This window comes from Streptomyces sp. NPDC050759 (genome assembly GCF_044456945.1).
Classification (GTDB): Bacteria; Actinomycetota; Actinomycetes; order Streptomycetales; family Streptomycetaceae; genus Streptomyces.
Genome location: NZ_JBITGI010000005.1, coordinates 249,553 through 361,490, shown reverse-complemented (window position 1 = coordinate 361,490; position 111,938 = coordinate 249,553). Strand labels below are relative to the sequence as shown.

Sequence of the window (111,938 nt, the reverse complement as noted above, 5' to 3'; positions counted from 1 at the left end):
CCAGAGGTCGGTCGTCTCCTCGGCGGCACCGGGCGCGACGAGCAGCAACGGCTGGTTGTGGGACGGCAGTTCCGGCAGTGCCACCGCTCCCGCCTCCTGGGCGATCAGCAGTGCGGGGAGTCCGTCGACCGCGTGGAAGGAGCCGATCGCGGCCGCGGTCGCCCGGCCCGCCGCGACCTGCGCGAGGGAGAGGGCCGTGGAGCCCATCACGCGCACCGTGCAGTGCCGGTCGGCGAGTCCGGCGAGCAGGACGTCCATGCCGGGCCAGTGGGCGTGCGCCGCCCACTCGGTGAGGAAGACATGGCCGGTGAGGGTGGTGTGGGCGGCCGCGTGGACCCGGGTGCCGTTCAGATACGCCCCCCTGCCCCGGACCGCGGTGAACGTCTCGCCGCGCCACGGGTCCGCCACCACGCCGAGCAGCGGGGTGCCGTCGGCGGCGGCCAGGCCCAGCGAGAAGGAGCACCAGCCCAGTCCGTGGGCGTAGTTGGTGGTGCCGTCGACCGGGTCGATCACCCAGTGCGGGGCGCCGGCGGAGCCCTCCGTCGTGCCGTACTCCTCGCCGACGATCCCGTGGTCCGGGAAGGCCCGCCCGAGCACCTCGCGGGTGTGCGTCTCCACCGCCTCGTCGGTGGCGGTCACGATGTCCGCGGGGCCGTCCTTCTCCCGCACCTCGGCCCCCGGGTCCCGCGGGCGCCGGATCGCCTCCGACGCCCACGCCGCGAGTTCCTTCGCGACCTCCAGCGCCCGGTCGAGATCCACGTCAGCCATGTCCGTCACCCTACGGGCACGGGCCCGGCGGCCGGCGACCTCCCGGTGAATCCCGCATGGCTCCTGCCCCACCGCGAAGCCCCGCCCCTCACGCCGTCTCCTGCCCGCTCACCGACGGCTGCAACGGCAACGCGGATCTCACCTCGAAGCCGCCCTCGGGCCGCGGCCCCGCCCGCAGTTCGCCGCCGATGGAGTGAGCGCGTTCGCGCATGCCCATGACGCCGAAGCCCTTCACGGGCTCGGAGACGGCCGCGGTGGGCGAGCCCTCGTCGGTGACCGTGATGAGCAGGCGGGTGCCGGAGTAGACGAAGCGGACGTGCGCGGTCTGGGTGGCCGCGTGCTTGGTGACGTTGGTGAGCGCCTCCTGCACGATCCGGAAGGCCGTCAGGTCCACGCCCGGTGACAGGGGCTGCGGCTCTCCCTCCGTGGCGACGGTGACGGTGATGCCCGCGGAGGCGCACGAGGAGACCAGTTCGGGCAGCCTCGCGAGACCGGGGGCCGGTTCGGGGGGTGCGGAGCCCTCGTCGTCGGTCTGCCGCAGCAGGCCCAGCGTGGCCTTCAGCTCACGCAGCGCGGAGGAGGTCGTGCCGGTGAGGTCGTGGAGGATCTGCTGGGTCTGCGGCGGATTGACCAGCGCGAGGTGCTCGGCGGTGCCGGCCTGGGCGTTGGCGAGGGCCAGGTGGTGGGCGACGACGTCGTGCAGCTCGCGGGCGATCCGCATGCGTTCCTCGGTGACCCGGAGCCGCGCCTCCTCCTCCCGGGTGCGTTCGGCGTGCTCGGCGCGGGCCTGGGTGGCCTCGAGATAGGCCCGCCGCAGCCGGGTCATGGTGCCGGCGGCCAGCGGCAGCAGCAGCCAGAAGACCGGGCCGATGGTTCTCAGGATCAGCGACACATGGTCCATGGAGTCGCCGAAGGCCGCCGCGAGCGTCAGCACCAGCATGGTCGTGAAGCCGTAGACGCGGATGACGGGGCGCTCGGCGAGGGTGGCCAGCCAGTACAGCGACACCATGACGGGTCCGAGCAGCAGGGGGGTGAGGAGGTACCCCTCCGCGATCACGACCGTGGCGCAGACCGCGTTCACCACGACGGTGCTGCGCGGGTGGGTGCGGTGCTTGAGCAGGGCGAGGCAGGACACGCCCATGAGGATCACGGCGATCCGGTCGTCGTCCGGCGGCTCGGCGCCCGGGAGCGTGAGCGAGGCGCCGAGGGTCGCGGAGCCCATCAGCGCCATGACCACCGCCAGGTCGATGAGGAAGGGATGACGGTCCGAGAACCCTTCCAGGCGGTCCGTGTAGCGCCGTTCCGGGCTGGTGGTCATCGTGTCTTCTCCGGTGGCTGGGCAGGGACCCATGGTGAGGGAACGGGGCCGCCCGTGCCGTACGACACGGGCGGCCCCTGGTGGGGGGATCAGACGTGTGCGGCCTCCCGGTCGGCGGGGGCGGGCTCGGGGGTGTCGGCGCCCCTGGTGAGCGCCTCGCCCTCCACGTCCACCCGGGGCAGGATCCGGTCCAGCCACTTCGGCAGCCACCAGGCCTTGTCGCCGAGCAGGGCGAGTACGGCCGGCACGATGGCCATCCGGACCACGAAGGCGTCGAGCAGGACGGCGGAGGCGAGGCCGAAGCCGATCATCTTGATCATGGAGTCGCTCTCGCCGATGAACCCGGCGAAGACCGCGATCATGATCAGCGCGGCGGCCACGACCACCCGGGCGCTGTGCCGGAATCCGGAGGTGACGGCCTGGTGGGACGTCTCGCCGTGGACGTACGCCTCACGCATCCGCGAGAGGAGGAACACCTCGTAGTCCATGGCGAGGCCGAAGACGATGCCCACCAGGAAGATCGGCATCAGGCTCATGATCGGGCCGGTGGTCTCCACGCCCAGCAGTCCGGCGCCGTGCCCCTCCTGGAAGACCACGACGACCGCGCCGAGGGAGGCCAGGACGGAGAGCAGGAAGCCGAGAGCCGCCTTCAGCGGGACGAGCAGGGACCGGAAGACCACCAGCAGCAGCACGATCGCGAGGCCCACCACGACGGTCAGATACGGCACCAGCGCGGACTGCACCTTCTCCGAGATGTCGATGTTCAGCGCGGTGGTGCCGGTGACCTCGTAGGTCGCGCCGGTCTCGGACTCGATGCCGGGGCGCTCGCCGCGGATGGCCGTGACGAGGTCCTTGGTCTTCTCGTCGGTCGGCGCGGTGGACGGCACGACCGAGAAGACCGCGGTGTCGCCGGCCGCGTTGAAGCGGGCCGGGGAGACGGACACGATGCCCTTCGTCGCACCGATGTCCTTGGAGATCGCCGCCGCGGCCGCCTTCGCGTCGTCGTCGCCCTTCGCGTCCACCACGACGGTCAGCGGACCGTTGAAGCCCGGGCCGAAGCCCTCGGCGAGCGCGTCGTAGGCCCGGCGCTCGGTGGTGGAGGTCGGCTTGGCCTCGTCGCCGGGCATGCCCAGCTGGAGGGAGGTCATCGGCAGGGCGAGGGCACCCAGGGCGACCACGCCGAGGATCAGTACGGGCAGCGGGCGGCGCAGCACGAACCGGGCCCAGCGGGTGCCGCCGTTGTCCTTGGACGCTTCCTCGACCCGGCCTTGCTTGCGGTCCTTGCGGCGCAGCACCGCGTTCGGCCAGAAGCCGAGGAACGCCGGGACCAGGGTCAGCGCGATCAGTACGGCGACGACGACCGCGCCCGCCGCGGCCAGGCCCATCTTGGTGAGCATCGGGATGCCGACCACCGCAAGCCCGGCGAGGGCGATGACGACGGTGAGACCCGCGAAGACGACCGCGGAACCGGCCGTGCCGACCGCGAGGGCCGTCGCCTCCTGGGGTGCCCTGCCCCTGGCGCGTTCCTCCCGGTACCGGGAGACGACGAACAGGGCGTAGTCGATGCCGACGGCGAGCCCCAGCATCATCGCGAGAGTGCCGGTGGTGGTGGACAGGCCGAGGGCGTCGGAGAGGGCGAGGATCGTGGCCATGCTGACGCCGACGCCGATGAGCGCGGTCAGGAGGGGAAGTCCGGCCGCGGCCAGTGAGCCGAAGGTGACGAGGAGGACGACCGCGGCGATCGCGACACCGATCAGCTCGGCCGAACCGCCCGCGCCACCGCCGTCGGCCATGGCGGAGCCGCCCGCGTCGACGGCCAGCCCGGTGTCCCGGGCCTCCTCGAGCGCGTGCTCCAGCTGCTCCTTGCTGGCGTCGGTGAGGTCGTCGGCGGCGACCTTGTAGGTGACGGTCGCGTACGCCGTCGTACCGTCCTTGCTCACGGCCTTCGCCTGGAACGGGTTCACGGCGCTCGCGACCTGCGAGCCGTCGGCCAGGTCGGCGACGGTGTCCTCGACGGCCTTCCGGTGGTCGGCGGCGGTGACCTTCTGCCCCTTCGGCGCGACGAAGACGACCCTCGCGGTCGCGCCGTCGGCCGTGGCGCCCGGGAAGCGCTGTTCCATCAGGTCGAACGCCTTCTGGGACTCGATGCCCGGCATGGAGAACCCCTCGTCGGCGGCGCCGGGCGCCTTCAGGGCTCCCAGTCCGACGGCGGCCAGGACGGCCGCCCAGACCAGGGCGACGTACCAGCGTCGCCGGAAGGCAAGGCGGCCCACGCGATAAAGGAAAGTAGCCACGGCGGGGGTCTCCACATCTGGTGCCGGACGGTCCGTCCAGACTGGCCGGACGACACCCGCCGAGTCGTCGTGCGCCTGCCGACAATCCCCGCTACTGAGAACGCAGTACGCGGCGGCCCCCGCGTCCACCTCCGGGACTACGGCCTTTTCCGTTCCCTCACGGCCCGGTGGGAACCGGAACGCGTGTTCCCCTGTGTGTCTTCTGTGAGACCACCAGTTCTTTGAGGCTCGACCAGCCCAAGGGGGAACAGAAACAGTGAAGTTCAGACGACTCAGACTCGCCGGAGCCGCGGCGAGCGCGCTCGCCGTGGCCTGCACCGGGCCGCAGGCGTGGGCCTCCGAGCAGCACGAGACCGCCCCGGTACCGACCCTGACCTGGTCGGACTGCCAGGGCGGTTTCGAGTGCGCCGACGCTCAAGTGCCCCTGGACTACCGGGAACCGCAGGGCAGGACCCTCACCCTGGCCGTCATCCGCAAGAAGGCCGCCGACCCCGCCAAGCGCAAGGGCACGCTGTTCCTGCAGCCCGGCGGCCCCGGCAACTCCGGTGTGGATTTCGTGCGCGGCAACTACGACGACCTGCCGGCCGCACTGCGCGACGACTTCGACGTCTTCGGGTACGACGTGCGCGGGGTGGGCCGCAGCTCCCAGGTGGTGTGCTGGGACGACCCGACGTACACGAAGGCCGTCACCGCCGCCAAGGGCGCCCCGGGCCCCGGCGCCTACCAGCCCGCCGTCCAGCAGGCCGCCGACTTCGACCAGGCCTGCCAGGACAACGCCGGCGACCTGCTGCCGTACGTCGGCACCCAGTACGTGGCCCGGGACATCGACCTCCTGCGCCAAGCGCTCGGCGAGGACCAACTCACCTACTACGGCCGCTCGTTCGGCTCCTACATCGGTACGGTCTACGCCGCGATGTTCCCGGACCGGGTCCGCGCGCTCGCGCTCGACGGGGCGTACGACCCGGAGCACTACACCAACAAGCCCTACGCCTACGACCGGCCGCAGTACCTCGCCCTGGACGGCGCGATGGGCCGCTTCCTGGACTGGTGCAAGGCCGACCAGGCGACCTGCGGTTTCGGCGACGGCGATCCGCGGGCCGCGTTCCAGAAGCTCAAGGCGGACCTGGACGCCAACCCGGTGCCCACCGCCAACGGGGGCCAGGCCAACGGCTACACCCTCGTCTACCGGCTGATGTTCAACATCAACGAGGGCAAGGTCATCTGGCCCTCCTTCGGCGAGGCCCTGCGCAAGGCGCAGCAGCGCGACAACACGTCGTTCCTGCTGCGGCCGCCGTCCCCGGCCAGCTTCGACTTCCTCAACCCGAACGTCGTCGTCGAGTGCGTCGACAAGAAGTACCCGACCGACCGGGACCGGCTGAAGCGCGAGGTCACGACCAACGCCAGGCTGGCCCCGCTGCTGGGCCCGGCCATGGCCTACGGCCCGCCGACCTACGACCACCAGCACGCCACCGCGTGCGTGCAGTGGAAGGGCGAGCACGTCAGCCGCTACGCCGGTTCCTTCCGTGCGAAGGGCTCCGCACCGATCCTCGTCATCGGCAACACCGGTGACCCGGACACCCCGTACCAGGACGCGGTGGCCCTCTCCCGTGAGCTCGACAACGGCCGCCTGCTCACCTTCAGGGCCGAGGGACACACCGCCTTCGGCCGCAGTGTGTGCGCGTCGGACGCGATCACGAGCTACCTGGTGGACCTGAAGGTCCCCGCTCGCGGCGCGAGTTGCGCGGACGAGACCCAACCGCCGTCGTCCACCCCGACGGTGGCTCCGCCCGGTACGACGCTCACGGAACTCCGCAACGGAGTGAGCGACCGGGTCGACCGCATCGGCTCGCTGCGATAACGGCGTGAGGGCCCGGGTCTCAGGGGGAGGCCCGGGCCCTCTCGCGTCACAACAAGCGGGTCAGTACAGGGCGACCCTCGGCTGCACGGTGCCCTGGGCGTCGGGGTCGACGACCGTGATCCGGTAGACCTGGGTGAGGGTCTCGCCGGCGCGGAGCGTGTGCTGAGCGGTCGTCAGGTCGGTGAAGAGCGTGCCGGTCTGGCTCGCGGTCTCCACCGGCCGCCAGCAGCCGTGCGCGGTGCGCTGCTCGACCACGACGTCCGACGGGGTGAGGAAGGGGCCGGCGTCCGGCGACTCCACGAGGAGCTGCGGGGCGACGGTCCGGTCCGCCGAGGAGTCGTTGCGGTAGGTGACGGTGACCTCGTGCCGCTCGCCGTCCGCCACGAGGGACGTGGTGGGCAGGTCCACGAAGTCGACGGGTACGGCGGTCTGCTGGGCCTGTGCGGTGGCCGCGGCCGGCTTGGCAGGAGAGGCCGCGGCGGCGGGACCGGCGGCTGCCAGACCCGCGAGGGCCACGGCGACGGAAACGAATGCGATCTTGAGACGTCTGGTGCTCTTCGACACGTTCACTGTTCCTCGTGATGCGTGGGGGGTTTCAGGAGTTACCTGTAGATGAGACCTCAACGAGGAGTAATACGTTGCCTGGATCTCGTGGATATTCCGTGGATACCGCCCGGTAGCCCACCTCGAACTCCCGTTGCCTTCATGGCGGACTGATAACTTCCGCGTCACCGGCCTGGGGGAACGTTGCCGGTACCCGACCTTCACAAATGAATCCAGGCGGAATTCCTTGCGCACCACTCGTGAATATCCAGGAGGAAGGCACCGCTGGGTGCCGAAAAGCCGGCGCGGGAGAATACTCGCGGCCTCGGGCATGTCCGTACTGGCCTTGGCCCTCGTCGCTCCTCTCGCCTCCGCGGCCCTGACCAGCCCCTCGGACCCGGCCACCCCGACACCGGGGAACCGTGTCACCGACACCTCCCAACTGCCGTCCGGCTGGCAGAAGTCCGGCGACCGGATCGTCACCTACGACGGTGACGGCACCGGACTGCACGTCCTGGTCGCCGACGCGGCCGACGCCTACACGTGGCACACCGCGGCCACCCTCTCCGAGCCGGGCATCGACACCGACCAGTGGATCGGCCAGACCTGTGTGACCGGGTCCGGCGACCGTGCCGTCGTGGTCTACGCGCCCCGGCAGGCCGTGAACGACCAACAGGGCTTCCAGCAGGGCGCGTTCGCGGCCGTGGTCGACCTGGCCGACGGCACCGTGACCAAGCTGCCCGAGCTGGTCTCCCTCGCCTACTTCAACCCCGGCTGCGGCGACGGCGAACAGGCCGTCCTCACCCGCCCCGAGGGCACCGGCACGCAACTGCTCACCGTCGACGCCCAGAAGGGAGAGCTGGTCCGGCAGCAGACGGTCGCCGGTCAGCTCACCTCCGCCGTGCCCTTCGGGAACGAGATCGCGGCCGCCCGGGGCGACTCCGTGGTCTCGGTGGACGCCAAGGGCTCGACCAGCACCCTGGCCAGGACCGACGGCACGCCGTTCCGGCTGGTGCCGGACGCGCACAGCGGGCTCGCCTACCAGGTCCCGGCCGGGAAGAAGGTGCAGGTCCGCCGGGTCACCTCGGCGGGCGCCGACAAGCTCCTCGGCTCCGGCGCGCTCGGCGCCCTCGCGGTGCACGGCAACGGCGGCCGGGTCTTCGTGACCGGCAAGGACGCCGGGGACGCCGTGCCTGCCCTGCCGAAGAGCTGGCAGACGCTGGACGTGCCGGCGTCCGCCGAGGTCTCCACCACCGGCGACCTCGCGCTGACCTCCGTCGGCAACGGCACCGAGGCCGCCGGCGGCAGGAAGGCCGCCGCGGACATCGCCCAGTCGGTCGGGATCAGCGCGGTGGTGCCCGGCTCCGACACCGCGTTCGGCTTCCGTGTGAAGCCCAAGGCGTCGAAGGGGACTCAGGGCGATGAGCAGTCCCCGGCCCTGACGGACGGCATCCACACCAACAGCATCACGCCCGGCGACGACGATCCGTCGACCTCCACCACCGACCCCGACCGCGCCTGCGCCGTCACCCGCAACGACCCGAAGCTCCAGTCGCTCCAGCCCTCGACCGCGCAGGCCGAGTGGGCGACGGACCTCGCCGTGCAGGGCAAGCTCGACGTGCGCCGCCGCAGCGGCTGGAACGGCAGCGAACTCCCGTCGTACACCCCGCAGGGCCTGTTCCCGTCCACCCCGCTCAAGGGCGGCGGCCGGGTGCCCGCGCAGATCATGCTCGGGGTGCTCTCCCAGGAGTCCAACCTGCTCCAGGCCAGCTCGCGGGCGGCCGCGGGCGAGAGCAGCAACTTCATCCAGGGCGGCTACTACGGCAACGCCGGCAGCGTCCACACCGTCAACTGGGCGGCCGCCGACTGCGGTTACGGCATCTCCCAGGTGACCAGCGGCATGGCCGACGCTGACACCACCTACACCGCCGTGCAGCAGCAGGCGATCACCGTGGACTACGCGGCCAACATCGCCGCGGGGCTCCAGATCCTCCAGGACAAGTGGAACCAGCTGTACGACAAGGGCCTGCTCGTCAACGGCGGCGACCCGCAGTACCTGGAGAACTGGTGGCTCGCGCTGTGGGCCTACAACAGCGGCTTCAACCTGCCCAGTGCGACCGACGCCACCGCCCCCTGGGGCCTGGGCTGGTTCAACAACCCGGCCAACGGCATCTACCCGGCCGACCGCAAGATGTTCCTCTCCTCCGGCTACGACGACGCCCGCAACCCCAACCTGTGGTCGTACCCGGAGCGGGTGCTCGGCTGGGCGGCCTACTCCCAGCAGAAGACCGACCCGGCGACCGGGGCGACCGTGCGGGCGTTCACCGTCGGCGACTGGCCCACCGGCAACGCGCCCGACGCCCAGGCGCCGCACGACACGTTCTGCAAGCCCACGCTCAACGACTGCGACATCAGCAAGCCGCGCAAGGTCGAGGGGTCGAGCCAGCCCGAGGGGCCCTGCCAGCGGGACGACTTCAAGTGCTGGTGGCACCAGCCGGTGAGCTGGACGGACTGTACGGCCACCTGCGGCACGGAGGTGCTGAAGTACCAGGCGACCGACCCCGAGCCGGTGGTCGTGGCCCCGCATCCGGCGGCCTGCGCCTCCACGCTCCCGGCGGACGCGCTGATCGTGGACGACGTGCCGAACACGGTGAAGTTCCGGGTCGGTGGCGTCAACCCGTGTGCGGGCCAGAAGAACTGGACCAGCCGGGGGACGTTGACGTTCACCTTCGGGTCGGCGCAGCAGAACGGTGCGACCGTGTACCCCTCGAAGATCGACTTCCATCAGCTGGGCGCGGGCTTCGGCGGGCACTTCTGGCTCACCCACACCCGGGTGCCGAGCTACACCGACTCGGTCGTCACCGGCACCTGGACGCCGGACCGGAAGATCGGCGGCTGGGCGGAGATCATGGTGCACCTTCCCGACCACGAGGCCAACACCCCGTCGGCGACGTACCGCATCGACGTCGGTGACGGCACGGTCGTGGAGAAGACGATCTCCCAGGACACCGGCGGCAAGAACACCTGGGTCTCCCTGGGCTCCTACGAGTTCAAGGGCACCCCGAGCGTCTCCCTGAGCTCGGCCACGGCGGACGGCACCGGCGACGCCTCGATCGCCTGGGACGCGCTGGCGTTCGTACCGCGGAAGGGGGAACCGGCGGACGCGGCGAGCCCGTCGCCGTCGAAGTAACCCAAGTAGCCGCGTCCGCCGACCGATTCGGCGGACGCGGCCCACTCCCAGGGACGCGGGCAACGGCAGCCCCGAACGGAAAGCCGACGAACAGGGCACACCCCCCAGGGACGCGGGCAACGGAAAGCCGACGAACACGGCACACCCCCCCAGGGGCGCGGGGAACTGCGCGACCAGCCACAAAACACCCGCAGCCGCCCGACGACCTCCCCCGACACCCCCGTAGACGCCCCGCCCAGCCCAGCGCAGCTGCCCGGCCCCCGGAGACTCACCCCGAGGCGGCGGCCCCCGCCCGCGCGGCCTCGACGAACGCGGCGATCAGGGTCGGGTCCTTGACGCCCCGGCTCGCCTCCACCCCGCTGGAGACGTCGACGCCCCAGGGGCGGGTGACGTCGACGGCCTCCCGGACGTTCTCCGGTGTGAGGCCCCCGGCCAGGAGCCACTTCTCGCCGGCCCCGGCCACCTGCTTGCGCGACCAGTCCCAGGCGATGCCGGACCCCGGCACCGGGGCGTCGAGCAGCAGCATGTCCTCGCCCAGTTCCCCGCAGCGCGGCACGGAGTCGCCGAAGGCGGCCGCGCGGATCAGGGTCCAACCGCCGGACGCGAGTTCGGCGTAGTAGTCGCGGTCCTCGGGGCCGTGCAGCTGGACGGCCCCGATGCCCGACTCCGCGGCCACGGACCGTACGTACTCCAGGGGTTCGCGGCGGAACACCCCCACCGTCACGACGCTCTCGGGCACCCTGGCGGCCAGCCGCGCCGCCGTCGCGGGGTCGATGCGGCGCGGGCTGTCGGAGAAGACGAAGCCGATGGCGTCGGCGCCGGCCTCGACGGCCGTGTCGACGTCCTGCTCGGTCCTCAGGCCGCAGATCTTCACGAAGAGCGTCATGCCGCCACGGTATCCAATTCGTGTCCATGAACAACGATCACATACATAACCGTTGACGCGACCATGGCAAGCGCTTACCTTCCGAACGATACGTGCCCCCGTCGCCGCACACCATGGAGACGAACGATGCACCTGAGACCAGTCATCACCTCCGTCGGCCTCATCGCCGGCACGCTCGTCGCACTGTCCGGCACCACAGCGCAGGCCGCCACCACCCGCTACGAGGCCGAGTCCGCGCCCGCCACCTGCACCGGAGCCATCGAGACCGAGTACGCCGGCTACTCCGGCAGCGGCTTCTGCAACGGCACCAACGCCACCGGCGCGTACGCCCAGTTCACCGTGTCCGCACCCGCATCGGGCACGGCGACCCTGAGCGTCCGCTTCGCCAACGGCACCACCACCGCCCGCCCCGCGGACATCATCGTGAACGGCTCGACGGTCTCCTCGGCGTCCTTCGAGTCCACCGGTACCTGGACCGGCTGGACCACGAAGACGCTCACCGTCCCGGTGAACTCGGGCAGCAACACCGTCCGGCTGAACCCGACCAGCGCGAACGGCCTGCCCAACGTCGACTACCTGGACGCCGAGACGTCCGGCACGACGACCCCGCCGCCGTCGAGCAGCGCCCTGTACGTGTCACCGAGCGGCACAGACAGCGCGGCCGGCACGGTCACCGCCCCGACCACCCTCGCCTCGGCGATCAGCCGCATCTCCGCCGGCGGCACGATCTACATGCGGGGTGGGACGTACGCCTACTCCTCGACGGTGACCATCCCGGCCGGCAGCAACGGCACCTCGTCCGCACGCACCACGCTGTCCGCCTACCCGGGCGAGACTCCGGTGCTCAACTTCTCTGCGCAGAGCGAGAGTTCGACCAACCGCGGGATCCAGCTCAACGCCAACTACTGGAAGATCTACGGCCTCGTCGTCGAACGCGCCGGGGACAACGGCATCTACGTCGGCGGCAGCAACAACGTCGTCGAGCGCACGGTGACCCGCTTCAACCGTGACACCGGCCTCCAGCTGGGCCGGATCGCCTCCTCCACCCCGGCGAGCCAGTGGCCCGCCAACAACCTGATCCTGAGCGCCGAGTCCCACGACAACGCCGACTCCGACGGCGAGGACGCCGACGGCTTCGCCGCGAAGCTGACGACGGGTACCGGGAACGTCTTCCGTTACGCGGTGTCCCACAACAACATCGACGACGGCTGGGACCTCTACACCAAGACCGACACCGGCGCGATCGGCCCGGTGACCATCGAGTACTCGCTGTCCTACGGCAACGGCACCCTCACCGACGGCTCCCAGGCCGGCAACGGCGACCGCAACGGCTACAAGCTCGGCGGCGACGACATCGCGGTCAACCACGTCGTGCAGCACAGCGTCGCCTACGGCAACGGCCATCACGGGTTCACCTACAACAGCAACCCCGGCTCGATGACCATCACGAGCAACGTCTCCGTCGCCAACACCGAGCGCAACTTCAACTTCGAGACCGGCACCTCGGTCTTCCGCGGCAACACCTCGTGCAACAGCGGAGCCAACGACCGGTACGCCGGTGACGCCGACAGCTCCAACCAGTTCTGGTCCGGCACCAACGGCTCCCGCTGCTCCACCTACGCGGGCGCCCTGGGCTGGTCCTACGCCTCCAACGGCAGCCTGGTCGTGACCTTCGGCGGCAAGCAGATCACGCTGTAGGGCACCGCGGGACCCCGGGCCGCGTGTGATCCGTGCCCGGGGTCCCCTAGCCGTCACTGCTTGGGCGCGGCCTGCTGGACGACCTCGAAGGTCCACAGCGTCGAGCCGGAGGCGGCGGGCCTGGGGCGGCCCTGCTCGCCGCCGCCCCCGTGCGAGGCCTGCGACATCCCGGACATCCACTTCTGGAAGTCCTCCTCGCCACGCCAGCGTGTGTACACGAGGTAGGTGTCGGTGCCCTCGACCGGGCGCAGCAGCTCGAACCACTCGAATCCGTCCGAGTTCTCGACGGTCCCCGCGCGGGAGGTGAACCGCTTCTCCAGCGTCTCGCGCTGCTCCTCGGGGACCGTGAGTACGTTGATCTTGACGATGCTCATGGCGCCCATTGTGCGCCAAAGGGCATCAGCGGGACGTCAGCGTGCCGCCGCCCGGGCGGGCACCTCGCCCTTCCCGCCGACGACGGCGGTCTCCATCACGGCGCTGGTGCCGGCCAGGGTCTCGGTCGTGATGCCCCGGTCCGGGTCGGTGATGTAGAAGCGGGAGCCGAGCAGGGCGAGGGTCTCCTTGTCGAAGATCCACTCGTCGCGGGTGGCGAAGCCGGTGTCGTCGAGGGTGATGGCGATCCCGTGCCGGCCGGCCGCGTCGACGGCGTCGGGGATCTCCCGCACACCGGGCAGCTTGGCGGCCGCCTTGTAGAAGGCGGCGGCGTTCGCGGGCGGCATGATGGTGCCGCCGATCAGATCGCCGATCAGGGAGAAGACCGCCTGGTCCCGCGACTCGCCCTCGACCGGCCTGGCCAGCTTGCGGAGCCTGGCGAGCAGGGCGTCGGGATCCGTGGGCAGCGAGGCCAGCCACCGGTAGGTGGGGTGGTCGACGCCCGCCGGACGCGGATCGGGGGACTCGACGGGGAGCATCTGGTCCGGCATGATCGCGTCCTTGCCGCTGGCCTTGATCCACCCGGTGACCCGGAGCGGGCCCGGGTCCTGGGAGGTCCACCGCTCCTCGGTGTGCAGGGCGCCGAGCCGCACGGGGCCGGTGAAGCTGCCCGTGTTCTCCCGCACCAGCGTCCTGACGTACACGAACTGGTCGTCCCGCACCCGGACCGTGTCGCTCGCCATGGCGGCCGTGGCGATCCGGTTGAGGGTGACGGAGGCGCCGGCCGTGGTAGCGGACGGGTCGGGTCCGGTAGCCGGGCCACGGCCGTCCACGGAGAGGGTCACGAGCAGGGCGCCGGCCAGGGCCGCGGAGGCCAGCGGCACCAGTACGGCGGGCCGCAGGAACCGGTTCCGCCGGGGCGTGACCGCGGTGTCGTGATCGATCTGCTGCATCAGTACGTCCTTGAAGTGACGGTGGCGCTCCGGCGGGAGGTCCCACTCCGCCGGGGTCGACAACAGCTCCTCGGCCTCGCTCATCGGGTCTCCTCCCGCAGGAACAGGGCCGCGAGCGCGGCCTCACTCTCCATCTCTCCGTGGACCCGGGGTGGTTCCGTCCCGGTTCGCCCCGGTTCCTCGGCTTCCTCGGCACTCAGTCGCGCGAGCCGGGCCCGGGCGCGGGACAGCCGGGAGCGCACCGTGCCGACGGGGACGCCGAGCGCCTCGGCGGCTTGCCGGTAGTCGAGCCCGGCGGACACACACAGCGCGAGCACCTCACGGTCCTGCCGTCCGATGCGGCTCAACGCCCGGTGCACGACGGCCAGTCGGCGGGCGTCGTCGATACGGCCCGCCGTCTCCTCGGCGAAGTCCTCGACCGGGCGCGGCTCAGGACTGCGGGCCAGGAAGGCGAGCCTGCGCCGCAGACCCCGGTTGGCGTTGTACGCCTTGTGCGTGGCGATGCCGAGCAGCCAGGGCTTGAGCGAGCCGCCCTCCGGCTCCACCGTCTGTCTCGTCCGCCAGGCGGCGAGGAAGGTCTCGGACATCGCCTCCTCGGCCTCCGCCCAGTTCCCGGTCAGCCGCAGGGCATGGTTGTAGACCGCCCGCGCGTACCGGTCGTACAACTCCCCGAACGCCGCCCGGTCCCCGGCCCGAATCCGCGCCCGGTCCGGTTCCGCCACCTCTGTTTCCCTCACACCCGTAACGCTCCGCACCTCGCCCCGCAGTTCCTGTGCTCTGCGCCACACACACGCCTTGCGGCACACGCTGCCGGCATCGCCCCGCACCAGCGTCGCCGCGGAGCGCTTACGCTGCGTCCATGGAGCAGCGAGAGGTCATGCAGAACGTCGTCGGCATCCTCACCGAGGCACTGGAGATGCGACGGCAGGTCCGCGAACACCCCGACCGGCAGGCCTCGCTGACCGGGGCGATCTCCGCGCTTCTCGTGGAGACCCTCCCACGGATCCACCTTCCCGCGGACGCCAGTGGCCTCGCGGCGGCGGACGCCGTGGCCGAGGAGCTGGGGCCCGCCATCGCGAGCATCGCCAACTGCTTCGCGTTCGCCTTCGTCCAACTGGCAGAAGTCCACGACGCGGGCCGCACCGACACCTCCGCGGAGGTGCTGCGGCACATCTCCCTCCAGTTCGCGGGCGGCACGCAGAAGTAGCCGCGAGCCCCGTCGACATTTGTGCAGCGACATTTCTGCGGTGACATTTGGTGCGGCGAATCGACATCCGATCCGGCGCGAGCGACGAACAGCACCAGGGGAAGCACCGGAACGGGCTCCCGGGGCGACGAGGGAGGCGCCGGGGGCCCGTTCGTGTGCGGTGCGTGGGCGGTGGTTGCGGGTCACCTTTTGGGCAGGCCCAGCCGGCCCCGGGTCGCGGCCAGCAGGATCAGGGCCGCCGCCGTCGTGCTGAGGAGCAGGGCGTGGGCGAGGTCGCCGTCGGACAGCGAGGGGAACATGTCCGACCAGGCGATCGAGAAGAAGTTGTTGACGCCGGTGTGCAGCAGCATGACCAGCGGCATGCTCTCGCCGGACGTGTTGAACACCCAGGTCATCACGCAGCTGAACGTGATCGTCATCGCGATGAACTCCACCGGCACGGTCCACGCCACGTGCGGCCCGCCGCCCCACTCCGTGAGGAACAGCGGCAGGTGCCAGCAGCCCCACAGCGCGCCGACGAACAGGGTCGCGGTCAGGGGGCCGTAGCGGAGCTGCATCCGCGGCATCGCGAACTCGCGCCAGCCGGGCTCCTCCGCGAGACCGGTGGTGATCATCTGGATGAGCAGTCCGGGAAGAAAGGCGGCGAGGACCATCACGGGCGGCAGTGCGGGACCGCGGCCGGCCAGCACGGCCGAGGCGAGGGTCAGCGTGGCCGGCACCGCGAGCAGGACGACCAGGTACCAGCGCCAGCTCACCTTGAACTTCGTCATCCTGGCCCGCCAGGTCCGCAGGCCCGCGCGTCCCTCCGTGATCCCGGTGACCAGCAGGGCCGAGGCGATCGGGCCGAGGTAGGCGCCGGGCAGGACGCCCGTGACCTGGGTGGCGCCGCCGGAGCCGGGGAAGGCGAAGTGCCAGACGCCGAGGCCGTTCTCGGAGAGGACGTACGGCGTCCAGGCGGCCCAGCTCAGCGCGAAGGCCAGCGTGAAGAACCAGGTCAGAGGGTTACGGCGGATGCTGCCGCGCAGACCGCCGTCCGCTTGCGGAGCGGGTCGGGTCTCAGTGCTGTCGGTGCTGCTGCCGGTGTTCACGGGGACGTGGACGCTCACCGCGGATCCCTTCGGAGGGGCTGATGTGATGGCTCCAGCACATCAGCGCGGCGCCCCCGGATCATTGCCGCGCACGCCCCGACTCCCGGTACAGCAGGCTGTACCTCAGCGGGCTCGGCGCGCGTCCTCCAGGTAGCGCAACACCGCCGCCACCCGCCGGTCCACCTGGTCCGTCGGCGCCAGGTCCAGCTTCGCGAAGATGCTCCGGATGTGCTTGTGCACGGCCCCGTCGGTCACGAACAGCCTCTCCGCGACGGCACTGTTGCCCAACCCTTCGGCCATCAGGGCGAGTACGTCCTTCTCGCGCGGGCTGAGCCGCTCCAGTCGCGCGTCCTGACGTGACCGCGTGAACAACTGCGCGACGACCTCGGGGTCGATGGCGGTGCCGCCGGACGCGACCCGGCGCAGCGCGTCGAGGAACTCCTCGACCCGGCCGACCCGTTCCTTGAGCAGATAGCCGAGCCCGCCGACCCCGCCGGTCAGCAGCTCGGTCGCGAAGCTCTGCTCGACGTAGGCGGAGAGCACGAGGACGGCGAGTTCCGGCCTGCGCCGCCGGGCCTCGACGGCCGCGCGGATCCCCTCGTCGGTGTGCGTGGGCGGCATCCGTACGTCGAGGATGGCCACGTCGGGCTTGTGCGCGTCGATGGCGTCGAGCGCCCCCTCGGCGGTGTCGGCGGTGCCGACCACGTCCAGCCCTTCGGCACGCAAGAGGAGGGCGAGCCCCTCCCGCAGCAGAGGATCGTCCTCGGCGATCACGATCCGCATGACAGTTCCCTCTCCAGACTCATCGGGCCACCCGACGCACTCGCCGGACGAACAGCGTCCTCACACGGGGCCGCGCCCCACCGCGCACCACCACTCACACACCGCACGGCAGATCCGCCTCCAGTACCGTCGGGCCGCCCGGTGGGCTCGTCAGGTGGAGGGTGCCGTCGTGGGCGGCGATGCGGTGGCGGATGCCGGTGAGGCCGGAGCCGGCGTGCTCGTCGGCGCCGCCCCGGCCGTCGTCCGTGATCCGCAGCAGGAGCCGTGAGCCGGGGGCGCGGACCGTGATCGTGGCCCGGGACGCCCCGCTGTGCTTGGCGATGTTGGTCAGCGCCTCGGCCGCCACGAAGTACGCGGTCGCCTCGACGGAGGCCGCACATCGCCGCGGCATCTCGACATCGACCGTGCACGGCACCGCGCTCTCCGCCGCGAGCCCGGTGAGCGCCCCGGCCAGCCCCCGGTCCGCGAGCACCGGCGGCAGGATGCTGCGGGAGACCGTCCGCAGCTCGGCCAGCGCCTGTTCGGCCGCGGACTGGGCCCGCTCCAGGAGTTCGTCGGCCCCGGCCGGATCACGGGCGACCATGCGGCGGGCGGCCCCGAGCAGCACGGTCACCGTGACGATCCGGTTCTGGGTGCCGTCGTGCAACGAGCGCTCGATGCGCCGCAGTTCGGTGGCGTGGGCGTCCAGCGCGGCGGCCCGGGTGGCGGTCAACTCGGCGACGCGCAGGGAGAGATCCGCGTCGGGACCGGCCGACAGGAGCCGGCGCCCCGGACTCGCCTGCAGCCGCGCCATGCCGGGCGTGAGCCCCAGCATGATGGCGATCCAGCCCGCACCGAGCAGGCACACGGCCAGGGCTTCCGGCCACGAGTGCGCGACGCCGATCCCGATGGACGTGGCGGTCGCGTCCTTCGGGGCGAGCTTCCAGTACAGCGGAAACGCGGTGTCCCGTACGGCGAGTACCGGCAGGACGAAGCCCAGCAGCCCCAGCGGCAGGCCCACGACCAGATGCCGGACCAGCCACAGCAGTTCACGCCGGGTCGTGGGGTCGGCGAGGGCGGGCCACAGCCGCGTCGGCGGGGGCTCGGGGGCGATGACCTCGGGGCCCCACCGCGCGAGCCGGACGCGTTCCATGCCGGCCAGGGCGTGCAGCACGCGCACCCCGCCGGGCGCCAGCACCAGCCACAGCAGCACGAACGGCGTCAGGACGGCCGTACCGAGTCCGGAGACCAGCTGGCCGAGCGCGGCGGCCGCGGTCGTGGCGGTCCCCACGGCAAGGCTCTTGACGTCGGCGGTGGCCATCCGAACCCCCTCTGGCTGGAGGACAACGACCCTAGGCGGAAAAATGGTTCGGAGTACGGCGGGGAGCCGGAAAGTACAGCCTGCTGTACCCCGTCCCCTACTTGAGGCCGATGGCCGCACAGTCCGCCGCGTACTCGGCGGTGCAGATCTGCTTCACGGTGTACACGTCGTCCTTGATCACCGTCTGCTGGATGTTGTCCCTGGTCAGCGCGACCACCGGCACCAGCAGGGACGGGATGTTCTTCTGGGTGGGGCTGTCGACCTTGTCGCGGATGAGCGCGTCGAACTGGAGGTCGCGGCCCTGGATCTTGTACACCGCGATCTGCGCCGCGTTGGTCGCCTCCAGCAGGAACGACTTGTACACGGTCATGTACTGCTCGCCCGACACGACCCGCTGCACCGCGGCGAGGCTCGCGTCCTGCCCGGTGACCGGCGGGATCTTCGTGGCCCCCGCCTCCTTGAGTTCGTCGATGACCGCGCCCGCCATGTCGTCGTTGGCCGAGTAGACGGCGGCGATGTTGTTCAGTCCGAACGAGGCGATCGCCGCCTTCATGTTGGCCTTGGCGACCGACGGCAGCCAGTCCTTGGTGTCGTACTGCTTGGCGATGACGACCTTGCCGTTGAGCTCGTCCAGCGCGCCCTTCTTGAAGAGGGCGGTGTTGGGGTCGGCGAGGGAGCCGTTCATCATGACGATCTTGCTCTTCTCGGCCTTGTCGCCGAGCGCCTCGACGATGGCCCGGCCCTGCACCTCGCCGACGAGTTCGTTGTCGTGCGAGACATAGGCGTCGATGGGGCCCTGGGCGAGCCGGTCGTAGGCAATGACGGGTATGCCCGCGTCCTTCGCCTTCTGGACTTCCGGCTCGATCGCCTTGGAGTCCACCGCGTCCACCAGGATCACGTCCACCTTGTCGGCGACCATCTGCTGGAACTGCTTGCTCTGCCGCTTCTCGCTCGCCCCGGCGTTGGCGTAACTGACCTTGCCCTTGCCGCGGGTGAGGGTCGCGACCTCCTTCTTGATGAGCGGGTAGTCGAACCGGTCGAAGCGGCTGGTGTCCCGGTCGGGGAGCAACAGACCCAGCGTGATGTCGTCGCCCTTCTTGGGGCTCACCGCGGTGTCGCTGCTGCCCACTGAGCAGGAGGTGACCAGAAGGGCCGACACGCAGACGGCCATGACGGAGGGGATGGGGCGCATGGCGATCCTGTGGGTGGGGGGCTGTCACGTAGGCGCAACAGTAAGTGCCCTCAATCCCGATCAAACACCCTGACGATTTCCTTCAAGGGATCGCCACTCGGCGTACGCAACTGATCGGCGATGTACACAAGTTGTACGGCGGTCAGCGCGCGCACCATGAGGATCCCGGCGACGGCCGCGCCGGCGACGGCGAGGTCGGCGACCAGCAGTGTGGTCACGCCGTGGTAGGCGCGGGCGATGAGGTCGTCGGTGTCGCCGTCGTACATCAGGCCGACCCCGGTGACCATGCCGACCAGCCACAGCGCCCACCACACGTTCACGACGACGGGCAGCTTCCGGTCCGGGGCGCTCTTGTGGTGGATGTCGGCGACGATGCCGCGCGGGAACCACAGGTTGACGATCGGCACGAACCAGGCGGCGTACACCCAGATGCCGGCGTAGCGCGGGCGCTCGCCGGACAGTGCCCGCGCGTTGTCCCGCATCCGCCACAGCCAGCCGATGAAAAGGGCCGCGCACACCAGCGTGAGGATGCTTCCGGCCGCGCTGACCAGGTGGTACGAGTCCTCCAGAGCGTTCAGCGGCCGGTGCCTGCCCTCGCCCTGGTCCGGCGGCCCGGAGGCGGGCTCCCCCGCGACGGCGAGCCGGATGTCCCACACGGCCCGCAGCGCATAGGCGGCACCGGCGAGCCCGAGCCCGGCGACGGCCAGGCGGGCGGAGCCACGCGCCGAACGCACAGCGGGCCGGACGGTGTTCTCACTCACGGAGTCCCCCTTCGGAACGATCGCTTCACCCCCTCATCGTCCCGAACCCGGCGATCGGTTCACGCGGATGTTCTCGGGCGGTCCGGCGGAGAAACGGGGTGGCTTGGCCGGCCCTGGCGGGAAGCGGGGTGACCCGGCGGGCCCCGGCGGGGAAAGAGGGTGTCTTGGCAGGCCACGGCGGGGAAACAGGGTGTCCTGGCAGGCCCCAGCGGGCAAACAGGGTGTCTCGGCAGGCCACGGCGGGCAATCAGCTGACCCCCGCAGGCCCCTGGTGGTGGAACGGCGGTGGAAACAGGAAGCCCGGCGGCCCTGGGCGAAAGGAAGGGCGCGGCAGGTCCCGCGGTAGGGCAGGAGGCGTGCCCCGGCGGGCCCCGCGGAAGGGCAAGGAGCGCCCCCCGGCGGGCCCCGCGGAAGGGCAAGGAGCGCCCCCCGGCGGGCCCCACGGAAAAACGGGATGCCCCGGCGGGCCCCACGGAAAAACGGGATGCCCCGGCGGGCCCCACGGAAAAACGGGATGCCCCGGCGGGCCTCGCGGAGAAGCGGGATGCCCCGGCGGGCCCGAAGGCGAGAAGTCGGGAGGAAATCCGGCGGGGCGAGGATCGTGGGAGCCATGGACGGACAGCGATACGACGTGTGGGCGTCCGGCGCCGCCTACGACCGTTACATGGGCCGCTGGAGCCGGGCGGTCGCGCGCGAGTTCACGGCCTGGCTCGGCCGTCCGGACGGACTGCGGTGGCTGGACGTGGGGTGCGGCACCGGAGTGCTGTCGGCGGTGATCCGGGAACGCTGCCGACCCGACCTGGTCCTGGGCTGCGACCGTTCCGAGGGCTTCGTCCGCGCGGGCCGGGCCGGGGTCGTGGCGGACGCCATGGCGCTTCCCGTCCGGGACGGCGCCTTCGACGTGGCGGTCAGCGGTCTGACCCTGAACTTCCTGCCCGACCCCGCGGCGGCGGTCACCTCGATGGCCCGCGCGGTCCGGCCGGGCGGCGCCCTGGTGGCCGGGTACGTCTGGGACTACGCCGACGGAATGCGCCTGTTGCGCCTCTTCTGGGACACCGCCGCCGAACTCGACCCGGCGGCGGCCGAGTGGGACGAGGGCCTGCGGTTCCCCGACTGTCGTCCCCAACCCCTGCACGACCTGTGGACGACCGCGGGACTCACCGACGTGATCGTGCGCGCGATCGAAGTCCCCACCGTCTTCACCGACTTCGCCGACCTGTGGGGCCCCTTCCTGGCCGGCCAGGGCCCCGCGCCGGGCTATGTCAGCACCCTCCCCCCGGCCGCCCGGGACGACCTGCGCGAAGCCCTGCGCACGGCCGCCCCCACCGCCCCCGACGGTTCGATCCCCCTCTCGGCACGCGCCTGGGCCGTACGCGGACGAACCACGTGAACCAACCGCCGATCGAGGCCCACGCGACACCTCACGCCCCGGTTACTTTTCGCTCAACCTCTGGTTGCGAGGCGGTGAGCGGGCGACGATGGGCACATGACTCTGGCCGAGCGTGCCCTGGAGCGCCTGGAGGCGTGGTCCGACCTCAGCACGGGCCTGCCCAGCTGTGGAGCCGGGCTGGCCCTGCGGTCCGCGCACAGCGAGATCGTGCACTTCCATCCGGGGCGGGACGTCGATCTGCACCTCACCGAACCGGCCATCCGCCGATTCCACGACGACCTCCAGGAATCGACCGCGGTCCGGCTGCTGCCGGGCTCCCGCTGGGTCACCGTCCACCTCGACTGCGAGACCGACGTCGACCTGCTGATGAGCCTGGTCAGCATGGCGCTGAAGGCCCACCAGGCGGGGCCCCGGCCCGTCGGCCCGGCCGTGTGCAACTTCCACCGGGTCACCGTGGTCCCCCGGGACTCCCCTTTCGTCCCGATTCGGTGATAATCGGAGTATGAGTACCGCGACGTTTGTCCTGGCGGCCTCGTCGAGCGAAGTACTCAACGTGATCGCCGCCTTCGCCGGTGGACTGTTCATCGCCGGCGCGCTGGTGTTTGCCGTGGTGTTCGGCATGCGGGTCCAGGACCGGGAGCTTCCACGGCCGCTCAGCGACGAGCAGCCGCACCTCCCGGAGACCGGGCCGATCCGTGAGATGCGGGAGATGCGCGAGCCGGACGAGCTGCCGGCCACCGCGGACGGGCAGGAACGGCTGATGCCGTACCAGCTCCATCACTCGGGAAGCAGACGAGGAGAGGACCAGAACCGCAAACGCTGGCTGCCCGGCTCCAGCGGCGGATTCGGCAGCGGCGGCCTCGGCCACGTATGACCGGGCCGGGCCGGGCCGGGGGATGGGCCACCAGCACGCGGCCCTGCCCGCCCTCCCCAGGTCAGCCCCACGCCGGGGGCTCGCGTTGCAGTGCCGCCCCTCGTAGTGCCGCTCCCTCGCTCGTGATGCCACCCCTTCGTGGCGCCACCGGGGAGTCGCGGTACTCCGCTCCGCGCGGGAGCGGACGACCCCGTCGTCGACGTCCCCGGCGGGTGAGGCGGCGGGCCGAGGGCGATACGGCTCTGCTCTCGCCGACGCCGACGCCGCCGTCGGCCCCGGCGGCGTCGACACCGCCGCGCCGCTGTCCGCCCCGTTCGGGATCAGACCCGCCTCTCCGGCTTGTACACCGCCAGCGCCCAGATCACGAAGAAGTCGAGGCCGACCATGATGAGCGACCAGAACGGGGCGTAGGGCAGGAACAGGAACTGGGCGATCATGCTCAGCGAGGCCAGGAAGATGCCGGTCATCCGGGCCCAGGCGGCGCCCCTGAGGACGAACGCGCCGGTGACGGCCGCGAGGGCGCCCAGGCAGAGGAGGATCACGCCCCAGCCGGTGAGGTTGATCTTGTAGACGTAGTCGCCGACGCGGGTCCAGACATCGTCCTTCGCGAGCAGGGAGATGCCCTGGAAGATCGCCAGGATGCCGTTCATCATCATCAGCACACCGGCGAAGACGACGCCGCCGGTGGCCCACGCCATCTCGGTGGGCGTCGGGCCGAGACCCGGCGCGGGGGTCGGGGCCGGGGCCGGAGGTGTGCCCGCGGACGGCTGTGTGGCGTGCGGTTGCTGCGTCATGACCGTGTCCCACCTTTCGGGTCGATGTGCTTCGACCATCGGGCGCGGCGGGGGCGCCCACCACGGGAGTGGGCCGTTCGGGTGAGGCTGGGCGTGCGGCCGTAGGGACAGAGCCCTTCACTGGAGGGACACCCGCTGGAGGCGAGATGACACGCTGGACGACTGCCGCGCTGCTGACGACGCTGGCCCTGACCGGCCTGGCCGGCCTGACCGCCTGCTCCGACGACGACAGCCCGTCGTCGGTGGCGAGCAAGGTCGCGTCGGCCGCCTCCCGCGCCGGGGACGCGGTGTCGTCGGCCACGGCCGAGGCGGGCAGGCGGTTCGACGACATCAAGAACGGCGTCGACGCCAAGGACGACGTACGGCTCGGCACCCCCGCCACCGCTTCGGACGGCCGTACGACGGTGGAGGTCACCGCCACCAACTCCGCGGACTCGGCCAAGTCCTTCACCATCCAGGTCGACTTCACGGACCGGAACGGCAAGCTGCTGGACGCGGTGGTGCTGACCGTGTCGGACGTACCCGCGGGCGGTACGGGGAAGGGGACCGCGCGCAGCACGCACGACCTGTCGGGGGACGTGCGGGCGAAGGTGCCGAGGGCGGTCCGCCACTAGGTCCTGTCCGCCGGACGGGCACGGGTCGTGGTCACGCCATCCGGTCACGCCATCCGGTCACGCCGTCCGGTCAGGCCATCCAGAAGAAGACGGCCGTCATCCGCTTCTCCTCCAGCGTGCTGCCCGAGTAACCGCTCGCGCTGTGCACGAGGTTGGCGTTGTAGAGGAGCAGCCGGTTGTACCGGTGCGGCACCCGTACGTCCTCCTCGAAGGCGTCCGGCGCGACGAACCGTGTCCCGAGCGCCTCGACGAGGTTGTTGTGCGGGGCCTGCACCACGTTGCCGCCGAGCCGTCCGCCGGGCATGGCCTGCCGGTAGAAGCTGGTGCCGCAGTCCTTGGGGACGCCGGGGTTGAGATACAGCACGGCGGCGTACCGGCACAGCGCCCGCGAGTCGGTGTGCGGCCGGGGCTCGCTCTCGCCCTCCCCGACGACCTGCACGCAGTTGTGGTTGAGGGTGCCCCCGCCGGGCGCCCGCTGCACCCACAGCTCCTTGGCCCCGGTCGCCTGCCTCACCAGCCGCTCGACCCTCCCGAGCTCGGCGGGTTCGAGCCCCGGCATGGTCCGCAGTCCCGGCCAGGTCTCCGCGGTGTACGGATACCCCTTCACCCAGTCGTCCTTGGCGAGACAGCGTTCCCGTACGGCGTCGACGTCCGGGAGCACGTCGTCGATCACCCAGTAGTCGCGGCCCTTGGTGGGCTTGCGGTAGGGGAGGACGGGAAGGGGCCGCTGCGACCGCTGTGGCATGGACATGCAGCGAATCTAGGTCCGGGGCCCGTCACGTCTCTCCCGCGTTTTCCCCCGGACTTCCCCGCGAACCGGTCAACGAACGGTCAACCGGCGGCGATCGGTCCGTCCCTGACGGCGCGTCTGTGAGCCCGGTCATCCTCCGGAAGAGGTGATGAACAACTACGGCCCCGCGTGCGTACTCCTGTGCGTCCGACCCGCCTCCTGGCGGGAAACCCCTACCGGGCAGGAGGCACGGTGCCACTCTCGCGCAACGCGATGGGAACGCTGTTCGTGGGCGGAGCCCTCACACTGACCTTGGGCGCTCTCGCGTACCCGTCCATGTTGAGTGTCAGCAAGGCTTCGACCGCGCAGGACAGAGTCATCGCCCAGACGCAGTGGGGCCCGCTGACCGAGCAGGACCGTGACTTCGTCGTCAAGGTGCGGGCGGCGGGCCTGTGGGAGTACCCGCTGGGGCAGGTCGCCCTGCAGAAGGGCACCACCCCGGAGGTCAAGGAAGCCGGAAAGCATCTGATCGACGGACACGCGGCGCTGGACGATGCCTGCCGCAAGATCGCCCCGATGCTCAACATCACCATCCCGAACGTGGCGAGCCCGCAGCAGGTCGGCTTCGTGAACACGATCGAGTCGAGCAACGGCCAGCAGTTCGACACGAACTTCGCCAACATCCTGCGGGTGACGCACGGTTCGATCTTCAACACGATCTCGAAGATCCGCTCCACCACCAAGAACTCGCTGGTGCGGTCGCTGGCCGACATGGCCAACGACACGGTGCTGGACCACATGACGGTCATGGAGAAGACCGGCTTCGTCAACTTCGACCAGGCCCTCTTCATGCAGACCACTCCGCCGAAGCTGCCCGACACCGACCTCACTCCGCCGGCCCCGCAGCCCGGCGCGCCGATGGTCGTGCTCAGCCCGCCGGCGAACCCGACGTCGACGCCGCTCGGTATCCCCGGCGGGAACGCGAACGGCGCCACCCCGGCCGGGGGCGCGACCCCGTCGCCGACCATCGGTTAGCCCTGGGACCTGCCCTCCCCGTAGGGCCTGTTGCGAAAGCGGCCCTAGCCGAGCCAGGCGGTCGTGTCCGGTCCCAGCAGCCCGTCCTCCAGCGGGCCGCTGGTGAGCAGTACCTCCCCCGCCGGGAGCGGGACGGCCCGGTCCGACAGATTGGTGACGCACCGCCAGCCCTCGTGCCGGACGAAGTCCAGCACGTCGGCCGGGGAGGCGTCCGCCCAGGTGAGGTCCTCCCCCTGAAGGAGCTTGCGGCGCAGGCGCAGGGCGGTGCGGTACAGCTCCAGCGTGGAGCCCTCGACACCGTCCTGGGCCTCGACGGCGTACCCGGCGAACCACTCCGGCTGCGGCAACCAGGCACCGCCGGCTCCGAAGCCGTACGACGGACCGCTCGTCGTCCACGGCAGCGGCACCCGGCATCCGTCGCGCCCCTTGCGGACTCGGCCCGTCTGCTCCCAGATCGGGTCCTGGAGCACCTCGAAGGGCAGGTCGGCGACCTCGGGCAGACCGAGTTCCTCGCCTTGGTAGACGTACGACGATCCCGGCAGCGCGAGCATGAGCAGCGTGGCCGCGCGAGCGCGTCGCAGGCCCTGGTGTCCGTCCACGGCGGGCGCGTGGCCGCCGGACAGCAGCCAGGCGTTCTCGTCGGTACCCGGCGGGAGGACGAGGCGGGAGGCGTGCCGTACGACGTCGTGGTTGGAGAGCACCCAGGTGGCCGAGGCGTGGGCGGTGCGGGCGGTGGTGAGGGAGTCGGTGATGACCTGGCGCAGCTCGCCGGCGTCCCAGGCGGTCTGGAGGTACTCGAAGTTGAAGGCCTGGCCGAGTTCGTCCGCGCGGGCGTACAGCGCGCGGCGCGGGCCCGGGACCCAGGCCTCGGCGACGGCCATGCGGGGCGGGATGTAGGAGTCGAGGATCGTGCGCCAGTCGCGGTAGATCTCGTGGACCTCGTCGCGGTCCCAGTAGGGGTGGCCGCCCGGCGGCAGGCGCCCCAGGGCCTCCTCCGCGACACCGGGCAGGTCGCCGAGGTCGCGCAACGGCTCGGTCAGGTCCTTGGCCAGCGCGTGCGCCACGTCCACGCGGAAGCCGTCGACCCCGCGGTCGGACCAGAAGCGCAGGGTGGTGCGGAAGTCCTCGCGGACCTCGTCGTGCGACCAGTTGAGGTCGGGCTGCTCGGGGGCGAACAGATGCAGGTACCACTGCCCGTCCGGCACCCGCCGCCAGGCGCTGCCGCCGAAGACGGACTGCCAGTCGGTGGGCGGGAGTTCGCCGTGCGCGCCGCGTCCGTCCCGGAACACGTACCGCTCGCGCGCCGCGGATCCGGGACCGGCGGCGAGCGCCTCCTGGAACCAGACGTGCCGGTGGGAGGTGTGGTTGGGGACGAGGTCGACGATCACCTTGAGCCCGAGCCGGTGCGCTTCGGCGACCATCGCGTCGAAGTCGTCGAGCGTCCCCAGGCGCGGGTCGACGTCCCGGTAGTCGGCGACGTCGTAGCCGCCGTCGGCGAGTTCGGAGGGGTAGAAGGGGCTCAGCCACAGGGCGTCGGCGCCGAGGGCGACCAGGTGCGTGAGGCGCTCGGTGACGCCCCTGATGTCCCCGAGGCCGTCACCGTCGGCGTCGGCGAAACTGCGGGGATAGACCTGGTAGACGACAGCCTGCCGCCACCAGTCGGGGTCCTTGCCGGAGAGGTCGGGCGTGGTGGTGCGCGCGGTCACGCGGGCTCCTCTGCATGCGTCCGTGCGGGAGACAAAGGGGATATCTGCCCACTCGCCGGAAACATGAACCCGGGGTTATGCGGAGCAGATAGTTCCCTGTGTGTCGAAATTGTGATGGCCGATGAACTCACCTTGCATCACCGCAGGTTGACAGCGTTCCACAAGGAGATCCACCATGTGCGGACACCGTGGCGCATGTGACCAATGAGCCCAGTGTTTCTGATGCTTGCTGTTACCACTCACTCTCATCCTGACGGGATACGTATGTCCATAGCGAGACGTGTCACCCTGCGACGCCTGCTGGGGACGGGCGCCGCGACGCTCGCCTTCTCCGCTGCCCTCGCCTCCGTCGCCTCGGCCTCCGACTGCCCCGGCGGCAAGGGCTGGCAGGACGGCGGAAGCTACAAGCCGGGCACGGGCGCCGGCTCCAAGACCGAGACCGACCGCTGCGAGTTCTCCCTCGACGGCAAGAACTTCTTCGCCTCGGTCAAGGTCGACGACCTGAACCTGAAGCCGACCGACGACGGCAAGGTCCACGTCAAGGTCCGCGCGGCGGGCGACGCGTCCACCTGCACCGCCTCTCTCGCGTCCTACCGCGCGCACGGCCCGACGTTCGCCACCTCCGGCGAGCAGGCCTTCCACGACTTCGACACCGTGACCGTCAAGGCCGGCGCCGTCGACTCCCTCGACATCTCGATCCCGGACCTCGGCTGCTACGCGCAGATCGACCTCTACCGGGGCAACACGAAGTTCGACGGCAAGCTGGACGCCAACGACGGCTTTACGCACGGCGACCTCCCCAAGGGCCCGGACCACCCGGTCATCAAGGACAAGCTGATCGCGGCCTGGAACGGCGGCACGAAGGACTGCACGGCCACCCCGCCGACGACGCCCCCGGCCACGCCTCCGGCCCCGGAGACCACTCCGCCGGCCTCGGAGTCGACCCCGCCGGCCTCGGAGTCCACCCCGCCGGCCTCCGAGAGCACGCCTCCCGCCTCGGAGACCCCGTCGACGTCCACGCCGACCCCGTCGGCCTCGGAGTCCACGACGACCCCGGGTGCGCCCACCCCCAACGGTGGCGGCGGCGACAACCTCGCCGAGACGGGCGCCAGCAGCAACACCCCGCTGATCGCGGGCGGTGCGGCGGTGCTGCTCGCGGGTGGCGCGGGCATCGTCCTGGCCACGCGTCGCCGTAAGGCCTCGCGCGCCTGACACCTTTCTGACTGACGGGGCCGTCCCACCGTTCGCGGTGCGGGCGGCCCTTTCGGTTGTCTGCGGGTGTCTGCGGGTGTCTGCCGGTGTCTGCGGACCGCCGGCGGGTGGCTCAGTGAAGGGTGGGCCGGTAGACGAGCTCCTGAATGCGACCGTCGAGCGTCCGGCTCTCCAGCAGCTCCAGATCGAAGTCGGCCGCACCCTGGAAGACCGGGTCGAGGCCGGTCCGGCCGGTGATGACGGGGAAGAGGGTCACCTGCAGGCGGTCGACCAGACCTGCGGCCATCAGCGCCCGGTTCATCGACAGGCTGCCGTGTGAACGCAACGGCACGTCGGACTCCTTCTTGAGCCGCGCCACGACGTCGACGGCGTCGCCGCTCACGACGGTCGCGTCCGGCCAGTCGAGGGGACCTTCCAGCGTCGTCGACACCACGGTCGCCGGCAGGTTCCTCATCCGCGTGACCCAGGGGTCACGCACGTCGGAATCCTCGGTGCTCTCGGCCAGCATCTGCGCGAACGCCCGGTAGGTGGTGGCCCCGAAGACCATCCGCTGCTCCTCGCCGTAGAGGGCGAGGCGGTGGTCGAGCAACTCGGGCCCCTGCTTGCCCCAGTACCCGGTCCAGTCACCGCCGGCGGCGGCGTAGCCGTCGAGACTGGAAAAGACGTCGAAGGTGTAGGTGGCGGTCATGTCGCTCTCCGGTCTGCTCGATGGACTAGTCGATGGACTTGCCGATGGTCTAGTCGATGGACTTGCCACTTGCCGATGGTCTTCCGTCATCCCGGTAGACCCGGCCACTCTCCGGAACTCATCGCCCTGGCCGCCACGCCCACCATGGCCCAATAAATCGAACACATGATTGAATCCGGGCATGCGATCGTTCCCCGACGACCTCGCCCGTGCACAGCGGGAGTGGAGCGCCATCTACCACCAGCTCGCCGAGCGCCCCGGCCACACCGAGCTGCGCCGACGCCTGCACCGGCTGTCGGCCCAGGTGTACTTCCATCCCCACTGGCAGAGAGGGCGCCCGCGCCCCGCCGAGTGGCGGGAACTGCGTGACCTGGGACGGCCGGGCACCGGCACCATGAGCGAACGGCCCGAGCGATGACGGACCGAAGTGCGGGACCGTACGCCCCGGACGATCCTGAAGACATGTCCGGACCGATCCGCGTGATCGTGCACCCCCCGTCCCCCACCGGCGGCCGCCGCGTACGCGTGGACGGCGAGATCCTCGGCCTGGCCCACAACCTGACCGACGTCGCGGAGTTCCTCCGCCGAGCGGGCCTGGAGATGGACGCGGCGGAGGTGGCGCAGTCACCGTGGATCGAGTGGAAGGGGGGCGGGCCGGAGCGGTGGGGGGCGGAGGGGTGAGGGCCGGTGACACCTGGTTTCTACTGACCCAAGGGGTGGCCCTGCAGCGCCGCGTATGCCCGCTCGACCTCGCCCAGGTACGCCTGCAGGCGGAAACGAACCTCCCCGATGGGCTGGCCGTCGAGGCCCGGGTACATCAGGTCGGACCAGATGACCGTCCCGCCCCGCAGCCGGACCCGGATTGTCAGCCTGTCCGGCCCTGGCTCGGGCCGTTCCCGCGTTGCCACATCCACCGTGCACGGCATGTCCGTCGGACAGAGCGGTCCGCCTGGGCGGAGCAGTCGCCTCGGATCGACGCCGGCCATCCGGCTGTCGCTGCGCGCAACGACGTCGAGACCATCGACGAAGAGGTACGTGTGAACGGCAACACACGCGGGCGGCCCAGGACACGCACCGATGAGCAATGTGCTCACCGCACCATCGCTTTGCCCATCGGGCACGGTGGCCCTCATCTCGCGCGATGACCTACGCGGCATCCGCCTGATGTCACGTCATGAGCCGATGCCAGCCGCCGACCACGAGGAAGCTACCGGGGCTTCCCCCTTGATCGTGGACACCGATTGTCATGCAGCCATGGTCGGCGTAATGGATCTCTGGTCGTAGGCGATCGGGCTGCTCTGCTGGGCGACCGGATCAGCGACGGACGCGGTAGCGGATGTGGGTGGCCTCCGGCGTGTCGATCACCTGGGCGATCTCCAGCTCGATCTCCGAGGGCAGGACGTCGAACAGTCGTCGTCCGCGGCCGAGCAGCACCGGGATCTGGTGGATCTGCACCTCGTCCAGGACTCCGGCTTCCAGCGCTCGTTGCCCCGTGTACGCACCGCGCACCTGCACGTCCTTGTCGCCGGCGGCGGCCTTGGCCTGGGCCATCGCGCTTTCGATCCCGTCGTTCACGTAGGTCACCAACGGATAGCCCCAGCGGGCGGCCGGGCCGGGTGGGCGGTGACTGGGCACGAAAATCGGGAGACCTCCATGATCACCGCCCCAGTGATCCATGAGTTCGGCGGTCCGCCGCCCCGCGAGTACCGCACCGGCCGCGTTCCATTCCTCCTGGAACCGCGCGGCGGTCCGAGCGGACTCGCCTTTGGCGTCGGCCCACTTGTGCAGCCGTTCGCCGTCCTCACCGCCGAGGAAGTCGTCAGGGTCGGCGATGTACCCGTCGAGAGACACCGACATGTCGAGCACTGATGTGGACACTTCGATCTCCTGTCGTATCGATCCGGACTGGTTTCAACGCTGTAGACCTGGCATGGCTGCCTTACTCATCGGGCGCAACGTATTGGATCCTTGCTCGTAGGCGATCGGGCTGATCTGACCGATGCTGCGCGAGACCACCATGTGGGCCTTGAGGAGATCGATCGCGTCGGGCACGACGGGCGGCAGCGCTTCACCCTCGCCGGCGTCGGGGTACCGCGCCCGGTTCTCCGCCGCGCACTGTCGGCCCCTCCGGGCTGAGGTCGGGCACGATGAACAGCACGAACTTGTTGTCACTGTTCATCTGCAGTTCCGTCGCCGTGGACCACCGGGCTCAGGCCACCTGCGTCAACAACCCCCGCACCGCCTCGTCCACCACCCGGTACCGCACCACCCGCCCCTCCTTCTCCCCTGCCACAACTCCCGCCGCCCGCAGCAGCCGTAGCGCCTGCGATACGGCTGGGTCGTTCATGCCCGTCGCGATCGCGAGGTCGGAGACGGCCAGTGGGCCGGTCCGGTGCAGGGCGAGCAGGAGTGAGAGGCGGTTCGGGTCGGCGAGGAGGGCGAAGCGGTCGGACCAGGTGCGGACGTGTCCCGGGTCGCCGATCGCGGCGATGGCGTCGCACACCCGGTGTCCGTCGATCGTGCGGCGGTCGGCTCGGTCGGCCGGGACGAGGTGCATGGGGCCCATCCTCGCAGGCGGCCCTGTGTGATCTTCCATACCTGCGCAGGTGTGCAGCTATGCAGGAGACCCCGCGCCCCCCTACGGTGGACGGGCCGTGGTGCTCGGGAAGCCGGTGACGACCCCTCAAAGGTCCATTCCGGTGCGGCCCTCGCCACTGTGATCGGGGAGTTTCCCTCCCACGTCCCTCGCGGGACAGCCACTGGCCGTCACCATCAGGCCGGGAAGGCGGGCAGGGAAACGCACGACCCGTAAGCCAGGAGACCGGCCACGGCAGCTCACGCGTTCATCCACGAGGTGCTGGAGTGACCACCGTATGACTGATCCTGTGCTGCCCAAGACTGCCCTGTCCGAGACCGCACCCGCCTCCTTCCGCTGGCGGCGCGAGGACACCGTCAAGACGGTCGGTCTGATGGCCGCGATAGCCGCCCTGCACGTCGTCGCCTTCGGCATCCTCTTCCTGCTCGTCGTCCCGGAGCACTACGAGGTGGGCGACAAGGCCTTCGGCATCGGACTCGGCATCACCGCCTACACCCTCGGCATGCGGCACGCCTTCGACGCCGACCACATCGCCGCGATCGACAACACCACCCGCAAGCTGATGGCGGACGGCAAGCGGCCGGTGTCCGGAGGGTTCTGGTTCGCGCTCGGGCACTCCAGTGTCGTGGTCGTGCTCGCCGCGCTGATCGCCGGGGGCACCCAGCTGGCCGGCAAGGTCATGAACGAAGGCTCAAGTACCCACCAAGTGCTGGGATTTCTCGGTACGACGGTCTCCGGGTCGTTCCTCTATCTCATCGCCGCTCTCAACCTGGTCGCCCTGATGGGCATCCTGAAGGTCTTCCGGGCGATGCGGGCGGGGACGTACGACGAGAAGGAGCTGGAACAGCACCTGGATTCCCGGGGCTTCATGAACCGGATCCTCGGGCGGCTCACCAAGTCCATCACCCGGCCGGGGCAGATGTTCCCGCTGGGCTTCCTGTTCGGGCTGGGCTTCGACACGGCCACGGAAGTGACCCTGATGGTGATGGCCGGGTCGGGTGCGGCCGCGGGTCTTCCCTGGTACGCCATCCTCTGTCTGCCGCTGCTCTTCGCCGCCGGCATGAGCCTGTTCGACACCCTCGACGGCACGTTCATGAACTTCGCCTACCAGTGGGCCTTCTCCAACCCCGTCCGCAAGGTCTTCTACAACCTCGCCATCACCGGGCTGTCCATCGCGGTCGCCTTCTTCATCGGCACGATCGAGCTCGTCGGCGTCCTGCACGACAAGCTCGACCTCACCGACGCCCTCACCACCTGGATCGCCGACATCGACCTCGACAACGTCGGCTACGTCATCGTCGGCCTGTTCGTGGTGGTGTGGGCGGCGGCGATCGCCTACTGGCGGCTCGCGAAGGTGGAGCAGCGGTGGGGCGTCAGCAGTTCTTGAGGGACCAGATGGGGCTCCAGTTGTACGAGTTGCTGCTGCCACCCGGCCCGACGGACGTGACGGTCCCGCCGTCCTTGCCGTAGAAGCGCGCGGTCACCCCACCGGTCTGGGAGTTGCGGTACGAGCCCGTGCCGACCCAGTTGGACAGGGTGTAGGTGTCGCAGTAGTAGAAGAAGTAGACGACGTAGTCGCCCCGCGTGGGGTCGTAGGTCGCGGTGCACAGGTTGCCGCTCTCGCAGGTGAGGGACTCACGCGCGGCGATGTGCAGGATCTTGTTGGGCTTCGGCCAGGCCGTCGGAGGCTCGGCGGCCGCCCCCGCGGGCAGTGCCGAGGCGGGCGGCGCGGCCGGCATGGTCAGGATCTGGCCGAAGTCCCGGTTCTCCGGAGCCGCACCGGCCGAGGCCGCACCGGCGGGGCCCGCCGTGAACACGGCCGTCAGCGCCAGCCCCAGGGCGCCGAGGCCCGCGAGCAGAGAACGTCGTATGTCGCGCATGTGATGTCGTACCCCCTGTGGAAAAAGGACATCCTTCGCGAACACAGGCTTGCTTCGACCTGCTGGTCCCCGCCACACCCTGAAGCCCTGCCTTAAACGGAACCCGTCCCGACGGAACCCGTCCCAACGGAACCCGCCCCAACCGAGCCCGTCCCTTCGAGCAGGGCGCTCCCCGCCGGCGTGATGGTGTGCAGCACGTGTCTGCCGCGGCGCACGCTCAGCAGCAGGCCCGCCCGGCGCAGCACCGCCGTGTGCTGGCTCGCGGCCGCGCCGGAGATGCCGAGGCGGTGGGCGAGTTCGCCGGTCGTACGGCCGGTGACGACCTCTTCCAGGATCGCCGCGCGGGTCCGGCCGATGAGGGCGGCGAGGTCACCGCTGGATGAGGGGCGGCCGGGCGGGCGGGCCCAGCCAAGGGAGTGCTGGATCGGGTAGACGAGGACGGGCGGCAGGTCGGGGGCGGCGAGGGTGACCGGTCTGCGGAGACAGAACAGGGACGGCTGGAGCAGCAATCCCCGTCCGCCGAGCCGGAGTTCGCGCTGGACGGGGTAGTCGGCCTCCAGGACGGGTGGCCGCCAGCGCAGGACGGGACCGAGGCTCGCCAGCAGTCCGTCGGTGCCGTCGCTCAGCACCGCCCGGGTGCGGACCGCCCGGTCGGCGTCCACCTGCGCCCGGACCTGCGGCCAGAAGGGGGCGAGCGCGGAGCGGTGGTAACCGCGCAGGGCGGCGCCCAGGCGGCGCAGCGCCGAGGGCTCACCGTCGGCCAGGGCGCGGGCCTCCGACGGCAGCGGGCGAGCCCGGCGCGGGGAGGCGGCGAGCGTGGTCAGGTCTCTGCGCAGGACGGTGCGGGGCGTGCGCAGGACGGCGTCGACGGCGCCCTCGAGGTCGTAGGAGTCGCCGAGGTCGGGGGACCCACCGAGGCCGGGTAAGCCACCAAGGCCGTAGGATCCGCCGAGGTCGGGGGTGAGGAAGTCCGGCGTGTAGCCGCGCGGAGGCAGCAGCGCGGCGAGGAGTCCGAGCAGCCCCTGCGCCGGGCGCAGCCGTGGCCGTACCAGCCGCCGCCAGTCGCCGAACAGCAGGGGCGCGTCCGCCCCGGCCAGCGCCTGGAAGCTGTTGGTGATCTCCCAGAGGGGGTCGGGAGCGGTGGCGACGCGCACGCGCGCGATGTCGTCGGTGGTGAAGTGCACCCGCAGCATGGGGGTTCTCCGATGGTGGTCGGTCATCGGGTGGGTGGCGGTGCCCCCTGACAGTGACGGAGCCGCACGTGCCGGGGCAAGGCGGCATTCGGTCACCCCTGGTGCTGCGAGCGCTGCGAACGCTGCGAACGCCGCGAGTGGCTGCTAGGCCCCCTCCACCGCCGTCAGCCACAACTTCACGTACCGCTCCACGTCGACGCCCAACCCCACGTCCACGAGGGTCACTTCACGTTCGCCCTCGTGGATCTCGGACTCCCCGGGACGGCGGCGGCGGTCGACGACGGTCTGGCCGCGGGTCGGGCCCGGAGCCAGGCTCACCTCCACCGGCAGGAGCTCGGTGGTCAGCCCGCCCGGGTCGACGACCGCGCAGACCGCGCCCGCATCGCCGAGGCCGCCGGTGGGGGTGGGGTCACCGGAGGTGGCGGGGTCGCGGTGGGCGAGGAGTTCGCCGGCCATGCGCAGGCTGGGCTCCGAACTCGCCCGCAGCCGCTGGACGTCGGCGGCGGGGACGACGACCCGCTCGAACACGTCCAGGCCGTACATGGTGATCGGCACGCCCGCGGTGAGCAGTACGGCGGCCGCCTCGGGATCGTGCCAGACGTTGAACTCCGCGACGGGCGTGGCGTTCCCGGTCGCCACCGCGCCGCCCATGAACACGATCCGCTCGATGTTCCGCACGACGTCGGGGTGGGTGCGGAGCAGCAGGGCGATGTTCGTCAGCGGCGCGGTGGGGATGAGGATGACCGGCGTCGGGGAGGCGAGGATCTCCCGCCTGAGCAGGGTCACCGCGTCCACGTCCACCGCGACCCGGGTCGGCGCGGGCAGCCCGAGGTCGCCCATGCCGTCCAGCCCGTGCACATGGTGTGCGACGCGCACGGGCTCGATCAGCGGCCGCGCGGCACCCCGGGCAACGGGGATGTCCCCGGCCCCGGCCTGCTCCAGGACGGTCAGTGTGTTGCGCACGACGCCGTCGACGTCGGTGTTCCCGGCGACACAGGTGACCGCGCGCAGATCGATGCCTGGATGCCGTACGGCGAACAGCAGGGCCAGGGCGTCGTCGACACCGGTGTCGCAGTCGATGATCACCGGAATGGGCTGACCGGTCACGGCGGGGGTCCTTTCGTCACTGGCGTACGTCACTGACGTACGGAACCGACCTTACGCAGCCGCCCAGAGTTCGGCCCCGCGATCACCGCTCCGGGCAACGATCCGTTCCAGCAGCTCGTCGACCGGCACAGCTCCTGGCCTACGGCCGTCCCGCAGTCGTACGGCCGCACAGCCGGCGTCGGCCTCCCGCTCCCCGATCACCGCCTGGTACGGCACGAGGCGCGCGGCACGGACGCGGGCGCCGAGAGTGCCGTGGCCGGGGCCGGAGAGTTCGGCCCGGATGCCGCGCGCTTCGGCCCTCCGTACGAGCTCATGGGCCCGCTCCTCCTGTTCCTCCGCCACCGGGAGGACCACCAGCTGCACAGGCGCGAGCCACACCGGGAACGCGCCGCCGTGCGCCTCGATGAGATGGGCAACCGCCCGTTCCACACTGCCGATGATGCTGCGGTGGACCATCACCGGGCGGTGTTTGCCGCCGTCGGGGCCGATGTAGTGGAGGTCGAAGCGTTCGGGCTGGTGGAAGTCGATCTGGACGGTGGAGAGGGTGGACTCGCGGCCGGCGGGGTCGGTGATCTGCACGTCGATCTTGGGGCCGTAGAAGGCGGCCTCGCCCTCGACGGACTCGTAGTCGATGCCGTCCAGGACCTCTTCTAGGAGGGCGGTGGCGCGGCGCCAGAGCGCGGGGTCCGCGACGTACTTGCCGGAGTCTCCCGGGAGGGACAGGCGGTACCTGGTCGCACGGATGCCGAGGTCGTCGTAGGCGCGCCGGATGAGTCCGAGGGCAGCGCGGGCCTCTGCCACGGCCTGCTCCGGGGTGCAGAAGATGTGGGCGTCGTTGAGCTGGATGGAGCGGACGCGGGTGAGACCACCGAGGACGCCCGACAGCTCCGAGCGGTACATGCCGCCCAACTCGGCGATACGGAACGGAAGTTCACGGTAACTGTGGGACCGTGACCGATAGATGAGGGCGTGGTGCGGGCAGAGGCTGGGCCGCAGCACGACCTCCTCGCCCTCCCCGCCGCCCAGCCGCATCGGCGGGAACATGTCGTCGCTGTAGTGGTCCCAGTGCCCGGAGATCTCGTACAGCTCCCGCTTCCCGAGCACCGGCGAGTACACATGCCGGTACCCGGCAGCGCGCTCCACCTCCCTGACGTACTCCTCCAGGACATGCCGTACGACGGCCCCGTCGGGCAGCCAGTACGGCAGCCCCGCGCCCATCAGCGGATCAGTGTCGAACAGCTCGAGCTCACGGCCGAGCCGGCGGTGGTCGTGCAGGGGGTTCACGGGGTTCTGGTTCATGGGGTTCTCCCTCGCGGTGGGGCGGAGCGAGGAACCGACGGGAACGACAAAGCCCCGGGGCACTCGCCCCGGGGCTTCGGACTGCGTCAGCTGTCAGCGCGCCGGGACCTGCTCCGGCGTCGTCGTGATCGACGGGATGGCGATGGCTTGGGCACGCTGCATGGGGTGAGGGTAGGGGGAGGGGCGGGGGTGGGGCGAAGGGTTTTTGGGAGCGTCTGCGGTGGTAGTCCGGAGTGGATCAGGTCAGAGCCCGGTACTCGGGGGACGGATCGGCCAGTTCGGGATGCTCGACTGGGTATCGCTCGCCATGGATCCGGCTCATCGCCCAATGCCAGGCCTCATCGTGGAAGACCAGGCCGCGGTGGGAGTCATCGGCCGGTTCATAGGGGTACGCCTCCAGGGCCGCCGCCCGTGACGCGGGCAGTGACATACCGCCGTGCTGACGCATGACCCAGGCGTAGGCACGGCGCTCGGCCTGGAGGAGGTCGAGGTATTCGGCTTCGGTCCAGGCCATGGGGACCAGTCAGGGGTGTTCGGGGTGCAGGGACCTTCTGAAGGTGGTCCAGGTGCCGGGGACGACCTGGAGTATCGGTCCACCGGGGGTCTTGGAGTCGCGAACGGCGATGGTGCCAGGGCGATTGCGGGCGACTTCGACGCACTCGCCGTGCGCGTCACCGCTGCTGTACGTGGACTTCCTGAACTCGTAGTCGGACACGGGCCCTACATCTCCTTACGGATGCTGTCGATGAGTCTTACGGAGTTGCTGTGCGCGAGTCCGAGCCGCGTGATCCGATCGAAGGTCGCGTTGTGGTGTGCGGCGTCAGTCTCGCTCTCCAACCAGACCTTCGTCGACGAAGTATCCACCTGTGCGACGTCCAGAGCACCGGGCTCAGCGAAGGAGACGACGGTGAAGGCACAGGTCATCCCGGGGTGGGCGCCGGCGATGAAGGGGACCACCTGCACCCGCACGTTGGGCAGGTGCGCCGCCTCCAGCAGATGCTCCAGCTGAGCCCGCATGACGTCTCGACCACCGACCAGTTGGCGCACGGCCCCCTCGTGGAGCAACGCCCAGAGCTGTAGCGGGCGTTCGCCGCCCAGCCTCGCCTGCCGGGCCATCCTCGCCTCGACGAAGGTCTCGATCTCGTCGAGGTCGTCCCAGGATCCGTTCCCGACCGCGAGGGCACGGGCATAGTCTGCGGTCTGCAAGAGGCCGGGCACAAAGGCGAGTTGCCAGGTGTGCCGCACGGCCCGATACGTCGTGTCGGCGACACGTCAGGTTGATCGCGAGCTGCTGATCGCGTACGGCGTCGGTGATCCGCACCCGCGTCGAACACTGGCTGTCCTGGCTCAAAAGTGTGATGTAGAGCACTGGAACTCGCCCGCGCGCACAGGCAGTTCATGACGTGACCACAGATATGCGAACCCGGGTGCGAGCTGGAGATCCGGACGCCTTTGCCGAACTCTTCGACGCATACGCCCGCGCGGTGTACAACCACGCTTTCCGGCTGACCGCCGACTGGTCCGCGGCCGAGGACGTCATGTCGGCGACGTTCATGGAGGCGTGGCGGCGCCGTGCGTCGGTCGAGACCGAAGGGAGTTCGCTGCGACCGTGGTTGCTGGGCATCGCGACCAACGTCGCCCGCTCCCAGTACCGCAGCAACCGGCGCTACCGGAACGCGGCCGAGGCGGCGGCAGCCGCGGGCGCCGCCGAGGCGCAGGTCGAGGACCACGCCGAGGAGACCGCCGGACGGCTTGACGACCGGCGTCGGATCGCCGCCACGCTCACCGCGCTCAGCCTGCTCAAACGTCCCGAACGCGAGGTCCTGACGCTGTGTCTGTGGGAGGGCATGGAGTACTCCGAGGCCGCCCGCGCTCTTGGGATCCCCGTCGGCACCGTCCGTTCCCGGCTGTCCCGCGCCCGCGGCAAGCTCCGCAAGCTCACCGACGCGGAACTGCTCAAAGGGAGGAGCGCGGAACTGCTCGGAGAAAAACGGGAACTCACCGCCACCAACCGGCAGATAACAGGTGATCGCGGATACGTGATCCGGTCCGCACAGGAAGGAAACCGATGAACGCCAGCCCCTCCCAGCCGCACCCGGCTGAGTGGACGGAGACCCAGGGCCTCCTGCCCTCCGTCGCACGGGACCTGCCGGCGGGCCGTCACCAGTTCCACAAGGAGCAGATGATGACCCAGATCCACGAGGACCTCCGCACCACCCGCACCGACGGCCGGCCGACCGGCGCTCCGCGTCCCCGCAACCCGTTCCTGCGCCGGGCGATCCTGCTGCCCGCCGCGGCCTTCGCCCTGGCCGGCGCAGTCGTGGCCGGCGTCGCCCTGTCGGGCGGCAACGGGGGCGGCGACAAGGCCGCTTCGGCCACCGGTCCCGCGCTGACCACCCAGGTCGGCGCCGCCGACGCCAAGGGCGCCCCCCAGCTGCTCGACCGCATCTCCCTGGCCGCCGCCGATGTCTCCGGGCCCACCCCGCACGCCGGCCAGTTCGTCTACATCGCCTCGAAGGTGGCCAGCACCTACCCCCACACCGTCGACAACAAGACCACTGTGGTCAGCCAGGGTCTGCACTCCCGCCAGGTCTGGAACTCCCTCGACGGCAAGGACGGCTGGCTGATCGAGGCGGGCGAGACGAGCGACAAGGGCATCACCCTGTCCAGCGACACCCCGCTCGACTCGGCCTACGACGCCCTGGCCGAGCTGCCCACCGACCCCGCCCAGCTGTTGCAGCGCATCTACCGCGACTCCGACGCCGTCCGGGACCCCGAAGTGCCCCGCGACCAGGCGGCCTTCGTCGCCATCGGTGACCTGCTGACCGAGAGCTACCCGCCGGCCGATCTCACCGCCGCCCTTTACAAGGCCGCGGCCAAGATCCCCGGGGTCGTGGCGGTGGACGACGCGGTCGACGCCACCGGCCGTCACGGGGTGGCGATCGCCCGGCAGAACGACGCCGCCGGCGAGCGCACCGAATGGATCTTCGACAAGAAGACCCTGCAGTTCCTCGGCGAGCGCAACGTCGTGGTCAAGAAGGTGGCGGACAGCCCGTTCAAGGTCGGCACCGTCACGTTCACCAGCGCGATCACACAGCGCGCCATCGTCGACGCCAGCAAGCAGGTCCCCGGGCAGGTGGGCTGATGCGTATCGGATCCTCATCGGCGGCGCTGGCCGCCCTGTTGGTCGCCGGAGTGATGACGGGCGTCTCGGTGGCGGACACCGGCACGGGGCTCGGGCTGCGGACCGCGGACACCAACACCGCCTCCGAGTTCGGCGCGCGAGCCGTCGGCGCGGCCACCGCCGCACCGGCGGGCGCCGGATCCCCGGCCCGGTTCGTCACCCTGATCACCGGCGACCGGGTCCAGATCGACGCCCGGGGCCGGGTGACCGGCGTACAGCAGGCGCCGGGACGCGAGAATGTCCCGGTGTCCGTCCGGCGCCTCGGCGGCAAGCAGTACGTCGTGCCGGCCGACGCCGCCGCCCGCATCGGCCAAGGCACCCTGGACAAGCGGCTGTTCGACATCGGCGCCCTGATACGCGCCGGATACGACGACGCCCGGCGCAGCACGCTCCCGCTCATCGTGTCCTACGAGGGGAAGAGCGCCCGGCGCGCGAACACCCAGAAGTCGCTGGTGGCGGACGCGCACGTCACCGTACGCCGGAACCTGCCCAGCGTGGGCGGGGCCGCGCTCACCGTGCCCAAGGCCCGGGCCGGCGACGCCTGGCACGACCTCACCTCCGCCCCGGGAGTCGCCCGGGTCTGGCTGGACGGCCGGTTCACGGCGCGGGCGGTGCAGCCGGAGGCGAGTGGCAACGTCACACAGATCGGCGCGCCGGACGCCTGGGCCGCCGGTTACGACGGCAAGGGCGTCAAGGTCGCCGTCCTGGACACGGGCGTCGACACCACACACCCGGACCTCGCCTCGGTGGTCACGGAGTCGAAGGACTTCAGCGGCACCGGCGATACGGACGACCGTAAGGGCCACGGCTCGCATGTCGCGGCGATCGTGGCCGGTTCGGGGGCCAAGTCCGGCGGCCTGTACAGGGGCGTCGCGCCCGGTGCCGAGATCCTCAACGCCAAGGTGCTCGACGACAGCGGCCAGGGCAGCACGTCCAGCGTCATCGCCGGCCTGGAGTGGGCCGCGGCGCAGGGCGCGAGGGTGGCCAACCTCAGCCTCGGCCAGGAGGACACCCCGGGGAACGACCCGGTCGAGACGGCCGTGAACGCCCTCTCCAAGAGCACCGGCATGCTCACCGTCGCCGCGGCGGGCAACGACGGTCCCGGGCCCGGGACTCTCAGCTCCCCGGGCACGGCGGAGTCTGCGCTCGCGGTGGGCGCGGTCGACGGCAAGGACGCTATCGCCGAGTTCTCCAGCACCGGCCCGACCGCCGACAGCGCGCTGAAGCCCGACCTCACCGCGCCGGGCGTGGACATCGTCTCGGCGAAGGCGGCGCACGGCGAACTGGGCGACCCGGCGGCTGACGGCTACGTCTCCTTGTCCGGTACGTCCATGGCGACGCCGCATGTCGCGGGGGCCGCCGCGATCCTGGCACAGCGGCACCCCGACTGGACAGGAGAGCGGATCAAGCAGGCACTGACCGCCTCCGCCGCCCCGACGGCCGGCCTGACCGGCTACCAGCAGGGCACCGGCCGGGTCGCCGTGGCGCGGGCGCTCACCCAGACCGTGGTGAGCGAGCAGACCTCGGTGTCCTTCGGCGAGCAGCGGTGGCCCCACTCCGACGACCAGCTGCTCACCCGGCGCGTCACCTACCGCAACGACGGCGACGGTCCGGTCACCCTGGACCTCGCCGCCACCGCGACCGGCCCGTCCGGGCAGACCGCGCCCGAGGGCATGTTCAGGCTCAGCGCCTCGCACCTCACCGTCCCCGCGGGCGGCACCGCGAGCGTCGACCTCACCGCGGACACCCGCACCGAGGCGGCGGACGGCGCGTACTCGGGCGCGGTCATCGCCACCGAGCCGGGCACCGAAACGGTCGTACGGACGGCTTTCGGCGTCGTACGCGAGGCCGAGGCACACGATCTGACCCTGAAGTTCCTGGACCGCGGCGGAAAACCCGTCAGCTCGCCGCTGACCGAGATCTACAGCCACTCGGGCGACTACTCGACCACGGAACTGGACGACTCGCAGCAGATCTCCAAGGGCGTCTACAAGGTGCGCGTCCCACGTGGTGACTTTGTGGTCGACACGGTGATGCTCGCAGCCGAAGGCGGAACCGAAGCCGAGGGCGCCACGGCCCTCGTCCGGCCGAGGCTCTCGATCACCAGGAACACGACGGTCACCTTCGACGCCCGCAAGGCCAGACCGGTCGACATCACTCCGCCGAGGGGTAGCGGGAAGATGCTGGACGGCCGGATCAACTTCGGCATGGGCGCCGGAAGGGAGGCGCACAACTCGACTCTGATCTGGCGCCCGCTCACGAATGTGCGCACCGCGACGCTGGGGCCGGCCGCGACGCCCGGGAAGGTCAGCACGCAGCTCGGCGGCCTGTGGCAGAAGGGCAGCACCACCTACAACCTCCTCTACAACCTGCCCGACCGCTTCCCCACCGGCTATCGGCACACGGCACGCATGAGCGAACTCGCCCTGGTGAAGCGGCACTTCGGCTCCTCCGTCGCCCACCGCAAGGGCATCGTCAACGCCCTGTGGCACGGACCCTCCATGTTGCTGGGCACGGTGAGCGCCCCGTTCCCGCTTCCGGCGACGGCGAAGACCTACGTCACCACGCCCAAGGGCTTCCGCTGGACGGTCGGCCTCGGCCAGCGGAACGCCTCCGGGGACGATGACGACGTGTTCTACGGCGAGGAGCGCCCGGTGTCCTACCGGGCGGGACGGACGTACGAGTCGACGTACAACGTGGGCGTCTTCAGCCCCCTCGTCGGCGGCGCGTACGGCGCGCGGCGCAGCGGTGACACGCTCGACCTGTGCGTCCCCGACCTGGCCGACGGCGCCGGCCACCCGGCGTCCTCCGTGGCCACCCGGCACACGACGGTCACGGCGGGCGGCAGCACCCTCCTCGACAACGACGGCGACCTCTGCCAGACCGTCGACAACCTCCCGGCCGGCCCGACCCGTTACACGATCCGCACGGACCTGAACCGTCCGGCCACGGTGGCCGGCACCACCAGCCGCTTGACCGCGGCCTGGACCTTCACCTCGAAGCGCACGTCACAACCCTCGGACACCTCCGCCCTCCTGCCCCTCTCCACCGTCCGCTTCCATCCCGCCATCACCCCCACCGGCACGGCCGCCTCCGGCCGCCGCACCACGGTCCCGCTGTCCATCGAGGGCCCGGCCGCCAAGCACCTGAAGTCCCTGGTGGTGAAGGTCTCCTACGACGCCGGAACGACCTGGTCCGCCGCCCGCATAAGCACCTACCACGGCAAGAAGACCCTTGTCCTGAACCACCCGGCCAAGGCGCACTCGGTCTCCTTCAAGACGACCCTGACCGACAAGGAGGGCAACACCTACGCGGCGACGATCCTGAAGGCGTACCTCCTCACCTGACCCACAGGGCGCAGCCCGCGAAACACTCGTCAGCTCTCCCCGCCTCTCGTCCACACGCGAGGTAAGGCCGACGAGTGTTCGTTTCTGTCCGGATCACCACTGCTGCGTCGAGCCCGATGCGTCAGGACGCCGGTTCCGCAACGGTAACTGTGGGACCGTGACCGATAGATGAGGGCGTGGTGCGGGCAGAGGCTGGGCCGCAGCACGACCTCCTCGCCCTCCCCGCCGCATCGGCGGGAACATGTCGTCGCCGTAGTGGTCCCAGTGCCCGGAGATCTCGTACAGCTCCCGCTTCCCCAGCACCGGCGAGTACACATGCCGGTACCCGGCGGCCCGCTCCACCTCCCTGACGTACTCCTCCAGGACATGCCGTACGACGGCCCCGTCGGGCAGCCAGTACGGCAGCCCCGCGCCCATCAGCGGATCAGTGTCGAACAGCTCGACCTCACGGCCGAGTCGGCGGTGGTCGTAAACGGGCTCCATGGGCTTCATGGGATCTCCCTCGCTCATCGGGGGCGAGGAACCGACGGGAACGACAAACCCCCGGGGCACTCGCCCCGGGGCTTCGGACTGCGTCAGCTGTCAGCGCGCCGGGACCTGCTCCGGCGTCGTCGTGATCGCGGGGGACGGATCGGCCAGTTCGGGATGCTCGACGGGGTAGCGCTCCCCGTGGATCCGACTCATCGCCCAGTGCCAGGCTTCGTCATGGAAGACGAGGCCGCGGTAGGGCTCATCGGCGGGTTCGTAGGGATAGCAGTCGAGTGCTGCGGCCCAGGACTTCGGAAGTGACATGCCTCCGTGGTGACGCATGACCCAGGCGTAGGCACGGCGCTCGGCCTGGAGGAGGTCGAGGTATTCGGCTTCGGTCCAGGTCATGGGGACCAGTCAGGGGTGTTCGGGGTGCAGGGACCGTATGAAGGTGGTCCAGGTGCCGGGGACGACCTGGAGTATCGGTCCGTCGGCGTTCTTGGAGTCGCGAACGGCGATGGTGCCAGGGCGATTGCGGGCGACTTCGACGCACTCGCCGTTGCCGCTGCTGTGGCTGGACTTGGCGAACTCGAAGTGCGGCACGGTCACAGCTCCTTGCGGATGCGTTCGATCAACTCGACGGAATCGTGAAGAGCGAGTCCGTTCCTTGCGATCCGCTCGAACTTGGTGTTGTGCCGTGCGGCGTCCGCCTCGCTCTCCAGCCACAGCGTAGACGAGGTCGTATCCATGTAGACCACGTCCATCGCGCCGGGCTCGGCGAAGGAGACGACGCTGAAGGCGCTGGTCATGCCGGGGTGGGAGCCCGCGAGGAACGGGACCACCTGAAGCTTGACGTTGGGGAGCCGGGATGCCTCGACCAGGCGCTCCAGCTGCGCCCGCATGACCTCACGGCCGCCGACCAGTTGACGCAGCGCCCCCTCGCCGACAACGGTCCACAGGTCGAGTGGGTTGCTGTCCGTCAGCCGCCCCTGCCGGGCGACCTTCGCCTCCACGAACCGCTCGATCTCACCCGGCTCGTCCCAGTCGGCGTTGCCGATCGCCAGCGCCCTGGCGTAGTCCGGCGTCTGCAGCAAGCCCGGGACGAAGGCCCCTTGCCAGGTGCGGATGCTGGTCGCGATGTCCTCCAGGGCGACGTACTCCACCAGGGAACGCAGCTCGGGGTACTGGTTCCACCACCCCTTGGCCTTGCGGCGTTCCCGGTCGGTCCTGGCGAGGCTCAACAACCGCTCCACGGCCTGCGGATCGGTCACGCCGTACAGCTCGCACAAGATCTTGATGTCGGGATCGCGGAACGGCACCCACCCGCGCTCCATCTTGGCCACCTTGGCGGCCGTCGCCGACAGCGCCTCCGCAGCCTGCGGCTGGGTCAGGCCGGCGCGGTCCCGCAGCCTCAGCAGTTCACCGCCCAACTTGCGCGCGAGGACGGTGGATACGCGGGTTCCGCGCGTGAACTGGCCTGTGGACACCTCGGGTCACCTCCTGATCGTGGCCAGTGTGCTGTTCACCGGAGCCACAACACAAGCGAAACTGGAGACATATTTCCCCGAGACTGCTTGCGCGGTAGGCAATCGCATCACTACGGTCAGTACTCGACCGCACACACAGCGAACCCGGTTGGCGGAAGGGCACCGTGCTGCCCGCACGGCGGAGCCACCCCAACTCCCCCACTCCCCGGAGGATCCCGTGACCGACTCCTGCCCTCCCGGCCCGCCCAAGTTCTACGACCGCCACGACGAGGTCAGCTACACCCCGTACCCGCGCAGCATCCCCCTCGCCCGCAGACGCGTGGCCGGACTCGCAGTCGACTGGGGCCATCCGACTCTCGCCGGCGACGCAGCCTTGGTGGCAAGCGAGTTGTGCACGAACGCCCTGCTGCACGGCTGCCTACGAGACCGCCTCTTCCGCGTCGAGACGACCCTCACCAGCACCGCCCTCCGCATCGCGGTGACCGACCCGACTGGAGAACGCCTCCCCGGCACCCGACCGCCCCACCCCGACGACCAGTTCGGCCGGGATCTGCTCATCGTCCGAGTGCTGGCGGGTCGTTGGGCGGTGGAGAGGCTCACGGTCGGGAAGACGGTATGGGCGGAACTGGACCTCCCGGAGAAGCGCGAAGCGTAGCCACCCGGAGGCGAGGAGAGACGCGACAGCTTCCCCTTCACCCTGGCTTTCTGTCCGCAGGTGCTCGCGTTGCCGGTGAGGGACGACGGCGGACGACCACGATGCGCCTGGCGCCGCTCTGGGACCGCTTCCCGAGGCTTAACTCTGTAGGCGGTGGGGCACCTCACCCCCATGCGACCGCACTGGAAGCGAGCAGGATTAGCTGTTGGGCTCGTTCTGCTGTTGTCCGGTTACGTCATCCTGCTGTGGCAGGGGCCCTGGTGGTTGGACGGTCGACACCTGAGAACAGACAACTTGCAGCCAGCAGACGGCGTTGTAGTCACAGGAGTCCGTACAGCATTGGTTGCCCTCGGGGCAGGAGCGGTCGCAGCAGCAGGCCTCTACTACACCGATCGCAGCTTGCGGCACACACGAGATCGGGACCGCGAGCAAGCCGAGTTATCGCGAGAAGCACAGGTGACTGACCGCTATGTGGAGGCCATCAAACTCTTGGCTTCGGATCGGACTGTCGAGCGCCTGGGCGGCATTTACGCTCTCGAACGCATCATGCGGGACTCCCCCAAGGACCACCTGACGGTCGTCGAGGTTCTCGCCTCATTCATCAGGGAGCACACACTGATGGCTACAGACGAAGAAGAGCCGCTCCAAACAGACCACCACCCGACCGAGCCCGTTCAGGCAGCGTTGACCGTGTTGGGGCGTCGGCCCATAGCGCACGAGCCTTTCCGCATCGACTTGCGGGGGACGGACCTGAGAGGCGCTGACCTTAAGCAGGCTCGATTGGACCGCGTCCGTCTGGGCAGTGCGAGAATGGACGGCTCGGATTTGACTGAAGCCCGGCTGGAAGACGCATGGCTGCAAGAGACCCGACTGGAAGGTGTCTGGCTAGACCGCGCCTATCTGAGCGCGGCTAATCTACGCGCTGCCAACCTGCGGGGGGCAAGCCTTGTAGATGCCAATCTGACGCAAGCCAAGCTGATAGGGACAGATCTATCGACGGCGATCGGTTGCACGGCTGAGCAAATCCAAGCAGCTGCGGTGCTGGACGAATCAACCAGGCTACCCGCGGTTGAGTGACTGCAAGAACCTGATCATCAGCCCCTGCCTGCACACAGGACTGAGTTACAACCTTCTCTACTGGTTCAAGGCGGCTCGCTCCGCTCCCCGCGCGCGGCCCGGCCGGCGCCCGTGCCGCACTCAAAGCATGTAGCCACCTGATGCCACAGAAGGGGTGCGTCGCGGCTGGGGCGGTCGACTCCGCGGCTTTACGGAGCCACTTTGGCGCGAGCCTCGAAGATCATGGCCCCAACGTCGTGCTTTACCAGGCAGGTCCACAGACTGCCCGACGTGCCGGAAACTTACGTGGCCATGATCACTCGCGCCAAAGCAGCGCCACCCCAAAGCCGTTCCGCCGACCTGGTATGACGCCGTGCAGACTCTACAAGGCACCGCCATCGGTATGGAGCAAAGCACTTACAGCCTCATGAAGGTCGCCATTATCCTGCTCATCCCTCCAACGCGAAAACTCCACCTTGATGCCCCGCCTACGAGCGGCGGACAACAGTTCGGCGGCCGGGCGTGTCAGCGCTCTATTACTGACAAGCAAATGACCTTCCACGCTAATGCTAGCCATTCCGAGCAACTGCCATACATATTGCGCTGAAACAAAGCTTTTCTGAGTCAGATACTTCATTTTAATAGAAACTGATCTCTGGTCCGGCGTAACGACCCGCAAGTCTGCGCCGAGGTCTACGCCCTGCTCTAGGACACCATACTCAGGAAAGAGTCGAGTGAGTTCGGCCATGATCAGACGCTCGTAAACCAGCGCAGAGGTCTGCATAAAGTTGACATCGCTGCCTGCGCCAGGATCCACCGTCCTTAGGACATCAAGCGCTCGGCGAGCCTCCTGAGGAGATGCCTCGCGAGCCTCTTCGATAGCTCGTTCCCGTCTCCGCTTGGTCGCGAATTTCATTTGAGTATCGCCGTGTCCGAAGCTAAGAAGCGGATTACCGCTTACAAGTATGAGCAGGAACACGATCCCACCCAGAATGAGCGCGACGGAGCCCGCCTGATTATTTGTTATAAAGACGGCTGCTGCACCAGTACCAGATAAAGCTATTCCCGCAACTCCGGCTGCGAACCGGCTCCAGCCAGATAGAGGATCCCCCTCGGGTTCGTTGACTATTTCGCTTTCATCGTTCGACTCGGAAACATCAGACATAGCGCCACCACTTTCCGCCTTTATGCAGCTGCCTAAGCTTGGCGATCTAGTAGCGTGGCCGACATTGCCAACCAGCGTAAATGTCGCCTGGCGTTTCGGGCCCCTCCGGGGGGACCCATTAAGCACCAGTCAGGTTGACGAATTACCCGACGCGAGGAGAGCAAGCACGATCAGAACAATGGGTGCTGTTCTGAGCTTGGGGAACCAGCGTTCCTCTCGACGACCTCCATGGGAATGAGTTCGATTTGTTCTGGATCGTAGAGCCAGTAATAACGCCCCTCGATCTCTTGCCGACCAGTGATCTTAAGCGCCATGTTATCTCGGTGCGCATCCATAGCGAGGTCATAATCTTCGGCATTTAGCCTAACCCTCATCTTCCGCGCCGAAGTTCCCGCCAGAACATCAAGCCTAATCAGACCTGGCCTGCCCGGATTAGGTCGCTCCAAGAGGGTGACGGAGCCCAATACGGTCACTCGCTGAGGCCTTGACGTGGCTGCCAGCACATTGCCAGCTCTTTCGAGAATCGGGTAATCGGCAGGCGAAAATTCCAGACTGTGAGACTCGGTGTGCACTTCTTCGAATAGATCAGCCGCTACTGTCATCTCAATGCGAACCTCACCACCGCTTGAATCTCTAACCAGATCCCGCACGGCATGTGTAATCTCGTAACAAAAACCACGATCCACGCTTTCAATAAATCCAGACGTGGATCCAGTATCTGCAAAATGATCCACGACCTCACGGGTAGTCTCAAGCACGTGCACCAAACCACGTGTGATATCCCGGCCGGTGTGGGTGCCCGTCAACGGTCTCGTGTCGCCTGGTTTTAGCTTCTTCTCGGTAAAAACTTCGCCTGGTGGCGCATAGGCGGTAACAACGTAGCTTCCGACTTCCGTCTGCCCCATTAAAACTGAATCCAGAAACGAGCGAGCGAGGTGAGAATTTGAATTCCCGAAATACGCAAGCTTCGATTTGCGGGATTTCGCCGCCACCACCATTGACTTGCGGGCGGCTGAATACAGGTCCTCCCCTGCCAGCCATTGAATGGTTCCGTGATGCGTTTGCGCTTCCTTCTGGAATCTAATCTCGTCACCGAGGGTACTGGTGACAACGGCCTTTTCAAGAAGAGATCGAACCCGATCATCTCCAAGCTTCCACGCTTGAGCTACCGCCTGGGCGAGTAGTTCCGCATAATCCGCAACTCTCGAGTCTTGCGGTAGCAGCAGTCCACTGACGCCCCTCTCACCACTCGGGCGCCAGCGACTGTATAGGCTCCCCTGCCCTCCGAATTTTTCCCAACCGCTGCGCTCCAAAATTAACGCCAGCTGAGAATCTGAGATGCTAGACGCGATCTCCTTGTAGCTCGGGGAAGTCATGGCATTCCCCCTTTTCCGATCCTTTCCATTATGCCGCAGAGCGCGACATCATCAAAAATATTCGACGTAGTTACCCGGACCGCCGTGTGTTCTCTTCCGCTTGGCACTTCACCGGATAAGCTCCGCCAGTAGGCGCAATGGCGAAGCGCGAAGTAATCGTGACTCGCCTCCACCCAGCGGGCGATCTCCTTCGGCACAATCATGGCGACTAGGATTCTGTGCACCATTACCGGTGTTCGTGCCATCATCTCAAGTCGATCATTACTAAGATTCACGGACACGAACCCGCTAGACGGAGAAGCGGGAGAGGTCCAGGTGCTCTTTAATTGTATTTTGAGGTCAATTTGACAGTCGACTTCATGTGAGTCTGAAGAGTGTGTGAGTTGCCAGTCGATGCCATCATCCGGCTCAGGCTTCGCCATGGTGCAACCGGCAGCTGCCGCTACGGCCCGCAGATAGCCCTCCTGAAGCATCTCCATGCGGTCCTTCTCTCGCAGGTCGCCTCTCAGCGGCTCTGCTGGCACCTCCGCACTTGTGCTCAACATGTGTTGCCCTCCCCCTGAAGCTAGGTGCACACGCTATGAGGATCTTTCACCAACCGATAGATCGTCTACCCCCGCTGCAACGAGAAGGTAGCTCTCCGGGTTCGGGATGATCAGTACGCAGGCCCAAGCGCAGCCCATGCAGCCCTCTTGATGCGATCAAACTGGACGCCACCCACAGCGCAGGCCCTGGTGTGCTCAGCGGAGTACAGCGTCTGGCACACGCCAGCCACCCGCGAATTCCATGACGGCCTGGTGGACAGCCCACCGGGTCCCAACGGCCTCAGCAGCGGCTCAGACGATGAGGTCAGTACCAGACCCGTGCCAGATCGTGCGGGGAGCCACGGGGAACACCGGGGAGCCAGTCGACGAGCCACCAGGGGCCCAATCCACTCCGCCGCAGATCAGCAGTGCTCCCGTGCCTAGAGCACCTAAGCTTCCCAAGCTCGTGGCGTGCACACTCCTCGCGCGCACGGTTGATCCTTGACCAGGATCACCAGCCAAGCCGTCTCGCACGGGCATGGTCATGTTGGGCCTGCGGTACGTGCGGGAGCTCAGTGAGCAGCATCGGTCCCTACGCAAGCGGCATTAGCGCTGGCCACTACGAGTAGGGAGCACAGGACGTACTCCGCGGCCAACGGCGTTGACACCGCGCAACGCCAGGACGACAGTCACAACGCTTGGCCACGATGTACAGCAACGGTGATCCAAGCTGGCCAACGGTGACTCCCGAGAGCTGTAGGTCGGGGAGAGGAGTACGTGATGACGTTCTCACAACTCGAGTTCGGGGAGACGCTGGCGGCAGGAGCAGTGAACGCGTTCGTCACGGCGTTCTTCATCGGGATCGTCGCCGGCCTCATCGTGAAGAGGTACGAAGCAGTCCACGAACTTCGCCTGCAGACATTAGAGCTGGAGCACCAGACCAGGGCAGCGTTGCGCGCTACTTACTCACAGCTCCTTGTGGCCCAACGTCGGTCTCGACAAGCTTCGGCCCAACTCGCGCAGGCCGGTGGCGAGAAATCAGCGCCAGAGCTAGCGACGAAGGCAGGTACCGCTCACGACGAGTTCATCAGCCTCTATCACAGCCTCAACCTCGACGCATCGAAACAAATGTGGCTTGACGTACGTGGCTTGAGGAAGATCCTTGACGCCATGCTGGAGCGTGCCCGGAGGGGCGATGCCGCAGGCTGCGCCAAGCTCGTGGGCAAAGCACGTGCCGCACGCCAGAACCTTGAGCGGAGCTTTCGCGATCGGCTCGGGCACGAGCCCCTTCAAGAGAGGAAGGCATTGGGTGAGTACGACCGGGGACTCGCTGATTGATCACCAGCAAGCTCCGCAGGGCCACCCGCACCCGTGCACTCGTGACAGGCCCGCAGCGTCTCAGTTTCCGTCTCATTCAGCCCAGTTCACGTCCGTTCATTGCAGACCCGAAGCTATCTCGACGCCAACGACAAGCTACCCATGAACGCAGGTGAACGTCCCTGCACTCAGCCCAGCGCCTAACCACCACAGTTGGAAAGCGTGCGTCTGCTTCAGCGGCGCGTGCGGTGCGCGGCCGGCGCTGGCAGGTCTCTCCTTAGCCATCGACGAAGCCCGACCGTTGGTTAGGTCCCGGGTCCTACCCGGGCCACCCCCAGACAGAGTCGGGGATGCAGCTGCTCTATAGAGCTGGACACCTCGGAAGCCGGCCGCGCGACTGAGACCCTAGCCATGCCCACTGACAACGCGCCCGATGAGCGTGGCCTATGACGCACCCGCACCGGCTGCAGCACAAGCCCACCAGATCGAGCAGCGAACAGCGCGGATTCACAGTGGAAGCCAGTGCGGCCGACGAGGCTCCAGCGCGACCGTTCGCCCAGGTCAGCAACGATCTTCCCGTCTACGGGCTTGACGTGCGACACGGTGGCCTTGTCGAGCATCTCGTAGCGGCGTCGCTGGTGCCGAACCAGGTCGGTTCGCTGTCAGAAGTGGGGCGCAGCGGACAGGAGTTGAAGTAGTGCATCCACCGGGCAGTTACTCCCCGGCGTGGCGCCGGGCGGTATGCGCCTCAATGAGGCGGACCGCCATGTCATGGCGTGTCTGGAAGGCAATGTGCAGCGGGGTAAGTCCGTCCCGGGAAGGACGTTCGGGGTCGGCGCCGTACGCCAGGAGGATTCCGGTGCAGGCGGCTTCGAGAGGTTCTCCCGTCTGCACCGCTCCGTCAGACTCACCGTCGATCGCCCGGAGCAGTGGAGTCCAACCACTGTAACCATCGAACTCGTCCGGGCCGACACCAGCGTCCAGGCGGCGTGTCAGCTCCGCCAAGTCGTCCGTCTCCACGGCTACATGGACGGGAGACATCTCGTAGCGTTCGGAGTTCGCAGGCTGCTTGTCACCGATTCAACCAGCCCGCCCCGGGCCAGCCGTACAACAGCGAAGTACAGCAGCCCAGCAGCCGATCACGACCGACAGCGGCCCTAAGGCACTGAGCGGCGGGTCTGCCGCAGTTCGGAACAGCCACCGCTCACCGAGACCCCGAGCATCCCAAGCTGACGGCACCGCCGCATGCCTGCCTAGAGAAGGTCCCGCCAGAAGGGGGCCGTCGCTCGCGGGTTCCAGCCATCGTCGACCTCGCCCCGCGCCTCGTCGAACTCCCGATGCATGTAGTCGGCCAGGTCCAGGCCGTAGTAGATGATGTCGGTCTGCCACATCGAGAGCACCGGATGCCCGAAGCTACTCCGGCCGGCCGGCAGGTATCGGTGGGCATACACGGGCACCAGCACCGGCGCCTCCGCCAGATGATGCCGCGCCGTAGCCAGTGCCGCCGTCCCGTCGGCTGGACGCTCACCCCAGCCCTCGTACCAGAACCCGTTGTGCTCAACGCTGAGCAGGACACCTTCAACTGGCCAGTCGAGCTGTCGACGCAAGCTGTCCAAATCGCCGCCCCGCCACTCCGGCCAGGGCCTGGACCAGGTCTGCCCCTCCTCGGGAGGAACGTTGACGGGGAGCCCGGCCGCAAGGAATGTCCGGTGATCGTCCGCGAACTCGAAGCCGTACTCGCGCTCGATACGCGTGAACTCGGCGTCCGTCAGACCCGGCTCGAACTCATAGAGGCCTGTCTGTGCCAGACGACGTGCGGCCTCCGCACCCAGGCGCGCTCCCTCATTGCTGATCACCGCCGCACGCTAACGCCGACCCCAGCCAACCGTCACCCGAGTTAAGCGCGCGCTCGGCCTCAGTGCCCTCGGGCCCGGGCAGCCTCCGCCTCCCCCGTCCGGGCGCCCGCCCCCCGCACCACCGCCACCGCCGTCAACGCGACCGCCAAGCCCACCCCCGTCTGGACGGTGAAGGGTTCGCCGAACATCAGCGCGCCCCAGACCGCCGTGACCGGGGCCATGAGGAACATGAGGGTGTTGACCTCGGTTACTCCGGAGCGTTGGAGGACGAGCCAGTACAGGCCGTAGCCGCCGAAGGTGGAGAGGGTCACGAGCCAGAGCGTGGCCAGCCAGAAGGAGCCGGTGGTGGGCGGGGCGGCAGTGCCGGTCGCCACCGCGGCGGTTGTGAAGACTACGGCGCTCGTGGCGCAGTGGACAGTCAGCGACACGGCCGGGGTCACCGCGGTGCGGGAGCGCCGGTCCAGGAATGTTGCCGCGACCAGCGAGAGCATCCCGGCGAAGGGGACGACGTAGGTCCACCAGGCCACCCCTGTCGTCGCCGCCGCGTCGGCCGTGGTGACCAGGGCGACCCCGGCGAGGCCCAGGCACAGGCCGAGCCACTGCCGGGCCGAGACGTACTCGCGCAGCAGTGGGCCGGCGAGCGCGCCCGCGACCAGCGGCTGGGTGCCGTCGATCAGGGCCGTCGTACCGCTGGAGACGCCGAGCTGGATGGCGTAGTAGACCGTGAGCAGGTAGCCGCTCTGGGAGAGCAGTCCGATCAAGGCCTGGCGGGCGAGGTCGCGGGGGACCAAGGCGCGCCATCCAGCCCCGCCCCGATAGACGGCGAACGCGATCAGTACGGCCGCCAGTGGCAGGAACCGCCACATCAGGAGCGTCGTCGCTCCGGCGTCCTGCGTGCCCAGCTTGGCGCCGACGAATCCCGAGCTCCAGCACACGACGAAGGCGGCGGAGAGCAGGACGTTCATGGGAGTCACCAACCAAAACTATACCGGTCTGTATACCTCCTTGCCTTGACTACTATACAGATCGGTATAGTTGAGAGCGTGGGAGAACGTACGCAGCAGGTACGGCGGGTCAGCATGACCCCGGGCGCCCGGCGCGCCCTCACCGCGGCGTCCCGGTTGTTCTACGAGCGGGGCATCCACGCGGTCGGCGTGGACCTGATCGCCGCCGAGGCCGGGGTGACGAAGAAGACGCTCTACGACCGGTTCGGCTCCAAGGAGCAGATCGTCGTGGAGTATCTCGCCGACCGGGACGAGCGCTGGCGGACGTATGTCATGGAGCGGCTGGAGGCGGCGGGGCCGGGGGCCGTCGACCGGGTCCGCGCGGTCTTCGACGCCTCTCGGGCGTGGATGGACGACAACAGCCCCAAGGGGTGCGCCATGGTCAACGCCCACGCCGAGATCAGCGACCCCGCCCATCCGGCGTACGCGATCATCACCGGTCAGAAGGCATGGATGCTCCGCCTCTTCACCGATCTGGCCCCCGACCACGCCCGCACACTCATGCTCCTCCACGAGGGTGCACTGGTCGCCCACGGGCTGCGCGTCTTCGCCGACCCGATCGCGGTCGCCCGTGAGGAGGCGACCGCGCTGGTCGGCGGCGGGCAGGGCGCGTAGACGCGGCTCGACGCCGGGTACCGCTTCTTCAGGCCCTCGTCCTCCGGTACCGCGTCAGGACCGCCGCGCCCGTCCGTTCCGCGGAGAGGCACTCCAGGTGGACAGGGGACCCGTCCGTGGGGAAGAGGCGGTCGCCGGTGCCGAGGATCGTGGGGAAGGTCAGCAGGCGGTACTCGTCGACGAGGTCCTCGGCCATCAGCGCATGGACGACGCTCGGGCTGCCGATGACGATCATGTCGCGCTCCTCGCGCTTGACGACATCGACGAGACCGCCGTCCATGACGCGGGAGTTCCCCCACGCCGAGGTGTCGGTCAGCGTGCGGGAGGCGACCAGCTTGGGCGCGGCGTTCATCCGCGCGGCGAAGGGGTCGTCCCGCCCGGGCCAGATGCGCGAGAACAACTGCCACGTCGTACGACCCAGCAGCAGGACCCCGTCGTCGAGGGTGCTGCCGAGCCGGAACTTGTCCCCGGCGACCGTCTCGGGGCCGTGCCGGAAGGCCCAGCCGCCGGCCGGCGTTCCGGCGGAGCCGTCCGGGTCGGTCACGATCCCGTCCAGGGTGACGAACTCGATCACGATGACGCTCATGGTGGGAGTCCCTTCGGTCGATGCCTGCCTGTACCTACCGGCGGCACCGGCCCGACTCATCGCTCCCGGCGAAACTCCCGGAGTTCCCGGCTCTCCCGGCTCTCCCGGAACTCCTCGGGAGAAATCCGCCCGGGCAGGCCGAACGCCTCGAACACCCGCGGATCGGCGAACACGACGTTGTGCGCGACCCGGCCTGCGGAGACCGTGAACACCTGAAGCGTGTGCAGGCGACGCGAGCCGTCGGGCTCGGGTGCGTACGCGGCGAGCGCGGGCTGGCCGTTGGCGGTGAGGGGGGTCGTGGCCCAGCCCGTACCGCGCATCGCGAACACGCGATCCATGAACCGGCCGTAGTCGCGGCTGCCCCGGTACCAGAGCGGCACCGGCGGCATCTCCAGGACCGCGTCCTCCGTGAGCAGCCGGACGAGCGCGGGGACGTCGCCCGCCTCGAACGCCCGCACATACCGCTGGATCACCGCGCGTGCCCCGGCGTCGTCCGGTTCCACGACCTCCTCCACGGCACCCGCCTCCGCGAGGGCGCCACGGGCCCGCTGGAGCGCGCTGTTGACGGCCGCGGACGTGGTCCCCAGCTGCTCGGCGACCTCGGCTGCGGAGAACTCCAGCACCTCGCGCAGCACCAGCACGGCACGCTGCCGCGGTGGCAGGACCTGCATCGCCGCCACCAGCGCGAGCCGCATGTCGGCGCGTACCTCCAGGTCGAACCGTGCGTCGGGGAACGGCTGGAGCCAGGGAATGTCGAGGGCCGGAGTGAGCGGCGCCCCGGGGTCCTCACTCGGCGCACCGAGCCCGGACGGCAACGGCCGCCGCGTCCGCCCCTCCAGCGCGGTCAGACACACGTTGGTCGCGATCCGGTACAGCCAGGTCCGCACCGAGGCGCGGGTGCGGTCGTACCGGTCCCGGGCCTTCCAGGCGCGCAGCATCGTCTCCTGCACCAGGTCCTCGGCCTCGTGGAACGAGCCCAGCATCCGGTAGCAGTACGCCACCAACTCACCCCGGTACGGCTCGAGATCCACGGGACCAGCATGGCGCACCCGGCGCCCGGATCGGAGGCCACCGTGCAATCCGCTCCATGGACGGCACCAGGCGTCCCGTAACCCATACGGCCCGGACCACTGGTGACCTCCGCAAACCCGGTGATCACTGGAGGCATGACCCCGCCCCGCGCCGCCGCCCGCGCTCTCGCCCTCTGTGGGATCCTCGCCGCCACCGCCTGTTCCGCCCTGTCCACCCCGCCCACGGCTCCCAGGCCGCCGATCTCGCGGCCCACCAGCGCGCCCCCGCCGTCTTCCAAAACGTCTGCTGCCGCCTCCTCCGGCCTCACCGAGGCCATGGCGCAGGCCGCGCTCGTCACCGACGTGGACCTCGGTGAGCCCTGGACGCCGACCCAGGGGGTGGCCACCTGGCACGACGGGGTGCTGAAGGCGAAGGCCGACCGGCGGGAGTGTCAGCGGCTGCTCGACGCGCTGTACGCGGACGAGTTGTTCGGGGCCGGGGCTCAGCCCCTGGCGGTCGTCGGCATGGACGACGAGTGGAACAAGGCGCAGATGCGGTATCAGGTGCTCGCGCGTCCGCCGGCGGAGATCGACAAGACCCTGGCCTGGCTGAAGGGCCTCCCGCGGACGTGCGCGCAGTTCGGGGCCACCACGACCACGGGGGCCGTCTTCGGGGTGCAGGTCACCGAGGCGCCGTTGCCGGAGGCGGGGAACGCCCGGCAGGGGCTGCGGGTGTGGCTGACCGGGCAGTCCCCGGACGGTGACCCGACGACGCTCACGCTGGACGTCGCCGCCGTCCGCGTGGGGGAGGACGCGATCAGTGTGACGAACGGCGGCCTCGGTGACGTACAGACGGAGGCCACGCAGACCGCCGTACAGCTGGGGGCCGAGCGGCTGACGGAGATCAGGAAGCAGGGGCGGGTGGAGATCTGAGCGGTCGGGTCCGCTGAGCGGTCAGGTCCCGGTCAGTCCCGGTCGAACCGCTTCTGGTGCCCGACCACGTCGTGCGCCACCTCGAGCGCGGTGCGGCTGTCCGCGAAGGCGTCCGCGCGCAGCCGGGCCAGCGCCTCGTCCGAGTCGACGCCCAGCTGCACCATGATCATGCCTACGGCCTGGTACACCTCGTCGTGGGCTTTGGCCAGGCCACTGAGCCAGCGGTCGTCGCCCTCGGAGCCGTTCTCCTGCCCCCGGGGCAGTGCCGTCAGGGCCACGGTCATGACGCTGGCCACGAGTTCGGCGATGCGCACCTCCCGCAGGGTGAGTTCGCCGGGGACGTCCCGGTAGAGGTCGAGGGTGCCCACGCACACGGTGTCGTTGCCGAGCGGCATCGAGTACACGGCCCGTACCCCGGCGGCGGTGGCCTGCTGGGCGAAGACCGGCCAGCGGTCGGCGTCCCGGCCGGCCGTCAGATCGGTGGCGAGCACGGCGGCGCGGGTCTCCGCGGCGGACGTGCAGGGCCCGTCTCCCAGGGTGGCCTGGAGCTCCGACAGATGCTCGGCGCGGGGGCTGCTGGCGCTGAGCTGGACGGGCATGCCGTCGCTGCGCAGCGACACGCTCGCGTCGGCCACCGGCAGCAGCCTGACGGCGGCCACGCACAGCTTGCCCGGAATCTCCGCGAGGTCGGCACCCCGCACCCCCTCCGCGATGACATCGGAGACCCGCACCTGATCGGGCTCCCGCTCGCGTCCGGGTTCGCGGTCGGGACCGGCCTCGCGGGAGCGGCCGACATCACGGTCGGGACCGGCCTCGCGGGGACGGCCGACATCACGGTCGGGACCGGCCTCGCGGGGACGGCCGACATCACGGTCGGGACCGGCCTCGCGGGAGCGGCCGACTTCACCGTCGGGACCGGCCCGGCGGGGGTGGCTGACTTTGCCGCCCGCTCCGGGGAACGGACCCGGCTCGTCGCCGTGGGCGTTGCCGCGGTCGTCCGTGGGCCGCACGACCACCGCCTCCTTCGGTCAGCGCGGGCCTTGTCCATCGTCGCCCCCAAGCGGGCTCGCCGGAGGCGGGGGGCGCCGCTCGTGGCGTACCCGCCCAGGGGCACCGCCCGGCTACCCCTCGTCCACCGGGCGAAACGCCCAGGACGGACACGGCGGATCGGCATGCCCCCCCGTCCAGACGGCCTACGGAAACACCCTGGACAGGCACTGTTTCGGGCGGCCGGGTCACGGCGAGTGGTACGAGCGTCAGGCAGGCGTCGGTACGAGCGTCACGCAGGCGTCCCCTTCGGCAGTCCGGCCCTCGGAGCGACCTCATGCTCTCTTCACAGACCGCCCACTCATTCATTACGGTCTTCGGTGACGGTCAGGGAGCGGCCGCACAGCGTCGAAGTGCCGGAGTCGCCCATGTCCCTGTCCCGCCCTCTCGCACGACGCTGAGCGATGCCGTACTTCCGTCCCTGTCCCGCGACGCCGACCGGGGCGCCTCCCGCCGCCCCGAGCGGGCCGAGGACCTTCCCGGAGGACCGGGTGAGAGAAGCCGCGCGTCCTCACCGGGGCGGCCGCCGCCGTCCGGACAGCGACGGCCGCCCCGACACCGGTTCAGCGCTCGTCCTACGGATCGGCCGGGCGCCGTCGGCACCGGTCGACCAGTACACGCGCGCAGAGTGCCCCGCCCGCCCTGCGATGTCCCCGCGCAGGCTGACCGGACACACCTGTGCACAAGCCGGGAATCGTCATAGAGGAGGCTGTGCGGGTGGGGGTCCGAGGGTGGTGGTGCCGGGGGCCGTACGGTGCCCGAGGCCCGTCCGGTACGCGTCCAGTGCCGCCTCGACCCGTCCCGTACGGCGCAGCAGATCGCCCAGCAGCCGGCACAGGTCGGCCAGGTCACCGGCGGCGCCGGCCCGCTCCAGGAGGCTCAGGGCGCGGACGTAGTGCTCCTCGGCGGCGTCGGTGTCCCGGGCGTCCTCGGCGATGATCCCGAGGAGGCGGTGGGCGGCGGCGGAGTGCAGGGCGCCGCGCTCGGAGCTGAGGTCGCTGAGCACGTCGTGGAGCAGGGCGGCGGCCTCGTCGGACTTGCCGCGCCGGTGCAGCACATCGGCGAGCTCGACGGCGGCCTGGCTGGAGTAGAGGGCGGCCCGCTTGGCGGAGAGCATGTCGAGGGCCTGTCTCAACTCGTCTTCGGCGCGCTCCAGTTCGCCGTTCTGGGCGTAGACGTATCCGCGCATCCAGTGGCAGTTGGCGAGTTCGGTACGGATCTGGAGCCGGCGGTAGAGCTCGGCGGCCTTGGCGAGGGAGGCGTCGGCCTCGGCGAGGCGGCCCTCGGCGAGCAGGGTGCGGGCGACGGACCGGTGCATCCGGGCGACGAGGGCGGGGTCGCCGGCCTGCGGGGCGAGCGCCAGGGCGAGTTCGGCGGCCTGGGCGGCGCGGGCGTGGGCGCCCATGTCCATGTAGGGGCCGATGACGCTGGCGTAGAGGAGGAGCAGGGCGTCGGGGTCGTGGAGGCCACCGCGGTTGAGCTCGTCGATGGTGGATTCCAACAGGTAGACGGAGTAGCGGAGTTCACCGGTGAGGTAGTGGGCGAGGGCGCGTCCGCGCAGGGCGGGAACACGGGCGGGCAGGGGCACGTCGTCGCCGAGGGCCTTCTCGGCCTGCTCGAAGTACTGGCGTGCGGCGCGGAGTTCGCCCGTCTCCACGGCGCACTCCCCGAGTCCGAGCAGGGCGGCGGCGCGCACCTCGGCGAGGTCGAGCGTGTCGGCCTCGGCGAGCAGGCGGCCGTACTGCGCGGCGGACTCCTCGGCCTCCCCGGTGGCGAGGGTGCGCTGGGCCTCGGTGAGGCGCAGGCGCAGATCGGTGACGAGACGGGCCGGACGGCCGGTGGCCAGTTCCTCGAACCCGACACCGAGCCGGTCGGCGAGATGCCGGAGCGCGTCGTCGGAGGGCCGCACCCGCCCGGACTCCAGAGTGGAGATGTAGGCCGGTGTGTACGCCGGTTCGGCCAGCTGTTTCTGCGTCAGCCCGCGGTCGGCCCGCAGCTGCTGCACCCGGCGCCCGATGACGCCCGGGTCGTCCCGCTCCGACATGGCCAACTCCCCAAGCCCCTCTTGCCGTTCGGCTCTCGCAGCCCCTAGGTTAAACGGCGTATTAACCCTGCTTAATACGCCGTCACCGCCATGGATGCTCACCGCCACCGCTGCGAGGTCGCCGTGCTCGAACGCACCAGTACCACCGCGCGCTACGCCAGGGGTTTCGCCGCCGCTCTCGTGGCCGTGGCCACCCTGGTCCTGGCTGCCAACGCGGGGCCGGCGAAGGCGTCGGGGGAGCGGCCGGCCGAGCAGGCGGATCAGGTCCAGCAGGTCAGCCGGCACTCGTCGGAGTGAGACCGGCCGAGGAAGCCGTCCTCAGAGCTGGAACTCCGCGGGCTGCAGGTTCAGGGGCGCGCAGGCCTCCCGCAGGATCGACTGCTCCGCCTGGGAGAAGTGACCGTCGGCACCGGCGATGACGATGCCGGTCTGGATCACCGCGCGCGCCTCGGTGGGCTTCTTGGCGGCCTTGGCGATCTCCTGCAGCGCCTCCGCCTTGCCCTGCGGGAAGTTGCGGGTGAGCTGGTCCACATGCTTGTGGAAGCGGGTGCGCAGCTGCTCCGGCGGGAAGTTCTGCAGCACCTCGTTACCGAGGATCAGCGATTCCATCTGCTGGATCTCGGCCGCGTCCACGTGGCCGTCCGCCGCGGCGACCAGGGCGCACATCGCCATGCTGGCGTCCCGGTAGGCGCCGCTCTTCAGCTCGGTCTTGAGGGAGCCGAGCTGCGTCTTCAGCACACCGACGAGCTGGGCGCGCGAACCACCGCGGGAGCCGCCCCGCGAAACGCCGTGTCCGGCCCCACCGGTCGTCGTGCCGCGCCCGCCCTGCGCCTGCTGCTGCAGGTTCTTGGCCTGGTCCTTGAGCCGGTCGAACAGTGCCATTGACGTCACCTCGGTACTCGTCTGAGTGATCTCACCCGGTGAACGGCCGGGCCCGGGTAAAGGTTCCACCAAGTCAGCCGCAGATCTCCCGGTACTCCGCGTCGGGAATGTACGTCCGCCACTGCGCCCTGGTCAGACCGCCGCCCGCGCGGGCGCAGACCCGCGTGATCGCGTGGCCGGCGGTGATGACATACCGCTGGAGGGGGACGTGCGCGCTGCCCGCGTACAGCGAGCCGCCGTCGGGGCTGAAGGACAGGGAGTCGATCCGCTCGCCCGGGGTGGTCAGCGGGCCGCCGAGCGGCTGGAGGGTGGAGACGTCCCAGAGCTGGAGGCTGCCGGCGTCGCCGGCCACGGCGAGGGTGCGGCCGTCGGGGCTGAAGGCGAGGGCGGAGACGGCTTCCGCAGTGTCGCCGAGCGGGGCGGGGAAGACGTTGCGCAGCACGCCCGCGCGGTGCCTGAGCGTTCCGTCCCATAGCGCCACCCGGCCCGTCTGGTCGCCCGCCGCGAGCCGGGAGCCGTCCGCGCCGAAGGCGAGGGCGCCGACCTGTTCGCCTTGGACGAGGTCGAGGCGGCTCACCCCGGCGGACGGCAGATGGGCGGCGCGGCCGTCCCCGACCAGGAGCCGGCCGTCCGGGGCGACGGCCAGGTTCATGCTGGTCATCCCGTCGAGGACCGCAGTCCTGCGGTGGCTTGCGGTGTCCCAGACCTCGTCGCGGATCCGGCCGCCCGGCTCGTCGTAGCTCGGGGTGCGGGCGGCGTACAGGGTGCGGCCGCCGGGGCCGAGAGTGAGGGCGGAGACCGCCCGTCCGGGCAGGTCCACCGTGGAGCGGGCCCTGCCGTGCCTCAGGTCCCAGAGGGTGAAGGGCTGGGTCCTGAAGTCCCTGCCGGGGGCCGAGACGCCGTAGCCGAAGGTGCCACCGTCCGGGCTGAACTCCATCAGCGGGAGGGCGTTCGCCGCCTCGACCGGTGGGCCGGGGTCGCCGGATATCGGCAGCCGCACCGACGGCAGGGTGCGCGGAGGGAGGTCTGCGGCGGTGGCGAAGAGCCGGAAGACGTAGTGGTCGCCGGAGCGCCGGACGGTGGCGTAGGTCCGCCCGTCGGGGCTGAACCGCACGTCGTGCACGGGGTCCTGGCGCCAGTCGGAGGTCAGGGCGCTGCCCAGGTCGAGGCTGTGGACGGTACCGCCCTCCAGATAGCGCAGGACCGGCCGGCGCGGGTCCCAGACCGGACCGCCGCGCAGGTGCTGGTTGTTGAGGGAGGCGCGGAAGACCGGGGTCCCGGAGTCCGAGAGCCGCCACACGCGCAGTTCCTGGCCGTCGGCCGTGGCGAGGAACGCGCCGTCCCGGCTGAAGGCGGTGTACGTCACGCGCTGGTCCTTGATCTCGGCGACCTGTTCACCGGCCGCGGTGTCCCAGACGCGGACCTCGTCCGCGGTGACGGCGGCGAACCGGGTGCCGCTGCCGGCGCCGGCCACCACCATCGAGGTCTCCCAGTCGGCGCAGGCGTCGGCGGCGGCCGTCCAGTGGCCGGGCACCACACGGCCCGCGGTGTCCCGGACCCAGGGCGTGCGCTGACCGGACGGGCAGACCGCGACCCGTAGGCCGTCCGCGCTCACGGCCACGTCGGCCAGGCTCGGCGCACGCGTCTCGAACAGCACCCGCCCGTCGGTGACCGAGCGCAGGGTCACCGTGTCGTTCTCCATGCGGTCCGACACATAGCCGCGGCCGTCGGCGGTGAAGCGGACGTCGACCGTGTCGTCCGGCAGGGCCGGCGCGGCGCTCCAGCGTCCGGTGGCCGTGTTCCACAGCCGTACGCCCTTCCGGGCCACCTGCACGGCGAGCAGCCCCGCGTCCGGGGAGACGGCGAGCACCGAGCCGCCCTCGGGCAGCGGTCCCGAGGCGATACGGCGGTGCCTGGCCACGTCCCAGGTGCGCCAGGTGCCGTCCTCGGCGCTGAGCAGGACACGGCCGGAGTCGGTGAGGAGGCGGCGGGGGGAGTCGCCGGGCGCGGGGTCGGTGAAGGTGTCGGTCTCGGGCTGGGTGAAGGAGCCGAGCAGGGCCCGGCGGGTCTCGGGCAGCTCGGCCACCTTCCAGGCGGCGGCGCCCAGGAGCTGGGCGGTGCGCGGGTTGGTGGTGCGCATCGCGTCGGCGATCTCGGCGATCCGGCGGGCGACGTCCTCGGTGCGCCGCCGCTGGTTGTCCCGGTGCTGCTGGAAGGCGGCCAGACCGCTGACCAGGGCCACCACCAGCAGGGCGGACAGCGCGGTTCTCAGCCGTCGGCCCCGGCGGGCGGACGCCTCGGCGGCCCGCTCGTCGGCCTCGCGGGCCTCACGCGCGGCGGCGAGAAAAGTCCGTTCCCGCACCGTGAGGAGGCCTGCGCCGGTCTCGTCCGTCAGCAGTTTCTCCGCCTCGTCGAGCCGGGCGCCCCGGTACAGGGCGCCCGGGTCGCGGCCTCCGGCCAGCCAGTCGGCGGCGGCGTCGCTCAGCCGGTGCTGCCTGCGCAGCAGGTCACGCTCCTGTTCGATCCAGCCGTGCAGCCGCGGCCAGCAGGTGATCAGTGCCTCATGGGCGAGCTGCACACCCTCCTCGTCCACGGTCAGCAGCCGGGCCCGGGCCAGCCGGTCCACCACGACCGGCACCTCGGGGTCGGCCCACTCGTCGAGTTCGGCCCGGCCGAGCGGGCGCCGGGTGTCGGGCGTGCCCTGCCCCGGCTCGACCATCCGCAGCAGCAGCTGCCGCGCGGTGCGGGCCTGGGCCGCGGTCAGCCGGCCGTACACCTCCTCGGCAGTCGCCGCGACCGCGCCGCGCACTCCGCCCGCCGCCTCGTACGCGGCCAGCGTCAGCAGCCGCCCCTTGCGCCGCCGCCAGGTCTCCAGCAGGACGTGGGAGAGCATCGGCAGCCCACCGGGCTGGTCGAGGATGTCGTCGACGAGCCGCGCGGTCAGCTCCCGTTCGACCAGGTGCCCGACCGCCTGCGCGGGCCGCACCACCGCCTCCCGCAGCTCATCGGCGGTCATGGGACCCAGCAGCAGTCCGGCCTCGCCCAGGGCGTCCGCGAGCTCGCGGTGCTCGGCGCAGCGGGCGTAGAAGTCGGCCCGTACGGTGATCAGGACCCGCAGTCCGCTGTCCGGAGCGCGGGCGGCGAGCAGCAGGTCGATGAAGTGGGAGCGCTCCCCGGTGTCGTGGCAGAGGGTGAAGACCTCCTCGAACTGGTCGACCACGACCCAGCTCTCGGGCTCGCCGGGCCCAGGCGTCAGCAGATGGCCGTAGGTGGCCGCGGGCCGGGCTCCGGGGGTGAGCACGCGCAGCACCGCCGGGCGGTCACGGCGGGCGATCTCCTCGCGCAGGTGGGGGATGAGCCCGGCCCGCAGCAGGGAGGACTTGCCACTGCCGGACGCGCCGAACAGCACCGCGAACCGGTGGTCGTACGTCAGCCGCCGCAGCTGCTCGATCATCCGGTCGCGGCCGAAGAACAGCTCGTGGTCGCGCGGCTCGAAACGAGCGAGGCCGCGGTAGGGGGGTGCGGCGTCCTCGGGTTCCTCCCGGCCCCGCTCGTCGAGCCGGGCCTCCGCCTCCTTCCAGCGGGACTCCCACTCACCGGGGTCGCCCCCGCAGGACCGGACGTATCCCTGGACGACGGCGAGCGACGGCAGCCGTTCACCGGCGGCGGCCTGTGACAGCGTTGTCGCCGAGAAACCGGCGGTCGTGGCCATGGCCCGGTACGACGGGCTGCCCGCCTCCCGGCGCAGTTCCCGCAGTTCGTGGGCGAGGCGCTGGACGGGACCTGCCCCCGGGTCCAGCGGTCTTTCAGGACGTCCCATGGGCGACAACGTACGTTTCCGCATGATCCGTCGTAAACGAACACCAGATGTGAGATTGATGACGGGTCCGGAACGCGGCCCCGATCATCCGGGTGCCCTCACCCCCTGGTTGATTGCTTTGTTTGCCCTGATGGAAGGGGCTGCCCATCAACGCTCCGGTCGCCAGGCTCGGTCCCGCCAGGCCGGATCACGGCGTGGCACCACCCCACACACAGCGATCATCCGGAGCACCCGCATGTCACAGACCCGCAAGACGAAGTCCCGCCTCGGCAAGGCAGCCCTCGTGCTCGGCAGCGCCGCCGCCCTGGCCGTCGGCATGGCGGGCAGCGCCAGCGCAGGCGTCCTGAACCCCCTCCCGTACAGCGGCAGCACGTTCCAGGCGAAGTACCAGCCGTACTTCGACTACGACTCGGACAGCTGTTTCCCGGCGGCGGCCGTCGATGCGAACGGCAACGTCAACGGCGGCCTCAACCCGTCCGGCTCGCTCACGGGCGGGTGCCGCAAGAATCACCTCGGCAAGGCCAACACCTACGCGCAGTCGCAGTGCAAGAACGGCTGGTGCGCGTACGTCTACGCGCTGTACTTCGAGAAGGACCAGGCCGACCCCACCGGCATCTCCGGGGCCGGGCACCGCCACGACTGGGAGTCCGTCGTGGTCTTCCAGAAGCAGGGCGAGGAGAAGCCGCGCTACCTGGCCGCGTCCCGGCACGGCGGCTACAGCACCCACCCGATCAACGAGGTGCCGATGAACGGCAACCACGTCGAGATCGTCTACCACAAGGACGGCCCGAAGGACCACCCCTTCCGCTTCGCCAAGTGGGGCGAGAAGCCGGTGGCCTGGGGCAACGGCGGCTGGGACACGCCCGCGCTGGTCAACTTCCCCGGGCTGAACAGCACCCTGCAGGGCAAGCTGAACAACACCGACTGGGGCAGCGCCAACTTCCAGATCGGCAAGAACTTCATCAGCAACGTCAACAAGGCCCGGCCCTCCGCGGTCCCCGCCTTCTGACCCACGGACCCCCGCGGACCGCGGCCGCCGACGCCCACTCCCCCTTGGCGTCGGCGGCCGCTCGCTCGCGCCCGGCGTTCACGTGCCGCCAAGACCCTCATGTCGGCGCCGCCCGGCAGGCCTGTCCGCTTCCGCACCGTGCTGCCCCTGGCCCGCATCGACGGTTCCTCCGCGGTCTGTATCCACTCCCCGCGCTGCCTCATCGACTGGGTCGTCTCGTCGCCGACGCCGGGACCCGGTCTCGGGACCCGCCCCCTGCCGGTGACTCCCCCCGGCCCCTACGCTGCCCGCATGAAGTCTTCCGCCGCCCGCACCGCCCTGGAACTCACCGCCGACCTCCCGGTCCCCGACCTCGAGGACTTCTACCGGGACCTGCACCGCCACCCCGAGCTGTCGTTCGAGGAGCACCGCACGGCGGCCCGGCTGGCCGAGCGGCTGAAGGCGGCCGGATTCGAGACGGCCGAGGGCATCGCCGGCACCGGCGTCGTGGGCCTGCTGCGCAACGGCGACGGGCCCACCGTCCTGCTGCGCGCCGACATGGACGCGCTGCCGGTCGAGGAGCGGACCGGGCTGTCGTACGCCTCGGAGACGCCCGGGGTGATGCACGCCTGCGGGCACGACCTGCACGTGACCTGGCTGGCGGGGGCGGCGAAGGCGCTCGCGGACGGCCGGGACGCCTGGTCCGGGACGCTGCTCCTGGTGGGGCAGCCCGCCGAGGAGGCCGGCGGTGGGGCGGCCGCGATGGTCGCCGACGGGCTCTACGACCGTGTCCCGCGCCCGGACGTCCTGCTCGGCCAGCATGTGGTGCCGGGGCCCGCCGGACTGTACGCGCACGTGCCCGGCCTGATCATGTCGGCGACGACGGACGTGGAGATCGTGGTGCACGGCCGGGGCGGCCACGGCTCGCGCCCCGAGACGACGGTCGACCCGGTCGTGACGGCCGCGTACATCGTCACGCGGCTGCAGACGGTCGTCAGCCGGGAGATCAAGCCGCGCGAGTCGGCCGTGCTGACCGTCGGCCGGATCGAGGCGGGCACGGCGCCGAACATCATCCCCGCCACCGCCCGTATCTCCCTGAACCTGCGCACCCAGTCCGAGGCGGTACGGGACCGGATGATCGCCGCGATCCGCCGCATCACCGAGGGCGAGTGCCATGCGGCGGGCTGCCCGCGCGAACCCGAGGTGACCCTGGGCGGCTCGTTCCCGGCCACGGTCAACGACCCGGAGACCGACCACCGGATCGCCGCCGTGCACCGCGAGGTCTTCGGCGCCGACACCGTCTTCGACCCCGGCCCGGCGATGGCCAGCGAGGACTTCTCGAAGCTCGCGCTCGGCGAACTCCCGTACTCCTACTGGTTCGTGACCTCCACCCCCGCCGCGACCTGGGAAGCGGCGCCGGGCGCGGACCTGATGGAGAAGTTCGACGCCGTCCCCAGCAACCACAGCCCGCACTTCGCCCCGGACCTGTCGACGGTGGCGCCGGGGGTGCGGACGCTGGTGTCGGGGGCGCTGGCGTACCTCGTGTGAATCGGTGTCCTAGAACGGTGTCGCCTGCAGCTCCCGCAGCTGCTTCTGTACGTTCTCCAGGGCGCCCGGGCGACGGCCGGGAACGCGGGTGCGCAACTGCGCGAGCAGGGAGCCGAGTTCCTGGGCCCGGGCCTTGTCACGGACCTGCCCCCACTGGTGGTGGGCACGGTCCACGGCCTTCTCCACGGCCGGCGCGTCCGGGCTCTGCCCGGCGGTCAGCCGCGTCTCCGCCACGGTCAGCCAGATCCCGCAACTGCGCGCCGAGTCCCGCGCGAACATCGCCAGGTCCGCCCGCACCTCCGACCAGTGCAGGGCCTGTTCGGACGCCACCCCGTGCGCACGCGTGGCGGCCTGCTCGTGCGCCAGGGCGAGCGCGTCGGCGTCCTGGTACCGGCCGGCCTGGACGGCGGCGGTGATCTGGACGTGGGGGTCCTGCGGCTGGGGCGGACCGACGGCCGGCACTTGAGGAGCCCCTCCTGCGCCCACCAGCCCCCCGTCCGGCGTTTGCGGACGAGGCCGTTCAGGCCGATAGGGGGGTCTGGGGGCGAAGCCGCCGGGGACGGCCACCGGAGCGGGCGGCACCGTCAGCACGACGTCCCCGTAGGCGTCAGGGCCCAGCCGACCGAACGCCTGCTGATGCAACTGCTCCACCGGCGGACGCCACCCGCTGCGCAGAATCGTCGCGATCGTCTTCATGTACGCCGGCACGGCCACCGTACGCCGGGAGGGCGGCGGCGCGATCCGCCCGAACACCGCGTTGTTGCGCCCGGAGTCGAGTGCGTGCGTCCGCAGCCATCCCCACGCCTCCGCGTCGGCGTGCAGGTCGACCAGGAGGGTCGTCGAACCGGGGGACCGCAGCCGGAACTCCTCACGGATCCACTGCCAGGGCAGCGCGGTGTAGCGCACGGTGGCCGGGGTGGTGCGGGCCAGCGCGAGGTGGGGGAGGTGCTGGCGGCGGTCCAGGGCGAGCTGGCCCGCGATGAAGACGGTGAGCGGGCCCGGCGTGGCCGCGACGGCGCGCAGCCGGGTCAGGACGGCCTGCGGTTCCAGGGGGTCGGCGAGCTCCACGACATTGGCCGTGTCGGTGCCGGAGAGTACGGCGGGCGGCACGGCCGCGAGGACGGGAAGCACGGACGCCGCGTCCACCAGACGGCTCTTGCCCACCGGTGAGGCGGCGAGCAGCAGCACGGTTCCGGGCATCGGTCCCTCCCCATCCCCCGTCGATCACGTACGGCAGCACGGTAACCGCTGTGGCTGCGAAGGGGAGTTCCCAGGGCGGCAAACGTCCCATTCCTGCCCGCTCGTCGGCCCGGCGGATGGCGAACACGGCATCCGACTTGCCAGGGCCCCTTCCCAGGTGTGCTCTGGAAGGCGGGGGCGTATCGGGGGGTGGAGAGAGAGGAGTGCTCTCATGGCTCATACGGCACCCGCGGGCGGATTCGCCCGGACACCCGCGGTCTTCGGCGCCAAGGTGCACACGGCCGCCAGGTACGGCATCCCGGTCGTGCTCGGGCTGGTCTACGGCTACTGGGCCGCGGCGAACCGTCGTGACGGCGGGCCGATCACCGGCTGGAACGTGCTGTTCGGCTGTGTCACGGCGCTCGCGTTCATCGTGCTGTGCATCGCCGTGGCGACGTTCGCCCCGCTGCTGAAGCGGGAGCTCCACTCGGCCGTGAAGTCCGGTTTCGCCGGGGCGGCCGTCGGGTTCCTGTACAGCCAGGCGGGACAGAGCGTGCTGCGCTCGACGGCGCTGGGGATGGCGGTCGCGGCGGGGATCTTCGTCGTGTTCTTCTACCGCTACTACACGCGCGAGGACGGCGAGGGGAACCGGATCCGCTAGCGGACGCACGTGGACCCCGGCCAGGAAACGGCCGGGGTCCACGGCATCCCTCATCCCACGTTCTTCCACTGCGGACACGGATCCGCACAGGCCGGCACGGAACGCCGACCGGTGTCGACGAATGCGGCGCTGACCCAGCCCCGGGCGCCGGTGAACCAGTACCAGTACGGGTTGCCGTTGACGCTCTGTCCGCGGACCATGCACGTCACCCGGTCCTGGCTGCCCGGCGAGAGCCGGGCGACGACGGCGGAGTGCGTGGTGGGCGCGGCCCGCACGTCGATCGGGGTGCGGGAGACGACGGTGCCCCGGATCGGACCGCCGTGCCCATGGCCTTCGGCGTACGTGGGCGGGGCCGCCGCCGCGAAGCCGCCCACCGCCGTGACGGTGAGCGTGGTGCCGGTGAGCATGGCCAGGGCCAGGGTCCGCAGGCCCGTAGTGGTGCGCATGGATCGGCCTCCTTCTCCCCGAATCTCCCCCTGACCTCCCCTGATCTCCCTTCATCTCCCTTGATCCATGAGACACCCGTTCGGGTGAACCCTCCACCGGAGGGCCGAATCCGCGGCTCCACGGCTCGCGCGGCCGCCCGCCGTCGTTTTGCCTTGAAGGGTGACCTCTCGTGTCCGCGGCGCCCTGTCGGCCGCCCTGATCGCCCTGGCCTGCCTGCTCGTGCCCTTCGGCGCGGTGGCGGCCTGGGCGGCGTACGGCCTCGCCGACACGGGCCGGTACGTCACGACGATGGCACCGCTCGCCACCGACCCCGCCGTGCGGGACAGCGTCGCGGACGCGGTGGAGGGCGAAGTCGGCGAGCCGGTACGGCCCTTGGTGCGCTCCTTCACCCGGACCCCGGCCTTCGGCACCGCGTGGGACGAGGGCAACAGAGCCGTCCACCAGGCCGTGTTGAGGGCCGTCCGGGACGGTGGCCACCACGAGGTGACCGTCGACATCGCCCCGATCGCCGCCCGGGTGGAGCACCGGGTCACCCTGCCCCCCACCGAGGTCACCGTGCTCCCGGCCTCCCAACTCGACCGTCTCCGGAAGGGCTACGACGTGCTCGAAGTCGCCGGTTTCTGGCTGCCCGTCTCGGCCGCCGTCCTCGCCGCCGCGGGGATCGCGGTCGCCGCCTGCCGCCGCCGCGCCCTCACCGCGACCGCCCTCGGCACGGCACTCGGCGGCGCGCTGCTGAGCCTCGCCGTCGCCGTGGGCCGCCGGCTCACCCTCACCGATCTGCCCGACCCGGTGCACCGCCCGGCCGTGGGCGCCGTCTACGACGCCCTGACCGCCACCTTGCGCACGGTCTCCTGGCTGCTCGTGGCCGTGGGTCTCGCGGTGGCTCTGACCTGCTGGCTCACCGGTCGGTACGGCCGGCCGCGAGCCCGGCGAGGGCCCGCAGCGCCCGTTCCAGATCCGGCACGGCAGCCGACGCGAGCCCGAGCCTGACCGCGTCCGGGGTGCGGTTCGGGTCGACGGCGAAGGAGGGCCCGGACGCGAGGGCGATACCGAGCGCCGCGGCGGCGGCCGTGAAGGTGTCCGCCCGCCAGGGGGCCGGGAGCTGCCACCAGGCGTAGTACGCGCGCGGATCGGACCGTACGTCGAACCCGCCCAGGCACTCGGCCAGCACCCGCTGCCTGCGCGCCGCGTCGGCCCGCTTCGCCTCGACCAGCCGCGCCACGGTCCCGTCCGCCGTCCACCGCACCCCCGCCTCCAGCGCGAACCGCCCCGCACTCCACCCACCGGAACGGACGGCGTCCGCCACCGCGTCCACCCGTTTCTCCGGTACGACGAGAAAGCCGACGGTGAGCCCGGGCGCGACCCGCTTGGAGAGACCGTCGACGACGTGGGTGAGGTCGGGGGCGAGGGCGGCGAGCGGATCGTCGTTCTCCGCGAGGAACGACCAGATGCGGTCCTCCACGACGGGAAGGTCCAAGTCGCTCACCGCCAGGGCGAGTTGACGCCTGCGCTCGCAACTCGTCGTCACCGACGTCGGATTGTGCAGGGTCGGCTGCACATAGAGGGCCGACAGGGGCGCCGTGCGATGGGCGGCGGCCACCGACTCGGGGCGCAGGCCCTCCTCGTCCGTGGCCAGCGGTACCAGCGTGATGCCGAGCCGGACCGCGATCTCCTTGACCACGGGGTACGTCAGCTCCTCGACGCCGACCCGGCCGCCCGGCCGTACCAGGGAGGCGAGGGCGGCGGCGACGGACTGGCGGGCGTTGCCCGTGAAGAGGATCCGGGACGGGTCGGGGCGCCAGCCCGGGGTGGCGAGGAGCGCGGCGACGGCCTCGCGGGCGGCCGGGGTGCCGGTGGCGGCGGCCGGGCGGAGGGCCTCGGTCAGGACGTCGGGGCGCAGCAGGGGCGCGAGGGCGTCGGCGAGGAGCTCGGACTGGCCTTCGGCGGACGGGTAGGTGAGCTCCAGGTTGACGGGCGCCCCCGCGTCCTCGATGAGCCCCCGGCCGGGCCGCACCGGCGCGGTGGCCTTCACGAAGGTGCCGCGCCCCACCTCCCCGACGACCAGGCCTCGCCGTACGAGTTCGCCGTACGCCCGCTCCGCCGTCGACGCGGCGATCCCGTGCCGGCGCGCGAACTTCCGCTGCGGGGGCAGTCGTTCGCCCGGCCGGAGCCGTCCGGTGGTGATGTCGGCGGCTATGCGGTCGGCGATACGGCGGTAGTCGTGCACCAAGGCCCCCTGTGATTGCACTGAGGGCAAAGATTTTATTGCACCGAGAAGTCGGGCCGATCTAGGGTCGGCGTCATGACGGCGATCCCCCTGGTCCTGGTCCACGGCCACCCCTTCGACCACACGATGTGGCGCCCGCAGATCGAGGCGTTCTCCGCCTCCCGCCGCGTCATCGCCCCGGACCTGCGCGGGTACGGCGCCGTGGTGCCGCCCGCGCCGGTCGAGCGCTTCGAGCGGTTCGCCCAGGACATCGGGGCGCTGCTGGACGAACGGGACGTGACGGCGTGCGTGCTGGCGGGCCTGTCCATGGGTGGCCAGATCGCCATGGACTGCTACCGGCTCTTCCCGGGGCGGATCCGGGGTCTGGTCCTCGCCGACACCTTCCCGGCGGCGGAGACCCCCGAGGGGGTGCGGGTCCGGCACGCGACGGCGGACCGGCTGCTGCGCGAGGGCATGCACGGGTACGCCGACGAGGTGCTGGAGAAGATGGTCGCGCCGCACGCCTCCCCCGAGGTCAAGACGCATGTGCACGGCATGATGACGGCCACCCGGCCGGAGTCCGCCGCGGCGGCCCTGCGCGCCCGCGCCGCCCGCCCCGATTACCGCGAGCTGCTGACCCGCGTCACCGTCCCGGCGCTGGTGGCCGTGGGCGCCGACGACACCTACACGCCGGTCGCCGACGCGCAGGCCATGCACGCGGCGCTCCCGGAGTCGGAACTGCACGTCTTCGAGGGGGCCGCTCACCTGCCCAACCTGGAACGGCCGTCGGAGTTCAACGCCGTGCTCGGGGAGTTCCTGGCGAAGCTCGACGCCCGCTCGTAGGCTCGGGACGGTGACCCGCCGAAGGCTCGGTATCTGGAGCGCCGCCCTGCTCTTCGCCGCCGTGAGCGTGATCCTGGGCTGCCGGCTCGCCGACACGGACGGCGTCACCCCCGTCCCCCAGCTCCTCGCCTTCCTCCCGTGGCTGCTCGCGCCCGCCGGAGCGGGCCTGGCCCTCACCCTGCTCACCCGGTGGTGGCCCGGGACGATCTGGGCGGGCGTACTCCTCGGGCTGCTGGCGTGGTTCATCGCCCCGTACGGACAGGGCGGCGAGCCGGACGGCCGGGTGCTCGCCTCCTTCCGCGTCCTGACCTCGAACGTCGAGTTCGGAGGGGCCACCGACGCCCTCACCGCCGCCGTCCGCGAGGAGAGACCGGACGTCGTGTTCGTGGAGGAGTGCGACTACGGCTGCTCGGCGGCCCTGCGGCGGTCCCTGTCCGAGGACTATCCGTACCGGCGGTCCGTGGAGGGCGCCGGCTCGACGGGGTCCGTCGTCCTCAGCCGCTTCCCCCTGAAGCCCGCCGCCGGGATCCCGGGGAGCACCATGGGCATGCCCGGGGCCGTCGCCGACGTGCACGGTCACGCCGTACGGCTGCAACTCGCGCACCCGATGCCCCCGCTGCCGGGCCAAGTGGACCTGTGGCGGCGGGAGTTGGGCATGCTGCGCGACTTCGCCGCCGCCATGGGCCGCACCCCGACCGTCCTGGCCGGCGACTTCAACGCCTCCCAGGACCATGCGGCCTTCCGCGCGATCCTCGACACCGGGCTGCGCGACGCGGCCCGCCTCGCGGGCTCCGGCCGCACGCCCACCTGGCCGGCCCGCACCGCCCCGGCCATCGGCGCGCAGATCGACCACGTGCTGGTGTCGGAGGACTTCTCGGCGGGCGACGCCCACTTCCTGGACCTGGCGGACACCGACCACCGTGCCCTGCTGGTGGACATCGCGCTGCACGGGCCCGGGTGACCCGGGTGCCCGTGTCGCACCTGGACTGTGGAGGTGCCGCCCTGTTCGGCCGTGTGCCGCCGTGTGCCGCCGCTACAGCCCGATATCGGCACCGTCCTTGCGCCACACCGCCACGACCGCCGGCCGCACGATCTTCCCCGGGCCGTCGGGCCAGGTGCTCGCCGGCGTCTCCACCGTCGCCCCGCTGATCTCCCCCGGGTGCTGCACCGCCACCAGCACCCGCCGGTCCTGCACCAGCGGGCCACACGTCTCGGCCCCCGTCGGCACGGTCAGGAACTGCTTGAGCTCACCCCGCCGCTCCCCCTTCGTGGCGACACCGAAAAGCCCGTCGTGCGACCCCAGCTGGTTCCCGTCCGTGGAGATCCACAGGTTCCCGTGGGGATCGAAGGCCACGTTGTCCGGGCAGGAAATGGGGCTCACGGCGTCCTTCGGGAAGCCCGCGAAGTAGGTGGCGGGGTCCTCCGGGTCCCCGGCGACGAGGAACAGCGTCCAGGCGAACGTCGTGCTGTCGGCCCGGTTCCACCGCTCGGTGAGCTCGAGGATGTGCCCGTGCTTGTTGGCGTTGCGGGGGTTCGCCTCGTCGGCGGGGGCGTTGGTGCCGACACCGCGGTTGGTGTTGTTGGTGAGCGCGACGTACACCTTGCCCGAGTGCGGGTTCGGCTCGATGTCCTCGGGCCGGTCCATCTTGGTCGCCCCGACCTTGTCACCGGCGAGCCGGGTGAAGACGCACACCTCGTCGGCGGTCATCCCCTCGACGTGCGACACGGCACCCTTCGTCGTGGCCGTGACCAGCGGAATCCATTCCCCGCCGCCGTCGAACTCCCCGTCGGCGGGAAGCTTCCCGGTTCCGTCGATCTCGAGGGCGGGGGAGTCACCGGTGAGGCGGGCGACGTACAGGGTTCCCTCGTCGAGCAGGGAGAGGTTGTGCTCCCGTACGGCCCTGCCGCCGCCGTGCTTCATCCGCTTGCTGCCGACGAACTTGTAGAAGTAGTCGAACCGCTCGTCGTCCCCGGAGTACACGACCGGCCGCCCGTCGTGCGTGAGCCGCACGGTCGCGCCCTCGTGCTTGAACCGGCCGAGCACGGTGTGCTTGCGAGGCGTGGAGGAGGGGTCGTAGGGGTCGAGCTCGACGACGTACCCGAAGCGGTGCACCTCGTTTGGCTCCTGGGCGACGTCGAACCGCTTGTCGAACCGCTCCCACTTGCGCTCGCTGGCGCCCGTCCCGATCCCGTACCGCTTGTCCGTCGCCCGGCCGGCGTTGGCGAAGTACTGGTTGAAGTTCTCCTCGCCGTGGAGGGTGGTGCCCCAGGGGGTCGTACCGCCGGAGCAGTTGTTGAGCGTGCCGAGGACCTTGCGGCCCGTGGGGTCGGCGGAGGTCCTGAGCAGGTCGGACCCGGCGGCGGGCCCGGTCAGCCGGAACTCGGTGGTGGCGGTGACGCGCCGGTTGAGGTGGTGCCGGGGTACGAGGGTGAGCGCGCCGTTCTTCTTGTTCTCCTCCACCACGACGACGCCGAGACCGTGCGCGGCCCAGGCGATCTCGACCTGCTCACGGGTGGGATTGGCGGCGTCGTAGCCACGGAACATGAGCACTTCGTCGGTGTACTCGTGGTTGGCGACGAGTACCTGCTGGCCGCGCTCGCCCGGGAGGGGCAGCAGCGCGAGGAAGTCGTTGTTGTACCCGAACTGGCCGGCCTGGGCGGCGGCGGTCTGCCGGTCCGGGTCGAAGGCGGGGGCGCCGCGCAGGATGGGCTCGCCCCAGCGGACGACGACGTTCTGGGCATAGCCGGCCGGGACGGTCACGGTGTCGGCGGTGTTGGGCGCGACGGGGGTGAACCGGAGCCCGCGGGCGGCCTTGCCCTGGGGCCTGGACTTGGCCGTGCCCTGCTGGGCGGCGGCTTCGGCCGACGGGGCCGTGACGACGGTGCCCGCGGTGCCGGCCGCGGCGGCGACCGTCACGACGGCGGCGGCACGCATCATCGAACGGCGGCTGAGCGCGGTGGCGATGACGTCGCCGACGTACGGGTTGGAGGAGGTGTTGGGCGCCGGGTGGAAACAGGCGTCACCACACCGGAAACGGCAGGTCAGGGCGGACCGTCCATGGACGGTGTTGATCAACGGCAGCTCTTTGCGCACTTTTGCTCTCCCCTTGCTTCCCCTTGAAGCTCGCTTGACGGACGGTAGGTGCGCGTCCGTGCGAGAGCGGGGCGGGGCGGTGAACGGTGCATGAACCCGGGGTGGACGTAGCGGAGTTGACGCCACGCGCGGGTGAAGTCCGGAAGTAGGTCTTGACGCCCGGAGCCCCGGGTACCTGCCCCTGCCGAAGATCGCCTTCCGGGGCCGCTAACCTTACGTGTCCGTCCTGGCCAGGGATTGACGGGCTACAACTCATGCGAAGGGTTGCGCACATGGGCATTCTCTCTCTCCTGCGGAACGCGTTCGGCGGCCGATCACGCAAGGGCGCTGCCACCGAGGCAGAGGGTGCGGAGACGACTCCTTCGCAGGAGGCGGCACCGAAGCTTCCCTCTCCGGCGCCCGAGCCGACGCCTGCGAAGGCGGCCACGGTCCCCGAACCCCGTACCTCCACCCTCTCCACCTCTTCCGAGCACGAACTGGTCGCAGCGGCCTTCGACAAGGCGGCGGCCGCAAAGCCGACGTCTTCGGCGGAGACGCCGGCGACGGAGGGCGCGGAGACTCCGAAGCACGCGGAGATCCCGGCCCAGCCGGTCCCGGACGAGGCGGCGCCTGAGACGCCGGTGGCCGAGAAGCCGGTACCCGGGGAATCGACGCCGGAGAAGCCGGAGGCTGAGTCCGGGGGCTCCGCGGAGGAGCCGGGGGCGGAGGACGCGGCCGTCGAGGCGACCGCTGCCGAAGAGCCGGCGACCGAGCAGTCCACCGCTGAAGAGCCGGTCGCGGTGGCGGAAGAGCAGCCGCTGGTGGCGGAGGTCGCACCGGAACCGGAGCCGGTCGTCGAGCCCGAGCCCGAGCCGGAAGCCGCTCCGGAACCCGAGGCGAAGCCCACCGCGGAGGCCGCTCCCGAGCCGAAGCCCGAACCGGCGGCCGAGGTCACACCCGACTCCACCGACGAGGCCGAGGCAGAGCCGGTCGCCGAGGTCACGCCCGACGCCGCCGCCGAGCCCGAGCCGGCTTCCGTCCAGGAGCCCGAGCCCGTCGGTATCGAGGCCGCCCAGCCGGTCGCCGAGGTCACGCCCGAGCCCGAGCCGGCTTCGGACCCGGAGCCCGAGACCGTCGTAGAACCGGAGCCGCAGCCGACCGCTGAGGTCAGCCCTGAGCGGGAGCCGGAAGCGGCTGTCACCCCCGACACACCGGCCCCTGCGGCAGCCGCAGCGGACGACGAGACCGTCACGGGTGGTGCGGGTGGGAACGACCACGCCGTACCCCCCACCCTCCGCACCGCCTACACCGCCGCCGCCACCGCCCTCACCACCCACGGCCTCACCGGCACCACCGCCACGACCTACCTCGTCCTCGACCGCTCCGCGAGCATGCGCCCGTACTACAAGGACGGCTCCGCCCAGGCGCTCGGCGAGCAGACCCTCGCCCTCGCCGCCCACCTGGACCCCGAATCCAAGGTCCACGTCGTCTTCTTCTCCACCGAACTCGACGGCACCGGCGAGCTCACCCTCACCGACCACGAGAACAAGATCGACGACCTCCACGCGGGCCTCGGCCGCATGGGCCGTACCAGCTACCACGCGGCCGTCGAGGAAGTCCTCGCGCACCACACCAAGAACTCCCCCGACACCCCCGCCCTGGTGGTCTTCCAGACGGACGGCGCCCCGGACGCGAAGACCCCCGCCACCCAGGCCCTCACGGAGGCGGCGAAGACCCACCCCGCCGTCTTCTTCTCGTTCGTCGCCTTCGGTGACCCGGAGAACAAGGCCTTCGACTACCTCCGCAAGCTCAAGCTCCCCAACACGTCCCACTTCCTCGCGGGCGCGACCCCGAAGGAACTCACGGACGCGGAGATCTACGAGGGCATCCTGGCGAACTGGCGCCCGTAGCAACCAGTACGACGCTGGACGGCGGGGCCCGGAAATCACCGGGCCCCGCCCCCGTGGCGTAGGTACGCTTCCGCCCATGGCGGCCACCGGATCCGAGCAGCGGGGCGGGAAGGCGTACTACGTCTCCACCCCCATCTACTACGTCAACGACGCTCCTCACCTGGGCCACGCCTACACGACCGTCGCGGGCGACGTGCTCACGCGCTGGCATCGTCAGCGCGGCGAGCGGGTGTGGTACCTCACCGGCACGGACGAGCACGGTCAGAAGATCATGCGCACCGCGGAGGCGAACGGCGTCAGCCCGCAGGAATGGTGCGACAAGCTCGTCACCGAAGCCTGGCGGCCCCTCTGGGAGCACCTGGAGATCGCCAACGACGATTTCATCCGCACGACGGAGAAGCGTCACACGGACCGGGTCCGGGAGTTCGTCCAGGACCTCCATGACAAGGGGGAGATCTACAAGGGCGGGTACGAGGGCCCGTACTGCGTCGGCTGCGAGGAGTACAAACTGCCCGGCGACCTCATCGAGGCCGAGGACGGAACGCAGCTGTGTGCCATCCACAAGAAGCCGGTGGAGCTCCTCAAGGAGGAGAACTACTTCTTCAGGCTGAGCGAGTACGGCGACCGGCTCCTCGCCCACTACGAGGCGAACCCGGGCTTCATCCAGCCCGAGTCGGCGCGCAACGAGGTCGTGAACTTCGTACGCCAGGGCCTCCAGGACCTCTCCATCTCGCGCTCCACCTTCGACTGGGGCGTCCCGGTCCCCTGGGACGACCAGCACGTCATCTACGTGTGGATCGACGCCCTGCTGAACTACGCGACGGCGGTCGGCTACAACGAGAATCCGACGAAGTTCGAGAGCACCTTCCCCGCCGACGTCCACCTCGTCGGCAAGGACATCCTCCGCTTCCACGCGATCATCTGGCCCGCGATGCTGATGGCGCAGGGCCTCCCGCTCCCCGGGAGGATCGCGGCCAACGGCTGGCTGATGGCCGGCGGCGAGAAGATGTCCAAGTCGAACCTGACGGGCATCAGACCCCAGGACCTGACGTCCCACTTCGGTGTGGACGCGTACCGCTGGTACTTCCTGCGCGCGATCGCGTTCGGCCAGGACGGCTCGTTCTCCTGGGAGGACTTCTCCGCCCGCTACACGAGTGAGCTGGCGAACGACTACGGCAATCTCGCGTCACGGGTCGCCGCGATGGTGGGCAAGTACTTCGGCGGCGTGCTTCCCGAGCCCGGGACATCGGCGGCGGGCGAGGCGGAGAAGGCGGTGCGCGCCGGGCTGGCGGAGGCCGTCGCCCAGGCCGACCAGCGCATCGGCGACGACCTGGACTTCCAGGGCGGAATCCTCGCGGTCTTCGACTTCGTCAAGCAGGTCAACGGCTACCTCACGGAGCAGGAGCCCTGGAAGGTGGCCAAGGACGGCTCACCGGAGGGCCGGGCCCGTCTGGCGACCATCCTCTACACGGCCGCGGAGTCGCTCCGTGCGGTGGCGGTGCTCCTCAACCCGGTCATGCCGGACACCTCTCAGAAGCTCTGGGACTCGCTCGGCGCGGAGGCATCCCTGGGCGCCCTCGCGGACCAGAAGGTCCAGGAAGCGGGCGAGTGGGGCCGGCTCCGGCCCGGCTCGAGAGTCACGAAGGGCGCGGTGCTCTTCCCGCGTCTGGAGGAGAAGCGGAGCACGTAGTAGCTCAGGACTCGGGCTCGGACAGCCAGGCGGTCGGCTGGCCCGTCCGCCCGGCGACCGTCTCGAAGTCCCGGTCGTGGTGGAGCAGGGTCAGGCCCGACAGCTCGGCCGTGGCGGCGAGGAGTAGGTCGACCGGTCCGGCGGAGCGGTGCTCCCCGTTGTCGGTGAGAAGCTGCTGCACCTCGCGGGCGCGCTGGTAGATGCCGTCGGGCATGAGGGTCCAGCTGAACAGTTGCCGCAGTTCTTCCTGAATGCCTTCGCGGTCCGCTCGTCCGCGCGCGGAGAAGAGGATCTCCAGTTCGGTCAGATCGCAGAGCGCGACCAACCCGTTGTCGAGCGATTGCCCCCACTGCTCGTCGTACGCGTCGCTGCTGAGCAGGCGCACGGCTGCCGAGGTGTCGACCAGATACGAGACGTCACTCATCGGCGGTAGTTCCTCTTGTCCAGGAGAATGTCGAAGTCGCCGCGCGCCCCCCTCTCACGGAGCTTGGCCAGCGCTATGGCCCGGCTGCGGCGCTTGGCGACTTCCAGCAGCGCGGTGTTGACGGTGTCCTTCTTGGTCTTCGTGCCGAGCAGAAGCTGGGCTTCCGCCAGAGCCTCGTCGTCGACCTCGATGAGCAGCTTCGACATGGCAGACCTCCATATATAAACGATCCGGATCAGGATATACCACCGGTCCTCGCGATCGCCCCGGTCGACTACGATTTCAGAGTTCGTACGACGGCCGGCCACGCAGCCGGAACAGACATCCGTCACCGCACGCAGCGACCTGGGAGCAGCCCCCGATGGCTCGACACCTCATCACCAGCGCCCTTCCGTACATCAACGGGATCAAGCACCTGGGCAACATGGTGGGGTCCATGCTCCCGGCGGACGTCTACTCCCGTTACCTGCGCCAGCGCGGCCACGACGTCCTCTACATCTGCGCGACGGACGAGCACGGCACCCCGGCCGAGCTGGCCGCGAAGGAGCAGGGCCTGCCGGTCGACGAGTTCTGCGCGCAGGCGCACGACGCCCAGAAGGCGGTCTACGACGGCTTCGCGCTGGCCTTCGACTACTTCGGCCGCAGCTCCAGCGAGCAGAACGTCGAGATCACCCAGCACTTCGCCCGCCGCCTGAACGAGAACGGGTTCATCGAAGAGCGCGCGATCCGTCAGGTCTACTCGCCCACCGACGGCCGTTTCCTCCCGGACCGCTATGTCGAGGGCACCTGCCCGCACTGCGGCTACGACAAGGCCCGCGGCGACCAGTGCGAGAACTGCACGCGCGTCCTGGACCCGACCGACCTGATCAACCCGCGCTCGGCGATCTCCGGCTCCACGGACCTGGAGGTCAGGGAGACCAAGCACCTCTTCCTGCTCCAGTCGAAGCTGCAGCACGAGGTCGAGGAGTGGGTGGCCGCGCACGAGGAGGAGTGGCCGCAGCTCGCCGCCTCCATCGCCCGCAAGTGGCTCAACGAGGGCCTGCACGACCGCGCGATCACCCGTGACCTGGACTGGGGCGTCCCCGTCCCGTCCGACACGTGGCCGGAGCTGGCCGCGGAGGGCAAGGTCTTCTACGTCTGGTTCGACGCCCCGATCGAGTACATCGGCGCGACAAAGGAGTGGGCGGATCTGGACCCGGAGAACCGGGACTGGAAGTCGTGGTGGTACGACGTGGACACCACCGTCCGCTACACCGAGTTCATGGCGAAGGACAACGTCCCCTTCCACACGGTGATGTTCCCGGCCACCGAGCTCGGTGTGCGCGAGCCGTGGAAGAAGGTCGACTACGTCAAGGCCTTCAACTGGCTGACGTACTACGGCGGGAAGTTCTCCACCTCCCAGAAGCGGGGCGTCTTCACCGACCAGGCCCTGGACATCCTCCCGGCGGACTACTGGCGCTACTTCCTGATCGCCAACGCCCCCGAGTCGGACGACTCGTCCTTCACCTGGGAGCACTTCACGGCGACGGTGAACAAGGACCTGGCCGACACCCTCGGCAACTTCGTCAACCGCGTCCTGTCCTTCTCGAAGAAGCGCTTCGGCGAGGAGGTCCCGGCGGGCGGCGAGCCGGGCGAGGCGGAGGCGAAGTTGGGCGAGGAGATCGCCCGCCTCCTCGCGGAGTACGAGTCCCAGATGGAGGCGCTCCAGTTCCGCAAGGCCGCGGCGGCGCTGCGCGCCCTGTGGTCGGCGGGCAACTCCTACCTGGAGGAGAAGGCCCCCTGGCTGCAGATCAAGACGGACAAGGACGGCGCGGCACTGACCCTGCGCACGGCGATGAACCTGATCCACCTGTACGCGGTGGTCTCGGAGCCGTTCATCCCCGCGACCTCGGCCGCCATGCGCCAGGCCTTCGCCCTCGAGGACGACACGGCCACCTGGATCACCGCCGACGAGGCCCGCGCCCTCACCGCCCTCACCCCCGGCACCCCCTTCACGGTCCCCCAGGTCCTCTTCGCCAAGCTGACCGACGAGGACCTGGAGACGTACAAGGAGCGCTTCGGCGGCTCCCCGGAGTAGTACCGGGGCAGTCCGGAGCCGTCCGGATACCGACCCGGGCATCGCCGTGTCCGCGCCAAGCCGTATGGTTTGCGCCATGGCAGTGCCCGGGGTCATTCCTGTCGCGTACGAGCCGAAGCACCGCACCGAGACGATCGGGCGGTATGCGGAGGGTCAGTTCCTGGCGTCGATCACATATGCCTTCCCCGAGGGGTTCCACCTCGAGGAGGGCTGGGAAGAGCAGAAGCGTCTGTACGCGGTCCTGCACACCTTCGACGCCGAGGGCAATTACCGCGACTCGGACATCTGGTGCGCCGGTACCTGGGCGGAACAGCAACGCGACCCGAGCGGTGACGCCTCCCCGCTGACCCGGGCCCAGGTCCACCGCGGGTCCCTGCTGCGCAGCCTTCCCCGCCGCTCCTACACGGACATCGCGATCCGTCCCTTCAGCATCACCCACGAGGGCGTCCGCTTCGGCCTGGTGATCCGCGAGGACGAGGGCGAGCAGTGGGCAGAGCTCTACCCGGACCGCCTCGCCTTCGCGGAACCGTGGGACGGGACCTACGACACCTGAGCTAGGAGAGCACTCCGGCCCCCGTCGTCGTGGCCAGCGACATCGGCAGGTTCTTCACCGCGGCTGCCGACGACTCCAGGCCGGACGTCAGGGTCGGCGTCCAGTTCACGCTCGTCTTCAGGTCCTTCGAGGACGCGGCGTTGTAGGCCGCGACCAGGTCCGTCGTCGTGCCGTTGACCAGGTTGCCGGAGCCCGCGATCGCGCCCGTGCCGTCGCCGGAGAGAAGCTTGGAGATCTTCACCGTCGACGGGACCTTCCAGTAGTTGTCCGCGGCGACGACCTGGGCCTTGGCGCGGGAGTTGATGCTGTACAGCAGCGCGTAGCCGTTCAGGGTCGTGACGTCGTAGTAGTTGTTGTAGATGTGGATCTGGCCGACGCGGGACAGGGGCGCCCGCTGGACGATGCCCTTCCACACGTTGTGGTGGATCGAGACCCGCAGCTTGCCGCTCGGCTCGCTGTCGCTGCTGCCGATCAGCATCGTCTTGTCGTGGTTGGTGAACTGGTTGCGGGAGACGGTCACCAGGTCCGAGCTCTTGGTGATGTCCAGCGCCCCGTCGTGGATCTGGTACTCGCGGCCGTAGTACTTCGGGTTCGCGGAGTCCAGGTGCGGTGCGTCCGTGAACGTGTTGTGGTCCGCCCACACATGGGTCGCGCCCCGCAGCGTCACCGAGTCGTAGTTCGAGTTCCAGTTGCCGGAGTCGCCGTCCGTCGGGTCCCACTGCGGGAAGCAGTCCTCGGTGCCGGCGAAGGTGAGGTTGCGGACGACGACGTTGTCCACGTTCTGGATCTGGAGCATCCCGCCGGAGATACCGGCCTTGGTGCCCGGCACCCCGACGATCGTGGTGTTCGCAGGCACCTTGAAGACGATGTTCGCGGCCTGCTTCTTCTGCGCGGCCACGCGCGCGGTCTCCTGCGTGCCCGACGGCAGCTTCGAGCGGCCGTAGGTGGCCGGGTCGAACGCCTTCAGGTAGGAGGACAGCGAGTAGCCCGTCCCGGACGCGTAGTTCGCGCAGGTCAGCTTCTTGCCGGCGCCGTCCGTGTTGGCGTCGATCGTGCCCTTGACCTTGATGATCCGCGGGGTGGTCTCGGACGCCGACCCCAGCGCCTTCACCAGCTGTGCCCGGGTGGAGACGGTGAAGGTGTGCGCGGAGTCGGCCTTCGTGCCGCCGGTCGTGCCCGTGCCGGAGGAAGCCCAGCCGTCCTTCGCGGCGAGCGTCTGGTGGAACAGATCCACGGGCTGGGCGTTCGCGTTCATCACGACGGCACCGGCGCCGACGCCCGCGGCCCCCACGGCGGCTAAGACGACCAGGGTGCGGCGGGTGCGGAGAGAGCGGCGGTGGGAGGCAGAGGACACGGGGATTCCTTACGAGCGGGGGTGGGACATGTGCGTTTCGTGGAGCACCCGTGAAGGGCGCTTCCGTCCTCAAGTAGCCGCCGGGATCAAAGGGGTTGCCGTGACCGGTAGGAAATTTCTGAACCCCGCGCCCTGCCCGACGTGTCGGGCCTTGACGCTGATAACGTCCGATCACTTGTGCGAGGGCAGGGGTCCTCGCGGGGGAGGGAAACCCACATGGGCAGATACGCCCTGCCACGCCGCCGTCTGGCGGTCGCGATCTCCTCGGTGGCACTGGCCCTGTCGGGCGGCGCCGTGCTTCCGACGACGGCCGAGGCGGCCCCGGCCGTCCCGTGGACCTCGGCCACCGCCGTCACAGGCGCCGATACCGACACCCACGTCAAGGACCTCGTGACCACCGCCGACGGGTCCGCCGTCGCGGTGTGGAACCAGTTCGCGGACACGGACAGCACCGAGCGCAAGCTGTACGCCGCCGTCCGCCCCGCCGGCAGTGACACCTGGGGTGCACCGACCCTGCTCACCACCACCCCGGACGAGGCGGGCGGCGTCAAGCTGCACGCCTCCGCCGACGGCACGGTCACCGCGCTGTGGACGGAGTACCCGGACGAGACCTCGCCCGGCGCCGGACCCTTCGACAGCCGGGTCGTCAGCTCCGTGCTCAGCGCCGACCACTCGGCCTGGTCGACGCCGGTCGAGCTCGTCGGCACCGACACGGCCTATGGTGACGGCGGCATCGACCTCGCGGAGGCCCCCGACGGCACGCTCACCGCGGTCTGGAGCGTGCGCACCGACTCCGGCGGCACTCCGTGGGAGGTGTACGCCGCCACCCGCGCCACCGACGGCACCTGGTCGGCGCCCGCCCAGCTCAGCGACACGGTCAAGGACGGCGCCGACAGCGCCCACACCCCGAGCGTCGCCGTCACCTCCGACGGCACCGTCGTCGTCGTGTGGAAGCAGACCGACGGCCCGTCCGCCTCGGTACGCACGGTCTCCCGCGCGCCCGGCGCCACCACGTGGACCGCGCCCGCCGCCGCGACTCCGAGCTACCAGTCGATCAGCGACCCCGAGGTCAGCGCGGCCGACGACGGCACCCTGACCCTGGCCTGGGACGGCAGTGACGCGTCCGAGCGGCAGACCATCCTCACCGCCGCCCGCTCCGCCGACGGCACCTGGGCCGCGCCCGAGGCGGTGACCGGCACCGAGGACCTCGCGGGCACCCCGCAGCCGCTCATCGCACCCGACGGCGATGTCACCCTCGTCTGGGTCGACTACACGACGACCTTCAGCACCCGCACCGCCACCCGCGACGCCGCCACCGGCAGCTGGTCGGCCGTGCAGACGCTGTCCACGTCGTATGTCTCCGAGGCCTGGGACACCGCCATCGCCGACGACGGCACCGTGCACGCCCTGTGGCCCCAGACCGTCGGCGGCAAGGTCGCACTGGTGGAGTCCGTGCGCAGCGACGGCCGGTGGAGCAGCCCGGCCGCGCTGCCGGGCTCGTCGTTCGCCTACGTCCTCGGCCAGGTCAGCGTCGGTGCGGACGGCAGCGCCAGTGCCGTCTGGTCAGGCGCCACGAGCGACTCCTCGAACTCGCAGCTGTTCGGCAGCCGCACCGCCTGGCCTGCGCTCGCCGTCAGCGGTGCCGGCGTCCCGGCGACCGCCCCGCTCAAGGGCACCACCACCGCGAGCAACGCCTGGGCGCCCACCTGGACGCTGAGCCGGCCCACCTCGTCCTGGTCCGTGACCCTCACCGACACGGCCGGCCGGACCGTCCGCACGCTCACCGGCTCGACGACCGACCTGAGCGTCACCGCGAGCTGGAACGGCCGTACGACATCGGGGAGTTACGCCGCCAACGGCGCCCTGACCTGGACCCTGCGAGCCACCCAGGAGGGCGCGGCCTCGGCCGTGAAGCTCGCCTCCGGCACGGTCACCGTCACCGGCGGCGCGGCCGTCGCCCGTGACTTCGGCGGCGCCTCGGCCACCCCGGACGGCACGGGCGACCTCCTCACCCTCAACTCCTCGGGCGCGCTCACCTTCCAGCTGGGCAAGGCGTCCACGGGAGCCTTCTCGGCCAAGGTCAGCGGCAGCGGCTGGCCCACGACCATCAAGGCGATCCCGTTCGGCGACCTGAGCGGGGACCGCTGCAACGACGTCCTCGTACGGCTGAGCAGCGGCGCCCTGCGCCTGTACAAGCCCGGCTGCGGGGCCGCCGTCAAGCCGTCGACGCCGTACACCTCACTCGGCACCAGCGGCTGGAACCAGTACGACGTCCTGACCTCGCCCGGCGACATCAGCGGCGACGGCCGACCCGACCTGATCGCCCGCAACTCCGCCACCGGGACGGTCTACCTGTACAAGGGCACCAGCTCGGGGAAGCTCTCCGCGCGCGTGAAGCTCTACGACAACTGGAAGACGTACAAGAAGATCGTGGGCGTCGGCGATCTCAACGGTGACGGCATCGGCGATCTGCTGGCGCAGGACAAGGCGAACAACCTGTATCGCTACGACGGCACCGGCCAGGGCATCTTCAAGGCCCGCGTGAAGCTGTTCACCAACTGGGGCGGCTCCTACAACGTGATCGTCGGCGTCGGTGACATCACCGGAGACGGCAAGGCCGACCTCGTCTCCCGCGACACCGGCGGCACCCTGTGGCGCAACAGCGGCAACGGCAAGGGGTCGTTCGGGGCGCGGGTGAAGATCGCGACCGCCTTCGGCGGCTACAAGTTCCTTTCGTAGAGGGGTGTTCACGTGCGCAGATGGAGTGCGGCCGTACTGGTGGCCGCGAGCGTGACGGTGGGCGCGTTGCTGCCCGCCACACCGGCGGCCGCCGTCCACGGAGGCGTGCCGGGCGACTTCAACGGCGACGGCTACAAAGACGCCGTTCTGCAGGCTCCGGGGGCGAACGTGTCGGGCAAGGAGGCAGCCGGGGCGGTGGTCGTGCTGTACGGCTCCAAGTCCGGGCTGTCGGCGGGCAACCGTAAGACGATCACTCAGAACAGCTCCGGGGTGCCGGGCACGGCCGAGGCGTACGACCGCTTCGGCGCCGCCACCGCGACGGCCGACCTGAACCGGGACGGGTACGCCGACCTCCTGGTGGGGTCGCCGTACGAGGACACGTCGAAGGGGACCAACGCCGGTGCAGTGACGGTGCTCTGGGGCAGCAGGAGCGGGCTGACCAGCGGGACGGATCTGCCGTCGCCGTCGGGCTCCACGACGTACTACGGGCTGGACCTCGCCGCACTCAGCCTCGGCGCGGGCACGAAGACCAGGGTGGCGGTGGGCGGTTACGACGCCTCCGTGCTCATCACAGGGCCGTTCACCCGCGCCGGCGGCTACGGCTCCCGCACCCTGAACATGGACACCCCCTCCGTGGAGTCCGTCGCGCTGGGCGATTTCGACAAGGACAGCGTGCCCGATCCGGCCCTGGCCACCTCCCGGCTGAGCGACCTGAGCGGCGGCGAGGTCTACACGCACGCCGCCTACGGCGAGGCGCTGAAGGGCAACGGCCTCATCGTGGCCACCGGCGACGTCAACGGCGACGGCTACGCAGACCTCGTGGCCGGCGACCCCGACGAGCCCGAAAAGGCGGGGGTGGACGGAGAGTTGGGCGGCCGGGTCCTCGTCTGGTACGGGTCGGCGAGCGGCATCACGAAGGACACCGCGCCCGTCGCCATCACGCAGAACACCGCCGGAGTCCCCGGCGCGAGCGAGAAGGGGGACGCCTTCGGCGGATCGCTGGCCGTGGCCGACCTCGACCGGGACGGACTCGCCGACATCGTGGTCGGCTCGCCCTACGAACGCCTCGCCGAGATCCACGCCGGCCAGGTGACCGTGATCCCGGGCCGCGCTTCGGGCGCCCTCGGCACCGGCTCGTACTCCTTCTCCCAGGACACCGCAGGCGTTCCGGGCGCCGCCGAGATCGACGACTTGTTCGGTACGACGGTGTCGGTCGGCGACGTCGACAAGGACGGCAGACCGGAGCTGTTCGTCGGTGCGGTCGGTGAGAACAACTTCACCGGCGGGGTCTGGGTCTTCCCCGGCGGCTCCACCCGGCCCACGGCCACCGGCAGCAAGCTGTTCACGGCGGCGTCCGTGGGCCTCACCCAGGGCAACGGCACGCTCCTGGGCGGCAACGGACTGCTCTGGGTGATCTGACCCCGCCACGTACGACAAAGGCGCCCGGGACTTCACCGTCCCGGGCGCCCTCGTACGTGGTCGCGGAGTTACCTCAATTGTTGTCGTTCGTCGCCTCCGGGTCGACGCCCATGGTGAGGGAGCCGATGACGCCCTTGGCGATGTTCTTTTTGTTGTACGTCAGCTTGAGCAGGCCCCCGGTCGTGCCGCTCTGGTCGTAGATCGTGTCCTCGGTGAGCGTGGTGCGCTCGGTGGTGCTGGTGGAGTACGGCTCGACCTCGGCGGAGGCCAGCACGGACGCCTCGTCGAAGAAGAACTGGCCGGTGTGGCAGGTGTTGCCGCCCTCGTAACCGGCGTCCGTCCACTCGCCGTTGACGTGCACCTTGGTGTGGATGTGCACACAACGGCCCCGGTACCAGCCCGGGAAGACCGTCCTGAAGGTGACCTGGCCGTGCTTGTCCGTCTTCCAGGTGCCGCGCAGATAGCGCTCGTCGTCGGTGGGCTCCTGGTGGACGCCGCCACCGGTGCCACCGGTCGGCGCGCCCGTCGGCGGTTCACCCGTCGGGGTACCGCTCGGCGTCCCCGAGGGCGCGTCGGTCGGGGCGGTGCCGCCGCCGGTCGACGAGGACTCGTAGCCCGAGTAGATGCCGAGCGCGTCGCAGTGCCAGATGTCGACGGCGGCGCCGGCGACCGGCTTGCAGGTCTCGGAGTCGATCACCTTGAGCCTGAGCGTGAGGGGGATGCCCTCCTTGTCCTCGGTGATGTCCTGGCGGATCTTGTCGGCGTCGATGTAGTACGGCCCCTCGGTGGTCTCCGAGGTGAGCTTGTAGCAGGCCTCCGACGCGGTGGAAGTGCTGCTCGCGGCGGCACTCGTACCCGTCTCGCCCGCGAACGCACCCGACGCGGCGAGGGTGCCGCCCGCACCCACCGCCACGGCCGCGCCCGCTCCGGCGACGACGACCTTGCGCCGCGTCAGGTCCTTCTTGTGTTTCGGCTGGTTTCCCGTCATGGAAGGCGAAGTTAGGTAAGAAGACTGTCCTCAGCGTGGGAGCGGGCTGTGGCTTGCTGTGGGCTCTTTCAGGTCCGCGCCGGCCCGGGCGCCCCGCAGGTACTTCGCCGCGATCACCGCGAGCAGCGAGGCCGCCGTCAGGATGTAGAGGCCGCCGTTGGTGCTGCCGGTCGTGTCCTTGAGATAGCCGAAGAGGAACGGGGAGACGAAACCGCCCAGATTGCCGATGGAGTTGACGAGGGCCAGGCCAGGTGCGGCGATCCGCAGGTCGAGCCCGGACTGGGCCATGGGCCAGAACAACGTGGCCGCGCACTTCGAGCCGACGCCGGCGAGGGTGATCGCCGCGAGGCCGAACCAGGGGCTGCCGAGGGTGGCGAGATAGGTGCCGCCCGCGGACAGGACCAGGGTGATGGCGAGGTAGGGGCGGCGATCCGGGGCGCGGTCGGTGAAACGGCTCATGGAGTACATGGCGATCATGGAGCAGACCGCGGGGATCGCCGACAGGACGCCGACCTCGAAGGAGGACAGTCCACCGATCTCCTCGACCAGGCTGGGCAGCCAGAAGGTGATCGCGTAGCCGGTGAGAGTCATGGCGAAGAAGGCACCGGTCAGCAGCAGGACCTGCGGGTGGAACAGCAACTTGAGCCGGGACACCTTCGGCGCGCGGCTGCGGACCTGCTGATCCTCGGTGACCGCGGCCCGCAGCGCCGCCTTCTCGTCGGCGTCGAGCCAGCGTGCGTCCTCGATCCGGGAGACCAGGAAGAATCCGGCGGCGATTCCGACGAGCACCGAGAAGGTGCCCTCCAGGCCGAACATCCAGCGCCATCCGGCGATCCCGCCCGCGCCGTGCAGTTCCAGCAGGGCGCCGGTGATCGGGCCGGTCACGATGCCGGCGGCGGCCGAACCACCCAGGAAGATCGCGGTGGCCCGGCCGCGGCTGGCGTCGGGCAGCCACTGGGTGATGTAGAGCATCGCGCCGGGGAAGAAGCCCGCCTCCGCGACACCGAGCAGGAAGCGCAGGACGTAGAACGTCGTGACGTTGTGGATGAAGCACATGGCCACGATCACCAGACCCCAGGTGATCATGATGCGGGTCAGCCAGACCCGGGCGCCGAATCGTTCCAGCAGCATGTTGCTGGGCACCTCGAACAACGCGTACCCGACGAAGAACAGCCCCGCCCCGAAGCCGTACGCCGTCGCGCTGACGCCGACGTCCGCCTGGAGGTCCTCCTGGATGAAGCCGACATTGGTGCGGTCCAGGTTGTTGACCAGCAGCATCAGGACCAGCAGCGGCATCATGCGGCGCAGGAACTTGGCCACGGCACGACTCTCCGCCTCGGGGACGAGCGGCTCTGACATCGTTGTCTCCCTTGCTGTTCATATACATGACCACGCGTCACGTACCTGAGCCCGGAGGACGATACGGAGGGCCATCCTCCGGGTCAATGGGCTGACGCGTGGACATGTATGTGAACTTGGTGAAGACGGGACCGACTCCCCGTCGAAGAAGAACCGGCCGGAGAAAAGCGAAGTGGCTCGGAACCGACCTCGGTTCCGAGCCACCTGCAACCGCAAAGCCCTACTTCGGCTGCGGCTTGCGCACCGACAGGTGCAGTTCCCGCAGCCGGGCCTCCTCCAGCTCCGTCGGCGCGCCCATCATCAGGTCCTGGGCGTTGCCGTTGAGCGGGAAGGAGATGGTCTCGCGGATGTTCGGCTCGTCCGCGAGGAGCATCACGATGCGGTCGACGCCCGGGGCGATACCGCCGTGCGGCGGGGCGCCGAAGCGGAACGCACGCAGCATGCCGGCGAACTTCTCCTCGACGGTCTCGCGGTCGTAGCCCGCGATCTCGAACGCCTTCAGCATGATCTCGGGCTCGTGGTTCCGGATCGCGCCGGAGGACAGCTCGACGCCGTTGCAGACGATGTCGTACTGCCAGCCCAGGATGTCCAGCGGGTCCTGGGTCTCCAGCGCCTCCAGGCCACCCTGCGGCATGGAGAACGGGTTGTGCGAGAAGTCGATCGCGCCGGTCTCCTCGTCCTTCTCGTACATCGGGAAGTCGACGATCCAGCAGAACCGGAACACGCCCTCCTCGAAGTGCCCGGCACGCTTGGCGGCCTCGACCCGCACCGCGCCCATGATCTTCGAGACCTCGTCGAACTCGCCCGCACCGAAGAACACGGCGTGACCGGCGGCCAGCGACAGGCGCTTGGTCAGCTCGGCGACGTTCTCCTCGGTGAGGAACTTCGCGATCGGGCCGGTGAGGGACCCGTCCTCGGCGACGCGGACCCAGGCCAGGCCCTTGGCGCCCTGGGAGACGGCGTAGTCACCGAGCTGGTCGAAGAACTTCCGCGGCTGCGCGGAGACGTCCGGCACCGCCAGCGCCCGCACGTGCTTGCCGGCGAACGCCTTGAACTCCGAACCCTCGAAGACGTCGGTGATGTCGACGAGCTCCAACTGGGCGCGCAGGTCCGGCTTGTCGGAGCCGTACTTCAGCATCGCCTCGCGGAACGGGATCCGCGGGAAGGGAGACGTGACGTGACGGCCGTTGCCGAACTCCTCGAACAGCTCCGTCATGAGCTTCTCGATCGGCTGGAAGACATCCTCCTGCTCGACGAAGCTCATCTCCACGTCGAGCTGGTAGAACTCACCCGGCGAACGGTCCGCGCGCGCGTCCTCGTCACGGAAACAGGGCGCGATCTGGAAGTAGCGGTCGAAGCCGGAGATCATCAGCAGCTGCTTGAACTGCTGCGGTGCCTGGGGGAGCGCGTAGAACTTGCCCGGGTTCAGCCGGGACGGGACCACGAAGTCGCGGGCGCCCTCGGGGGAGGTCGCCGACAGGATCGGGGTCGCCATCTCGTTGAAGCCGAGTGCCGTCATCTTGTGACGGATCGCGGAGATCACCGCCGTACGCAGCATGATGTTCTTGTGCATGCGCTCGCGGCGCAGATCGAGGAAGCGGTACTCCAGGCGCCGCTCCTCGTTGACCCCGTCCTCGGTGTTGATCGTGAACGGCAGCGGGGCGGCCGCGCCGAGCAGCTCCACCTCGCCGACCTCGACCTCGATCTCACCGGTGGGCAGGTCCGCGTTGACGTTCTCGGTACCGCGGGAGACGACCTTGCCGTCGACGCGGACCGTGGACTCCTTGGTCAGCTTGTCGAGGGCCTCGTACGCGGGGGTGCCCGGGCGGGCGACCAGCTGCGTGATGCCGTAGTGATCGCGCAGATCGATGAAGAGGATGCCGCCCAGGTCGCGCCGATTGTGCAGCCAGCCACTCAGTCGGACGTCGGTGCCGACGTCAGAGGAGCGGAGCTCGCCGCAGGTGTGGGACCTGTACCGATGCATCGTCGTTCATCCAGCCTTCGCGGATCGGGGTTTGTTTCACGTGAAACTCCCCCAAGCCTACCGGGGCCCCCAGGACCGTCTCCCACCATTACGACTCGGCCAACAGTGGCACTCCGGGAACTCCTGTTCTTAAAGTAGGGCAATGCGCACTGGTGAGCCCCTGCCCGCCGTGGGGGACGTCCTCACCGCCCTCGCGACCGGCCTGTGGCACTGGGACACCGCCACCGAGCTGGTCACGGTCGACGCCGAAGCAGCTCGGCTGCTCGAGCTGCCCGCCGAGCGGACCACCCTCACAGAGGCCCAGGCACGGGCCCGTCTCCACCCGGTCGACTGGAACGAGATCATCAGCGTCGTCGGGCTCGCCGTCGCCGAGGACACACTCGCCGAGGTCCGGATCAGGATCATGGACGAGCGGGGCCGGGTGATCCGTACCGTGCGCAGCCGCTCCAAGCCGTCGTACGACAAGGACAAGAAGTCGTTCCAGCTGATCGGCACGCTCCAGGAGGTCACCGAGCCGACCCCCGGCACCCCCGCCGGACGCACCGCGGTCACCGGCGACTGGCGGCGCTCCCGCGAGGCCTTCCTGCTCGACGCGGGCCGCGCCCTGGCCGAGGCCCGCTCCACCGCCGAGGTGCTGCGGGTGGCCGCGGGCCTGTCCATGCCCGGCTTCAGCCCCGACGGCCTGGCCGTCTTCGGCGTCGAGGGCGACCGCCTGACGATCATCGGCCACCACGGACAGCAGCCCGGAGACGAGAGCCCCTTCTCCCACATGTCCCTGGAGACGGACTACCCGGCCGCCGAGGTCGTGCGCACCGGCCGTGCCGTCTATCTCTCCAGCCCCGAGGCCTACCGCTCCCGCTATCCGGTCACCTGGCCGCTCGCCCAGCGCTTCGACCGCCAGTCCTGGGCGTTCCTGCCGCTGACGGTGGCCGGCCGCACGATGGGCGCGTGGATGGCGGGCTTCGCCTACCCGGTCGCGTTCACACCGGACGAGCGCTCGGTCCTCACGACGGTGGCACGGATGCTGGCCCAGGCCCTGTCCCGCGCGGGCCTCGCCGAGTCGGAGCGCGAGCTGACCGACGGCCTCCAGCGCTCGATGCTCCCCACCCTCGGCCCCGAGATACCCGGCATGACCGTCGCCGCCCGCTATGTCCCCACCGGCGGCGGCCTCCAGGTCGGCGGCGACTGGTACGACATGATCCCGCTTCCCAACGGCAGGTTCGCCCTGGTCATCGGGGACGTCCAGGGCCATGACGTGCGGGCGGCGGGCCTCATGGGCCAGCTCCGGATCGCCCTGCGCGCCTACGCCGCCGAGGGCCACCGCCCCGACGCGGTCCTCTCCCGCGCCTCACGCTTCCTGAACGGCATGACGTACGGCGCCGACGACCCCTCCGACACGCGCTTCGCGACCTGCCTGTACGTCGAGGCCGATCCGGTGACCGGCGTCCTGGAGGTGGCACGGGCCGGGCATCCCGACCCGGCGATCCGGATGGCCGACGGTACGGTCCTGGCCCGCCACACCGAAGGCGGCCTCCCGCTGGGCATCGACCCGGACGCCGACTACCCCACGACCCGGATCGTCCTGGAGCCCGGCGAGACGCTCATGCTCTGCACCGACGGGCTGATCGAGACCGGCGGCCACGACTTCGAGACCGGCTGGAAGCGCATCCGCACCATCCTGGAGAACCACGACGGCGGCCTGGAGGAACTCGCCGACGCCCTGGTCCAGGCCGTCCACGGCCCCTCCTCCCACCACACCACCGGCCCCCTCGCCGACCGCCGTGAGGACGACATCGCGGTCGTGCTGCTGTGCCGGCAGGGGGAGGGCTGCGGTTGCGGGGACACGGCCGTCGCGGCGCCGCCGGTCCGCCGCACGATGCTCTCCGTGGCCCAGGCGGAACCGGAACGGGTCGGGGTGGCCCGCCGGCAACTGCGCGAACTGCTGCACGACTGGCCCTCGGCCGACCAGGTCGACTCGGCGGTCCTGCTGCTGTCCGAGATGCTGACCAACGTCCTGGTCCACACCGACGCGGACGCGCTGCTGCTCGCGGAGATCCGCGGCGAGGCGGGCGACCGGCGCATGCGCGTCGAGGTCACCGACACCAGCGACGACCTCCCCCACAAGCGCCGCCCCGGCGAACTGGCCTCCTCGGGCCGCGGCCTGATGCTGATCGAACTACTGGCGGACCTGTGGGGGGTGGACCCCCAGGGCGAGGGCAAGAGCATCTGGTTCGAGCTGTACGAGTCCTCCGGGGGGACCGGCGAGTAGCGCGGCTGGAGCAGCGGCTCCGCGAGAGCGACCGAATCGATACTTCTTTCGCTATATCGGGTGAACGATCTTCCTTCGGACATCAGTTGCACGCGCCGGTGCCTAGCTTCCGGAGCGGAGGTGATGCTCGATGGACGAGCAGAACAGCACGGAACAGCGAAATGACGCGATCGACATCAACGACTTCGTGTTCGCGGCGACAGGGGCGCGGGTGCGGAGGCTGACGATGCCGGATGGGACGCACTGGTTCCCGGCGGTGGACGTGTGCAAAGAGCTGGGGTACACGACCACTCGAAAGGCACTGCTGGATCACGTTCCTGAAGAACACCGAGAGGTTCTGGAGAGTGTGACTGGAAGGCACACTCTCAGCATTCCCGCAGGTCGGGAGTGGCGACGAGACATGAACCTGGTGGATCTCCAGGGTCTGATCCGGTTGGTCAACGGCTGCACAAAGCCGGCGTCCCGGCACTTCAAGGAGTGGGTCTCGGGGGTCATCGCCACCATCCAGCGCGACGGCTCCTACTCCCTGGAACCGGCCGCCGTGCAGCCCGCCCCCTCCGGCTGCACGGCCTACGCCATGCCCCAGCAGATCGCCGATGCCCTCGTCTCGCTCGAACAGCGGAGCATCCGGACGGAGGAGCTGCTGAGGCAGATCAACAACGGCCAGACCGTGATCGTCGAGGTGCTGCGGGACATCGCCCAGACCCTCCGACGCCCCACCGATCGAGCCCGCCCCGTCCAGGCACCAGAGTTGACGCCCGAGCAACTCCTGATCAACTGGAAGACCAGGAACCTCATCGTCACCGAGGACATCCACACCGTGGCCGCCCACCTGGCCCCGGCCCTGCTGCACGGCGGGGCCGACTACAGCGTGGAGGAGATCGCCGTCTGCACCGGCCTCACGCCCGACCGTGTCCGCGATTGCCTGGAGCTGCTGTCCGAGCACGGATGCGTACGGCAAGTGGGCCGTGCACCTGACGGCGCACCGTTCTACGTGCTGCCGTAGTCCGCCAGCCCAGCCCATGCAGAACAGGCCCGAAGCCGCAATCCAAGCTTGCGGCTTCGGGCCTGGTCGTACCGTACTCGTCCTCGCAGCCCCTACAGGCCACCCTCGGACATCCCGTGCACGGCGGGGATCGTCCCCAGCCGGCCCTTCTGGAAGTCGTCGAACGCCTGCTGCAGCTCGTCACGGGTGTTCATGACGAACGGGCCGTAGTGCACCATCGGTTCGCGGATCGGCTGTCCGCCCAGGAGTACGACCTCCATGTCAGGCGTGTGGGAGTCCTGCTTCTCGTCCGCGCGCACCGTCAGGGAACCGCCGGCTCCGAAGACCGCCGTCTGGCCCAGCTGGATCGGACGGCGCTCCGCGCCCACCGAACCGCGGCCCGCCAGCACGTACGCCAGTCCGTTGAAGTCCTCACGCCACGGGAGTGTGAGTTCGGCGCCGGGTGCCACCGTCGCATGGATCATCGTGATCGGGGTGTGGGTGATACCGGGGCCTTGGTGACCGTCCAGCTCACCCGCGATGACACGGAGCAGCGCGCCACCGTCGGGGGTCGACAGGAGTTGCACGTGGCCACCCCGGATGTCCTGGTACCGCGGCGCCATCATCTTGTCCTTGGCCGGCAGGTTCACCCACAGCTGGAGGCCGTGGAAGAGACCGCCGGACATGACGAGCGCCTCCGGCGGAGCCTCGATGTGGAGGAGACCCGAGCCGGCCGTCATCCACTGGGTGTCGCCGTTGGTGATGGTGCCGCCGCCACCGTTGGAGTCCTGGTGGTCGAAGATCCCGTCGATGATGTAGGTGACGGTCTCGAAGCCACGGTGCGGGTGCCAGGGGGTCCCCTTCGGCTCGCCGGGCGCATAATCCACCTCGCCCATCTGATCCATCATGATGAACGGGTCGAGGTTCCGGTAATGGATCCCGGCGAACGCCCGTCGTACCGGGAAGCCCTCGCCCTCGAAGCCACTCGGCGCCGTGGTCACGCCGAGGACGGGACGGGCCACCGCGTCCGCCGTCGCGGCCACGCGAGGCAGGGTCAGCGGGTTGTCGACAGTCACTGCAGGCATGTCGGTACCTCCTTGTGGTTCGAGTTTAGTTGAGCATTGAACTTTCTGCCACCTCTAACGGCAGAAGCCCGGAGGACATTCCCTCCAGGCTTCCGCGAGACGCCGCACCCCCTGAAGAGGTCAGGCGGCGAGCTCCGGTTCCCGATCAGCCATCTTCTCCGGCGTCCGCCGACCGTCCCGCATCACGAGCGTCGCCAGCAGTGCCGCCGCCAGGACACCGATCGCGCTGACGGTGAAGGTCATGGACATGGAGGCGGTGAAGGCCTCGCGGGCCGACGCCACCAGGCCCGGATCCTTCAGGGCCACCACCGCGGCTATCGAGTGCCGCGCCTGCTCCGGCGTTCCCTCGGGCATCCGGGCCGCGAAGCCGCTCGACAGGAGCGAACCCAGGATCGCGATGCCCAGCGCGGTGCCGGCCTGCTGGACGGTGTCGTTCAGGGCCGAGCCGACGCCCGCTTTGTCCTCGGGGATGGTGCCCATCAGGGCCGCCACCGCGGCCGGCATCGCCAGACCCGCGCCGAGCCCGAGCAGTCCGAGCGCGACTGCCGGGACGGTGAATCCGGAGTCCGCCGTGACCGTGGTCAGCAGGGCGAAGCAGGCCGCCATCACCAGCATGCCCGCGAGGATCACCCACCGGTTGCCGTACTTCGCGGCGAGCTTCACGCCCACCCCGTTGCCCAGCAGGGCCGTGATCGCCAGGGGCAGGAAGGCCAGGCCGGCCTTGACCGCTGAGTAGCCGAGCACGAACTGGAGGTACTGGGTGAGCACGAGCAGCAGACCGCCGTTGCCTGTCTGGACCAGGGCCAGCGAGAGCGAACCGCCGCTGAAGTCGCGGTGCTTGAAGAGGACCAGCGGGACCATGGGGGACTTCGTGACGTTCTCCCAGATCACGAAGCCGGCCAGGGACACGACGGCCACGGGCAGGGCAGCCGTCCACACCCCGTGCTGCGGGAGCTCGATGATCCACCAGACCAGGGCGGTCATCCCGGCCGCCGACAGCACGGCGCCCAGCGGGTCGGCCTTCTGCCAGGGCGCCTTCGACTCCGGCATCAGCGTCAGACCGGCGACGATCGCCAGGGCCACGACCGGCACGTTCAGGTAGAAGATGGACTGCCAGGAGAAGTGGTCGATCAGGACGCCGCCGAGTACCGGACTGCCGACCAGCCCGAGCATCGCCACCGAGCTCCAGGCCGCCATCGCCTTGCCGCGCTCGTCCTCGTCGAAGACGGTGATGAGGATCGAGAGCGTGGACGGCATGATCAGCGCCCCGCCGAGGCCCATCGCGATGCGTACGGCTATCACTTCGCCGGGGGTGGTGCACCAGGTCGCGGCCAGTGAGGCGGCCCCGAAGAGCAGGAGCCCGATCAGCATCACCTTCCGGCGGCCGAACCGGTCGCCCAGGCTGCCGGAGGTGAGCAGGAGGCCGGCGAAGACCAGGATGTAGGAGTCCAGGATCCATTGGGTGTCCTGGGCGCTCGCCCCGATCTCCTCGGTCATGACCGGCACCGCCACGGTCAGCGCCATGCTGTCGACGACCAGCACGAGGCTGCTGAGGCAGAGCACGACCAGGATCCACCAGCGGCGTGGATTGCGGGCTTCCAAGGCGTCGTCCATGACAGTTCCCCTCCGACTTCGTGAACACCGTTCGTTCGTTGCGAACACTGTACGCAGACAGGAACATCGTACGCAAGCCCCGATTGATGTACGCTCGATGCGAACGACGTACGCAGCAGGACGGGTCGCGGAAGCAGCGGAAGCAGCGGAAGCAGCGGAAGCAGCGGAAGCAGCGGAAGAAGGAGTATCGATGACGACGAAGCCGATCCCCATCCCTTCCGTCTGGGCCCGCCCGCAGCGCGAGTCCGACCAGCCGGCGCTCAGCCGTGCCGCGATCGTGCGCGAGGCGATCGTCATGCTGGACGCGGAGGGCGTCGAGGCGCTGAGCATGCGCAAGCTCGCCACCCGGCTGAACGCCGGTGCGGCCTCCCTCTACCGGCACGTGGCCACGAAGGACGAGCTGATGGAGCTGGCGGTGGACGAGGTCGCCGCGGAGATCCACGTCCCGTCGGCGGACGGCCCCGAGTGGCGCGCGGCCGTCACGGAGGCGGCCCGGTCCTTCCGTATGACGGCTCTGCGGCACCCGTGGCTGCCACCGGTGCTCGGCCAGGCGGGCCTCGCCTATCTCGGCCCCAACCTCATGTCCTACTCGGAGCGGCTTGCGGCCCTGTTCACGGCCGCCGGATTCGCCGATCCCGGCACGGCGATCGACGCGGTGCTGTCGTACGTGATCGGTATGAGCACCACGGAGGCCGCCTGGCTCACCACGGTCGCCCGCTCCGGCGACTCCGAGTCGGGCCTGATCGCCCGCCTCCTGCCCGCGGTGCAGCAGGCGACGGCCCCGCACAGCCACCTGTCCCAGGGCTACGCCGAGACGGAGGAGGCGGCGACCACGGACCCGGCGGCGCTGCGGGACGCGAAATTCGAGGCCGCCCTGGACATCGTCCTGGACGGCCTGTCACTGCGCCTTGGAACACTGGGCTCCTGAAGCCCCGGGCACCTGAACCCGCGGGGCGGTGAGCGTGCTACCCGTACATCCTGCGCATGGCGAACTCGACCATCTGTTCCACCGCCTTCGCGTCGAAGACGATCCGGTGCTCGCCCTCCATGTCGAGGACGAACCCGTACCCGGTCGGCAGCAGGTCGAGGACCTCGGCGCCGGTGATCACGAAGTACTTGGACTCCTTGCCCGCGTACCGCCGCAGTTCCTTGAGCGTGGTGAACATGGGGATCACCGGCTGCTGGGTGTTGTGCAGGGCCAGGAATCCGGGGTTGTCGCCGCGCGGGCAGTAGACCTTGGACGTGGCGAAGACCTGCTGGAAGTCCTCGGCCGACATCTGGCCGGTGGTGAAGGCGCGCACCGCGTCCGCGAGGGAGGGCGGGGACGGCTCGGGGTACAGCGGCGGCTGCTGGCCGTACCCGCCCACACCGCCGGCCATGGGCTGCTGCGGCGGGACGCCGTACTGCTGCTGGGCACCAGCGTTCTGGTCGTAGCCGTACATGGGCGTAAGAGTACCGAGGGGGTGAGGGCGGTGGGCGGCTGCCGGCATCCGGAAAACCGACAGCGACCCGACAGCCGCCGGCCCTGGGCTTGTGGCGACCGCCGCTCGTAGCGTCGGTTCATGCGCCGACATCACGACGACGAGGTCCATGAGGACGAGATCCACGAGCACGACAGGGGGCTCTCCTATGACCTTCCCGTGCTCGCCCGCCGCCGGATGATCCGGCTCATGGCGGGAGTGGGGGCAGGTCTGGTGCCCCTGGTGGGGTGCACCGCCGACGACGGCTCTTCTCCCTCGGCGAGCGCCGCGGGTTCAGCGAGCTCCGCGGGTTCCGCGAGTTCCGCGGGTTCGGCGAGCTCCGCCGAGTGCGTCACCGTCCCCGAGGAGACCGCCGGGCCCTACCCCGGCGACGGCTCGAACGGCGTGAACGTGCTGAAGGAGAGCGGGGTCGTCCGCGGCGACATCACCAGGAGCTTCGGTGACTCCGCGGGCGGGACCGCCGAGGGCGTCCCCCTGACCTTCACGCTCACGGTCGTGGACGCCGCCTCCGGCTGCGGGACCCCCAAGCGGGGCGCGGCCGTCTATGTGTGGCACTGCGACCGCGAGGGCGGCTATTCGCTGTACACCGAGGGCGTCGCCGACGAGAACTACCTGCGCGGTGTCCAGGAGACCGACGAGCAGGGGCAGGTGACCTTCACCAGCGTCTTCCCCGGCTGCTACACCGGCCGTTGGCCGCACATCCATTTCGAGGTCTACGGCAGCCTCGCGGACGCCACCACGGCCACCGCGATCACCGGCACTTCGCAGCTCGCGCTCCCGAAGGACGTCTGCGACACGGTGTACGCCACCGAGGGCTACGAGAGCAGTGTGGACAACCTGGGCCGGCTCTCGCTGGAGTCGGACAGCGTCTTCAGGGACGGTTACGACCAGCAGCTGGCGGTGGTGAAGGGGAGCGTGGTGGAGGGGTACACCGCCACGTTGACCATCGCGGTGTGAACCGTCACAGATGGCCGGATCGGGGTTGCGGCTTATTACCGACGGGTAGCATCATCGGAGCTACTTGTTGGTATGTGAACTAGCGCGAGGAACGACGTGCCTCGCCGAACTCTTAACGGAGCCGTCGCCATGGGGCACTACAAGTCGAATCTGCGCGACATCGAGTTCAACCTCTTCGAAGTACTCGGGCGGGACAAGCTGTACGGCACCGGCCCGTTCGCGGAGATGGACGTCGAGACCGCGAAGAGCGTCCTGGAGGAGCTGACCCGTCTCTCGGAGAACGAGCTGGCGGAGTCCTTCGCGGATGCCGACCGCAACCCGCCGGTCTTCGACCCGGAGACGAACACCGCGCCGGTCCCGGCGTCCTTCAAGAAGAGCTACAAGGCCTTCATGGACTCCGAGTACTGGCGGCTCGGTCTGCCCGAGGAGATCGGCGGCACGACGGCTCCGCCGTCCCTGATCTGGTCGTACGCCGAGCTGATCCTCGGCGCGAACCCGGCCGTGTGGATGTACTCCTCCGGCCCGGCGTTCGCCGGGATCCTCTTCGACGAGGGCAACGAGGTCCAGAAGAAGATCGCCCGGATCGCCGTGGAGCGGACCTGGGGTTCGACCATGGTGCTGACCGAGCCCGACGCGGGCTCCGACGTCGGCGCCGGCCGTACCAAGGCGGTCCAGCAGGAGGACGGCTCCTGGCACATCGAGGGCGTCAAGCGGTTCATCACCTCCGGTGAGCACGACATGGAGGAGAACATCCTTCACTACGTGCTCGCCCGGCCGGAGGGTGCCGGTCCCGGCACCAAGGGGCTGTCCCTCTTCCTCGTCCCGAAGTACCTGTTCGACGTCGAGACCGGCGAGCTGGGCGAGCGCAACGGCGTGTACGCGACGAACGTCGAGCACAAGATGGGCCTGAAGGCCTCCAACACCTGCGAGATGACCTTCGGCGACCGGCACCCCGCCAAGGGCTGGCTGATCGGCGACAAGCACGACGGCATCCGCCAGATGTTCCGGATCATCGAGTTCGCGCGGATGATGGTCGGCACGAAGGCCATCTCCACGCTGTCGACGGGCTACCTGAACGCGCTGGAGTACGCCAAGGAGCGCGTCCAGGGCCCGGACCTGGCGAACTTCATGGACAAGACCGCGCCCAAGGTCACCATCACCCACCACCCCGACGTGCGCCGCGCGCTGATCACGCAGAAGGCGTACGCGGAGGGCATGCGCGCCCTCGTGCTCTACACCGCCTCCATCCAGGACGCGATCGCCGTCAAGGAGGCCGCGGGCGAGGACACGAAGACCGAGCACGCGCTGAACGACCTGCTCCTGCCGATCGTCAAGGGGTACGGCTCCGAGAAGGGCTACGAGCAGCTCGCCCAGTCGCTGCAGACCTTCGGCGGCTCCGGCTTCCTGCAGGAGTACCCGATCGAGCAGTACATCCGCGACGCCAAGATCGACACCCTGTACGAGGGCACCACCGCGATCCAGGGCCAGGACTTCTTCTTCCGGAAGATCGTCCGCAACCAGGGCGCGGCCCTCAACTCCCTCGCCGAGGACATCAAGAAGTTCCTGGCGCTGGGCACCGGCGGCGAGGAGTTCGCGGGCGCCCGTGAGCACCTGGCCAAGGCGGCCGTCGAGCTGGAGGCGATCGTCGGTCTGATGCTGACCGACCTCGCGGCCACCGAGCAGGACGTCAAGAACATCTACAAGGTGGGCCTCAACACCACCCGCCTTCTGATGGCCTCCGGTGACGTCGTCGTCGGCTACCTGCTCCTCAAGGGCGCGGCGATCGCCGCCGAAAAGCTGGAGACGGCCTCCGCGAAGGACAAGGCCTTCTACACCGGCAAGATCGCGGCGGCGAAGTTCTTCGCGGCCAACGTCCTGCCCGGCGTGACCCTGGCCCGCAAGGTCGCCGAGGGCGTCGAGCTGGACCTGATGGAGCTGGACGAAGCCGCGTTCTAGGACACACCCGTACAGCTGCACACGTCCTCACGAGGGCCCGCTCCCATCGCCGGGAGCGGGCTCTCGTACGTCGTTAAGGTGAACCCATGAGCGCACCCCACCGCCTCGACCGCGGCCACACCGACGACCTCATGACCTTCCTGGCGGCGAGCCCCACGCCGTACCACGCGGTGGCGAACGCCGCCGAGCGGCTGGAGAAGGCCGGCTTCCGCCAGGTCTCGGAGACGGACGCCTGGGACGCGGAGACCGCGGGGGGTTCCGCCTCGGGGAGCGGCGGCAAGTACGTGCTGCGCGGCGGCGCGATCATCGCCTGGTACGTCCCCGAGGGCGCGGCGCCCCACACGCCGTACCGCATCGTGGGCGCGCACACCGACTCCCCGAACCTGCGGGTCAAGCCGCTGCCGGACACCGGGGCGCACGGCTGGCGCCAGGTCGCCGTGGAGATCTACGGCGGGCCGCTGATGAACTCCTGGCTCGACCGCGACCTGGGGCTGGCCGGCCGGCTGACCCTGCGGGACGGTTCGACGCGGCTGGTGAACGTGGACCGGCCGCTGCTCAGGGTGCCGCAGCTGGCGATCCACCTGGACCGCGCGGTGTCGGCGGAGGGGCTCAAGCTCGACAAGCAGCGGCATCTGCAGCCCGTCTGGGGTCTCGGCGACGACGTGCGCGACGGTGACCTGATCGCCTTCCTGGAGGAGGAGTCGGGGCTCGGCGCGGGCGAGGTGACCGGCTGGGACCTGATGACGCACTCCGTGGAGGCGCCCGCCTACCTGGGCCGGGACAAGGAGTTGGTGGCGGGCCCGCGCATGGACAACCTGCTGTCCGTGCACGCCGGGGTGGCCGCCCTGACCGCGGTGGCCGGCGGTTCGGAGCTGCCGTACATCCCCGTCCTCGCCGCCTTCGACCACGAGGAGAACGGTTCGCAGTCGGACACGGGCGCCGACGGGCCGCTGCTCGGCGGGATCCTGGAGCGCTCGGTGTTCGCGCGCGGCGGGTCGTACGAGGACCGGGCGCGGGCCTTCGCGGGGACGGTCTGCCTGTCCTCCGACACCGGGCACGCCGTGCACCCCAACTACGCGGAGCGGCACGACCCGACGCACCACCCGCGCGTCAACGGCGGCCCGATCCTCAAGGTCAACGTCAACAACCGCTATGCCACGGACGGTTCGGGCCGGGCCGTGTGGGCCGCCGCCTGCGAGAAGGCCGGCGTGCCCTTCCAGTCCTTCGTCTCCAACAACTCCATGCCCTGCGGCACGACCATCGGCCCGATCACCGCGGCCCGGCACGGCATCAAGACCGTCGACATCGGCGTGGCGATCCTGTCGATGCACAGCGTCCGGGAGTTGTGCGGCGCGGACGACCCGCATCTGCTGGCCAACGCTCTGGTGGCGTTCCTGGAGGGGTAGTTCGCGGGAAGGAGGGGTACCCGCAGGTTCGGGCCGGAACGACCGGACCTGACAGGGAGGCGACACTCATGGGCCTCGGCGGGTGCATCATTCTCATCGCCGTGGGAGCAATCCTCACGTTCGCCACCGACTGGCACATGCAGGGGGTCAACCTCGACCTGGTCGGTGTGATCCTGATGATCGTGGGACTGATCGGCGTGACGACGTTCAGCAGCATCGCCCGGCGGCGGCGCGTGGTGGTACCGCCCACCACGCCGACGGTCGTCGAGGAGGAGCGGCATGTCCGCCGGGACGGATACTCCGACGGATACGGCGTTTAAGTCGCATTCATAGGACAACCTTGAGCAATCTGTGATCTGGGTTGACTTGTGCGCTTGTGTGAAAGTCGTGAAGACTCGGGATCCTTGAGAGCCCGGGGGGTCAGCAGTGCCGGGCGTGAACCACCAGCACACCCGGGAGCTCCCCGTGCTCCACCCCACGACGACCGTCGCGGCCCCCCTTCCGGGACCACCGCGCCCTCACCGGCACGCCGCTCGCCGCGCGCACGCCGCCCCCGACGAATTCGACGGCCCACAGCGCCTGGTGGCGCTGATACCGGCCCACAACGAGCAGGACCGCATCGCCGACGCGATCCAGGGCCTGTGGCGGCAGACCCGGCGTCCCGACCTGATCGTCGTGGTGGCCGACAACTGCACCGACGCCACCGCCGAGATCGCCGTCGCGCACGGCGCCCAGGTCTTCGCCACCCAGGGCAACACACACAAGAAGGCCGGCGCCCTCAACCAGGCCATCGCCTGGGTGCTGCCCCATCTCGAGGACCGCGACCTTTTGTTGGTGCAGGACGCCGACACCGTGCTCAGCCCGTGGTTCAGCGAGACCGCGCTCGGCACCTTCAACCGCAAGGTCGGCGCCGTCGGCGGCGTCTTCTACGGCGAGGACGGCGGCGGTCTGCTCGGACTGCTCCAGCGCATGGAGTTCCACCGCTACGCCTGGGAACTGGAGCGCACCGGCGGCAAGGCCCAGGTGCTCACCGGCACCGGCACCATGTTCCGCGCCCGCGTCCTGCGCGAGGTGCGCGTCGCCCGCCGCGACGGAGTGATCGGCGGCGGCCACGCCTACTACAGTCTCGCCTCGCTCACCGAGGACGACGAGATGACCAAGGCGGTCAAGACCCTCGGCTACCGGACCATGTCGCCGGCCGGCTGCGCGGTCACCACCGAGGTCATGCCCTCGCTGGGCAAGCTGTGGCACCAACGGCTGCGGTGGCAGCGCGGAGCCCTGGAGAACCTGCGCGACTACGGCTGGACCCGTGTCACCGCCCGCTACTTCCTGCAGCAGTTCCTCATGGGGTTCGGCGCGCTGTCCTTCCTGGTCTATCTGACCTACATGGTCACGTACAGCGCGCTGTACGGCTGGCCCGGCTTCTCGCCCTTCTGGACCGCGATCGGGCTCGTCTTCGTGGTCGAGAAGACGGTCTCCGTGCGCCGGGCCGGGCCGCGTGCCGTGCTGGTGGCGGCGCTGATGATCCCCGAGATGCTCTACGACCTTTTCCAGCACGCCGTCTACTTCTCCTCGCTGTGGGGCCTGTTGCGCCGCAGCGAGGAGAAGTGGGTGGCCACGTAACCCTCACGTCCCTCAAGGAGAAACATCATGTACGGAAGAGTGATCGGCGCGGGAACGACCGGTGCCGGGGGCGCCACGCTCGCGGCGACCGGGCTGTGGCTGAACAGCATGGCGATGGTGGTGACCGCCACGACGTTGGTGGCGGCCGGGGTCGCGCTGTACAAGCTGGTGCCGCGGAGGCGGCGACCGCAGCACTCCTGAAGGCAGACCGGGTGGCCCGCCGTACCGCGGCGGGCCTCGTCGGGTGGTGCACCGGCGTCACGTACAACCCTTGGGCCCCGCCGGCGGTCTCCTGATCGCCAACTGGCCGTGTCCCAGAGGACAACACGTGGCAAACACGACCGGTTCGCACCCCATTGACGCGGATGCCCGCCAGGCATCCCCCGCATGCCGCAGGAGAACCCGCATGCACCAGTACCGCCATCCGTATCTGCGACTCGCCCTCGCGACGGCCGCCGCTGCCGCGCTGACGGGCGGTCTGCTCACGGTCTCGGCGACGACGGCCACCGCCGCCGACTCGTTCAAGGTCGCGAAGGCCGACTTCAACGGCGACGGCATCGGCGACGTCCTCGCCACGGCCGCCGGCGCCTCCGTCAGCGGCCACGCCAACGCCGGCCAGGTCGTCGCCCTCTACGGCAGCCGCACCACCGGCGTGACCTCGGCCAAGCGCACGGTCCTCAGCCAGAATTCCGGCACCGTGCCCGGCAGCGCCGAGACCGGCGACTGGTTCGGCGGCGCGACGGCGTACGCCGACTTCAACGGTGACGGGTACGACGACCTCGCCGTGGCCTCGCCGTACGAGAAGGTCGGCACCGACACCGACGGCGGCGCCCTCGCGATCCTGTGGGGCTCGGCGAGCGGCCTCACCGGCAAGGCCAGCGACGTACCGGATCCGGCCGTCTCCTCGCACGACAACTGGGGCCTGTCCCTGGCCGCCGGCGACTTCGACGGCGACGGCAAGGCCGACCTGGCCGTCGGCAGCTCGGCCGCCACCCTCTACGTCTACAAGGGCGGCTTCAGCAGCTCCACCGGGCAGCCCGGTGGCCGCTACACCGTCAAGCCCCCGATCCAGCCCGGCTCGGCCGACTTCCCGTACGGCCCCGAGCAGCTCACGGCCGGCGACGTGAACGGCGACGGCCGCACCGACCTGGTGGTCGACGGCTTCGAGACGCAGACCGAGAACGGCTGGAACACCAACTACTACGTGCCCGGCACCGCGAGCGGTCTGAGCGTCGCGGGCGTCAAGACCCTCAAGCCGGGCATCGTCACCGGCATCGGCGACATCAACGGCGACGGCTACGGCGACATCGTCACCGGCGCCGGCTGGGACGCCACGACCAGCGACGGCCAGACCATCCCGGACGCCTCGAACGGCGGCAAGGTCAGCATCACCTACGGCTCCGCGTCCGGACCCGCCTCGACCACCGGCATCACCCAGAACACCGGGAACGTCCCCGGCAGTTCGGAGAAGGGTGACGCCTTCGGCTGGGACCTGGACCTGGGCGACGTCAACGGCGACGGCTACCAGGACCTGGTCGTCTCCACCCCGAACGAGGACCTCGGCAGCGTCACCAACGCCGGCATGGTCACCGTCATGTACGGCTCGGCGAGCGGCATCAACACCTCCACCGGCCTGCAGTCCTTCGAGCAGAACACGACGGGCGTTCCCGGCACCTCCGAGAAGAACGACCTGTTCGGCGCCGACGTCAAGCTCGACGACGTCAACGGCGACGGCAGGGCGGACCTGGTCGTCGGGTCGTACGAGGACGGCGGCGACGGAGCGGTGACCTACCTGCCCTCCACCGGCACGAAGATCGGCACGACCGGCGCCCGCGCCCTCTCCGTGACCGCGGTGGGCGTCTCCACCGCCGGCACCCCGCAGTTCGGCGCGCTCTTCGCCGACTAGCCCGCGGGCGGGCCCGGGACGCGGGCCCGCCCTTCCCCACGGATGGGGCGGATCAGCGCAGGCCGGCGAAGAGATCGTTCTCGGGGAGCGCCGCGCCGGTGGCGTCCTGGACACGGACGAAGGTCTCGACGCCCATCAGCTCGCCGAACCTCTCCTTGCCCATCCTGAGGAAGAAGATATTCTCGCCCTGACTGGCGTGCGCGGCCAGCGAGTCGAACTTCTGACCGCTGAACGCGGTGGTGTCCACCCACGTCGTGATCTCGTCGTCAGGCAGGCCGATCTCGGCCAGCGCTGCGGTCTCGGCAGGGTCCGGCTCGGGCATGTCCTCCTGGAACTCGCGCATGATCTCGCCGAACCGCTGCATCATCGAGCGGGGCATCGTGGTCCAGTACACCTTCGGCGTCAACGCGGTCATCTCCAGCGCCGCCATCGTGATGCGGTGGGCCTGGATGTGGTCGGGGTGACCGTAGAAGCCGTTCTCGTCGTAGGTGACGACCACATCAGGTCGGTAGTGCCGCATGAGTTCCGCGAGTCGGGCCGCGCCTTCCTGCACCGGGGTCCGCCAGAAGGATCCGGGAGCGTCGTTGCTCGGCCAGCCCATCATCCCGGAGTCGGCGTAGTCCAGCGTCTCCAGATCGCTGATCTTCAGGACGTCACGGCTCGCCTCGAGTTCTTGGCGGCGCAGCAGGGCCACCGCCGCCGGATCGTGCCCGGGATCACCTGGCTTGACACCCCCCGGCCCGTCACCGCAACCACCGTCGGTACAGGTCACGAGAACCGTGCGGATTCCTTCCGCCGCATACCGCGCGAGGACCCCTCCGGTTCCGGTGGCCTCGTCGTCGGGGTGAGCGTGTACTGCCATGAGCGTCAAGGGCCGGTCAGTCATGAAGAAGTCCTCCTGCGGACATACGTTTGGTCCGGGTGCGCGGCGGGCGTACCGCGATCCTGGGGACCGGATCCCGCCGGCCCCTCGTCGATGCAACCGCGCCGGCCGGACCGACTGTTCCCGGGCGGCCGACCTCGCTGGTGGGCGCCCGGGTCGAGGTCGTGGCCACGGGGGACGTCGAGGACGTCGGCGACCGTGACCTGGGACCGCGGCTCGCCGTCGCCGCCCTCGCGGCGGCGGCCGGCAGCCGTGCGTGAAGCGCACCGTACCCGACCTGCGGGACGAGTCGCTGGGCCCGCCGCCCGCATGGACACGGCAACCGGGGGAGCCGCTGACCGCCGCCGCCCTCGCGACGCGCGCGGCCGTGTCCCCCGCCCGGCTCACCGAGCGCGGCGACGAGCGGCTGGACGGGAGGGCCGCGAGGGGCGGCCGCGAGGCTCCACGCGCGCGTGCGGCGCGAGACGGGACTCAGCCCGTCGGCCTATCGGCGGCGTTGCGGAGCGGGCGGCGGGGAAGCGGTAACGGCATGAGATTCCTCGTACGCGACCGGCTCCTCGGCTTCGGTGACGACTACTGGATCGAGGACGACCAGGGCAACAAGGTGTTCCTCGTCGACGGCAAGGCGATGCGCCTCAGGGACACCTTCGAGCTGAAGGACACCAGCGGGCGGGTCCTGATCGACATCCGCCAGAAGATGCTCGCCCTGCGCGACACCATGCTGATCGAACGGGACGGCGAGCCGCTGGCGACGATCAAGCGGAAACGCCTGTCCCTGCTGCGCAACCACTACCGGGTGGCCCTCGCCGACGGCAGTACCGAACTCGACGTCAGCGGCAAGATCCTCGACCGGGAGTTCGCCGTCGAGTACGACGGTGAGCTGCTCGCGGTGGTCTCGCGACGTTGGCTGCACGTGCGGGAGACCTACGGCGTCGACATCGTCCGCGACGACGCGGATCCGGCGCTGCTCATCGCGGTGGCCGTGTGCGTGATCCACCTCGCCGAGAAGGAGCGGGAGGACGACTGACCTCCCGGGACGTCACAGCACCCGGTCCTTCAGGGCCGGGAACAGCTCCCGGGTCACGGCCACCTTCCCGGGGTCGAACTCCACCGTGAGGATCTCCTCGCCGGCGCCCGCCTCCGCGAGGACCTCGCCCCACGGATCCACCACGATCGAGTGACCTGCCTGCGGAACCCGCGCGTGCGTCCCGGCCGTTCCACAAGCGAGCACGAACGCCTGGTTCTCGACCGCCCGCGCCCGGGCCAGCAGCGTCCAGTGCGCCCGGCGGCGCTCCGGCCAGCCCGCCGGGATCACCAGGGTCTCGGCGCCCGCGTCGACGAGACCGCGGAAGAGTTCGGGGAAACGGAGGTCGTAACAGGTGGCGACGCCGACGGTCGTCTCCGGCAGACGGACCGTCACCAGGTCCTCGCCGCGACCCATCAGCACGGCCTCGCCCTTGTCGAAGCCGAAGCGGTGGATCTTGCGGTAGGTGGCGGCCAGGTCACCGGAGGGCGAGAAGAAGAGGGAGGTGTTGTAGAGGGTGCCGTCAGGGGCCCGCTCGGGGACCGAGCCCGCGTGCAGCCACACGCCGGCGTCGCTCGCGGCCTTCGTCATGACCTCGTAGGTCGGCCCTTCCAGCGGTTCGGCCTCGTTCCCGAACTCCTCGAAGGCGAACGCCCCGGTGGTCCACAGCTCCGGCAGCACGACGAGGTCGGCCCCGGCCTGATCCCGTACCAGCGATGCCACGCGACGCCGACGCGATTCGACCGATTCGTCCTCATCCACGGCGATCTGGATCAGAGAGGCGCGCACACTACCACCGTCCTGGCATTCGAGCCGTCCATTACGGGCCTACGATCGTCACACGAAAGCACTGCCGGGGTGCCTCACAGCAGCGTAACTTAGCGTCTCAAGACACCCGCCGACAGCCACCACCTCCACTGGCAACGCCGCCATCACCAGCCCGTGCTCCGACCGCCGAGGGGTCCCGTTCCGTGAGTCTGCATCCCACCCTCCAGCCCTACGCCGACGCCTGGACCCACTCCATCGAAGCGATATCCGAGCTGGTGACGCCCCTCGTGGAGGGAGAGTGGAACCGCCGTACCCCCTGCCCGGGCTGGTCGGTCCGGGACGTGGTGTCCCATGTCATCGGTCTGGACTGCGAGATGCTGGGCGACCCGCGCCCCATCCACACCCTCCCCCGCGACCTCTTCCACGTCACCAACGACCACCAGCGGTACATGGAGATGCAGGTCGACGTCCGCCGCCACCACACGGCACCGGAGATGACCTCCGAGCTGGAGTACGTCGTCATCCGCCGCAACCGCCAGCTGCGGAACGACTCCCGCGACCCCGGCACGAAGGTGCGCGGCCCGCTGGGCACCGAACTGACGCTCGCGGATTCCATGCGCCAGCACGCCTTCAACGTCTGGGTGCACGAACAGGACCTGCGCACCGCCCTCGGCCGGCCCGGCAACCTCGACTCCCCCGGCGCGCACATCGCCCGGGACGTCCTGCTCGAAGCGCTCCCCGACATAGTGGCCGTCAAGGCCGACGCCCCCCGCAGCTCGGCGATCGTCTTCGACGTCCACGGTCCCATCGAGTTCCTGCGCACCATACGCGTCG

At 70.1% G+C, this 111,938-nt stretch carries 104 protein-coding genes, 3 pseudogenes and 1 riboswitch (2 of these 108 only partly in view); of the genes and pseudogenes, 50 read left to right on the top strand and 57 right to left on the bottom strand.

The window, feature by feature from the left end; translation table 11 throughout:
- The 3 genes from ACIBJB_RS18180 to ACIBJB_RS18170 form a co-directional block, all read right to left on the bottom strand.
- Nucleotides 1-777 carry the 5' portion of an inositol monophosphatase family protein gene (locus ACIBJB_RS18180; RefSeq protein WP_398931576.1) on the bottom strand. The gene continues 27 nt to the left of window position 1, outside the view, so 777 of the gene's 804 nt are visible here — the first part of the coding sequence; it begins with the start codon at nucleotides 775-777; its stop codon lies beyond the left edge, outside the window.
- A 79-nt stretch (nucleotides 778-856) separates the two neighbouring features.
- Nucleotides 857-2,086: a sensor histidine kinase gene (locus ACIBJB_RS18175; protein WP_398931574.1), complete on the bottom strand. Its 1,230-nt coding sequence runs from the start codon at nucleotides 2,084-2,086 to the stop codon at nucleotides 857-859.
- Nucleotides 2,087-2,175: 89 nt separating this feature from the next.
- Nucleotides 2,176-4,380, bottom strand: a complete 2,205-nt coding sequence (locus ACIBJB_RS18170; protein ID WP_398931572.1) for an MMPL family transporter — start codon at nucleotides 4,378-4,380, stop codon at nucleotides 2,176-2,178.
- 256 nt (nucleotides 4,381-4,636) lie between these two features.
- Here ACIBJB_RS18170 and ACIBJB_RS18165 point away from each other — a divergent pair, with 256 nt between their 5' ends.
- Entirely contained in the window at nucleotides 4,637-6,238 is a 1,602-nt protein-coding gene (locus ACIBJB_RS18165) for an alpha/beta hydrolase (protein ID WP_398931570.1), read from the top strand.
- A 60-nt stretch (nucleotides 6,239-6,298) separates the two neighbouring features.
- On the opposite strand, the gene ACIBJB_RS18160 is transcribed toward ACIBJB_RS18165, so the two are convergent.
- Nucleotides 6,299-6,802: a signal peptide protein gene (locus tag ACIBJB_RS18160; protein ID WP_398931568.1), complete on the bottom strand. Its 504-nt coding sequence runs from the start codon at nucleotides 6,800-6,802 to the stop codon at nucleotides 6,299-6,301.
- Between the two features lie 310 nt (nucleotides 6,803-7,112).
- Between ACIBJB_RS18160 and ACIBJB_RS18155 the strand changes: the two genes are divergently transcribed.
- Nucleotides 7,113-9,971, top strand: coding sequence for a hypothetical protein (locus tag ACIBJB_RS18155; RefSeq protein ID WP_398931567.1), 2,859 nt, complete (start codon nucleotides 7,113-7,115; stop codon nucleotides 9,969-9,971).
- A gap of 268 nt (nucleotides 9,972-10,239) precedes the next feature.
- On the opposite strand, the gene ACIBJB_RS18150 is transcribed toward ACIBJB_RS18155, so the two are convergent.
- The gene (locus ACIBJB_RS18150; protein ID WP_398931565.1) at nucleotides 10,240-10,857 is read right to left on the bottom strand and encodes a phosphoribosylanthranilate isomerase; all 618 of its coding nucleotides are present in this window, start codon (nucleotides 10,855-10,857) and stop codon (nucleotides 10,240-10,242) included.
- Between the two features lie 126 nt (nucleotides 10,858-10,983).
- On the opposite strand from ACIBJB_RS18150, the gene ACIBJB_RS18145 reads away from it, so the two are divergent.
- Complete coding sequence (locus ACIBJB_RS18145) at nucleotides 10,984-12,555, top strand: carbohydrate-binding protein (protein WP_398931563.1); 1,572 nt, start codon at nucleotides 10,984-10,986, stop codon at nucleotides 12,553-12,555.
- A gap of 53 nt (nucleotides 12,556-12,608) precedes the next feature.
- On the opposite strand, the gene ACIBJB_RS18140 is transcribed toward ACIBJB_RS18145, so the two are convergent.
- Genes ACIBJB_RS18140 through ACIBJB_RS18130 form a run of 3 tightly spaced genes read right to left on the bottom strand, consistent with a single transcriptional unit; the run spans nucleotide 12,609 to nucleotide 14,617 of the window.
- Complete coding sequence (locus ACIBJB_RS18140; RefSeq protein WP_398931561.1) at nucleotides 12,609-12,929, bottom strand: antibiotic biosynthesis monooxygenase family protein; 321 nt, start codon at nucleotides 12,927-12,929, stop codon at nucleotides 12,609-12,611.
- A gap of 36 nt (nucleotides 12,930-12,965) precedes the next feature.
- The gene (locus tag ACIBJB_RS18135) at nucleotides 12,966-13,964 is read right to left on the bottom strand and encodes a CU044_5270 family protein (RefSeq protein WP_398931559.1); all 999 of its coding nucleotides are present in this window, start codon (nucleotides 13,962-13,964) and stop codon (nucleotides 12,966-12,968) included.
- Nucleotides 13,961-14,617 (bottom strand): RNA polymerase sigma factor, encoded by a 657-nt coding sequence (locus ACIBJB_RS18130; RefSeq protein ID WP_398931557.1) that lies wholly within the window; start codon nucleotides 14,615-14,617, stop codon nucleotides 13,961-13,963. The genes ACIBJB_RS18135 and ACIBJB_RS18130 overlap by 4 nt, the downstream gene beginning before the upstream one ends.
- A 122-nt stretch (nucleotides 14,618-14,739) precedes the next feature.
- Here ACIBJB_RS18130 and ACIBJB_RS18125 point away from each other — a divergent pair, with 122 nt between their 5' ends.
- The gene (locus ACIBJB_RS18125) at nucleotides 14,740-15,087 is read left to right on the top strand and encodes a hypothetical protein (RefSeq protein ID WP_398931555.1); all 348 of its coding nucleotides are present in this window, start codon (nucleotides 14,740-14,742) and stop codon (nucleotides 15,085-15,087) included.
- A 182-nt stretch (nucleotides 15,088-15,269) separates the two neighbouring features.
- Here ACIBJB_RS18125 and ACIBJB_RS18120 read toward each other — a convergent pair whose 3' ends face one another.
- The 5 genes from ACIBJB_RS18120 to ACIBJB_RS18100 all read right to left on the bottom strand — a co-directional run bounded on the left by ACIBJB_RS18120 (nucleotide 15,270) and on the right by ACIBJB_RS18100 (nucleotide 20,211).
- Nucleotides 15,270-16,193, bottom strand: coding sequence for a CPBP family intramembrane glutamic endopeptidase (locus tag ACIBJB_RS18120; RefSeq protein WP_398931553.1), 924 nt, complete (start codon nucleotides 16,191-16,193; stop codon nucleotides 15,270-15,272).
- 105 nt (nucleotides 16,194-16,298) lie between these two features.
- Complete coding sequence (locus ACIBJB_RS18115) at nucleotides 16,299-16,958, bottom strand: response regulator transcription factor (RefSeq protein ID WP_398931550.1); 660 nt, start codon at nucleotides 16,956-16,958, stop codon at nucleotides 16,299-16,301.
- Between the two features lie 94 nt (nucleotides 16,959-17,052).
- Nucleotides 17,053-18,258 carry a sensor histidine kinase gene (locus ACIBJB_RS18110; protein WP_398931548.1) on the bottom strand — a complete coding sequence of 402 codons (1,206 nt, stop codon included), beginning with the start codon at nucleotides 18,256-18,258 and terminating at the stop codon, nucleotides 17,053-17,055.
- Between the two features lie 97 nt (nucleotides 18,259-18,355).
- Nucleotides 18,356-19,450 carry a sugar ABC transporter substrate-binding protein gene (locus ACIBJB_RS18105; protein ID WP_398931546.1) on the bottom strand — a complete coding sequence of 365 codons (1,095 nt, stop codon included), beginning with the start codon at nucleotides 19,448-19,450 and terminating at the stop codon, nucleotides 18,356-18,358.
- A gap of 50 nt (nucleotides 19,451-19,500) precedes the next feature.
- On the bottom strand, nucleotides 19,501-20,211 hold the full coding sequence (locus tag ACIBJB_RS18100) for a DUF4328 domain-containing protein (protein ID WP_398931544.1): 711 nt from the start codon (nucleotides 20,209-20,211) through the stop codon (nucleotides 19,501-19,503).
- Nucleotides 20,212-20,821: 610 nt separating this feature from the next.
- Between ACIBJB_RS18100 and ACIBJB_RS18095 the strand changes: the two genes are divergently transcribed.
- From ACIBJB_RS18095 to ACIBJB_RS18085, 3 genes are all read left to right on the top strand, one after another.
- Nucleotides 20,822-21,601 (top strand): class I SAM-dependent methyltransferase, encoded by a 780-nt coding sequence (locus ACIBJB_RS18095; protein WP_398931542.1) that lies wholly within the window; start codon nucleotides 20,822-20,824, stop codon nucleotides 21,599-21,601.
- Nucleotides 21,602-21,697: 96 nt separating this feature from the next.
- Nucleotides 21,698-22,093 (top strand): luciferase family protein, encoded by a 396-nt coding sequence (locus ACIBJB_RS18090; RefSeq protein ID WP_398931540.1) that lies wholly within the window; start codon nucleotides 21,698-21,700, stop codon nucleotides 22,091-22,093.
- A gap of 10 nt (nucleotides 22,094-22,103) precedes the next feature.
- Complete coding sequence (locus tag ACIBJB_RS18085; protein ID WP_398931537.1) at nucleotides 22,104-22,475, top strand: DUF6479 family protein; 372 nt, start codon at nucleotides 22,104-22,106, stop codon at nucleotides 22,473-22,475.
- 320 nt (nucleotides 22,476-22,795) lie between these two features.
- On the opposite strand, the gene ACIBJB_RS18080 is transcribed toward ACIBJB_RS18085, so the two are convergent.
- Entirely contained in the window at nucleotides 22,796-23,269 is a 474-nt protein-coding gene (locus tag ACIBJB_RS18080; RefSeq protein WP_398931535.1) for a hypothetical protein, read from the bottom strand.
- A 146-nt stretch (nucleotides 23,270-23,415) separates the two neighbouring features.
- Between ACIBJB_RS18080 and ACIBJB_RS18075 the strand changes: the two genes are divergently transcribed.
- A complete protein-coding gene (locus ACIBJB_RS18075; protein ID WP_398931533.1) occupies nucleotides 23,416-23,883 on the top strand; it encodes a hypothetical protein in 468 nt (155 codons plus the stop codon).
- Between the two features lie 70 nt (nucleotides 23,884-23,953).
- Here ACIBJB_RS18075 and ACIBJB_RS18070 read toward each other — a convergent pair whose 3' ends face one another.
- A complete protein-coding gene (locus ACIBJB_RS18070; RefSeq protein WP_398931531.1) occupies nucleotides 23,954-24,634 on the bottom strand; it encodes a DUF6445 family protein in 681 nt (226 codons plus the stop codon).
- Between the two features lie 252 nt (nucleotides 24,635-24,886).
- On the opposite strand from ACIBJB_RS18070, the gene ACIBJB_RS18065 reads away from it, so the two are divergent.
- Nucleotides 24,887-25,648 carry a DUF4142 domain-containing protein gene (locus ACIBJB_RS18065; RefSeq protein ID WP_398932008.1) on the top strand — a complete coding sequence of 254 codons (762 nt, stop codon included), beginning with the start codon at nucleotides 24,887-24,889 and terminating at the stop codon, nucleotides 25,646-25,648.
- 44 nt (nucleotides 25,649-25,692) lie between these two features.
- Here ACIBJB_RS18065 and ACIBJB_RS18060 read toward each other — a convergent pair whose 3' ends face one another.
- Nucleotides 25,693-27,354: an alpha-amylase family glycosyl hydrolase gene (locus ACIBJB_RS18060; protein ID WP_398931529.1), complete on the bottom strand. Its 1,662-nt coding sequence runs from the start codon at nucleotides 27,352-27,354 to the stop codon at nucleotides 25,693-25,695.
- 264 nt (nucleotides 27,355-27,618) lie between these two features.
- On the opposite strand from ACIBJB_RS18060, the gene ACIBJB_RS18055 reads away from it, so the two are divergent.
- Nucleotides 27,619-28,566, top strand: coding sequence for an LAETG motif-containing sortase-dependent surface protein (locus ACIBJB_RS18055; protein WP_398931527.1), 948 nt, complete (start codon nucleotides 27,619-27,621; stop codon nucleotides 28,564-28,566).
- Between the two features lie 112 nt (nucleotides 28,567-28,678).
- Here the strand turns inward: ACIBJB_RS18055 and ACIBJB_RS18050 are convergent, their stop codons facing one another.
- Nucleotides 28,679-29,254 carry a dihydrofolate reductase family protein gene (locus ACIBJB_RS18050; RefSeq protein ID WP_398931525.1) on the bottom strand — a complete coding sequence of 192 codons (576 nt, stop codon included), beginning with the start codon at nucleotides 29,252-29,254 and terminating at the stop codon, nucleotides 28,679-28,681.
- Between the two features lie 181 nt (nucleotides 29,255-29,435).
- Here ACIBJB_RS18050 and ACIBJB_RS18045 point away from each other — a divergent pair, with 181 nt between their 5' ends.
- The 3 genes from ACIBJB_RS18045 (at nucleotide 29,436) to ACIBJB_RS18035 (ending at nucleotide 30,538) form a co-directional block, all read left to right on the top strand.
- Nucleotides 29,436-29,672 carry a hypothetical protein gene (locus ACIBJB_RS18045; RefSeq protein WP_398931523.1) on the top strand — a complete coding sequence of 79 codons (237 nt, stop codon included), beginning with the start codon at nucleotides 29,436-29,438 and terminating at the stop codon, nucleotides 29,670-29,672.
- A gap of 44 nt (nucleotides 29,673-29,716) precedes the next feature.
- Nucleotides 29,717-29,935 (top strand): hypothetical protein, encoded by a 219-nt coding sequence (locus ACIBJB_RS18040; protein ID WP_398931521.1) that lies wholly within the window; start codon nucleotides 29,717-29,719, stop codon nucleotides 29,933-29,935.
- Nucleotides 29,936-30,331: 396 nt separating this feature from the next.
- Nucleotides 30,332-30,538, top strand: a complete 207-nt coding sequence (locus ACIBJB_RS18035; RefSeq protein ID WP_398931519.1) for a hypothetical protein — start codon at nucleotides 30,332-30,334, stop codon at nucleotides 30,536-30,538.
- 30 nt (nucleotides 30,539-30,568) lie between these two features.
- Here ACIBJB_RS18035 and ACIBJB_RS18030 read toward each other — a convergent pair whose 3' ends face one another.
- Nucleotides 30,569-31,132 carry a dihydrofolate reductase family protein gene (locus tag ACIBJB_RS18030; RefSeq protein WP_069757968.1) on the bottom strand — a complete coding sequence of 188 codons (564 nt, stop codon included), beginning with the start codon at nucleotides 31,130-31,132 and terminating at the stop codon, nucleotides 30,569-30,571.
- A gap of 331 nt (nucleotides 31,133-31,463) precedes the next feature.
- Nucleotides 31,464-31,811 carry an ArsR/SmtB family transcription factor gene (locus ACIBJB_RS18025; RefSeq protein ID WP_398931516.1) on the bottom strand — a complete coding sequence of 116 codons (348 nt, stop codon included), beginning with the start codon at nucleotides 31,809-31,811 and terminating at the stop codon, nucleotides 31,464-31,466.
- An 81-nt stretch (nucleotides 31,812-31,892) separates the two neighbouring features.
- A riboswitch (cobalamin riboswitch) is annotated at nucleotides 31,893-32,099 on the top strand.
- Between the two features lie 28 nt (nucleotides 32,100-32,127).
- Between ACIBJB_RS18025 and ACIBJB_RS18020 the strand changes: the two genes are divergently transcribed.
- Nucleotides 32,128-33,237, top strand: coding sequence for a HoxN/HupN/NixA family nickel/cobalt transporter (locus ACIBJB_RS18020; RefSeq protein WP_398931514.1), 1,110 nt, complete (start codon nucleotides 32,128-32,130; stop codon nucleotides 33,235-33,237).
- Here the strand turns inward: ACIBJB_RS18020 and ACIBJB_RS18015 are convergent.
- From ACIBJB_RS18015 to ACIBJB_RS17985, 7 genes and pseudogenes are all read right to left on the bottom strand, one after another.
- Nucleotides 33,224-33,730: a hypothetical protein gene (locus ACIBJB_RS18015; RefSeq protein WP_398931512.1), complete on the bottom strand. Its 507-nt coding sequence runs from the start codon at nucleotides 33,728-33,730 to the stop codon at nucleotides 33,224-33,226. The genes ACIBJB_RS18020 and ACIBJB_RS18015 overlap by 14 nt on opposite strands.
- A 92-nt stretch (nucleotides 33,731-33,822) precedes the next feature.
- Nucleotides 33,823-34,923, bottom strand: coding sequence for an ArsR/SmtB family transcription factor (locus tag ACIBJB_RS18010; protein ID WP_398931510.1), 1,101 nt, complete (start codon nucleotides 34,921-34,923; stop codon nucleotides 33,823-33,825).
- Nucleotides 34,924-35,067: 144 nt separating this feature from the next.
- Nucleotides 35,068-36,030: a nucleoside hydrolase gene (locus tag ACIBJB_RS18005; RefSeq protein ID WP_398931508.1), complete on the bottom strand. Its 963-nt coding sequence runs from the start codon at nucleotides 36,028-36,030 to the stop codon at nucleotides 35,068-35,070.
- 51 nt (nucleotides 36,031-36,081) lie between these two features.
- Nucleotides 36,082-37,329, bottom strand: coding sequence for a threonine--tRNA ligase (gene thrS, locus ACIBJB_RS18000; protein ID WP_398931506.1), 1,248 nt, complete (start codon nucleotides 37,327-37,329; stop codon nucleotides 36,082-36,084).
- A 238-nt stretch (nucleotides 37,330-37,567) separates the two neighbouring features.
- Nucleotides 37,568-37,843 (bottom strand): hypothetical protein, encoded by a 276-nt coding sequence (locus tag ACIBJB_RS17995; RefSeq protein WP_398931505.1) that lies wholly within the window; start codon nucleotides 37,841-37,843, stop codon nucleotides 37,568-37,570.
- 9 nt (nucleotides 37,844-37,852) lie between these two features.
- Nucleotides 37,853-38,044, bottom strand: coding sequence for a DUF397 domain-containing protein (locus ACIBJB_RS17990; RefSeq protein WP_398931503.1), 192 nt, complete (start codon nucleotides 38,042-38,044; stop codon nucleotides 37,853-37,855).
- Between the two features lie 5 nt (nucleotides 38,045-38,049).
- Nucleotides 38,050-38,565 (bottom strand): annotated as a pseudogene (locus tag ACIBJB_RS17985) (DUF5753 domain-containing protein); the annotation flags it as partial.
- A gap of 167 nt (nucleotides 38,566-38,732) precedes the next feature.
- On the opposite strand from ACIBJB_RS17985, the gene ACIBJB_RS17980 reads away from it, so the two are divergent.
- Genes ACIBJB_RS17980 through ACIBJB_RS17970 form a run of 3 tightly spaced genes read left to right on the top strand, consistent with a single transcriptional unit; the run spans nucleotide 38,733 to nucleotide 43,860 of the window.
- Nucleotides 38,733-39,401, top strand: coding sequence for an RNA polymerase sigma factor (locus ACIBJB_RS17980; protein WP_398931501.1), 669 nt, complete (start codon nucleotides 38,733-38,735; stop codon nucleotides 39,399-39,401).
- Nucleotides 39,398-40,474, top strand: coding sequence for a CU044_5270 family protein (locus tag ACIBJB_RS17975; RefSeq protein WP_398931499.1), 1,077 nt, complete (start codon nucleotides 39,398-39,400; stop codon nucleotides 40,472-40,474). Before ACIBJB_RS17980 ends, ACIBJB_RS17975 begins: the two co-directional genes overlap by 4 nt.
- Nucleotides 40,474-43,860, top strand: coding sequence for a S8 family peptidase (locus ACIBJB_RS17970; protein ID WP_398931497.1), 3,387 nt, complete (start codon nucleotides 40,474-40,476; stop codon nucleotides 43,858-43,860). The genes ACIBJB_RS17975 and ACIBJB_RS17970 overlap by 1 nt, the downstream gene beginning before the upstream one ends.
- Nucleotides 43,861-44,000: 140 nt before the next feature.
- Here ACIBJB_RS17970 and ACIBJB_RS17965 read toward each other — a convergent pair.
- From ACIBJB_RS17965 to ACIBJB_RS17950, 4 genes and pseudogenes are all read right to left on the bottom strand, one after another.
- Nucleotides 44,001-44,343, bottom strand: a pseudogene (locus tag ACIBJB_RS17965) (threonine--tRNA ligase); the annotation flags it as partial.
- A 99-nt stretch (nucleotides 44,344-44,442) separates the two neighbouring features.
- Nucleotides 44,443-44,736 carry a hypothetical protein gene (locus tag ACIBJB_RS17960; protein WP_398931495.1) on the bottom strand — a complete coding sequence of 98 codons (294 nt, stop codon included), beginning with the start codon at nucleotides 44,734-44,736 and terminating at the stop codon, nucleotides 44,443-44,445.
- A 9-nt stretch (nucleotides 44,737-44,745) separates the two neighbouring features.
- Nucleotides 44,746-44,931 carry a DUF397 domain-containing protein gene (locus tag ACIBJB_RS17955; RefSeq protein ID WP_398931493.1) on the bottom strand — a complete coding sequence of 62 codons (186 nt, stop codon included), beginning with the start codon at nucleotides 44,929-44,931 and terminating at the stop codon, nucleotides 44,746-44,748.
- A gap of 2 nt (nucleotides 44,932-44,933) precedes the next feature.
- Nucleotides 44,934-45,815, bottom strand: coding sequence for a helix-turn-helix domain-containing protein (locus tag ACIBJB_RS17950; protein WP_398931491.1), 882 nt, complete (start codon nucleotides 45,813-45,815; stop codon nucleotides 44,934-44,936).
- A 217-nt stretch (nucleotides 45,816-46,032) separates the two neighbouring features.
- On the opposite strand from ACIBJB_RS17950, the gene ACIBJB_RS17945 reads away from it, so the two are divergent.
- On the top strand, nucleotides 46,033-46,470 hold the full coding sequence (locus ACIBJB_RS17945; RefSeq protein ID WP_398931489.1) for an ATP-binding protein: 438 nt from the start codon (nucleotides 46,033-46,035) through the stop codon (nucleotides 46,468-46,470).
- A 456-nt stretch (nucleotides 46,471-46,926) separates the two neighbouring features.
- Complete coding sequence (locus ACIBJB_RS17940; protein ID WP_398931486.1) at nucleotides 46,927-47,547, top strand: pentapeptide repeat-containing protein; 621 nt, start codon at nucleotides 46,927-46,929, stop codon at nucleotides 47,545-47,547.
- 361 nt (nucleotides 47,548-47,908) lie between these two features.
- On the opposite strand, the gene ACIBJB_RS17935 is transcribed toward ACIBJB_RS17940, so the two are convergent.
- The 3 genes from ACIBJB_RS17935 to ACIBJB_RS17925 form a co-directional block, all read right to left on the bottom strand.
- Entirely contained in the window at nucleotides 47,909-48,691 is a 783-nt protein-coding gene (locus tag ACIBJB_RS17935) for a hypothetical protein (protein WP_398931484.1), read from the bottom strand.
- Between the two features lie 170 nt (nucleotides 48,692-48,861).
- On the bottom strand, nucleotides 48,862-50,067 hold the full coding sequence (locus tag ACIBJB_RS17930) for a hypothetical protein (protein ID WP_398931482.1): 1,206 nt from the start codon (nucleotides 50,065-50,067) through the stop codon (nucleotides 48,862-48,864).
- The gene (locus ACIBJB_RS17925) at nucleotides 50,064-50,546 is read right to left on the bottom strand and encodes a DUF4365 domain-containing protein (protein WP_398931480.1); all 483 of its coding nucleotides are present in this window, start codon (nucleotides 50,544-50,546) and stop codon (nucleotides 50,064-50,066) included. Before ACIBJB_RS17925 ends, ACIBJB_RS17930 begins: the two co-directional genes overlap by 4 nt.
- An 825-nt stretch (nucleotides 50,547-51,371) precedes the next feature.
- Here ACIBJB_RS17925 and ACIBJB_RS17920 point away from each other — a divergent pair.
- Entirely contained in the window at nucleotides 51,372-51,929 is a 558-nt protein-coding gene (locus ACIBJB_RS17920; RefSeq protein ID WP_398931478.1) for a hypothetical protein, read from the top strand.
- Nucleotides 51,930-52,354: 425 nt separating this feature from the next.
- Nucleotides 52,355-52,606, top strand: coding sequence for a hypothetical protein (locus tag ACIBJB_RS17915; protein ID WP_398931476.1), 252 nt, complete (start codon nucleotides 52,355-52,357; stop codon nucleotides 52,604-52,606).
- 16 nt (nucleotides 52,607-52,622) lie between these two features.
- Here ACIBJB_RS17915 and ACIBJB_RS17910 read toward each other — a convergent pair whose 3' ends face one another.
- From ACIBJB_RS17910 to ACIBJB_RS17900, 3 genes are all read right to left on the bottom strand, one after another.
- Nucleotides 52,623-52,928, bottom strand: coding sequence for an ankyrin repeat domain-containing protein (locus tag ACIBJB_RS17910; RefSeq protein ID WP_398931474.1), 306 nt, complete (start codon nucleotides 52,926-52,928; stop codon nucleotides 52,623-52,625).
- A 233-nt stretch (nucleotides 52,929-53,161) separates the two neighbouring features.
- Nucleotides 53,162-53,764, bottom strand: a complete 603-nt coding sequence (locus ACIBJB_RS17905) for a hypothetical protein (protein ID WP_398931472.1) — start codon at nucleotides 53,762-53,764, stop codon at nucleotides 53,162-53,164.
- Between the two features lie 59 nt (nucleotides 53,765-53,823).
- Nucleotides 53,824-54,729, bottom strand: a complete 906-nt coding sequence (locus tag ACIBJB_RS17900; protein WP_398932006.1) for a DMT family transporter — start codon at nucleotides 54,727-54,729, stop codon at nucleotides 53,824-53,826.
- Between the two features lie 114 nt (nucleotides 54,730-54,843).
- On the opposite strand from ACIBJB_RS17900, the gene ACIBJB_RS17895 reads away from it, so the two are divergent.
- Nucleotides 54,844-55,383, top strand: a complete 540-nt coding sequence (locus ACIBJB_RS17895) for a TetR/AcrR family transcriptional regulator (RefSeq protein WP_398932004.1) — start codon at nucleotides 54,844-54,846, stop codon at nucleotides 55,381-55,383.
- 28 nt (nucleotides 55,384-55,411) lie between these two features.
- On the opposite strand, the gene ACIBJB_RS17890 is transcribed toward ACIBJB_RS17895, so the two are convergent.
- Both ACIBJB_RS17890 and ACIBJB_RS17885 read right to left on the bottom strand, forming a co-directional pair.
- Nucleotides 55,412-55,969 carry a dihydrofolate reductase family protein gene (locus ACIBJB_RS17890; protein WP_398931470.1) on the bottom strand — a complete coding sequence of 186 codons (558 nt, stop codon included), beginning with the start codon at nucleotides 55,967-55,969 and terminating at the stop codon, nucleotides 55,412-55,414.
- A gap of 56 nt (nucleotides 55,970-56,025) precedes the next feature.
- Nucleotides 56,026-57,000, bottom strand: a complete 975-nt coding sequence (locus tag ACIBJB_RS17885; RefSeq protein WP_398931468.1) for a sigma-70 family RNA polymerase sigma factor — start codon at nucleotides 56,998-57,000, stop codon at nucleotides 56,026-56,028.
- Nucleotides 57,001-57,135: 135 nt separating this feature from the next.
- On the opposite strand from ACIBJB_RS17885, the gene ACIBJB_RS17880 reads away from it, so the two are divergent.
- Nucleotides 57,136-57,912 carry a hypothetical protein gene (locus tag ACIBJB_RS17880; protein ID WP_398931466.1) on the top strand — a complete coding sequence of 259 codons (777 nt, stop codon included), beginning with the start codon at nucleotides 57,136-57,138 and terminating at the stop codon, nucleotides 57,910-57,912.
- A 32-nt stretch (nucleotides 57,913-57,944) separates the two neighbouring features.
- On the opposite strand, the gene ACIBJB_RS17875 is transcribed toward ACIBJB_RS17880, so the two are convergent.
- Both ACIBJB_RS17875 and ACIBJB_RS17870 read right to left on the bottom strand, forming a co-directional pair.
- Nucleotides 57,945-58,643, bottom strand: coding sequence for a GAF and ANTAR domain-containing protein (locus tag ACIBJB_RS17875; protein WP_398932002.1), 699 nt, complete (start codon nucleotides 58,641-58,643; stop codon nucleotides 57,945-57,947).
- Between the two features lie 1,013 nt (nucleotides 58,644-59,656).
- Nucleotides 59,657-61,003 carry a tetratricopeptide repeat protein gene (locus ACIBJB_RS17870; RefSeq protein ID WP_398931464.1) on the bottom strand — a complete coding sequence of 449 codons (1,347 nt, stop codon included), beginning with the start codon at nucleotides 61,001-61,003 and terminating at the stop codon, nucleotides 59,657-59,659.
- Nucleotides 61,004-61,093: 90 nt separating this feature from the next.
- On the opposite strand from ACIBJB_RS17870, the gene ACIBJB_RS17865 reads away from it, so the two are divergent.
- Complete coding sequence (locus ACIBJB_RS17865) at nucleotides 61,094-61,300, top strand: hypothetical protein (RefSeq protein ID WP_398932031.1); 207 nt, start codon at nucleotides 61,094-61,096, stop codon at nucleotides 61,298-61,300.
- A 21-nt stretch (nucleotides 61,301-61,321) separates the two neighbouring features.
- Here the strand turns inward: ACIBJB_RS17865 and ACIBJB_RS17860 are convergent, their stop codons facing one another.
- Entirely contained in the window at nucleotides 61,322-61,885 is a 564-nt protein-coding gene (locus ACIBJB_RS17860) for a tellurite resistance TerB family protein (protein ID WP_398931462.1), read from the bottom strand.
- A 73-nt stretch (nucleotides 61,886-61,958) separates the two neighbouring features.
- Entirely contained in the window at nucleotides 61,959-65,705 is a 3,747-nt protein-coding gene (locus ACIBJB_RS17855) for a hypothetical protein (RefSeq protein ID WP_398931460.1), read from the bottom strand.
- 235 nt (nucleotides 65,706-65,940) lie between these two features.
- On the opposite strand from ACIBJB_RS17855, the gene ACIBJB_RS17850 reads away from it, so the two are divergent.
- Entirely contained in the window at nucleotides 65,941-66,714 is a 774-nt protein-coding gene (locus ACIBJB_RS17850) for an NPP1 family protein (protein WP_398931458.1), read from the top strand.
- A 291-nt stretch (nucleotides 66,715-67,005) separates the two neighbouring features.
- Nucleotides 67,006-68,241 (top strand): amidohydrolase, encoded by a 1,236-nt coding sequence (locus ACIBJB_RS17845; RefSeq protein ID WP_398931456.1) that lies wholly within the window; start codon nucleotides 67,006-67,008, stop codon nucleotides 68,239-68,241.
- 9 nt (nucleotides 68,242-68,250) lie between these two features.
- Here ACIBJB_RS17845 and ACIBJB_RS17840 read toward each other — a convergent pair whose 3' ends face one another.
- Nucleotides 68,251-69,441: a hypothetical protein gene (locus tag ACIBJB_RS17840; RefSeq protein ID WP_398931454.1), complete on the bottom strand. Its 1,191-nt coding sequence runs from the start codon at nucleotides 69,439-69,441 to the stop codon at nucleotides 68,251-68,253.
- 211 nt (nucleotides 69,442-69,652) lie between these two features.
- Here ACIBJB_RS17840 and ACIBJB_RS17835 point away from each other — a divergent pair, with 211 nt between their 5' ends.
- Nucleotides 69,653-70,081: a hypothetical protein gene (locus tag ACIBJB_RS17835; RefSeq protein ID WP_398931451.1), complete on the top strand. Its 429-nt coding sequence runs from the start codon at nucleotides 69,653-69,655 to the stop codon at nucleotides 70,079-70,081.
- Between the two features lie 50 nt (nucleotides 70,082-70,131).
- Here ACIBJB_RS17835 and ACIBJB_RS17830 read toward each other — a convergent pair whose 3' ends face one another.
- Nucleotides 70,132-70,527: an SH3 domain-containing protein gene (locus ACIBJB_RS17830; RefSeq protein WP_398931449.1), complete on the bottom strand. Its 396-nt coding sequence runs from the start codon at nucleotides 70,525-70,527 to the stop codon at nucleotides 70,132-70,134.
- Nucleotides 70,528-70,687: 160 nt separating this feature from the next.
- Between ACIBJB_RS17830 and ACIBJB_RS17825 the strand changes: the two genes are divergently transcribed.
- Nucleotides 70,688-71,518, top strand: coding sequence for a hypothetical protein (locus tag ACIBJB_RS17825; RefSeq protein ID WP_398931447.1), 831 nt, complete (start codon nucleotides 70,688-70,690; stop codon nucleotides 71,516-71,518).
- Here the strand turns inward: ACIBJB_RS17825 and ACIBJB_RS17820 are convergent.
- Nucleotides 71,427-72,755, bottom strand: a complete 1,329-nt coding sequence (locus ACIBJB_RS17820) for a PLP-dependent aminotransferase family protein (protein ID WP_398931445.1) — start codon at nucleotides 72,753-72,755, stop codon at nucleotides 71,427-71,429. The genes ACIBJB_RS17825 and ACIBJB_RS17820 overlap by 92 nt on opposite strands.
- Before the next feature lie 75 nt (nucleotides 72,756-72,830).
- On the opposite strand from ACIBJB_RS17820, the gene ACIBJB_RS17815 reads away from it, so the two are divergent.
- Together ACIBJB_RS17815 and ACIBJB_RS17810 are read left to right on the top strand one after the other, a co-directional pair.
- The gene (locus ACIBJB_RS17815; protein ID WP_398931443.1) at nucleotides 72,831-73,577 is read left to right on the top strand and encodes an alpha/beta fold hydrolase; all 747 of its coding nucleotides are present in this window, start codon (nucleotides 72,831-72,833) and stop codon (nucleotides 73,575-73,577) included.
- A 10-nt stretch (nucleotides 73,578-73,587) separates the two neighbouring features.
- Entirely contained in the window at nucleotides 73,588-74,538 is a 951-nt protein-coding gene (locus tag ACIBJB_RS17810) for an endonuclease/exonuclease/phosphatase family protein (protein WP_398931440.1), read from the top strand.
- Nucleotides 74,539-74,610: 72 nt separating this feature from the next.
- On the opposite strand, the gene ACIBJB_RS17805 is transcribed toward ACIBJB_RS17810, so the two are convergent.
- Entirely contained in the window at nucleotides 74,611-76,671 is a 2,061-nt protein-coding gene (locus ACIBJB_RS17805; RefSeq protein WP_398931438.1) for a PhoX family protein, read from the bottom strand.
- Nucleotides 76,672-76,943: 272 nt separating this feature from the next.
- Here ACIBJB_RS17805 and ACIBJB_RS17800 point away from each other — a divergent pair, with 272 nt between their 5' ends.
- On the top strand, nucleotides 76,944-78,560 hold the full coding sequence (locus tag ACIBJB_RS17800) for a VWA domain-containing protein (protein ID WP_398931436.1): 1,617 nt from the start codon (nucleotides 76,944-76,946) through the stop codon (nucleotides 78,558-78,560).
- Nucleotides 78,561-78,636: 76 nt separating this feature from the next.
- Complete coding sequence (gene metG / locus ACIBJB_RS17795; RefSeq protein ID WP_398931434.1) at nucleotides 78,637-80,250, top strand: methionine--tRNA ligase; 1,614 nt, start codon at nucleotides 78,637-78,639, stop codon at nucleotides 80,248-80,250.
- 4 nt (nucleotides 80,251-80,254) lie between these two features.
- On the opposite strand, the gene ACIBJB_RS17790 is transcribed toward metG (ACIBJB_RS17795), so the two are convergent.
- Both ACIBJB_RS17790 and ACIBJB_RS17785 read right to left on the bottom strand, forming a co-directional pair.
- The gene (locus ACIBJB_RS17790) at nucleotides 80,255-80,674 is read right to left on the bottom strand and encodes a PIN domain nuclease (protein ID WP_398931432.1); all 420 of its coding nucleotides are present in this window, start codon (nucleotides 80,672-80,674) and stop codon (nucleotides 80,255-80,257) included.
- Nucleotides 80,671-80,880 (bottom strand): type II toxin-antitoxin system VapB family antitoxin, encoded by a 210-nt coding sequence (locus tag ACIBJB_RS17785; protein WP_086751292.1) that lies wholly within the window; start codon nucleotides 80,878-80,880, stop codon nucleotides 80,671-80,673. The genes ACIBJB_RS17790 and ACIBJB_RS17785 overlap by 4 nt, the downstream gene beginning before the upstream one ends.
- 155 nt (nucleotides 80,881-81,035) lie before the next feature.
- On the opposite strand from ACIBJB_RS17785, the gene metG (ACIBJB_RS17780) reads away from it, so the two are divergent.
- Both metG (ACIBJB_RS17780) and ACIBJB_RS17775 read left to right on the top strand, forming a co-directional pair.
- Nucleotides 81,036-82,751, top strand: coding sequence for a methionine--tRNA ligase (gene metG / locus ACIBJB_RS17780; protein WP_398931430.1), 1,716 nt, complete (start codon nucleotides 81,036-81,038; stop codon nucleotides 82,749-82,751).
- 76 nt (nucleotides 82,752-82,827) lie between these two features.
- Nucleotides 82,828-83,304 (top strand): hypothetical protein, encoded by a 477-nt coding sequence (locus ACIBJB_RS17775; protein WP_398931427.1) that lies wholly within the window; start codon nucleotides 82,828-82,830, stop codon nucleotides 83,302-83,304.
- A 1-nt stretch (nucleotide 83,305) separates the two neighbouring features.
- Here the strand turns inward: ACIBJB_RS17775 and ACIBJB_RS17770 are convergent, their stop codons facing one another.
- Complete coding sequence (locus tag ACIBJB_RS17770; RefSeq protein WP_398931425.1) at nucleotides 83,306-84,658, bottom strand: polysaccharide lyase family 1 protein; 1,353 nt, start codon at nucleotides 84,656-84,658, stop codon at nucleotides 83,306-83,308.
- 216 nt (nucleotides 84,659-84,874) lie between these two features.
- Here ACIBJB_RS17770 and ACIBJB_RS17765 point away from each other — a divergent pair, with 216 nt between their 5' ends.
- Together ACIBJB_RS17765 and ACIBJB_RS17760 are read left to right on the top strand one after the other, a co-directional pair.
- Nucleotides 84,875-87,397, top strand: a complete 2,523-nt coding sequence (locus tag ACIBJB_RS17765; protein WP_398931423.1) for an FG-GAP-like repeat-containing protein — start codon at nucleotides 84,875-84,877, stop codon at nucleotides 87,395-87,397.
- A gap of 12 nt (nucleotides 87,398-87,409) precedes the next feature.
- Entirely contained in the window at nucleotides 87,410-88,816 is a 1,407-nt protein-coding gene (locus tag ACIBJB_RS17760) for a VCBS repeat-containing protein (RefSeq protein ID WP_398931421.1), read from the top strand.
- Nucleotides 88,817-88,889: 73 nt separating this feature from the next.
- On the opposite strand, the gene ACIBJB_RS17755 is transcribed toward ACIBJB_RS17760, so the two are convergent.
- The 3 genes from ACIBJB_RS17755 to aspS form a co-directional block, all read right to left on the bottom strand.
- On the bottom strand, nucleotides 88,890-89,804 hold the full coding sequence (locus ACIBJB_RS17755) for an intradiol ring-cleavage dioxygenase (protein ID WP_398931419.1): 915 nt from the start codon (nucleotides 89,802-89,804) through the stop codon (nucleotides 88,890-88,892).
- Between the two features lie 30 nt (nucleotides 89,805-89,834).
- Nucleotides 89,835-91,163 carry an MFS transporter gene (locus ACIBJB_RS17750; RefSeq protein ID WP_398931417.1) on the bottom strand — a complete coding sequence of 443 codons (1,329 nt, stop codon included), beginning with the start codon at nucleotides 91,161-91,163 and terminating at the stop codon, nucleotides 89,835-89,837.
- A gap of 220 nt (nucleotides 91,164-91,383) precedes the next feature.
- Nucleotides 91,384-93,147, bottom strand: coding sequence for an aspartate--tRNA ligase (gene aspS, locus ACIBJB_RS17745; RefSeq protein ID WP_311713429.1), 1,764 nt, complete (start codon nucleotides 93,145-93,147; stop codon nucleotides 91,384-91,386).
- Between the two features lie 142 nt (nucleotides 93,148-93,289).
- Here aspS and ACIBJB_RS17740 point away from each other — a divergent pair, with 142 nt between their 5' ends.
- Entirely contained in the window at nucleotides 93,290-95,416 is a 2,127-nt protein-coding gene (locus tag ACIBJB_RS17740; protein ID WP_398931415.1) for a SpoIIE family protein phosphatase, read from the top strand.
- A gap of 130 nt (nucleotides 95,417-95,546) precedes the next feature.
- Nucleotides 95,547-96,422: a Bro-N domain-containing protein gene (locus ACIBJB_RS17735; protein WP_398931413.1), complete on the top strand. Its 876-nt coding sequence runs from the start codon at nucleotides 95,547-95,549 to the stop codon at nucleotides 96,420-96,422.
- A 92-nt stretch (nucleotides 96,423-96,514) separates the two neighbouring features.
- On the opposite strand, the gene ACIBJB_RS17730 is transcribed toward ACIBJB_RS17735, so the two are convergent.
- Nucleotides 96,515-97,486 (bottom strand): pirin family protein, encoded by a 972-nt coding sequence (locus ACIBJB_RS17730; RefSeq protein ID WP_398931410.1) that lies wholly within the window; start codon nucleotides 97,484-97,486, stop codon nucleotides 96,515-96,517.
- Between the two features lie 120 nt (nucleotides 97,487-97,606).
- A complete protein-coding gene (locus ACIBJB_RS17725) occupies nucleotides 97,607-99,100 on the bottom strand; it encodes an MFS transporter (RefSeq protein WP_398931408.1) in 1,494 nt (497 codons plus the stop codon).
- Between the two features lie 190 nt (nucleotides 99,101-99,290).
- Here ACIBJB_RS17725 and ACIBJB_RS17720 point away from each other — a divergent pair, with 190 nt between their 5' ends.
- Entirely contained in the window at nucleotides 99,291-100,028 is a 738-nt protein-coding gene (locus ACIBJB_RS17720; RefSeq protein WP_398931406.1) for a TetR/AcrR family transcriptional regulator C-terminal domain-containing protein, read from the top strand.
- Nucleotides 100,029-100,065: 37 nt separating this feature from the next.
- Here the strand turns inward: ACIBJB_RS17720 and ACIBJB_RS17715 are convergent, their stop codons facing one another.
- Nucleotides 100,066-100,542 (bottom strand): SseB family protein, encoded by a 477-nt coding sequence (locus tag ACIBJB_RS17715; protein ID WP_020119415.1) that lies wholly within the window; start codon nucleotides 100,540-100,542, stop codon nucleotides 100,066-100,068.
- A 120-nt stretch (nucleotides 100,543-100,662) separates the two neighbouring features.
- Here ACIBJB_RS17715 and ACIBJB_RS17710 point away from each other — a divergent pair, with 120 nt between their 5' ends.
- The 7 genes from ACIBJB_RS17710 (at nucleotide 100,663) to ACIBJB_RS17680 (ending at nucleotide 108,429) form a co-directional block, all read left to right on the top strand.
- A complete protein-coding gene (locus ACIBJB_RS17710; protein ID WP_398931404.1) occupies nucleotides 100,663-101,538 on the top strand; it encodes an intradiol ring-cleavage dioxygenase in 876 nt (291 codons plus the stop codon).
- Nucleotides 101,539-101,667: 129 nt separating this feature from the next.
- Nucleotides 101,668-103,494, top strand: a complete 1,827-nt coding sequence (locus ACIBJB_RS17705; RefSeq protein ID WP_398931402.1) for an acyl-CoA dehydrogenase — start codon at nucleotides 101,668-101,670, stop codon at nucleotides 103,492-103,494.
- Nucleotides 103,495-103,580: 86 nt separating this feature from the next.
- The gene (locus ACIBJB_RS17700) at nucleotides 103,581-104,900 is read left to right on the top strand and encodes a M18 family aminopeptidase (RefSeq protein WP_398931400.1); all 1,320 of its coding nucleotides are present in this window, start codon (nucleotides 103,581-103,583) and stop codon (nucleotides 104,898-104,900) included.
- Nucleotides 104,901-104,968: 68 nt separating this feature from the next.
- Complete coding sequence (locus ACIBJB_RS17695; protein WP_062040842.1) at nucleotides 104,969-105,220, top strand: DUF6458 family protein; 252 nt, start codon at nucleotides 104,969-104,971, stop codon at nucleotides 105,218-105,220.
- A gap of 262 nt (nucleotides 105,221-105,482) precedes the next feature.
- Nucleotides 105,483-106,523 (top strand): glycosyltransferase, encoded by a 1,041-nt coding sequence (locus tag ACIBJB_RS17690; protein ID WP_398932000.1) that lies wholly within the window; start codon nucleotides 105,483-105,485, stop codon nucleotides 106,521-106,523.
- A 27-nt stretch (nucleotides 106,524-106,550) separates the two neighbouring features.
- The gene (locus ACIBJB_RS17685) at nucleotides 106,551-106,724 is read left to right on the top strand and encodes a hypothetical protein (RefSeq protein ID WP_398931398.1); all 174 of its coding nucleotides are present in this window, start codon (nucleotides 106,551-106,553) and stop codon (nucleotides 106,722-106,724) included.
- A 205-nt stretch (nucleotides 106,725-106,929) separates the two neighbouring features.
- A complete protein-coding gene (locus ACIBJB_RS17680; RefSeq protein ID WP_398931396.1) occupies nucleotides 106,930-108,429 on the top strand; it encodes an FG-GAP and VCBS repeat-containing protein in 1,500 nt (499 codons plus the stop codon).
- Between the two features lie 52 nt (nucleotides 108,430-108,481).
- On the opposite strand, the gene ACIBJB_RS17675 is transcribed toward ACIBJB_RS17680, so the two are convergent.
- A complete protein-coding gene (locus ACIBJB_RS17675; RefSeq protein ID WP_398931394.1) occupies nucleotides 108,482-109,315 on the bottom strand; it encodes a PIG-L family deacetylase in 834 nt (277 codons plus the stop codon).
- A 35-nt stretch (nucleotides 109,316-109,350) separates the two neighbouring features.
- Between ACIBJB_RS17675 and ACIBJB_RS17670 the strand changes: the two genes are divergently transcribed.
- The 3 genes and pseudogenes from ACIBJB_RS17670 (at nucleotide 109,351) to ACIBJB_RS17660 (ending at nucleotide 110,339) form a co-directional block, all read left to right on the top strand.
- A complete protein-coding gene (locus ACIBJB_RS17670) occupies nucleotides 109,351-109,572 on the top strand; it encodes a hypothetical protein (protein WP_398931392.1) in 222 nt (73 codons plus the stop codon).
- Nucleotides 109,545-109,845, top strand: a pseudogene (locus ACIBJB_RS17665) (AraC family transcriptional regulator); the annotation flags it as partial. The gene ACIBJB_RS17670 and the pseudogene ACIBJB_RS17665, both read left to right, overlap by 28 nt.
- Nucleotides 109,842-110,339 carry an LURP-one-related family protein gene (locus tag ACIBJB_RS17660; protein ID WP_359384414.1) on the top strand — a complete coding sequence of 166 codons (498 nt, stop codon included), beginning with the start codon at nucleotides 109,842-109,844 and terminating at the stop codon, nucleotides 110,337-110,339. The pseudogene ACIBJB_RS17665 and the gene ACIBJB_RS17660, both read left to right, overlap by 4 nt.
- Before the next feature lie 12 nt (nucleotides 110,340-110,351).
- On the opposite strand, the gene ACIBJB_RS17655 is transcribed toward ACIBJB_RS17660, so the two are convergent.
- Complete coding sequence (locus ACIBJB_RS17655; protein WP_398931390.1) at nucleotides 110,352-111,125, bottom strand: carbon-nitrogen family hydrolase; 774 nt, start codon at nucleotides 111,123-111,125, stop codon at nucleotides 110,352-110,354.
- A 182-nt stretch (nucleotides 111,126-111,307) separates the two neighbouring features.
- Between ACIBJB_RS17655 and ACIBJB_RS17650 the strand changes: the two genes are divergently transcribed.
- Nucleotides 111,308-111,938, top strand: the 5' portion of a protein-coding gene (locus ACIBJB_RS17650; protein WP_398931388.1) for a maleylpyruvate isomerase family mycothiol-dependent enzyme. It continues 194 nt past the right edge of the window; the window shows 631 of its 825 coding nt (coding positions 1-631); its start codon is at nucleotides 111,308-111,310; the stop codon falls past the right edge of the window.

Coding starts and splice junctions, on each gene's coding strand:
- ACIBJB_RS17710 (WP_398931404.1), top strand. CDS start 100,663: ATGCGCCGACATCACGACGACGAGGTCCATGAGGACGAGATCCACGAG.
- ACIBJB_RS17860 (WP_398931462.1), bottom strand. CDS start 61,885: ATGGCACTGTTCGACCGGCTCAAGGACCAGGCCAAGAACCTGCAGCAG.
- ACIBJB_RS18175 (WP_398931574.1), bottom strand. CDS start 2,086: ATGACCACCAGCCCGGAACGGCGCTACACGGACCGCCTGGAAGGGTTC.
- ACIBJB_RS17895 (WP_398932004.1), top strand. CDS start 54,844: ATGACCCCGGGCGCCCGGCGCGCCCTCACCGCGGCGTCCCGGTTGTTC.
- ACIBJB_RS17840 (WP_398931454.1), bottom strand. CDS start 69,441: ATGCCCGGAACCGTGCTGCTGCTCGCCGCCTCACCGGTGGGCAAGAGC.
- ACIBJB_RS18140 (WP_398931561.1), bottom strand. CDS start 12,929: ATGAGCATCGTCAAGATCAACGTACTCACGGTCCCCGAGGAGCAGCGC.
- ACIBJB_RS18040 (WP_398931521.1), top strand. CDS start 29,717: ATGTCCGGACCGATCCGCGTGATCGTGCACCCCCCGTCCCCCACCGGC.
- ACIBJB_RS18145 (WP_398931563.1), top strand. CDS start 10,984: ATGCACCTGAGACCAGTCATCACCTCCGTCGGCCTCATCGCCGGCACG.
- ACIBJB_RS17870 (WP_398931464.1), bottom strand. CDS start 61,003: ATGTCGGAGCGGGACGACCCGGGCGTCATCGGGCGCCGGGTGCAGCAG.
- ACIBJB_RS17920 (WP_398931478.1), top strand. CDS start 51,372: ATGACGTTCTCACAACTCGAGTTCGGGGAGACGCTGGCGGCAGGAGCA.
- ACIBJB_RS17995 (WP_398931505.1), bottom strand. CDS start 37,843: ATGGCCTGGACCGAAGCCGAATACCTCGACCTCCTCCAGGCCGAGCGC.
- ACIBJB_RS18015 (WP_398931512.1), bottom strand. CDS start 33,730: ATGCGCGACATACGACGTTCTCTGCTCGCGGGCCTCGGCGCCCTGGGG.
- ACIBJB_RS18075 (WP_398931533.1), top strand. CDS start 23,416: ATGACACGCTGGACGACTGCCGCGCTGCTGACGACGCTGGCCCTGACC.
- ACIBJB_RS17740 (WP_398931415.1), top strand. CDS start 93,290: ATGCGCACTGGTGAGCCCCTGCCCGCCGTGGGGGACGTCCTCACCGCC.
- ACIBJB_RS17960 (WP_398931495.1), bottom strand. CDS start 44,736: ATGACCTGGACCGAAGCCGAATACCTCGACCTCCTCCAGGCCGAGCGC.
- ACIBJB_RS17700 (WP_398931400.1), top strand. CDS start 103,581: ATGAGCGCACCCCACCGCCTCGACCGCGGCCACACCGACGACCTCATG.
- ACIBJB_RS18035 (WP_398931519.1), top strand. CDS start 30,332: ATGAGCAATGTGCTCACCGCACCATCGCTTTGCCCATCGGGCACGGTG.
- ACIBJB_RS17705 (WP_398931402.1), top strand. CDS start 101,668: ATGGGGCACTACAAGTCGAATCTGCGCGACATCGAGTTCAACCTCTTC.
- ACIBJB_RS18105 (WP_398931546.1), bottom strand. CDS start 19,450: ATGCGCCCCATCCCCTCCGTCATGGCCGTCTGCGTGTCGGCCCTTCTG.
- ACIBJB_RS17675 (WP_398931394.1), bottom strand. CDS start 109,315: ATGACTGACCGGCCCTTGACGCTCATGGCAGTACACGCTCACCCCGAC.
- ACIBJB_RS17715 (WP_020119415.1), bottom strand. CDS start 100,542: ATGTACGGCTACGACCAGAACGCTGGTGCCCAGCAGCAGTACGGCGTC.
- ACIBJB_RS17680 (WP_398931396.1), top strand. CDS start 106,930: ATGCACCAGTACCGCCATCCGTATCTGCGACTCGCCCTCGCGACGGCC.
- ACIBJB_RS18050 (WP_398931525.1), bottom strand. CDS start 29,254: ATGACCGCCACCTACACCTTCGACGTCTTTTCCAGTCTCGACGGCTAC.
- ACIBJB_RS18065 (WP_398932008.1), top strand. CDS start 24,887: ATGGGAACGCTGTTCGTGGGCGGAGCCCTCACACTGACCTTGGGCGCT.
- ACIBJB_RS17830 (WP_398931449.1), bottom strand. CDS start 70,527: ATGCGCACCACTACGGGCCTGCGGACCCTGGCCCTGGCCATGCTCACC.
- ACIBJB_RS17970 (WP_398931497.1), top strand. CDS start 40,474: ATGCGTATCGGATCCTCATCGGCGGCGCTGGCCGCCCTGTTGGTCGCC.
- ACIBJB_RS17750 (WP_398931417.1), bottom strand. CDS start 91,163: ATGTCAGAGCCGCTCGTCCCCGAGGCGGAGAGTCGTGCCGTGGCCAAG.
- ACIBJB_RS17930 (WP_398931482.1), bottom strand. CDS start 50,067: ATGACTTCCCCGAGCTACAAGGAGATCGCGTCTAGCATCTCAGATTCT.
- ACIBJB_RS17725 (WP_398931408.1), bottom strand. CDS start 99,100: ATGGACGACGCCTTGGAAGCCCGCAATCCACGCCGCTGGTGGATCCTG.
- ACIBJB_RS17765 (WP_398931423.1), top strand. CDS start 84,875: ATGGGCAGATACGCCCTGCCACGCCGCCGTCTGGCGGTCGCGATCTCC.
- ACIBJB_RS18070 (WP_398931531.1), bottom strand. CDS start 24,634: ATGTCCATGCCACAGCGGTCGCAGCGGCCCCTTCCCGTCCTCCCCTAC.
- ACIBJB_RS17685 (WP_398931398.1), top strand. CDS start 106,551: ATGTACGGAAGAGTGATCGGCGCGGGAACGACCGGTGCCGGGGGCGCC.
- ACIBJB_RS17735 (WP_398931413.1), top strand. CDS start 95,547: ATGGACGAGCAGAACAGCACGGAACAGCGAAATGACGCGATCGACATC.
- ACIBJB_RS17900 (WP_398932006.1), bottom strand. CDS start 54,729: ATGAACGTCCTGCTCTCCGCCGCCTTCGTCGTGTGCTGGAGCTCGGGA.
- ACIBJB_RS17720 (WP_398931406.1), top strand. CDS start 99,291: ATGACGACGAAGCCGATCCCCATCCCTTCCGTCTGGGCCCGCCCGCAG.
- ACIBJB_RS18125 (WP_398931555.1), top strand. CDS start 14,740: ATGGAGCAGCGAGAGGTCATGCAGAACGTCGTCGGCATCCTCACCGAG.
- ACIBJB_RS18155 (WP_398931567.1), top strand. CDS start 7,113: ATGTCCGTACTGGCCTTGGCCCTCGTCGCTCCTCTCGCCTCCGCGGCC.
- ACIBJB_RS17935 (WP_398931484.1), bottom strand. CDS start 48,691: ATGTCTGATGTTTCCGAGTCGAACGATGAAAGCGAAATAGTCAACGAA.
- ACIBJB_RS18080 (WP_398931535.1), bottom strand. CDS start 23,269: ATGACGCAGCAACCGCACGCCACACAGCCGTCCGCGGGCACACCTCCG.
- ACIBJB_RS18090 (WP_398931540.1), top strand. CDS start 21,698: ATGACTCTGGCCGAGCGTGCCCTGGAGCGCCTGGAGGCGTGGTCCGAC.
- ACIBJB_RS18020 (WP_398931514.1), top strand. CDS start 32,128: ATGACTGATCCTGTGCTGCCCAAGACTGCCCTGTCCGAGACCGCACCC.
- ACIBJB_RS18135 (WP_398931559.1), bottom strand. CDS start 13,964: ATGAGCGAGGCCGAGGAGCTGTTGTCGACCCCGGCGGAGTGGGACCTC.
- ACIBJB_RS17775 (WP_398931427.1), top strand. CDS start 82,828: ATGGCAGTGCCCGGGGTCATTCCTGTCGCGTACGAGCCGAAGCACCGC.
- ACIBJB_RS18115 (WP_398931550.1), bottom strand. CDS start 16,958: ATGCGGATCGTGATCGCCGAGGACGATCCTCTGCTGCGGGAGGGGCTC.
- ACIBJB_RS17975 (WP_398931499.1), top strand. CDS start 39,398: ATGAACGCCAGCCCCTCCCAGCCGCACCCGGCTGAGTGGACGGAGACC.
- ACIBJB_RS18055 (WP_398931527.1), top strand. CDS start 27,619: ATGTCCATAGCGAGACGTGTCACCCTGCGACGCCTGCTGGGGACGGGC.
- ACIBJB_RS17790 (WP_398931432.1), bottom strand. CDS start 80,674: ATGAGTGACGTCTCGTATCTGGTCGACACCTCGGCAGCCGTGCGCCTG.
- ACIBJB_RS17880 (WP_398931466.1), top strand. CDS start 57,136: ATGACCCCGCCCCGCGCCGCCGCCCGCGCTCTCGCCCTCTGTGGGATC.
- ACIBJB_RS17925 (WP_398931480.1), bottom strand. CDS start 50,546: ATGGAGATGCTTCAGGAGGGCTATCTGCGGGCCGTAGCGGCAGCTGCC.
- metG (WP_398931434.1), top strand. CDS start 78,637: ATGGCGGCCACCGGATCCGAGCAGCGGGGCGGGAAGGCGTACTACGTC.
- ACIBJB_RS17785 (WP_086751292.1), bottom strand. CDS start 80,880: ATGTCGAAGCTGCTCATCGAGGTCGACGACGAGGCTCTGGCGGAAGCC.
- aspS (WP_311713429.1), bottom strand. CDS start 93,147: ATGCATCGGTACAGGTCCCACACCTGCGGCGAGCTCCGCTCCTCTGAC.
- ACIBJB_RS17845 (WP_398931456.1), top strand. CDS start 67,006: ATGAAGTCTTCCGCCGCCCGCACCGCCCTGGAACTCACCGCCGACCTC.
- ACIBJB_RS17890 (WP_398931470.1), bottom strand. CDS start 55,969: ATGAGCGTCATCGTGATCGAGTTCGTCACCCTGGACGGGATCGTGACC.
- ACIBJB_RS17865 (WP_398932031.1), top strand. CDS start 61,094: ATGGATGCTCACCGCCACCGCTGCGAGGTCGCCGTGCTCGAACGCACC.
- ACIBJB_RS18010 (WP_398931510.1), bottom strand. CDS start 34,923: ATGCTGCGGGTGCACTTCACCACCGACGACATCGCGCGCGTGCGCGTC.
- ACIBJB_RS18095 (WP_398931542.1), top strand. CDS start 20,822: ATGGACGGACAGCGATACGACGTGTGGGCGTCCGGCGCCGCCTACGAC.
- ACIBJB_RS18085 (WP_398931537.1), top strand. CDS start 22,104: ATGAGTACCGCGACGTTTGTCCTGGCGGCCTCGTCGAGCGAAGTACTC.
- ACIBJB_RS17660 (WP_359384414.1), top strand. CDS start 109,842: ATGAGATTCCTCGTACGCGACCGGCTCCTCGGCTTCGGTGACGACTAC.
- ACIBJB_RS17855 (WP_398931460.1), bottom strand. CDS start 65,705: ATGGGACGTCCTGAAAGACCGCTGGACCCGGGGGCAGGTCCCGTCCAG.
- ACIBJB_RS17730 (WP_398931410.1), bottom strand. CDS start 97,486: ATGCCTGCAGTGACTGTCGACAACCCGCTGACCCTGCCTCGCGTGGCC.
- ACIBJB_RS18110 (WP_398931548.1), bottom strand. CDS start 18,258: ATGGCCACCGCCGACGTCAAGAGCCTTGCCGTGGGGACCGCCACGACC.
- ACIBJB_RS18150 (WP_398931565.1), bottom strand. CDS start 10,857: ATGACGCTCTTCGTGAAGATCTGCGGCCTGAGGACCGAGCAGGACGTC.
- thrS (WP_398931506.1), bottom strand. CDS start 37,329: ATGAACCAGAACCCCGTGAACCCCCTGCACGACCACCGCCGGCTCGGC.
- ACIBJB_RS17815 (WP_398931443.1), top strand. CDS start 72,831: ATGACGGCGATCCCCCTGGTCCTGGTCCACGGCCACCCCTTCGACCAC.
- ACIBJB_RS17835 (WP_398931451.1), top strand. CDS start 69,653: ATGGCTCATACGGCACCCGCGGGCGGATTCGCCCGGACACCCGCGGTC.
- ACIBJB_RS17915 (WP_398931476.1), top strand. CDS start 52,355: ATGACGCACCCGCACCGGCTGCAGCACAAGCCCACCAGATCGAGCAGC.
- ACIBJB_RS18045 (WP_398931523.1), top strand. CDS start 29,436: ATGCGATCGTTCCCCGACGACCTCGCCCGTGCACAGCGGGAGTGGAGC.
- metG (WP_398931430.1), top strand. CDS start 81,036: ATGGCTCGACACCTCATCACCAGCGCCCTTCCGTACATCAACGGGATC.
- ACIBJB_RS17800 (WP_398931436.1), top strand. CDS start 76,944: ATGGGCATTCTCTCTCTCCTGCGGAACGCGTTCGGCGGCCGATCACGC.
- ACIBJB_RS18025 (WP_398931516.1), bottom strand. CDS start 31,811: ATGCACCTCGTCCCGGCCGACCGAGCCGACCGCCGCACGATCGACGGA.
- ACIBJB_RS17695 (WP_062040842.1), top strand. CDS start 104,969: ATGGGCCTCGGCGGGTGCATCATTCTCATCGCCGTGGGAGCAATCCTC.
- ACIBJB_RS17755 (WP_398931419.1), bottom strand. CDS start 89,804: ATGACGGGAAACCAGCCGAAACACAAGAAGGACCTGACGCGGCGCAAG.
- ACIBJB_RS17850 (WP_398931458.1), top strand. CDS start 65,941: ATGTCACAGACCCGCAAGACGAAGTCCCGCCTCGGCAAGGCAGCCCTC.